Annotated in this window: 112 protein-coding genes and 8 pseudogenes (2 of these 120 only partly in view); 69 read left to right on the forward strand and 51 right to left on the reverse strand. The window is 42.8% G+C overall.

Annotated features, from left to right (window positions below; all coding sequences use genetic code 11):
* The 3 genes from J5O05_RS18515 to J5O05_RS18525 all read left to right on the forward strand — a co-directional run.
* On the forward strand, positions 1-626 hold the 3' portion of the coding sequence (locus J5O05_RS18515; RefSeq protein WP_208845099.1) for a DEAD/DEAH box helicase. It extends 826 nt beyond the left edge of the window; only the last 626 of its 1452 coding nucleotides appear in the window; its start codon lies off the left edge, out of view; its stop codon occupies positions 624-626.
* Between the two features lie 519 nt (positions 627-1145).
* Positions 1146-1583 (forward strand): type 2 periplasmic-binding domain-containing protein, encoded by a 438-nt coding sequence (locus J5O05_RS18520; protein ID WP_341874733.1) that lies wholly within the window; start codon positions 1146-1148, stop codon positions 1581-1583.
* Positions 1584-1592: 9 nt separating this feature from the next.
* Positions 1593-2738, forward strand: a complete 1146-nt coding sequence (locus J5O05_RS18525) for a porin (protein ID WP_208845100.1) — start codon at positions 1593-1595, stop codon at positions 2736-2738.
* 132 nt (positions 2739-2870) lie between these two features.
* On the opposite strand, the gene J5O05_RS22105 is transcribed toward J5O05_RS18525, so the two are convergent.
* The 7 genes from J5O05_RS22105 to J5O05_RS18555 form a co-directional block, all read right to left on the reverse strand.
* On the reverse strand, positions 2871-3254 hold the full coding sequence (locus tag J5O05_RS22105) for a sensor histidine kinase (protein WP_244370164.1): 384 nt from the start codon (positions 3252-3254) through the stop codon (positions 2871-2873).
* A 10-nt stretch (positions 3255-3264) separates the two neighbouring features.
* On the reverse strand, positions 3265-4164 hold the full coding sequence (locus tag J5O05_RS18530) for a PAS domain-containing protein (RefSeq protein ID WP_208845101.1): 900 nt from the start codon (positions 4162-4164) through the stop codon (positions 3265-3267).
* A gap of 11 nt (positions 4165-4175) precedes the next feature.
* Positions 4176-5549, reverse strand: a complete 1374-nt coding sequence (locus J5O05_RS18535; protein ID WP_208845102.1) for a sigma-54-dependent transcriptional regulator — start codon at positions 5547-5549, stop codon at positions 4176-4178.
* A gap of 99 nt (positions 5550-5648) precedes the next feature.
* Positions 5649-8063: an ABC transporter permease gene (locus tag J5O05_RS18540; protein WP_208845103.1), complete on the reverse strand. Its 2415-nt coding sequence runs from the start codon at positions 8061-8063 to the stop codon at positions 5649-5651.
* A 9-nt stretch (positions 8064-8072) separates the two neighbouring features.
* Positions 8073-8783: an ABC transporter ATP-binding protein gene (locus J5O05_RS18545; protein WP_208845104.1), complete on the reverse strand. Its 711-nt coding sequence runs from the start codon at positions 8781-8783 to the stop codon at positions 8073-8075.
* 18 nt (positions 8784-8801) lie between these two features.
* Positions 8802-9638, reverse strand: coding sequence for an efflux RND transporter periplasmic adaptor subunit (locus J5O05_RS18550; protein WP_208845105.1), 837 nt, complete (start codon positions 9636-9638; stop codon positions 8802-8804).
* Positions 9601-10059 carry an efflux RND transporter periplasmic adaptor subunit gene (locus tag J5O05_RS18555; RefSeq protein ID WP_208845106.1) on the reverse strand — a complete coding sequence of 153 codons (459 nt, stop codon included), beginning with the start codon at positions 10057-10059 and terminating at the stop codon, positions 9601-9603. Before J5O05_RS18555 ends, J5O05_RS18550 begins: the two co-directional genes overlap by 38 nt.
* Before the next feature lie 348 nt (positions 10060-10407).
* Between J5O05_RS18555 and J5O05_RS18560 the strand changes: the two genes are divergently transcribed.
* From J5O05_RS18560 to J5O05_RS18570, 3 genes are all read left to right on the forward strand, one after another.
* The gene (locus J5O05_RS18560; protein ID WP_208845107.1) at positions 10408-11838 is read left to right on the forward strand and encodes a hypothetical protein; all 1431 of its coding nucleotides are present in this window, start codon (positions 10408-10410) and stop codon (positions 11836-11838) included.
* On the forward strand, positions 11838-14012 hold the full coding sequence (locus J5O05_RS18565; RefSeq protein ID WP_208845108.1) for a LodA/GoxA family CTQ-dependent oxidase: 2175 nt from the start codon (positions 11838-11840) through the stop codon (positions 14010-14012). The genes J5O05_RS18560 and J5O05_RS18565 overlap by 1 nt, the downstream gene beginning before the upstream one ends.
* A 92-nt stretch (positions 14013-14104) precedes the next feature.
* Positions 14105-15238 carry an NAD(P)/FAD-dependent oxidoreductase gene (locus J5O05_RS18570; protein WP_208845109.1) on the forward strand — a complete coding sequence of 378 codons (1134 nt, stop codon included), beginning with the start codon at positions 14105-14107 and terminating at the stop codon, positions 15236-15238.
* Between the two features lie 95 nt (positions 15239-15333).
* Here the strand turns inward: J5O05_RS18570 and J5O05_RS18575 are convergent, their stop codons facing one another.
* On the reverse strand, positions 15334-16695 hold the full coding sequence (locus J5O05_RS18575) for a 5-methyltetrahydrofolate--homocysteine methyltransferase (RefSeq protein WP_244370165.1): 1362 nt from the start codon (positions 16693-16695) through the stop codon (positions 15334-15336).
* Between the two features lie 430 nt (positions 16696-17125).
* On the opposite strand from J5O05_RS18575, the gene J5O05_RS18580 reads away from it, so the two are divergent.
* The 5 genes from J5O05_RS18580 to J5O05_RS18600 all read left to right on the forward strand — a co-directional run bounded on the left by J5O05_RS18580 (position 17126) and on the right by J5O05_RS18600 (position 21840).
* On the forward strand, positions 17126-18115 hold the full coding sequence (locus J5O05_RS18580; RefSeq protein ID WP_208845110.1) for a Plug domain-containing protein: 990 nt from the start codon (positions 17126-17128) through the stop codon (positions 18113-18115).
* Between the two features lie 15 nt (positions 18116-18130).
* Positions 18131-19111, forward strand: coding sequence for a TonB-dependent receptor (locus J5O05_RS18585; RefSeq protein WP_208845111.1), 981 nt, complete (start codon positions 18131-18133; stop codon positions 19109-19111).
* 84 nt (positions 19112-19195) lie between these two features.
* A complete protein-coding gene (locus tag J5O05_RS18590; protein ID WP_208845112.1) occupies positions 19196-19906 on the forward strand; it encodes an alpha/beta hydrolase in 711 nt (236 codons plus the stop codon).
* A complete protein-coding gene (locus tag J5O05_RS18595) occupies positions 19907-20410 on the forward strand; it encodes a tetratricopeptide repeat protein (RefSeq protein ID WP_208845113.1) in 504 nt (167 codons plus the stop codon).
* A gap of 227 nt (positions 20411-20637) precedes the next feature.
* Positions 20638-21840: an anhydro-N-acetylmuramic acid kinase gene (locus tag J5O05_RS18600; RefSeq protein WP_208845114.1), complete on the forward strand. Its 1203-nt coding sequence runs from the start codon at positions 20638-20640 to the stop codon at positions 21838-21840.
* Between the two features lie 62 nt (positions 21841-21902).
* Here the strand turns inward: J5O05_RS18600 and J5O05_RS22620 are convergent, their stop codons facing one another.
* The 5 genes from J5O05_RS22620 to J5O05_RS18625 all read right to left on the reverse strand — a co-directional run bounded on the left by J5O05_RS22620 (position 21903) and on the right by J5O05_RS18625 (position 26252).
* Positions 21903-22838, reverse strand: a complete 936-nt coding sequence (locus J5O05_RS22620; RefSeq protein WP_280117714.1) for an EAL domain-containing protein — start codon at positions 22836-22838, stop codon at positions 21903-21905.
* Positions 22831-23271: an EAL domain-containing protein gene (locus J5O05_RS22625; protein WP_208845116.1), complete on the reverse strand. Its 441-nt coding sequence runs from the start codon at positions 23269-23271 to the stop codon at positions 22831-22833. The genes J5O05_RS22620 and J5O05_RS22625 overlap by 8 nt, the downstream gene beginning before the upstream one ends.
* Positions 23272-23290: 19 nt before the next feature.
* Complete coding sequence (locus J5O05_RS22630) at positions 23291-25099, reverse strand: sensor domain-containing diguanylate cyclase (protein WP_208845117.1); 1809 nt, start codon at positions 25097-25099, stop codon at positions 23291-23293.
* A gap of 139 nt (positions 25100-25238) precedes the next feature.
* A complete protein-coding gene (locus J5O05_RS18620; protein WP_208845118.1) occupies positions 25239-25706 on the reverse strand; it encodes a hypothetical protein in 468 nt (155 codons plus the stop codon).
* A 204-nt stretch (positions 25707-25910) separates the two neighbouring features.
* A complete protein-coding gene (locus J5O05_RS18625) occupies positions 25911-26252 on the reverse strand; it encodes a winged helix-turn-helix transcriptional regulator (RefSeq protein ID WP_208845119.1) in 342 nt (113 codons plus the stop codon).
* Positions 26253-26338: 86 nt separating this feature from the next.
* Between J5O05_RS18625 and J5O05_RS18630 the strand changes: the two genes are divergently transcribed.
* On the forward strand, positions 26339-26626 hold the full coding sequence (locus J5O05_RS18630; protein ID WP_208845120.1) for a YciI family protein: 288 nt from the start codon (positions 26339-26341) through the stop codon (positions 26624-26626).
* Positions 26627-26725: 99 nt separating this feature from the next.
* On the opposite strand, the gene J5O05_RS18635 is transcribed toward J5O05_RS18630, so the two are convergent.
* The 4 genes from J5O05_RS18635 to J5O05_RS18650 all read right to left on the reverse strand — a co-directional run bounded on the left by J5O05_RS18635 (position 26726) and on the right by J5O05_RS18650 (position 32213).
* Complete coding sequence (locus J5O05_RS18635; protein WP_208845121.1) at positions 26726-28678, reverse strand: methyl-accepting chemotaxis protein; 1953 nt, start codon at positions 28676-28678, stop codon at positions 26726-26728.
* A 281-nt stretch (positions 28679-28959) separates the two neighbouring features.
* Positions 28960-30270 carry a sigma-54-dependent transcriptional regulator gene (locus tag J5O05_RS18640; protein ID WP_208845122.1) on the reverse strand — a complete coding sequence of 437 codons (1311 nt, stop codon included), beginning with the start codon at positions 30268-30270 and terminating at the stop codon, positions 28960-28962.
* A gap of 9 nt (positions 30271-30279) precedes the next feature.
* Entirely contained in the window at positions 30280-30774 is a 495-nt protein-coding gene (locus J5O05_RS18645; RefSeq protein WP_208845123.1) for a hypothetical protein, read from the reverse strand.
* The gene (locus tag J5O05_RS18650; protein ID WP_208845124.1) at positions 30771-32213 is read right to left on the reverse strand and encodes a sensor histidine kinase; all 1443 of its coding nucleotides are present in this window, start codon (positions 32211-32213) and stop codon (positions 30771-30773) included. The genes J5O05_RS18645 and J5O05_RS18650 overlap by 4 nt, the downstream gene beginning before the upstream one ends.
* A 289-nt stretch (positions 32214-32502) precedes the next feature.
* Here J5O05_RS18650 and J5O05_RS18655 point away from each other — a divergent pair, with 289 nt between their 5' ends.
* Genes J5O05_RS18655 through J5O05_RS18685 form a run of 7 tightly spaced genes read left to right on the forward strand, consistent with a single transcriptional unit; the run spans position 32503 to position 34167 of the window.
* Positions 32503-32733 carry an EF-hand domain-containing protein gene (locus J5O05_RS18655; RefSeq protein WP_208845125.1) on the forward strand — a complete coding sequence of 77 codons (231 nt, stop codon included), beginning with the start codon at positions 32503-32505 and terminating at the stop codon, positions 32731-32733.
* 58 nt (positions 32734-32791) lie between these two features.
* The gene (locus J5O05_RS18660; RefSeq protein WP_208845126.1) at positions 32792-33013 is read left to right on the forward strand and encodes an EF-hand domain-containing protein; all 222 of its coding nucleotides are present in this window, start codon (positions 32792-32794) and stop codon (positions 33011-33013) included.
* Positions 33014-33023: 10 nt separating this feature from the next.
* Positions 33024-33245, forward strand: a complete 222-nt coding sequence (locus tag J5O05_RS18665; protein ID WP_208845127.1) for an EF-hand domain-containing protein — start codon at positions 33024-33026, stop codon at positions 33243-33245.
* A gap of 10 nt (positions 33246-33255) precedes the next feature.
* Entirely contained in the window at positions 33256-33477 is a 222-nt protein-coding gene (locus J5O05_RS18670; protein ID WP_208845128.1) for an EF-hand domain-containing protein, read from the forward strand.
* 10 nt (positions 33478-33487) lie between these two features.
* Positions 33488-33709, forward strand: coding sequence for an EF-hand domain-containing protein (locus tag J5O05_RS18675; protein WP_208845129.1), 222 nt, complete (start codon positions 33488-33490; stop codon positions 33707-33709).
* A gap of 10 nt (positions 33710-33719) precedes the next feature.
* Complete coding sequence (locus tag J5O05_RS18680; protein ID WP_208845130.1) at positions 33720-33941, forward strand: EF-hand domain-containing protein; 222 nt, start codon at positions 33720-33722, stop codon at positions 33939-33941.
* A 10-nt stretch (positions 33942-33951) separates the two neighbouring features.
* Positions 33952-34167, forward strand: a complete 216-nt coding sequence (locus tag J5O05_RS18685) for an EF-hand domain-containing protein (protein ID WP_208845131.1) — start codon at positions 33952-33954, stop codon at positions 34165-34167.
* A gap of 70 nt (positions 34168-34237) precedes the next feature.
* Here J5O05_RS18685 and J5O05_RS18690 read toward each other — a convergent pair whose 3' ends face one another.
* The 12 genes from J5O05_RS18690 to cydP all read right to left on the reverse strand — a co-directional run bounded on the left by J5O05_RS18690 (position 34238) and on the right by cydP (position 46432).
* Positions 34238-34987: a hypothetical protein gene (locus J5O05_RS18690; protein ID WP_208845132.1), complete on the reverse strand. Its 750-nt coding sequence runs from the start codon at positions 34985-34987 to the stop codon at positions 34238-34240.
* Between the two features lie 235 nt (positions 34988-35222).
* Entirely contained in the window at positions 35223-36911 is a 1689-nt protein-coding gene (locus tag J5O05_RS18695; RefSeq protein WP_208845133.1) for a hypothetical protein, read from the reverse strand.
* Positions 36908-38728, reverse strand: a complete 1821-nt coding sequence (locus J5O05_RS18700; RefSeq protein WP_208845134.1) for a hypothetical protein — start codon at positions 38726-38728, stop codon at positions 36908-36910. The genes J5O05_RS18695 and J5O05_RS18700 overlap by 4 nt, the downstream gene beginning before the upstream one ends.
* Before the next feature lie 81 nt (positions 38729-38809).
* Positions 38810-39151, reverse strand: a complete 342-nt coding sequence (locus J5O05_RS18705) for a gamma-glutamylcyclotransferase family protein (protein WP_208845135.1) — start codon at positions 39149-39151, stop codon at positions 38810-38812.
* A gap of 84 nt (positions 39152-39235) precedes the next feature.
* Positions 39236-41386, reverse strand: coding sequence for a DUF6351 family protein (locus J5O05_RS18710; protein WP_208845136.1), 2151 nt, complete (start codon positions 41384-41386; stop codon positions 39236-39238).
* Between the two features lie 266 nt (positions 41387-41652).
* Positions 41653-42141, reverse strand: a complete 489-nt coding sequence (locus tag J5O05_RS18715; RefSeq protein ID WP_208845137.1) for a SixA phosphatase family protein — start codon at positions 42139-42141, stop codon at positions 41653-41655.
* 16 nt (positions 42142-42157) lie between these two features.
* Positions 42158-42898 carry a phytanoyl-CoA dioxygenase family protein gene (locus J5O05_RS18720; protein ID WP_208845138.1) on the reverse strand — a complete coding sequence of 247 codons (741 nt, stop codon included), beginning with the start codon at positions 42896-42898 and terminating at the stop codon, positions 42158-42160.
* Positions 42899-43091: 193 nt separating this feature from the next.
* Positions 43092-43406: a cyd operon YbgE family protein gene (locus J5O05_RS18725; RefSeq protein ID WP_208845139.1), complete on the reverse strand. Its 315-nt coding sequence runs from the start codon at positions 43404-43406 to the stop codon at positions 43092-43094.
* 11 nt (positions 43407-43417) lie between these two features.
* Positions 43418-43537: a cytochrome bd-I oxidase subunit CydX gene (cydX, locus tag J5O05_RS18730; protein ID WP_208845140.1), complete on the reverse strand. Its 120-nt coding sequence runs from the start codon at positions 43535-43537 to the stop codon at positions 43418-43420.
* A gap of 10 nt (positions 43538-43547) precedes the next feature.
* On the reverse strand, positions 43548-44687 hold the full coding sequence (cydB, locus tag J5O05_RS18735; RefSeq protein WP_208845141.1) for a cytochrome d ubiquinol oxidase subunit II: 1140 nt from the start codon (positions 44685-44687) through the stop codon (positions 43548-43550).
* A 1-nt stretch (position 44688) separates the two neighbouring features.
* Complete coding sequence (locus J5O05_RS18740) at positions 44689-46260, reverse strand: cytochrome ubiquinol oxidase subunit I (RefSeq protein ID WP_208845142.1); 1572 nt, start codon at positions 46258-46260, stop codon at positions 44689-44691.
* A 10-nt stretch (positions 46261-46270) separates the two neighbouring features.
* On the reverse strand, positions 46271-46432 hold the full coding sequence (gene cydP / locus J5O05_RS18745) for a cytochrome oxidase putative small subunit CydP (RefSeq protein ID WP_208845143.1): 162 nt from the start codon (positions 46430-46432) through the stop codon (positions 46271-46273).
* A 165-nt stretch (positions 46433-46597) separates the two neighbouring features.
* Here cydP and J5O05_RS22765 point away from each other — a divergent pair, with 165 nt between their 5' ends.
* From J5O05_RS22765 to J5O05_RS18790, 10 genes and pseudogenes are all read left to right on the forward strand, one after another.
* Positions 46598-46735 (forward strand): hypothetical protein, encoded by a 138-nt coding sequence (locus J5O05_RS22765; RefSeq protein WP_341874734.1) that lies wholly within the window; start codon positions 46598-46600, stop codon positions 46733-46735.
* A 64-nt stretch (positions 46736-46799) separates the two neighbouring features.
* On the forward strand, positions 46800-47912 hold the full coding sequence (locus J5O05_RS18750; protein WP_341874735.1) for a sigma-54 interaction domain-containing protein: 1113 nt from the start codon (positions 46800-46802) through the stop codon (positions 47910-47912).
* Between the two features lie 266 nt (positions 47913-48178).
* Positions 48179-49437 (forward strand): annotated as a pseudogene (locus J5O05_RS18755) (efflux RND transporter periplasmic adaptor subunit).
* A gap of 115 nt (positions 49438-49552) precedes the next feature.
* The gene (locus J5O05_RS18760; RefSeq protein ID WP_208845144.1) at positions 49553-50269 is read left to right on the forward strand and encodes an ABC transporter ATP-binding protein; all 717 of its coding nucleotides are present in this window, start codon (positions 49553-49555) and stop codon (positions 50267-50269) included.
* Between the two features lies 1 nt (position 50270).
* Positions 50271-51584 (forward strand): ABC transporter permease, encoded by a 1314-nt coding sequence (locus tag J5O05_RS18765; protein ID WP_208845145.1) that lies wholly within the window; start codon positions 50271-50273, stop codon positions 51582-51584.
* Positions 51585-51594: 10 nt separating this feature from the next.
* Positions 51595-52806, forward strand: coding sequence for an ABC transporter permease (locus tag J5O05_RS18770; protein ID WP_208845146.1), 1212 nt, complete (start codon positions 51595-51597; stop codon positions 52804-52806).
* A 110-nt stretch (positions 52807-52916) separates the two neighbouring features.
* The gene (locus tag J5O05_RS18775) at positions 52917-54263 is read left to right on the forward strand and encodes a sigma-54-dependent transcriptional regulator (RefSeq protein ID WP_208845147.1); all 1347 of its coding nucleotides are present in this window, start codon (positions 52917-52919) and stop codon (positions 54261-54263) included.
* Positions 54263-55560 (forward strand): annotated as a pseudogene (locus J5O05_RS18780) (sensor histidine kinase). The gene J5O05_RS18775 and the pseudogene J5O05_RS18780 overlap by 1 nt, the downstream one beginning before the upstream one ends.
* Before the next feature lie 54 nt (positions 55561-55614).
* Entirely contained in the window at positions 55615-56478 is an 864-nt protein-coding gene (locus J5O05_RS18785; protein ID WP_208845148.1) for an AraC family transcriptional regulator, read from the forward strand.
* 145 nt (positions 56479-56623) lie between these two features.
* Positions 56624-57181, forward strand: coding sequence for a YbhB/YbcL family Raf kinase inhibitor-like protein (locus tag J5O05_RS18790; protein WP_208845149.1), 558 nt, complete (start codon positions 56624-56626; stop codon positions 57179-57181).
* Positions 57182-57286: 105 nt separating this feature from the next.
* Here J5O05_RS18790 and J5O05_RS22115 read toward each other — a convergent pair whose 3' ends face one another.
* The 4 genes from J5O05_RS22115 to J5O05_RS18805 form a co-directional block, all read right to left on the reverse strand.
* The gene (locus J5O05_RS22115; protein WP_244370166.1) at positions 57287-57481 is read right to left on the reverse strand and encodes a hypothetical protein; all 195 of its coding nucleotides are present in this window, start codon (positions 57479-57481) and stop codon (positions 57287-57289) included.
* Positions 57451-57942 carry a hypothetical protein gene (locus J5O05_RS18795; RefSeq protein WP_244370167.1) on the reverse strand — a complete coding sequence of 164 codons (492 nt, stop codon included), beginning with the start codon at positions 57940-57942 and terminating at the stop codon, positions 57451-57453. The genes J5O05_RS22115 and J5O05_RS18795 overlap by 31 nt, the downstream gene beginning before the upstream one ends.
* A gap of 186 nt (positions 57943-58128) precedes the next feature.
* A complete protein-coding gene (locus J5O05_RS18800; RefSeq protein ID WP_208845150.1) occupies positions 58129-58920 on the reverse strand; it encodes a dioxygenase family protein in 792 nt (263 codons plus the stop codon).
* A gap of 18 nt (positions 58921-58938) precedes the next feature.
* Entirely contained in the window at positions 58939-59358 is a 420-nt protein-coding gene (locus J5O05_RS18805) for a DoxX family protein (protein WP_208845151.1), read from the reverse strand.
* Between the two features lie 219 nt (positions 59359-59577).
* Here J5O05_RS18805 and J5O05_RS18810 point away from each other — a divergent pair, with 219 nt between their 5' ends.
* Complete coding sequence (locus J5O05_RS18810) at positions 59578-60471, forward strand: LysR family transcriptional regulator (protein WP_208845152.1); 894 nt, start codon at positions 59578-59580, stop codon at positions 60469-60471.
* Here the strand turns inward: J5O05_RS18810 and J5O05_RS18815 are convergent.
* The 3 genes and pseudogenes from J5O05_RS18815 to J5O05_RS18825 form a co-directional block, all read right to left on the reverse strand.
* A complete protein-coding gene (locus J5O05_RS18815) occupies positions 60446-61177 on the reverse strand; it encodes a substrate-binding periplasmic protein (protein WP_208845153.1) in 732 nt (243 codons plus the stop codon). The genes J5O05_RS18810 and J5O05_RS18815 overlap by 26 nt on opposite strands.
* A gap of 178 nt (positions 61178-61355) precedes the next feature.
* Positions 61356-62393, reverse strand: coding sequence for a methionine synthase (locus J5O05_RS18820; protein WP_208845154.1), 1038 nt, complete (start codon positions 62391-62393; stop codon positions 61356-61358).
* 20 nt (positions 62394-62413) lie between these two features.
* Positions 62414-63389: pseudogene (locus tag J5O05_RS18825) on the reverse strand (DUF1852 domain-containing protein).
* 501 nt (positions 63390-63890) lie between these two features.
* Between J5O05_RS18825 and J5O05_RS18830 the strand changes: the two are divergent.
* The 3 genes from J5O05_RS18830 to J5O05_RS18840 all read left to right on the forward strand — a co-directional run bounded on the left by J5O05_RS18830 (position 63891) and on the right by J5O05_RS18840 (position 66911).
* Positions 63891-64700: a sulfite exporter TauE/SafE family protein gene (locus tag J5O05_RS18830; protein ID WP_208845155.1), complete on the forward strand. Its 810-nt coding sequence runs from the start codon at positions 63891-63893 to the stop codon at positions 64698-64700.
* Between the two features lie 273 nt (positions 64701-64973).
* On the forward strand, positions 64974-66143 hold the full coding sequence (locus tag J5O05_RS18835; protein WP_208845156.1) for a MerR family transcriptional regulator: 1170 nt from the start codon (positions 64974-64976) through the stop codon (positions 66141-66143).
* A gap of 324 nt (positions 66144-66467) precedes the next feature.
* Entirely contained in the window at positions 66468-66911 is a 444-nt protein-coding gene (locus tag J5O05_RS18840) for an energy transducer TonB (protein WP_208845157.1), read from the forward strand.
* Positions 66912-66916: 5 nt separating this feature from the next.
* Here the strand turns inward: J5O05_RS18840 and J5O05_RS18845 are convergent, their stop codons facing one another.
* The 3 genes from J5O05_RS18845 to J5O05_RS18855 all read right to left on the reverse strand — a co-directional run bounded on the left by J5O05_RS18845 (position 66917) and on the right by J5O05_RS18855 (position 68524).
* Entirely contained in the window at positions 66917-67564 is a 648-nt protein-coding gene (locus tag J5O05_RS18845) for a 2OG-Fe(II) oxygenase (RefSeq protein WP_208845158.1), read from the reverse strand.
* Positions 67565-67668: 104 nt separating this feature from the next.
* Complete coding sequence (locus J5O05_RS18850) at positions 67669-68136, reverse strand: low molecular weight protein-tyrosine-phosphatase (RefSeq protein ID WP_208845371.1); 468 nt, start codon at positions 68134-68136, stop codon at positions 67669-67671.
* Positions 68137-68176: 40 nt separating this feature from the next.
* Complete coding sequence (locus tag J5O05_RS18855; RefSeq protein ID WP_208845159.1) at positions 68177-68524, reverse strand: hypothetical protein; 348 nt, start codon at positions 68522-68524, stop codon at positions 68177-68179.
* Positions 68525-68791: 267 nt separating this feature from the next.
* Here J5O05_RS18855 and J5O05_RS18860 point away from each other — a divergent pair, with 267 nt between their 5' ends.
* The 7 genes and pseudogenes from J5O05_RS18860 (at position 68792) to J5O05_RS18890 (ending at position 74438) form a co-directional block, all read left to right on the forward strand.
* Positions 68792-69190, forward strand: a complete 399-nt coding sequence (locus J5O05_RS18860; RefSeq protein ID WP_208845160.1) for a hypothetical protein — start codon at positions 68792-68794, stop codon at positions 69188-69190.
* Between the two features lie 116 nt (positions 69191-69306).
* On the forward strand, positions 69307-69930 hold the full coding sequence (locus tag J5O05_RS18865) for a LysE family translocator (RefSeq protein WP_208845161.1): 624 nt from the start codon (positions 69307-69309) through the stop codon (positions 69928-69930).
* An 80-nt stretch (positions 69931-70010) separates the two neighbouring features.
* Positions 70011-70963, forward strand: a pseudogene (locus J5O05_RS18870) (bile acid:sodium symporter family protein).
* A 36-nt stretch (positions 70964-70999) separates the two neighbouring features.
* On the forward strand, positions 71000-71758 hold the full coding sequence (locus tag J5O05_RS18875) for a GH25 family lysozyme (protein WP_208845162.1): 759 nt from the start codon (positions 71000-71002) through the stop codon (positions 71756-71758).
* Between the two features lie 89 nt (positions 71759-71847).
* Positions 71848-72804 (forward strand): hypothetical protein, encoded by a 957-nt coding sequence (locus J5O05_RS18880; RefSeq protein WP_208845163.1) that lies wholly within the window; start codon positions 71848-71850, stop codon positions 72802-72804.
* Positions 72805-72979: 175 nt separating this feature from the next.
* Entirely contained in the window at positions 72980-73840 is an 861-nt protein-coding gene (yghU, locus tag J5O05_RS18885; RefSeq protein ID WP_208845164.1) for a glutathione-dependent disulfide-bond oxidoreductase, read from the forward strand.
* A 94-nt stretch (positions 73841-73934) separates the two neighbouring features.
* Positions 73935-74438 carry a 2-thiouracil desulfurase family protein gene (locus tag J5O05_RS18890; protein ID WP_208845165.1) on the forward strand — a complete coding sequence of 168 codons (504 nt, stop codon included), beginning with the start codon at positions 73935-73937 and terminating at the stop codon, positions 74436-74438.
* 68 nt (positions 74439-74506) lie between these two features.
* Here J5O05_RS18890 and hmpA read toward each other — a convergent pair whose 3' ends face one another.
* Genes hmpA through J5O05_RS18905 form a run of 3 tightly spaced genes read right to left on the reverse strand, consistent with a single transcriptional unit; the run spans position 74507 to position 77136 of the window.
* The gene (gene hmpA / locus J5O05_RS18895; RefSeq protein ID WP_208845166.1) at positions 74507-75673 is read right to left on the reverse strand and encodes an NO-inducible flavohemoprotein; all 1167 of its coding nucleotides are present in this window, start codon (positions 75671-75673) and stop codon (positions 74507-74509) included.
* A 21-nt stretch (positions 75674-75694) separates the two neighbouring features.
* Entirely contained in the window at positions 75695-76912 is a 1218-nt protein-coding gene (locus J5O05_RS18900) for an NnrS family protein (RefSeq protein WP_208845167.1), read from the reverse strand.
* On the reverse strand, positions 76912-77136 hold the full coding sequence (locus J5O05_RS18905) for a hypothetical protein (RefSeq protein ID WP_208845168.1): 225 nt from the start codon (positions 77134-77136) through the stop codon (positions 76912-76914). Before J5O05_RS18905 ends, J5O05_RS18900 begins: the two co-directional genes overlap by 1 nt.
* Positions 77137-77297: 161 nt before the next feature.
* Between J5O05_RS18905 and norR the strand changes: the two genes are divergently transcribed.
* The 10 genes from norR (at position 77298) to J5O05_RS18950 (ending at position 86425) form a co-directional block, all read left to right on the forward strand.
* Positions 77298-78869 carry a nitric oxide reductase transcriptional regulator NorR gene (norR, locus tag J5O05_RS18910; RefSeq protein WP_208845169.1) on the forward strand — a complete coding sequence of 524 codons (1572 nt, stop codon included), beginning with the start codon at positions 77298-77300 and terminating at the stop codon, positions 78867-78869.
* Between the two features lie 175 nt (positions 78870-79044).
* Positions 79045-79515, forward strand: coding sequence for a bacterioferritin (gene bfr / locus J5O05_RS18915; RefSeq protein WP_208845170.1), 471 nt, complete (start codon positions 79045-79047; stop codon positions 79513-79515).
* Between the two features lie 3 nt (positions 79516-79518).
* Positions 79519-80001: a bacterioferritin gene (bfr, locus tag J5O05_RS18920; RefSeq protein ID WP_208845171.1), complete on the forward strand. Its 483-nt coding sequence runs from the start codon at positions 79519-79521 to the stop codon at positions 79999-80001.
* Positions 80002-80198: 197 nt separating this feature from the next.
* The gene (locus J5O05_RS18925; protein ID WP_244370168.1) at positions 80199-81263 is read left to right on the forward strand and encodes a methyl-accepting chemotaxis protein; all 1065 of its coding nucleotides are present in this window, start codon (positions 80199-80201) and stop codon (positions 81261-81263) included.
* A 19-nt stretch (positions 81264-81282) separates the two neighbouring features.
* Entirely contained in the window at positions 81283-81825 is a 543-nt protein-coding gene (locus J5O05_RS22120) for a methyl-accepting chemotaxis protein (RefSeq protein ID WP_244370169.1), read from the forward strand.
* Positions 81826-81912: 87 nt separating this feature from the next.
* Positions 81913-82221 carry a hypothetical protein gene (locus J5O05_RS18930; protein ID WP_208845172.1) on the forward strand — a complete coding sequence of 103 codons (309 nt, stop codon included), beginning with the start codon at positions 81913-81915 and terminating at the stop codon, positions 82219-82221.
* Between the two features lie 606 nt (positions 82222-82827).
* Positions 82828-83814: an alpha/beta hydrolase gene (locus tag J5O05_RS18935; RefSeq protein WP_482817162.1), complete on the forward strand. Its 987-nt coding sequence runs from the start codon at positions 82828-82830 to the stop codon at positions 83812-83814.
* Between the two features lie 49 nt (positions 83815-83863).
* Positions 83864-84799, forward strand: coding sequence for an alpha/beta hydrolase (locus tag J5O05_RS18940; RefSeq protein WP_208845174.1), 936 nt, complete (start codon positions 83864-83866; stop codon positions 84797-84799).
* 80 nt (positions 84800-84879) lie between these two features.
* The gene (locus J5O05_RS18945) at positions 84880-85527 is read left to right on the forward strand and encodes a flavodoxin family protein (protein WP_208845175.1); all 648 of its coding nucleotides are present in this window, start codon (positions 84880-84882) and stop codon (positions 85525-85527) included.
* The gene (locus tag J5O05_RS18950) at positions 85517-86425 is read left to right on the forward strand and encodes an AraC family transcriptional regulator (RefSeq protein ID WP_208845176.1); all 909 of its coding nucleotides are present in this window, start codon (positions 85517-85519) and stop codon (positions 86423-86425) included. Before J5O05_RS18945 ends, J5O05_RS18950 begins: the two co-directional genes overlap by 11 nt.
* Before the next feature lie 100 nt (positions 86426-86525).
* Here the strand turns inward: J5O05_RS18950 and J5O05_RS18955 are convergent, their stop codons facing one another.
* Together J5O05_RS18955 and J5O05_RS18960 are read right to left on the reverse strand one after the other, a co-directional pair.
* Positions 86526-87140: a M23 family metallopeptidase gene (locus J5O05_RS18955; protein WP_208845177.1), complete on the reverse strand. Its 615-nt coding sequence runs from the start codon at positions 87138-87140 to the stop codon at positions 86526-86528.
* Positions 87141-87375: 235 nt separating this feature from the next.
* Entirely contained in the window at positions 87376-87513 is a 138-nt protein-coding gene (locus J5O05_RS18960; protein WP_208845178.1) for a hypothetical protein, read from the reverse strand.
* Between the two features lie 358 nt (positions 87514-87871).
* On the opposite strand from J5O05_RS18960, the gene J5O05_RS18965 reads away from it, so the two are divergent.
* The 4 genes from J5O05_RS18965 (at position 87872) to J5O05_RS18980 (ending at position 92088) form a co-directional block, all read left to right on the forward strand.
* Positions 87872-88468, forward strand: coding sequence for a hypothetical protein (locus J5O05_RS18965; protein ID WP_208845179.1), 597 nt, complete (start codon positions 87872-87874; stop codon positions 88466-88468).
* A gap of 146 nt (positions 88469-88614) precedes the next feature.
* Positions 88615-89826 (forward strand): hypothetical protein, encoded by a 1212-nt coding sequence (locus J5O05_RS18970; protein ID WP_208845180.1) that lies wholly within the window; start codon positions 88615-88617, stop codon positions 89824-89826.
* Entirely contained in the window at positions 89819-91609 is a 1791-nt protein-coding gene (locus J5O05_RS18975; RefSeq protein WP_208845181.1) for an ATP-binding protein, read from the forward strand. The genes J5O05_RS18970 and J5O05_RS18975 overlap by 8 nt, the downstream gene beginning before the upstream one ends.
* A 104-nt stretch (positions 91610-91713) precedes the next feature.
* Entirely contained in the window at positions 91714-92088 is a 375-nt protein-coding gene (locus tag J5O05_RS18980) for a DUF6896 domain-containing protein (RefSeq protein ID WP_208845182.1), read from the forward strand.
* Positions 92089-92127: 39 nt separating this feature from the next.
* On the opposite strand, the pseudogene J5O05_RS18985 reads toward J5O05_RS18980, so the two are convergent.
* Positions 92128-93079: pseudogene (locus J5O05_RS18985) on the reverse strand (IS110 family RNA-guided transposase).
* A 328-nt stretch (positions 93080-93407) separates the two neighbouring features.
* Between J5O05_RS18985 and J5O05_RS18990 the strand changes: the two are divergent.
* The gene (locus J5O05_RS18990) at positions 93408-93935 is read left to right on the forward strand and encodes a hypothetical protein (protein WP_208845183.1); all 528 of its coding nucleotides are present in this window, start codon (positions 93408-93410) and stop codon (positions 93933-93935) included.
* 6 nt (positions 93936-93941) lie between these two features.
* Here the strand turns inward: J5O05_RS18990 and J5O05_RS18995 are convergent.
* A pseudogene (locus J5O05_RS18995) lies at positions 93942-94893 on the reverse strand (IS110 family RNA-guided transposase).
* Positions 94894-95240: 347 nt separating this feature from the next.
* Here J5O05_RS18995 and J5O05_RS19000 point away from each other — a divergent pair.
* Positions 95241-95501: a hypothetical protein gene (locus J5O05_RS19000; RefSeq protein WP_208845184.1), complete on the forward strand. Its 261-nt coding sequence runs from the start codon at positions 95241-95243 to the stop codon at positions 95499-95501.
* Between the two features lie 90 nt (positions 95502-95591).
* Positions 95592-95804, forward strand: coding sequence for a hypothetical protein (locus tag J5O05_RS19005; RefSeq protein ID WP_208845185.1), 213 nt, complete (start codon positions 95592-95594; stop codon positions 95802-95804).
* A 339-nt stretch (positions 95805-96143) separates the two neighbouring features.
* Here the strand turns inward: J5O05_RS19005 and J5O05_RS19010 are convergent, their stop codons facing one another.
* Positions 96144-96647, reverse strand: coding sequence for a DUF1579 domain-containing protein (locus tag J5O05_RS19010; protein WP_208845186.1), 504 nt, complete (start codon positions 96645-96647; stop codon positions 96144-96146).
* A 373-nt stretch (positions 96648-97020) separates the two neighbouring features.
* Between J5O05_RS19010 and J5O05_RS19015 the strand changes: the two genes are divergently transcribed.
* Both J5O05_RS19015 and J5O05_RS22770 read left to right on the forward strand, forming a co-directional pair.
* Positions 97021-98025 carry an MFS transporter gene (locus J5O05_RS19015; protein ID WP_341874736.1) on the forward strand — a complete coding sequence of 335 codons (1005 nt, stop codon included), beginning with the start codon at positions 97021-97023 and terminating at the stop codon, positions 98023-98025.
* Positions 98026-98034: 9 nt separating this feature from the next.
* The gene (locus J5O05_RS22770; RefSeq protein ID WP_341874737.1) at positions 98035-98202 is read left to right on the forward strand and encodes a hypothetical protein; all 168 of its coding nucleotides are present in this window, start codon (positions 98035-98037) and stop codon (positions 98200-98202) included.
* A 213-nt stretch (positions 98203-98415) separates the two neighbouring features.
* On the opposite strand, the gene J5O05_RS19020 is transcribed toward J5O05_RS22770, so the two are convergent.
* The 4 genes from J5O05_RS19020 to J5O05_RS19030 all read right to left on the reverse strand — a co-directional run bounded on the left by J5O05_RS19020 (position 98416) and on the right by J5O05_RS19030 (position 102814).
* A complete protein-coding gene (locus J5O05_RS19020; RefSeq protein WP_425281525.1) occupies positions 98416-99966 on the reverse strand; it encodes a thiamine pyrophosphate-dependent enzyme in 1551 nt (516 codons plus the stop codon).
* Positions 99920-100072: a hypothetical protein gene (locus J5O05_RS22935; RefSeq protein ID WP_425281526.1), complete on the reverse strand. Its 153-nt coding sequence runs from the start codon at positions 100070-100072 to the stop codon at positions 99920-99922. Before J5O05_RS22935 ends, J5O05_RS19020 begins: the two co-directional genes overlap by 47 nt.
* A gap of 40 nt (positions 100073-100112) precedes the next feature.
* A complete protein-coding gene (locus tag J5O05_RS19025; RefSeq protein WP_208845187.1) occupies positions 100113-100943 on the reverse strand; it encodes an MBL fold metallo-hydrolase in 831 nt (276 codons plus the stop codon).
* 434 nt (positions 100944-101377) lie between these two features.
* On the reverse strand, positions 101378-102814 hold the full coding sequence (locus J5O05_RS19030) for a glycoside hydrolase family 15 protein (protein WP_208845188.1): 1437 nt from the start codon (positions 102812-102814) through the stop codon (positions 101378-101380).
* Between the two features lie 455 nt (positions 102815-103269).
* Here J5O05_RS19030 and J5O05_RS19035 point away from each other — a divergent pair, with 455 nt between their 5' ends.
* From J5O05_RS19035 to J5O05_RS19080, 10 genes and pseudogenes are all read left to right on the forward strand, one after another.
* Positions 103270-105195, forward strand: a complete 1926-nt coding sequence (locus J5O05_RS19035; protein ID WP_208845189.1) for a GMC family oxidoreductase — start codon at positions 103270-103272, stop codon at positions 105193-105195.
* Between the two features lie 34 nt (positions 105196-105229).
* Complete coding sequence (locus tag J5O05_RS19040; protein WP_244370189.1) at positions 105230-106315, forward strand: ferritin-like domain-containing protein; 1086 nt, start codon at positions 105230-105232, stop codon at positions 106313-106315.
* A complete protein-coding gene (locus J5O05_RS19045; protein WP_208845191.1) occupies positions 106315-106827 on the forward strand; it encodes a hypothetical protein in 513 nt (170 codons plus the stop codon). The genes J5O05_RS19040 and J5O05_RS19045 overlap by 1 nt, the downstream gene beginning before the upstream one ends.
* A 60-nt stretch (positions 106828-106887) precedes the next feature.
* Complete coding sequence (gene iolE, locus J5O05_RS19050; RefSeq protein ID WP_208845192.1) at positions 106888-107805, forward strand: myo-inosose-2 dehydratase; 918 nt, start codon at positions 106888-106890, stop codon at positions 107803-107805.
* A 25-nt stretch (positions 107806-107830) separates the two neighbouring features.
* Positions 107831-108856 (forward strand): sugar phosphate isomerase/epimerase family protein, encoded by a 1026-nt coding sequence (locus tag J5O05_RS19055; RefSeq protein ID WP_208845193.1) that lies wholly within the window; start codon positions 107831-107833, stop codon positions 108854-108856.
* A 965-nt stretch (positions 108857-109821) separates the two neighbouring features.
* Positions 109822-111987 carry an exonuclease domain-containing protein gene (locus J5O05_RS19060; protein ID WP_208845194.1) on the forward strand — a complete coding sequence of 722 codons (2166 nt, stop codon included), beginning with the start codon at positions 109822-109824 and terminating at the stop codon, positions 111985-111987.
* A gap of 359 nt (positions 111988-112346) precedes the next feature.
* The gene (locus tag J5O05_RS19065) at positions 112347-112823 is read left to right on the forward strand and encodes a MarR family transcriptional regulator (protein ID WP_208845195.1); all 477 of its coding nucleotides are present in this window, start codon (positions 112347-112349) and stop codon (positions 112821-112823) included.
* Positions 112823-113882, forward strand: a pseudogene (locus J5O05_RS19070) (HlyD family secretion protein). The gene J5O05_RS19065 and the pseudogene J5O05_RS19070 overlap by 1 nt, the downstream one beginning before the upstream one ends.
* A gap of 9 nt (positions 113883-113891) precedes the next feature.
* Positions 113892-114927: pseudogene (locus tag J5O05_RS19075) on the forward strand (DUF2955 domain-containing protein).
* A 31-nt stretch (positions 114928-114958) separates the two neighbouring features.
* A protein-coding gene (locus tag J5O05_RS19080; RefSeq protein WP_208845196.1) for an isochorismatase family protein crosses the window boundary here: on the forward strand, positions 114959-115343 show its 5' portion. The gene runs 143 nt beyond the window's last position; 385 of the gene's 528 nt are visible here — the first part of the coding sequence; its start codon is at positions 114959-114961; the stop codon falls past the right edge of the window.

Below are 115343 nucleotides of genomic sequence, written 5' to 3' on the forward strand. Positions count from 1 at the left end.
ATAAAAGCCAAAATGCGCGAATGAAGGCATTGTCCGGCTTTAAGAGTCAAGAAGTCCGAGTATTAGTCGCGACAGATATTGTCGCACGAGGCCTTGATATTCAAGAGCTACCACATGTTGTGAACTACGACTTGCCAAATGTCTATGAAGACTATGTTCACCGTATCGGGCGTACTGGTCGAGCAGGAGCATCGGGGCAAGCTGTTTCGTTTGTAACCAAAGACGATGCTGCGGATCTATTTGGTATTGAACGGTTAATTCAAGAAGTGATTGCACGTAAAGTTGAAGCAGGTTTTGAGCCTAAAGAAGCGATACCGGAGTCCAAATTAGATACTCGCCCACTTAAAGCGAAAAAGGCGAAAAAACCAAAGAAGCCAAACGAAGAGAATGGCAACAAAAATTCAGCTGCTCAGCCTGTGACTCAGCCAAAGCCGAAAGCGGACGGTCAGAAGCCTGCACCTAGACCTGCAAGGCGTAAACCTCAGTCGAACAATCGCAAACCGCAAGGGCAGGGCGAAGGTAATTCGGTGAAAAAGCAGGAAAACTCGAACAGCCCTTGGGCGAAGAGTCCTCGTTCAAACACTCGTAAGCCTGCGCGTGGAAATTATAGAAATGCGAAAGGCTAAGTGCTGATTGGTACTTAATACATCCAATGAGTTATGAGACCCGATACATCGTATCGGGTCTTTTTTTGGTTCACGTTGGCTTGGAAGCCACAAAGACGACATGCCGTGCAAATTCTGTATATGAAAGTCTAAATTGTCAAAACTACAACAATTCACATTTCTTTTCTTTGACCGCAACTATCACAAAATCAATATGGTGCTGAAATAGCTTGGAGTACGCTACTCAAACAAATTGTTTATTTTGGCTTGGGTTTTAGTGGAAAAAGTGCTGTAAGGGACTAAGTTTAACAAGTGAGTTACGTATAAAACTTAGAATAAGGTTAAAAATTGCGATGAAAGCGAGATTTTGAGATTCGTTTTCCTGTGTTTTACTATTTTAGGGACGTAAAACGGCGATATTTAGGCAATAACTGAATGTCGCTGGATCAAGGCTGATCACGTTAAACTGATTGCTCGCAATTGAATAACCAAACACTAAGTTTCACACGAACTCCGATAACTTTCAGTCGAGGAGTCCCCATGCAAAGTTCTATAAAAAATCGATTGCTTTGCAGTATTGGTGCTATTGGAATGTTGTTATCCATGTCACCAGCAGTGTCTGCAGAAGTTGCTGTAATAGTCCATCCTAGTAATAACGTTGCACTTGATAAAGCGGAAATAGAGCGGATTTTTTTAGGAAAATCAAAAGCATTTAGTTCAGGTGAAACTGCCATACCAACCAATCTTGCTGCTGGTGCAGCAACGCGTTCAGAATTCGAAGACAAAGTATTAGGTCGAACAAGTGCTCAAGTTAATGCTTACTGGGCAAAACTGGTATTTACGGGCAAAGGTACGAAGCCGAAAGAACTGGATTCGGATGGTCAGGTTACTGAGTTTGTCGCGGGTAACGTAGGGGCGATTGCGTACGTTGCTGCATCGTCAGTTACGGGTAATGTTAAAGTGGTCGCCACTTTTTAAGGAAAGGGTATGTTTAAAGCAAAATATTTAGGTTACGCAGTTTCAATGGCAGCGGCCCTATTTACTTCAGTCAGCTATGCGGACATTAAGTTTTCGGGGTATGGCAGTCTTGTGGCAGGTAAAACACTTGGGACAGTGGATGACCCGTTAAATCCTGGTCAAACACGGGATGAAACCTTTACGGCCGACTTTTATGATGTAGGGCAATACACTAACGACCTCACATTCAATGCAGAATCCATGATAGCACTGCAAGCGACTACCAGTTTGGGCGAACAGCTTGATTTCACTGCACAACTTGTCGCGAAAGGAACGGATGATTTTAGTCCTGAGTTTGACTGGTACTACCTAACGTATAAACCTTCAGAACAATGGACGATTTTGGCAGGACGTCGCAACATACCAATGTATTACTTTTCAGAATTTTCTGAAGTTGGGTTTGCGTATCCGTGGATGCGTCCGCCTTCAAACTTATATTGGTGGCAAGTCACCCAATTTAATGGGGTGTCTGCAATTTATGATTTCACGCTTGGGGATTATGCCAGCAATGTAATGGTGTTCTACGGAAATGAGTATTCGTACGACAACAAAGAGATGAAATACTACGATCGCTTGTATGGAGGTAATGCACGGTCAGTAGATGAATTCTGGAAAGACATTCTTGGGTTTAACTGGAATGTGTCAGGTGACAACTTTGACGTCAGACTGGTGTATTTCACTAATGATCGCGACAGAACAACCGTTAACGCAGATGGAACGTCTACGGATTCTCCACACTTTACGCAAGAGTTTTTAGGCTTTGGTGGTTCGGTTAACTTTAACCCCATTACGGTGTTATTTGATTGGAACTTAGTTAAGTATGATGATGCGTACGGCACAGAATTCCCAACGTATTTGGTGTCTGTCGTCTACAACATCGATAAATTCCAACCATATATTTCCTACTCTAAAGCGGATCATAAGCGTAAGAAAGTGCCAACAGACGATTTAGAAGAACATTATCTACTGAGTTATGGTTTGAGATATAACTTCTATCCGAGTGCGGCCTTGAAAATTCAGTACGACAACTTTGTAGATCAAGGCGACAAAGCCACTGGTTGGGCGTATCACGGTGATTCACGAGCTGTTTCCATTGGTGTTGATTTTATCTTCTAAACCACTAACACGAAGTGCACGGTTTGAGGGCAAACGGTGCACTTCGTGTTATGCATTTCGATTGGTTTAAGTTCTGAGCATTGATGACTGGTACACTCAGATTTTTCTTGTTCTTGTGCTTTCAACGGCCAATTAATTGGGCAGGCTAACCGTTACCTTACACCCTGTTGGTTGCGTGTTTTCAAGCGTAAGTCGGCCTCCATGAGCTTGTACGATTTGCTTGCTAAGCACGAGGCCTAGACCCGTTCCACCTTGTTTAGTTGTAAACAATGGAACGAATAAATTCGCCTGATTTTGAATGCCAGGACCTTGGTCTTGGATAGTGATGTGATGATAGCCGGCTTCGGTGTATACGTTGATTTGTATCGGTCTGTTTGGCGCTGCTTCGTGAGCATTCTTTAATAAATTAATGAAACATTGTTCAAGTTGGCTTGGGTCGGCTTGCAATGACGTATCGGTTAAACGATTCTGTATATCAATTTGATATGGAAGCAACGCAGCTAGTGCATCGAGCAATTGAGCAAGTTTAATGGTTTCCAGCTTGGGTTCGGGTAACTGCGTTACGGAACGATAGGCATTGATAAACCCATGTAGTCGATTTGCCCGTTCTCCAATAAGCGTCAGTCCATCGTTTAAATCTTCTTTGAGGCTCTGTGTCGAGGTCCGCATTGGATGATATTTTCTTTAGTGTCGCACTGATGGAGACTATTGGCGACAACGAGTTGTTGACTTCATGACTTAAAACGCGCACGAGATTTTTCCAGGCAGATTGCTCTTCTCTACTCAATAAAACTTCCACGTCAGACAAAATAAACAGGGTTTGTTGCTCACCTTTATCGCGGAATTGATCTTTAAATAAGTGCCAGCGGCCACCTTGTGCAGAACTTAAACTCACCAATGCATTTGATTGGCTGCTGAGTAAGTGCGCAAGACCCAGTTCGTGCAGGTTGTAGGAAGTTAGCTTGTTTTCGCTTAGTGAAAACAGCTTCGTCGTGGCTGGATTGGCCAGCGTAATTCGACCTGAACCATCACAGGCTAAAATCGCCACATCAATTTCTTTTAATAGTTTTGCAAGCAAAAGTTGGCTTTCTTTGAATTCAAACCTTTCAGATGACAAAGTATCAGCAAGACGATTAATTTCACGGAGCAACTGCGAATGGGCGGAATCAGTGGCCAGACTTTTAGCGCGCAATGTAAAGTCACCTTGATTGAGTGCTTCGATAATATTGCCCAGTTGCACGAATTGATCTTGCAGCTTTTTATGCAGCAATTGGTAAGCCACACACGCCGAGAGAAAGACAAGGCTGATTATCAGCAAAGTTAAATAGAGGTTTAGCTTCGCGACATACAGCACGCTACAAAGCGTGATAAAACAGGGTATAAACAACCAAGCTATCAGGCGCGTAATTTGCTTTTCAAATGGCATATAGTCCCTATCTAGATTTCAAACTTTTCGAGACGTCGATAAAACGCACTACGACTAAGCCCGAGCGATTTAGCAGCCGTCACGGCATTGCCTTTGTGAGCATTCAATCGGGCGGTAATAATTTCCTTTTCAATGTCGTCCATCGTTCGCTCGCCAAAGTCACTACGTGTACTTTGATTGGGCGTAGGTGCCGAGGAAGACAACATAAGGTGTTCTACACCGATTTCGGTTGTGGCTAACAAGGCTGCGCGTTCCATGGTATGCGATAACTCACGTACGTTACCAGGCCACTCATATTGTTCAAGAGCCTGAAGAGCTGACTCAGACAGGCGAGGAACGGGTTTCCGTTGGCGAGTTGCAGCTAATCTAAGTTGTTGTTCAGCAAGGGGGATAATGTCTTCCTTCCGTGTTCTGAGCGGCGGAAGCGTCACGACGAAGGTATTAAGTCGATAGTATAAATCTTGTCGGAAGGTTTTATTGTTGACCATTATGTCGAGGTCTGCATTGGTTGCGCTGACAATCCGCACGTCGGCAATTTGAGTTTTGCTCGAACCGACCTTTTCAAACTGTTTTGATTCCAGCACTCGGAGTAATTTACCTTGCTGGCTCAGGGGAATATTTCCGACTTCATCCATAAACAATGTGCCGCCGTTCGCAAGTTCAAAACGACCTACACGTTGTTCTTTTGCGTCCGTGTATGCGCCTTTCGTGTGACCGAACATCTCACTCTCAAACAAAGTGTCCGTTATTGCCCCCATATTAATTGAGACAAAACGCGCGTGATTGCGAGGACTGAGATGGTGAATGTATTCTGCGAGTAAGCTTTTACCTGTGCCGTTTTCACCGGTAATGAGAATGTTGAGGTCCGAATTGGCCAGCGGTGCAAGTTGCTGAAGTAGGGTTTGCATCGCCATTGAGTGGGCTATCAACTCCACTTTGCCTAACGGTTCTAATGATTGTTTTAACGCATGGTTCTCCGCGGCTAACAGTGAGTTTTCTTTATTTTTGGCGCGAAGTGCGAGCTGCGTGTTTAAAATAGAGAGAAGTCGTTCGTTTTCCCACGGTTTTTGGATGAAATCACCCGCACCAGCTTGCATGACGGACACGGCGATGTCGATGCTTGCCCAGCCTGTCATGGTAACAACCGCGAGATCTGAGTCGATTGCTTTTAACGCTTTAATGAGGGCAATACCTTCATCACCAGACGTGGTATCTCGGTGATAGTTGAGATCGATTAACGCTAAATCGATTTCTTTACTCTTAACAAAAAATTCAGCTTCGGCTGGTGAAGACGCGGTTACAACGGTGAAGCCTTCGCTTTTTAGGAGTAAACGTAGCGCACTGACGATACTCGGATCATCATCGCAAACAAGAACTTGCTTCATAGTATTCCCTATATATTCTGACTCTAGTCTACTGTTTTCAAACGAAAGTGAAAAGTGAGCATTTACCCCAGAGGGTAAATGCTCACGAAGTGGCAAGACTTATTCGTCGCGAAGTGCTACTGCGGGTTCAAATGCGAGAGAATGTCTTACAGGGAAGTAAACCGCACACACCACCACAAGTAAGATAAGCGTTGGTACGGCAATGAAAATAGCGACAGAACCAGATGCGATGCCTGCTTGTGCCATGAGTGTGACTAGGCCAAACCCCGCGGGTAAGCCAACAAGTAAACCTATCGATAATTGTTTCATTCCTTTGATTGTAAAATGTCTCAGAACATCAGAATCTGACGCGCCGAGTGCCCGACGCACGCCCACTTCTTGACGTTTTTGTGCAATCGAGTTGGCCATTACGCCGTAAATGCCACTGAACGCTAAAACCATAGAAGCGATAGCAAAGCTTAAGAAAATACGGCTAACAAAGTTCATACCTCCGATACGTTCAGCAATCGCAACTTCAACCGCTTTGACTGAATACGCTGGCGTGTCTTTGTCCAGTTGTAAAGCTGCGCGGTTTAGCGAGCTGCGCAGTAAATCAGGATCGCCGTTCGAGGTAATGGCCAGCAGCATGTTGCGGCGTGGACTTTGTTTGTACGGCACGAATACTGAGCTGCGAATTTTATTGCCTTCAACAGGCTGACCGAAAATCACGTTTTCTGACACGCCTATGATAGTTATCCAAGGAGCATCGTCTTCATCTACCCACACAAAACGCTTACCAATAGGTGATTCGTTAGGGTAATACTTGTCCACAAAGTTTTGTGAAACAACGGCAACCATTGGAGATGTTTCATTGTCTTGTGGTGTGAACCAGCGACCTTCAACCAAGGTGAGATCCAGTGTTTCATTGAACTCAGTATCGACCAAGTTTAGGTTCGCCGATGGATAATTTGGCTCTTTACCGTAATCAAACTGCTCCAGTGCAAAGTTAGTCAAATAACCCCACGTGTGTGGTAAAGAGGAAGCATAGGCTACGCCTGTCACATTTGGGTCTTGTTTCAGTAAATCTTTCAGATTCTCATAATATTGGATACGGCTCTCAGTCGTTGCGTAACGGTTTGGATCTAACCCGACGCGCGCAGTCAGGTAGCCTTTTGAAGCAACACCATAATCTGCCTTTTCGAGTTCACCGACTGCGTTCACCATTGATACGGAGACTAAAATTAATGCGCATGACAGGGCTACTTCTGAGATGACGATGATTTTACTCAAACGGCCTGTGCCCTTGCTTTGTGCGCCGCGTGTACCATCACGAAGGACGGCATTGATGTCAGTTTTACTTGCACGCCAAGCTGGTAAAAAGCCAGTAACAAAAATAGTGGCAATACAAATTGCGACTGCGGCGAACAATGTGTCCGACGTCATGTTTTCATGCCAGTAGTAAGGTGCTTCGATTGGCATACCAGTCGAGAAATATTGCACGCTTAGGTTCACTGTAAATCCAGCAATCAAGATAGAAAAAAGCCCTGAAACACAGCAGATGATCACGCTTTCCCACATCATTTGTTTGATGAGCGTCGCACGAGGCGCACCTAACGCACTGCGAATGGCAATTTCTTTATTCTGTTCGATAGCGCGGGACAACAGCAAATTACTGACGTTGATACAGGCGAGTAGCAAAATGAGGGCGACGGAAATCATCATGGTAGTTAGAATGCCTTCACCGCCGTTACCCACCATTTCATCTTGATAGGTCCAAATGTAGCCTTGAATGTTTGAGTTTAGTTCTGGGTATTGCTCTTTTAACTCTGTGAAAAACTGCTGAATAAATGTCATTGCTTGTGCGTCACTTACGCTATCGCGTAGCAAGCCGTGTACTGCAACGTAAGGTGAATTTTCCCGTTTCACGCCGTGCGTTGTATCTGTAAAAGGTAAATACAGTTTGGCAGAGCCTGGAAAGCGGTAACCTTGGCTTGTAACACCGATGACCGTATAGTTTTCGCCGTTAATACGCAGTTTTTCACCAATGATTTGCTCGTTGCCCGCATATAACTCCTGCCACAGCACGTAGCTTAGTACCGCAACATTATCGTGGCCTTCTTCCAAATCCATTGGCTCAAATAGACGACCAAGGGTTGCATGACCATCAGACATTGAGAAGAAAGTAGGGGTAACGTAATGCGTTTCATAGCGCATGACTTTATCGCTGGTGCTTAAATTCACACCTAAAATTTTGTAGGCATCAATCTGTGAGAAAATTTGTTGTTTCTCACGGAGTTCTTCAAACTCATGCAAGCGAAGCGTTGCACCATCATAAATGACCCCATCGACAACCGTGGTCACTTTGCGCACTTTTTCACCGTGTTCAAATGGAAGGGGAGCAAGTAATGTAGACTGCAAAAATCCGACCATAAAAATACAAAGGCTTAAGCCTGTCGTCATAACGAATATTGTTAGAGCACTGAATTTAGGCGTTTTTAGCAAACGTCTCATGGCATAGCGGATATCATCAAACATAACAACCTCCTACGCCACTTCAGTGGTTTGAGTACGAGCGCCAGAGTCCGCAATGATACGACCATCAAAGACTTCAATTACCCGTCGCGCACGCTGAGCACCTCGAGGGTCATGCGTGACCATACAAATAGTTGCACCTTCTTCGTGTAATGTGTCTAACAAGTCCATCACTAGTTTTGCATTTTTCGAATCCAAGTTACCTGTCGGTTCATCTGCAAGAATGAGCGATGGTGCGCCGACAATTGCTCGAGCGACTGCAACACGTTGTTGCTGACCACCGGATAGTTGCGAAGGATAATGTGTAGAGCGATGACTCATATCGACCTTCTTAAGGGCGGCTTCAGCCAACGCACGACGCGTTTTTTTGTCGATGTCTTTGCGGTAGGTTAATGGTAATTCGATGTTTTCAACCACCGTTAACTCACTAATTAAGTTAAAGGACTGAAAAATAAATCCAATTTCTTTGTTTCGCACAAGTGCTCGAGACTTATTGTCTAAGTCACCGACAACGTGGCCGGCTAATTTGTGCAGGCCTGACGTGGCCGTGTCGAGTAATCCAAGGATGGACAGTAATGTCGATTTACCACAACCCGAAGGGCCAGAAATTGACACGTATTCGCCTTTATTGATCACTAAGTGAATGTCAGTAAGTGCGTGTGTTTCAACGTCATCGCTAACGAAGACTTTTTTAATATTGTTTAGTTCTATCAAATGATTCATGACGTAGTCCCTCTAAAATTAGTTTAACGTGATTGATTCGTGACGCGCTAGTTGTGTTTGTTCAGAAATAATGACCGTGTCGCCTTTTGTTAGCCCTGCAACGACTTCAATTTCTGTACTGGAGGCTAAACCAAAGGTCACCGCGGTTTTCTCGGCGATAGAACCAGTTGGATTTAACTTGAAAATCGGCATGGTTCGGTTTTCTTGTGAGGCGGAAGGGCGCTTAATGTAAAGTGCGTTTGCTTTAGCATTAATCACAATTTCGCCGTCAACGGATAAATCAGGTCTCGCTTCAGGTGGCAGTGCCTGATTGAATGTCACATCCACTTGAACAGTGCCTTGCGTTACAGCAGGGTCGATACGAGAAACTGTCCCCTCGATTTCGCTAAAACGCGTGTCGATGATCACTTTCTGCCCTACGACAACGTTTGACGCTTTAAGCTCGGGTACTTTTAATTCAGCAATAAGGTCTCCTGCTTTGGCGAACTTCGCCACATTGCTACCCAGTGAAACTCGTTGCCCAAGTTCTAATGGCATGGCTTGCAATACACCGTCTAGAGGCGCTTTTACTTGCAGCGAAGCGAGTTCAAATTCAGCGCGTTCAATGGTTTTATCCAGCTTAGATAGCCGCGCTTGGTGGGCTGCAAGTTGAGCGGCTAGATTTTTACGCAATTGCTCGGTTCGTTGATTGTCGATGTCGAGCGTTTCTTTCAGTTGAGCTACGGTTAATTTTGAGCTTTCAAAATCCAGTTTCGAGACCGTAGCATTGCCCTGATTAATCAGGATTTCTTCCGCATTTAAGCGCATACGTGCTTGCTCATATTGCATTTTGGTTTTGGCAACCGCTGCTTTCATGTCGAGCAATCGCGTTTGCTGATCCGTACTTAATGCATTGAGACTCAGCGCTCAGCGCTTGGCGCTCCCAGTTGAGCTCTTCTACCTTTTGTTGAAGTTCAGGGTTTGTTAGTTCAACAATCAAATCACCTTGCGAAACGACGGCTCCTGGCTTTTTCAAAATCCGTTCGACTTTCCCTTCTACGTTGCTAGCTACCCAACGTATGTCTTCGGGTACCAGTACTCCGGGCGCCGCGACTTTGATGGTGAATTCTCCTTGTTGGACGCGAGCGGTAAGTACACTGTTTTTGCTTACCGACGCTTGAGTGATTTGTGACTTCAGAGTCCAAACCCCTGCAATTAACGCTACAAACAGGCTTCCAACTACCACGATACGTTTGGTGGGAAATTTTTTTGTCGTTGTTGTATTTAAATAATCCATTGCTTACGTCCACTGAGTCTACATGTTGGAATGATTAAATCAGGAACTGTGCCAAAACATTAAAGTATTACAAAACAAAGTATTACGTTGTTTTGTCTGTGGCTTTCACGCAAGGTGATCCCAAAAATGGGATGGGTCAAATCCCATTTTTGGGACTGGCATGGATAATTTGGCGATGTCCTATTGCGCCAAAAATAGGTGGGAAACCGAACATTACTGTAATCGCGTGTAATACTTCATTTTGTGTATTTGTTGTTAACTTTGTGTATCAAAAGGAGTTCGACGAGACGATGGACCCATCTCAATCGAACACTTTGCAGCAACCGTCTAGTAAGCCTAGGAGGCGACATGAAACAGACAAGTAAGCGAGTACTCAACCGCATTACACAAGTGATGTTATTGGTTGGGGGAATGTATTCAGGCGTAAGTGTGGCCGCGACTGATCAAACGGATTCAACAGAACAATGTATCTTTGAACCCAGTTGGTTGCAGAATGGTCGAGTGGTTCGCCCAAATGACGCGACTTTCCCAAATGATCCTGATCATCAAAACGATCCGTCAAACTGCAATTTTCATCAATGGTCATGGCAAATGTTTTTGTGGCTAATGGATGGAGATGATGGCAAGCCACGATTCTTAGACTTTGCGACGCCTCAATCATTGCTTGGACTCGAGCAGCGAGGCCTGATGCCAAGAACGAGCAAAAAGCAGCACGGTTCTTCTCTTGACGAGTATTTGCAAGCAGGTACGGACGGCATTTTGGTAGACCAAGATAATCGTGCGGTTTACTACTCGCAATATGTGAACCAAACCTTCGCCGATTTCATTCAGGGCAAGCTGGGTGGGAGCGACCTAACAAAGCCGGACAATGTGTTGGCGATGAACCCAACCACTGAGTTTCCTATTCAAAACGGTAAAGGGGCATTAGAGCTTAAAGCATCTTGGAAAGTGGTGGCTCCGGGTGAAAAAACGGACGGTCTATTTACAATGAAAAAGGACATCGCCAAGTTTGTAAATACACCTAGCGGGATCAAAATAGACCCGACAAAAGTTGAAACGCAAACGCTGGCTTTGGTGGGCTTTCATATTGGTGGCATTGTCGCCAATCACCCCGAAATGATCTGGGCCACGTTTGAATTTAATAACAACGCACCGGATGTCCCTGATGGTATGACACTTGGCCAAGTGGTGTCAGATAAAGACTACATGTTTTACAAAAAAGGCACCCAGCTTGGAAACTGCAACAAAAACGCCAGCGTGAGTGGACTTAAGGTCGAGGACGACACACAAAAGTTTACGCCAGTTACTCAAGTGTGCCGTCGTTATGCTTATGGAAATCAAGCGGACCAAAAGCAGGGAAACACCAATAACATTAAAATGCTAAATGACAGCGTTTGGAAAAACTTACCGAGTCAACTCAGTTACTTGAAAAACTATTTTGAAGTCGGCGCCATTTGGATAAATAACGGGGCAGCAACAAAGGACCCATTAGAGTCACCTTTGAAGCCTGGACTTAATTTTGCCACGGATGACTATTTAACCGGATCGTCGCGCCTCTCAAACAGCACGATTGAAACCTATACGCAGTCGGCTACGGCCATGAATAACTGTTTCCGTTGTCACAACACCGAACAAGCGTTTGCACCAAAGTCAGGTCTAAAACCATTGCCTGCAACGAACCTTAATATTAGCCATGCATTTCAAAACATATTCTTCTGGTCGCAAGAAAAAGATAAAGCGGCTGCTATGGCATATGTAAAATCACAAGGAGAGAAATAATGGGTTATTTCAGAGTCCACCCAAGCATCAATTTTGCGCGTGTTGGTAACAGTGAAGAATACTATTTAGCACCTGAAACGGCTGCGGGCGAAATTGTTGATAAAGCAACGGGTTTATTTGGTGGCTTACCGATTAAAGCCGGTTCAGAGAATACGCCTATTGATGAAAACGATTTTCGCGATGCAAGTGAAAACGTAAAGCGCCAAGCTGCTCGTTTTCGTTTATTTGCTTATGACGATGAACAGACGACTTATCCGTCAAATGATGCTGGACGAGAAGTCAAAATCGGTGATTCTATCGGTGGCAAAGTCATCAAAGACATTGTTTGGCAAGTACATGTTGCGAACAAGAAGAATAATAACTACAAAATTACATCCGACAATGGCACACCAGATGGAGCAGAAGAGGGGATTGTAGCGTATGAAGGGGGTAAAACGCCGCCTATTCGCAACCCAGAATTTGGCCCTGAGTTGCAGGATGAAAACCGTTTAAAAACACTGGTGGTGGACCCAGGACCCCGTGCGCTTTCTGTTAAGACCCAAGCAACAACTATCTTGCACTTTGACCAAGCGACTCCTGCGAGTTTTGTTAACAGTGACAATCTAATTCAGCAAGAAAGTAGTGCGTGGAAATACCCAAAAAGCTTTCCTTATCAGCACTTTAACCAAGAAAGCTGCAAAATGTACAACCCGCTTGGTGACATAACCTCCCTTGGCGAGATGTGCATAGAACCGAACACGGGCAGGCTAATCGTTGCGGGTGGTTTTGGTAAAGCAAGTGGCATTGTGCTAAATGGTCAATACCCTGAATTGAACGATGCAATTGATAACGACTATTGGTTTGATGATACCTCTGATGGGCCAGTGACGGCGACGGTTTACTTTGAAGATGGGTCTGTTGAACATGCGGTACACGGTTGGGTTGTATGTACTGACCCGAGTTACGCTCCACAAACGCGCAATGTCGTTTCGACGTGGGACGATGTTTATGACACGTGGGTACAACATTTAAATCTTGAACCAAATATGTTCAACAATGGATTCAAACAAGATTATGAAGCATCGTTTGATGGTGATGTAATGCCCGTGTTTCATGCTGCATTTTTGCAACAGTGGAATGCCGCGTTACCAGAAAAAGGCATTCAAGGACATAAACGGATGAAGGAAATCCAACCTTCAGATACGCCGAGCGAAAAGATCCCTTCATTCACCAGTTTGTTGCGTAAACCTTCGCCTCCCGGCACTTCAAATGCACCTGGTAACGAAGATGGAACCCGTCTTAAAATGCCGCTGGCACTAGGCGATGCCATGAAGAGTTTTCTGGCTGTTACTGAAACACAATATTTTCTATTAATGCAGTGGTATGGCAATAAATTCCACGCTGAAGCACGCCCAATGGGCGATGGAGAGCGCCTTGATAAAGTGGTGCTTGAAAACTGCTTAGGTGGGCGCTATTCCCCTGGTATTGATTTAACCTTTATCGTACGAGATACCAATCTTTATGTGACGAAGTGGCAAGGTGAGATAGGGCCATTTAGGATCAACCTGGAATCCTTGAATTACGCGAACGCGAACAGTTCAAAGCCATTCTTAGGTGTAGGTTACGTGCCGCTTAGAACAAGTGCTGTCGAACCCGGTGATTTGAGTAAGTTTATGGCACAGCCTTGGCACACTGACTATAACAGCTGCGCAACTCACGTGCCCGATCCAAACCCAACGATGCCAAATCCTGACAATGAGGAAGGAAAAGATCCGTTAACGCCGATTCAGGACAACACATTGTATTGGTCTTGGCCTGCACAGCGACCAGTATCCGTGTATCCAAAGTGTTTGTTTACTTATGACGCAGCGTCTGGGCAAGGTAAAGGTTTCTCTCGTTACAGTGTTCGAGGTGATGAAGGGCATGGCACGCAGACATTCTATCCACAGGAACAAGGGCGCTATCAATGCTACTTAGATTTCGTCAAAAACTGGCACAAAGTGGGCTTTGTGATCCAAGGTTTGCAGATTGAAGATGGTAAGTCGGGTTCTAATTTCGGCCCTGACTATTTCCTTGAAGTGCAGAGTAAGTTCACGAGCAAAGGTGATGGTGTAGAAGTATGGCCTCAGGCGTCCGAGCCAGGTTACGAGCGCCTTGAGTGTTGTGAACCTACAGATTTAGATAAAAAAGTATAATAAGAGGCGACCCATGACACTAACCGTGACTCATTTGAAATTAACGAATCACGGTTAGTGTTGTGGGTATAGAGTGCGTCAAGGAGTAGTCTATGACGAAAACACACCTGAGAATCGGTATTGTGGGAGGCGGTCCTGCAGGATGTGCAACGGCACTTGCGTTGCAAAAGCTATTTGCATCAAGCAGTAAAAAGGCTGAAATTACCCTAATAACAGCACCAGAGGGCGTTACACCTAAGATTGGTGAAACGGTGCCGCCCGCTGCAAGTGCTTATTTACGAGAGTTAGATCTTGAGTCACTGTTATCGGACGAGTTTCATTTGCGTTGTCCTGGCAGTCTATCGCAGTGGGGTGACGAATCGGTTGGGTATAACGACTTTTTTATTACGCCGATTGGACAAGGATTTCATTTAGACAGAGCACTTTTTGATAAAAGCTTACTGTCGGCCTGTTTCAAGCGTGGTGTGACGATTGTGGAAAATACCAAAGTCACTGCAATTAAACAAAGTGATCGGACTATTTCGCTGCACTGCGAGCCGGAGCTTGATAAGCATGAATTTGATTTTATTGTAGATGCTTCTGGTCAACATCGTGTTGTGACACGCAGTCTGTCGGTTGCAAACAACCTGTTTGACCGCGTAGTGTCTGTGTGTGCATTTTTTGAATTAGAAAGTAAATCATTGGCTCCAGCCCACACGATTGTATCGAGTGATGAACACGGCTGGTGGTATGCGGCTAGGCTTCCAAACAATCGGGCAATTTTGAGTTTTAATACTGATGCGGACGAGCTAAAACAGCGTGAGCTTAATGCCCATGCAAACTGGTATCGTGCATTTTGTAACAATCAATGGTTTTATACTCAATGCTGTGAGCAATTTAACCAAGCCATTTCTTCACCTCGGGTACTTCATGTGCGAGCGGCCCCTTCTTCGATTCTTTCAGCGGTTATTGGTGAAAATTGGTTAGCTGTCGGAGACGCGGCATCAAGTTACGATTCGATTTCATCTGCGGGCATAACTAAGTCCTTGAAACAGGGAATTCGAGCCGCAAATGCTATTTTGAATTGGGCGGAGAACCCACATAAAGGGTCCTTGAGTGCATATCAAACGCTGGTCTTTAAGGATTTTAATGAGTTTATTAAACTTCACCAACTTCATTACGATAGTGGTGCTCAACGATTTCCAAATTCGGCGTTTTGGCAACGTCGACTGCTAAGTGACGTATAGCATATACTTATTCTTTTGATAAAAGGCATCTAACAGAGATGCCTTTGGGTAGAGCTACAACTTGAAAATGACTCTAAGTGTAAGGAAACTAGAGCTTAGTGTTGGTCGCCTTCAGGGATCCCAAGCCAAGTCATGCTACTTGGCGTAAACGTAAGTGCTATTGTGTCTTCAATTTCACCTGTGGTGATATTGACCACGAGAATGGTGGACGCAGCTGAGTCGGTAACGTAAGCCGTGTTTTCTCGTTTAGAGACGACCAATCCAAAACGTTGGCCTTCAGAAAGTGTTGAAATATCCGCTTTGCTAACATCGATTCGTTGTTTAAACGTCCAGTGAGCATGACCGTCGTGTTGGTGTGCGTCAACGACAGTAAGGTAACCTTGATTATCTAAAATCAAAAACTGTGTGCCATCGACATTAAAGGAATACGAAATGGGCTGTGCATTTGACACTGGTTGCCAATCTAACAGTGCCATTTCACTTTCCTCGGGCGCAATCGTCAGGATATTTACTTCACCGGTTACGCGATCACTGGCAGTCCCTAAGAATGTGTTACTTCCATGGTGCCCAAATAAGGTGCCAATACGCAAGTTGGCAATTGCTTCAATGTTTGTAATTTTATCACTTTCAAAATGTCCGTTATGAGAATGCGTGATAACGACTCCATCTCGACACGCAAACGCAACGGCTTCATGGTTTTGAGCTGCACCATGTAAGTCAGGGCAGGTTATGTCTAATACAGAGTCAAAGTGGAAGTGATCTTCATGCAGTTCATAAACGCCAATTTGATCTGGGAGAACTTTTGCGTTGGATGTACTTTCGTCGTCTCCGCGACGAACCGTCGCAAACAAGGTATTTTGCTGAAGTTTTGCAACGCCATGCATGTTGATTTCAAAATTTAGAGTGGCTTTAATACGGCGATTAGCGATAGATGTATCATCAATAATTTGAATGGAAGCGTTTGCGCCCGTTGCGGCATTGCCATCATTAAATACAATGGTATTTTCATCCGAATACGTTATGTGAGTTGGTGCGAAGCCGTGTAATTCAAAATCGCTAAAGGCAGGTGCCTGCTCATAACTGTGCTGGTGGTTGTCATGATTTTCTTGCCAAAGGCCACCGTCAATAAATGAAACAACATCGTTTTGTCTGTCACTGAGTAGCGCATAACGCCCGCCAGCAGAAGTTTGTAACGCAACGCTTGAAGTACTTAGCGTAAAGCTTTCCAAAATCTTCCGTTGATCTAAATCGAAAACGTGGGCTTCGCTTTTATCTTTATTGAGCAGGACTAGACGGCCTTTGGATTCAACTGTGTGATCATGGTCTTGCCCATGGTCGATGGTCGGGTTTTCAATTTCATGTTTTATAACTCCTTTTGAACCACCATCAAAACAGCCGGTAATTAGCACACCGCTTAGGGCGATAGTGGAAAGTTTTAATCTGGAAAACAAAGTCATGTTTACTAAATCCTTCGTTGTTATTGAGCGCTTTGCCACAAATGTTGAGCCAACTATCGTTACTCAAATATCATGACATTAGGAAATGTTATAATGTATCATTTAGTAAATGTTATAGTATAACAATTAAAATTAAAAGAGTGAGTGTTTCTAAAATGCGACAAATCGCCTGATAATGACGACCAAGGAGAAACTCCTATGGTGTATGCATGAAAGACTTTAGAATAATTAATTTATATCAATCAGTTAGGTGATGTTTACTTATTTCAATACGAACGCTTTCTGGATCTGCATGAACAGGGTAGACTTACATTGTTTCTATATTGGGTTCTTGTTCAGACCGAGATGAACGACGTGAGTGAATAATGTGCTTCAATGGACTGGACTGAACAAAAGCAGAAGTTAGTTTTTGACCGTATCAAGGAATAGTATGTCGTCGCCTACAAGGTTTCTTAGTGTTCCCACTCTTATTACCATACTTTTGATTGCAGCTCCTACGTATGCTCAGGTGGAAGCGCAAAGTGAACATATCTCCAAAGCCAAATTGGAGAAAATGCAGGGTCAATCTGCTCTCGATATCATTAAGCAAGTATCTGGCTTTTTGTTTATCAATTCGAATGACAAGCGAGGTCTGAGCGGAGCAACTGGTAACGTGTTGATTAATGGATTACCCGCGCTTAGCAAATCACAATCGTTAGAATCAATCCTCGCGGATTTTCCGGTTGAACAGTTGTTAGAGTTATATGTTTATCGTGCAGGACATCCATTTTCATCGGCAAGTCACCACACTCAAGTTATTAACCTAACCCGAGACACGTCAAATCGCCAATTCAACTGGCGAGTGGAGGCTTTGTCGCAATCGAACTATCAAGGACTCAAGTCGACCTCTTTGCAAGGAGTAATAGCATCTGGCAGTTGGGAGCATCAATTGCGATTATCGAGAAGCAAGTCGCATTGGCAATCAAAACTCGATTTAGCCAATTTTTATGCAAGTGGCTTAACAGATGTGTATGGCGAAGAACGCTATCAAGAAGAAACGAAAAAGTCGCAAATTGGATTGGTGTCGACCAAACGATTTGACCAAAGCGTTTTGTCTTTAAACTTGCAGTGGTTAAAGTCAGAGGAGAAGGAAGGTTTTCGCCGTAAAAGCCAACGTCTCGATTTATCTTCCCTGCTCGAAACAAATCGAGACTCGCTAGATACTCAAGAATCCTCTTTTGGCTTTGACTGGCAACAAACGCAACAACAAGCACTGTGGCAATGGCAGGTAACAGGCTTGATACGACAAATTGATTCAACCCAATTAATCGTAGACACCAGCGCTCAGAACGAACAGGTAGAAAAAGATGCCTTTTTACAAGACAAGTTGTTAAAAGAACGAGTACTCAGGATTTCGCGTCTAAACAGTGCGTTATGGTGACAACCCGAGCTGGGATTGGAAATAAGCCAAAATACGCTTAATGCTGATACGTTTGACACAATTAAGCTGAATACCACCGTAAAAGAATTGCGTGTGGAACCGTTTGTTTCAGCTCGATTTGACATTGCGACGAACTGGCAGTTATTCAGTAAATTGGTTGTTGAACAGGCGAAGCTAGAAAGTGAATCGAATTCATTTTACGAAACCACAGAGCGTTACTGGAAGCCGCTTTTAAAGCTAACCCATAAAGCTGAAAATGGCGTTCAATCAACGTATGGTCTTCAACGTAAAGTTGAGCAGCTTAACTTTGATGATTTTGTTGCAAGCCAAGACAGTGCGTTTGGACGAGAACAATCAGGAAATGCAGAGCTTAAACCTCGACAAGCTTGGGAAGTCAGTTACGAGGCCAATTTCGAAACGGCATTTGGTATCACAGTGAACACGAAGCTGTTTTGGGAGTGGCAACGTGATGTGCATGAATACGTACAATTCGACGATGAAAACTTGGGTATCGCTAATGCTGGAAACGCGGATTATTACGGCGGCAATTTGGAGCTAAATGTGCCAATGGATTGGCTAATTGATGAGAGCCAGATTAACGTGTTATACGAGTATCGCGATGCAAATTTTGCCGATCCGCTCACAGGTAAACGTGTTACATCGGATCTCATGCCTCACTTTACTGAAATAGAATACCGCAAAGAAGGGCAATGGTATGCACTTGGGGCCGCAACCGTGTTGTCTAATCACGTTGATATTTTTTATCCCGATGAGCAATATAAAGAACAGCACAAAACGACGTTGAAACTATATGGTGAGTTTCAACTGCCTAAAGATATGCAACTGAACATAGAAGTTGCGGATTCAACTCGAGGGCACACGCAATTTAGACGTAACGTCTATTCACCCTATCGCGGTGAGGCATTGGAATATCGTTTTGTAAGTAATGAGTATTTTGAGCCAAGTATCTCAGCATCTCTGAGTGGGCAATTTTAAAGCGAGCGAAAAATTTGATGACAGCACCGTGTTTAAACACCACTATATTGGAATTTGAATTTTGAAGATAAGAGTAAAATGCCGATGGATTTGCAATTAATAGCTATAAAAATATTTCGAGTTTTGTTTATTTTCGTCTCGTTATTACCAATTTCCATTTATGCAAAAGGGATCGAAATTGGCGATAAACAAGTTTTAGAATCGAAAATATTAGGTGAAGAACGAGAGTATTTTATCTCTTTACCAACCTCATACAACCAGAATAATTATTCTTCTTATCCAGTGCTTTACTTACTTGATGGTGACATGAATAGTTTCTTTCAAGTGTTTTCCGGCATGGTTAATCAAATGAGTGTCGATGCAAGCCCCACCATTCCTGAGATGATAGTGGTTGGTATTGTTAGTCAAAACAGGGTCAGAGACAGTTCACCGACTCATCCTCTAATTCAATATGGGGGGACAAAGAATGAGGCGCTCCATATTACGGGTGGCGCTGATAAGTTTATTCAATTTATAAAAGAAGAGCTTATTCCTAAGATAAACCAAAATTATAGAACATCAGCTTACAAGGTTTTGGTTGGGTATTCGTTTGCGGGCTTACCCGTCATTCAAAGTTTATATACCACTCCCGAGACCTTTAACGCCTACCTTGCAATCGATCCAAGTATGTGGTGGGATGACCAGCACATGTTGAAACAATTAAGTCATTTTTATCAATCACCTAAATTGAACAAGCGGCGATTATTTGTAGCAACAACCACAAGGGTAACAGAGGTATATCCTAAAGAAAATTAAGTGGCTGAATTTATCGAAAGGCTTAAAAAACAGCCCAAAGAGGGCTTTTTTTTCGACTCCATTACCTTTGGTAGAGATGAAAATCATCATACGATGCCAATAATCAGTTTTTATAAAGGATTACGGTCACTATTTGATGGCTATATGATAGACGATCACGCCCGGTTTCGTCCCGCCAATGCATTACGAAGTCATTTTGCTCAATTTTCACAGAAACTCGGCGAGGAGTTTCGACCAAAAGAAGATCTCGTCAATTTCTTCGCTTATGACCGTTTATATAACACACAATTTTCTGTAGACATCGAAAGTGCAATAGACTTTTTTAAGCTTAATGCTGAATATTACCCTTTGTCCCCAAATGTATGGGACAGCTTAGGTGAAGCTTATATGGTTAATGGCGATTATCAACAGGCTCTAACGTGTTACGAAAAATCTATCGCTCTGAATTCAAGCAATGCCAATGCACTATCGAGAATCGAACAAATAAAGAGCAAGTTGAATTAGTGCTTAACTAAGAATTGATTCTGAAAACTTAAGTTGGTTTGTGTGCCATCGCCAAGAAGTATCGATGACAAAATATTCTCGCTTAGCTTAATATATTATCCAATTTCAGAAATGGATAATGTATTTTTGGATAGACAGTGATTACGCTAGATATGTGTTACTTAACCATCTTGTTGGAATGTGGTACTTTGTAGTGGCATTACAAATGCTTCTTAAAGGATATTCCCATGTCTGAGCAATCTCTTACGCTGTTTCAAAAGCTTGCTAATCTAAGCATCGCGTCATCACGTAAAATCATCGGACTTATGAGTGGCACATCGCTCGACGGTTTGGATATAGCGTTATGCGAAGTACGTGGTCGAGGTGTTCACACCGAATGTACTGTGATCGCCTTTGAAACAGTCGAATACCCGTTAGATGTAAAGCAAAAGATCAGAGCAGTTTTTGCGCAAAAATCGATAGATCTTGAGTATCTAACACTTTTAAATGCTTGGCTTGGTGAATATCACGGTAACTTGGTTTTAACGTGTCTTAAAAAATGGCAGATTGAGCCATGTAGCATCGATTTAATTGCGAGCCATGGCCAAACGATTTTTCATTGCCCAAAACACCAGCATACTTACGCTGATTTTAAAAATGGAACGCTGCAAATTGGCGATGCAGATCACATCGCAGTAACGACAAAAATTCCAACGTTTTCTGATTTTAGACAAAAGCATGTCGCGACTGGCGGGGAAGGTGCTCCTCTGGCTATCTATGGTGATTACTGTTTGTTTGGAGACAAGAAACGCACTCGCGTCCTTTTGAATTTAGGCGGAATCGCCAATATTACGGTGTTGCCTGCCGGAGCCGAATTGTCAGATGTGATTTGTTCAGACATAGGTCCTGCGAATACTATTGTCGATGCGTATGTTAGCCTGCATTTTAATCAGCCATTTGACCGCGGTGGTGAAATTGCTCAACAGGGCAAGGTCAATGCACTTTTATTGGCAGCATTACTTATGCATCCGTTTTTAGCGAAACCATTGCCGAAATCAACTGGCCCTGAAGTGTTTCACCTTAACTGGCTTGAACAGGCCATGTTGGAGTCATCAACCGTATCTCTAGCTAAAGAAGACGTCGTTGCGACACTGACCGAGTTCAGTGCTTGCGCTGTTGCAAATCACATTAATATGGTAACGCAACAGTATGAAGAGGTAGAAGTTTTTGCAAGCGGTGGTGGTGTTCAGAATCCCGTTTTAGCAAGCGCAATTCAGTTAAAACTAAACTCGCATGTAAAATGGAATACCACAGCTTCTTTAGGCATTGATCCTGATGCGAAAGAGGCGGTGTTGTTTGCGGTATTAGCCAACGAAGCGATAACTCAAACGGCACAGTCGTCGGTCACGCTTACCAATCTCAGTATGGGCAAACTAAGCTTACCCTATTAGTGGTACGACATAGGTTATCCAAACGCGGGTTAAGCGCTCAATAACAGGTTGCAGGTGGTTTATTAGTCAAACTCAAACATTTTACAATTGCTTGGTAGCTCAAAGTCGACATCTCTAAAGATCACTTTTAGCATGTTCGCCACAATTTGATTGCTTTGGTGTGCCAGATCATCGCATGACTGACCGTGATTTAGGGCAAGCCTAAGTGACTCAATTTCAGATGGTATTTGTTGGTTTATTTGATGCAATCTGGGGTCTGTTGCAGAAGCAAGCGAACAAAACCAATTGATAAAGTCCATTTTTTCAAAAGGAGTCGTTCTAAGCGTGTGGTGGTTGTGCTCAATGCGAAGAGCTCGGCACTGGCCAATGTGTTCTACTACTAATAATAACGAATCTACTTCGCTTGGACTAAGTCGCCTTACTTGCGTCCAAAGTGTTGGACATTGCCATTCCTGCGTCCAGCGTAACACCTCATTTGCGGGCATTGGTTTGGCGATACCATAGCCTTGTGCTTGTTCACAGCCAAGTGCACTTAAAAACAAACCATGGAGCTCAGTTTCGACTCCTTCTGCAAGTACAGTTCGACCGAACCGCTTGCTTAAATTGATGACGCTATCCACGATGATCATTTGTTCGCTATCAAACAGCATTTGACGAACAAAACTTTGGTCAATTTTTATGGTTGTAGCAGGCAGATTCTTTAGGAATGTCATCGATGAATAACCAGTTCCAAAGTCATCTAAAGCGAATTGAATATCGTTGCTTTGAAGGTCCTCAATGAGCTGAGAAACGTTTTGAATTTCCTCAAGTGCGTTGGTTTCTAATATCTCCAGTTCGAGTTGAGCGGGGTCGACATTGGTGAAATCGCCAAGGTGCGAAAGTACCCGTTGACTGAATTCAGGATCATTGAGCTGCATACTATCAATATTGATACTCACCTTAGTGTTAAAGCCCTGCGTGTTCCATATTGTAAGTTGCTTAAGCGCTTCCTCAAGCACCCAATTGCCGAGGCTCAATTGCAAGAGGATGCATACTGATAATTGGAACAAAACTCGCCGGACTTAGCAGTCCTTTTGTTGGGTGTTGCCAGCGAATGAGCGCTTCGAATCCGATGATGTTGCCGGAACGAATCGCGACTTTCGGTTGGTAATACAGAACAAACTCGTCTTTGACTAAACCTGAGCGGATTTCGTTGATGGTATCAAATCGCAAACGCGCATCTTGGTCGTCTTCTGGATTAAAAACATAAAAACGGTTTTTGCCTGCAATTTTTGCGTGATACATGGCTTGATCAGCTTGTCGAATTAACTTTTCGGCAGACAGATCACTGTGCTGCTCAGCAAAGGTCACGCCAATGCTTGCGGTCAGTGTGATAGGGTGACCTTCAATCGAAAATAAGTCCGCAGCCGCGTAAAGAAGTCGCTCAAGCACCGCCACGCACAAATGCGGATCAGTGAGCCTCCGTTAAAACGACAATAAATTCATCGCCGCCGATGCGCGAAAGAATGTCATGGTCACGTAAAATCGTTTTAAATCGTGCGGCCGCTTCAATTAACACCAAATCACCGATGTGGTTGCCTTTTGTATCGTTGATTTCTCTAAACGAATCTAAATCAATTACAACCACTGCGCATGCCTTGTGTGAGTGCTTCATCTTTAGCAACTCTTGGCGTAATTGGGTGAGCAACAGCGCACGGTTCGGCAATCCGGTTAACACATCATATTGGGCAACAAACTCCAGTTGCTTTTCCTGCTCTTTCAAGGTCGAAATATCTGAAAAAACGCCAATATAGTGAGAGACATTTCCTTTACTATCTTTTACTGCACTGATGTTAAGAAATTCAGCGTATACTTCACCACTTGAGCGGCGATTCCAAATCTCGCCAGACCAACGGCCTTGTTGCACTAGGTTGCGCCACATCGTTTCATAAAAATGTTCGGATTGTTTTCCTGAGCCGAGGAGGCGTGCATTTTGACCTATTGCATCTTCGCGAAGGTAACCTGTGATACGACTAAATGATTCATTTATTTCGACGATGGTACCTTCAGCATCTGTGATCATAATGCCTTCCATTGCAGTGCGAAACACCGATGCTGCGAGTTTTAGTTTGTTTTCGCTTTGGTGACGGTCTGTGATGTCATGTGCAATTCCGAGCACACCAATGACTTGGCCCTTATCTGTTTTTAGCGGGACTTTGGTTGTTTCGACCAGTTCCTGATGCCCATCTGATTTAAAGGTCAGCCACTCTTCATTTCTTACAGGTTTATCAGCTTTGAGTGCGAGCTGGTCGTAATGTCGAAATAGCTCTGAGAGTTCCTCATCGACAAAATCAATATCGCGGTTACCGATGATGAGATTTTCCTCACTACCATAGAGTGATTCAAAGCGTTTGTTGCAACCGATATAGACACCTTCTGGGTCTTTTAGCCAGATCAAGTCAGGGATATTTGCGAGAACAGATTTTAGAAATGTGCTTTCGGTTTCGAGTTGTTTTTCAAGCGTCTTGTGCTTATTGATGTCGGTATTAAGACCAATCAGACGCTTTGCTTTATTATCGGGTAGCCACTCGATAACTTTGCCAAGAGCTTGTGTCCATTTCCAATTACCATTGCTTGCTCGTTGTCGATACTCAACTCGAAATTCATTTTTTTCTCCTTGAATATAGCGACGAAACGCCGAGAAGATCGGTTTCCTATCGGCGGGATGGATAAGTTGGTGCCACGAACGTAAGGATTTAGAAAATGACTTTGGATTGTATCCAAGCATTAAGGCATGTTCATCACTTACTTGTATCGTCCCAGAGGGAAGATCTAAATCGAACCAAGCTTGCTTTGCTACGGAAAAGGCGAGTCTTAATCGAGCTTCTTGCTCTTCTAGTGCTTTAGCGGCCAGATATCTATCGGTGATGTCTTGAAAGGTGGCGACAACCAATCCTGATTGGCTTGGGTCAGAAGCAGTAAAATGAATATCAGCAATAAATACACTGCCATCTTTACGCCTCACTTTAATGGCGCTTACACGGTCTAAACTGCCATCAACCATCTGTTGAAAAGTTTCAATAACGCGTGGAAGTTCATCGAGCGGATGTAAATCCATAGGGGTCATCGCTTGAATTTCCTCAAGACGATAATTGACCATCGTGAGAAAGTTGGCGTTGGCATAAACGAGTTTTTTGGTCTCGATTTCTGCCGCGACAACACCAACCGGTAATCCTTCGAAAATGTGATTTAGTAAATGCTGAGACAGAACTTCTGGCACTAAACAACCTGTTCTTGAACGATTAATAAACTAAAGATGGAATTTTTACGTTCAAGTGTCAATTCATTTGCACAATAAATAGACTAAAGTTGCGTGAGGCACAAACTCATTGCAATCAGGTTCACAAAACAATAGGTATTTAAAAAGCCGAGAGTAAAGCAATGAAGCTTTGTTTTGCTCCTTGCTTTACTCTCTCAATCCAATTGGATCCAAGGGGAGAGGTTAAAACCGAGGATGACTCCACATGTGCGTTCGTAATTGCAACCGAAAAGCTGTTGCTGTTTTTGATAGCAGTGTGTTTGCCATATAAATTAAGTTGTAAAACGTAATCACCATCACGACCTTTGCCAGATAGCGAATCATTAAATTTTCTCAATGTCAGATGATGCTCTGTCAACGTTAACTGAGTTGTAAAATTACTGTTACGAGCGTCTATAGCGGTTGCGGACAGTAAAATAATGTCGCCTACACACGCATCTTCCGGCAAATCACAACTAATTGCGATTTTTCCATCTTCCACCGTTAGCTGAGGCGGATAAATTGGTGTGTAATCAAAGTTAATAGCAGCACACGCACTTTGACGTTTTTGAGCTGGAATGTCTGCCATTATGCCATCAAACAACATTATCTAAGACCGAATAGAGTAACTAGGGTGCGTATAATGCATTGAGTATATGACAAAAATATGACAAGTTGAGGTTGAATTTCATTCAACTAGAATAAAAATTCTAACACCGGATTTAAGTCGGTATGTTATCGGTGCAATAGATTTATTCCTAAACAACTCTCGATGTTTTAATTGACGACATTGTCACTCACTGGAATTCACACTTAACTCGGTCTCCCATTCTTGCGACCAGTTGCGAAGTGGGTCTAACGTGTTCATTAGCGATTGTCCGAGTTGGGTCAACTCATATCCATTTGACGAGGAAACAACGAGTTTTGCTTCCATCAATTGTTTCATGCGGTTGTTTAATACAGACGGAGACATTCCATCGCATGTTTGCTGAATGGCTCTAAAGCTCAAATTTTGTCTGCGTAATTCCCACATGATACGCATATTCCATTTTCTGCCAAGAAGGTCGAACACGGCCATTATTGCGACGCCAGAATTTGAACCTCGAACAGATTTTTTAGGTACAGGAGTTGTCATAAATATTGCGCTACTGAAAAAGAAGCGGTAAATTGCTACTAAATAAGTAGCAATTTATACCAATCTTTTTAAAAAGCGAGATCTTTATGTTTTTTGTTGATATGACTTTTACTGACGTTGAACAAATCACACCGGAACTGACAGAGCGCCACCGTGCATACTTGGGTAAGCAGTACGAATCCGGGAAATTGATGTTTGGAGGCCGCAAAGTCCCCCGTTCTGGCGGTATTTTAATTTCTCAGCATGAGAGCAAAGAGGATCTAACTGAAATATTAAACGCAGACCCTTTTATTCAAAGTGGTTTAGTCACTTACACAATTACTGAGTTTGTGCCGGTGATGGCGTCTCAAGCCTATGAGCACTTAGTTGCTTAAAGCAATTTGGAAGTATGGAAAGTAACATCAAACAGAGTGTCTCGAACAGTAGATTGTTAAAGTACTATAGAACAAAAAGGGCCAAGTAGGCCCCCTTAGTTAATCGACTTTAAATCGTCCAACGAGCGTATCAAGCGAATCTGCTAATTTAACAAGTTGGTCTGCGCCTTTAGATAGAGCATCTGTTGCGCCACTCACTTGTTGAACGGAATCGCTGACACCTTGGATCTGCTGATGCGTTAAGCTCGCGACGTTTCCTTGTTGTTCTGCTTCGGCACTGATGTTGCTGATAATACGTTTCACTGAAGAAACCGAGCGTGCAATTTCGTCAAACGCTTGGTGAGCTTGCTCTGACTCACTAATTGCCTGCTTTGATTCCCCAACGCTTTCAGTCATTTGTTTTGACACACTGCGTGTTTGTTCAATGAGCTTCGTAAGCACTTGCTCAATTTCTTGAGTTGCATCATGAGAACGTTGCGCCAAAGTTCGTACTTCATCTGCTACGACCGCAAAACCTCTGCCTTGTTCGCCAGCGCGCGCAGCTTCAATTGCGGCGTTTAATGCCAGCAAATTAGTTTGTTCAGCAATTGCACGAATAACGCCAAGAATGTTCGTAATGTTATTACTTTGGCTTTCTAGTTGACTCATTGACTGTGCGGAAGCACTTAACGACTCATTTAATTTTGCTACTTGTGAGACGGTGCTGGTAATGAGTTTGTTACCTGTCGTTGCCTGTAAGTCTGTATTTTCAATTTCAGTCAGCGCATCTTGGCAGTTATGGCTCACATTTTGTGCCATATCTTCTACAGATTGAGTGGTGTTTGCAGCTTGTCGTGCAATTACCGATTGATGCTTCCCTTGATCTCGAATATCAGTGATCCGCGAAAGTGAACCTTGAGCTTCTTTGTTGAGTGTTGAAGCATTGTTTTTAATATCTTTTACAAGGCTGTTTATGGAATCTAAAAATTGGTTAAACCACGCGGCAAGTTCACTAATTTCATCCCGACCAATAACTTGTAGACGCTTTGATAAATTGCCTTCACCTTGAGCGATTTCACGTAAACCTTCCGAGACCATTTCAATAGGATGAACAATTTTATTTGCCATTAGAACCGCGATAAAGCTAAACAAAACCAGCATTACCACAGCGATTCCACCGATGCTTGCTGACATACTGTAAGCGGATTCTAAAACTTCATCGGTTTCAATTACCGCGATAAATTGCCAATCCAGAGCATCTGAATGATAGACTTCGGCATCGAGGTCTTTTTTACCTTCTGTCACGACAAAACTTGCTTTACCCTTATTCGCTTTAAATGCTGCGTAAAGTGGCGAGTTTAACTCGTTTATGTGCTTGAAATTATTTGCTTTATTTCTAGGATCTGCGAGTACTGTGCCATCGCCAGAAAGTAAAATTAAATAACCCGTTTGACCAAATCGAATGTTTGAAACGATGTCAGTAAGTGTACCTAAGGTAACGTCCAATGATTGGACACCAATGAACTGTCCACCGTTATTAATCGCAGTAGCAACCGAGACCATCGCTTGTCCAGTGACCCCCTGATAAGGAGATGTGACGACGACTTCATTTGGTTTGTTTTTAACAGCTTGATACCAAGGTCGTTTTCGAGGGTCATAATTACCCAGTGGTTCTGCGGGAAACTGGAGAAAGCCACCTTGTTCTGTGCCTAAATACACAAACAGCAGTTCTTTATGTGTTTCACCAAAGGATTGATAAAGTTTAAATATTTCAGCTTCCTGTGGACTGTCGTTTAACGGTGCCATTTCTTTTTCTGGGCCGAAATATTGTTGTGTGCTAGGAGGTGCCGCCAGTACTGCTTTGCTTCTTGCGAGAAAACGCGCGTTATTTTTCATCTGTTCGAAGAATAAGATGAAAGTATTTTCTACTTGGCGAATTTCACTTTGTGAAGTTTCGTAGAAACGTTCTAAAGACTCTCGTTTTGTTTGAGAAATACTCACAATAGAAATGGCCAAAATCGGCACGATAACAGTCATTACAAAGCCTAAAATCAGCTTTTGTCTCATTCTCATTGGGTCACTCCTCATCCAATCGTGCTAAAAAGTATAACTCAAAATTTACAAATGTTTATTTAAATTACAGCGATTTACTCGTTATTGTTGAGTTTTTTCTATGCACCATTTTGGATAGATTTAAGGCGTATTTCTCATGTTTGAGATGTCTTGTCGCGGGTTGAGGAGTTTAAGTAGAATGGAATCGAGTGGACCTAGGAACGAGTTTATCTGTGATGAAGCGCAACAGCGCATCGAAAATGGTCAAATACGTTTTCGATACGCTGTTCGGCAATCGAGACTCAACTAGGCGCAATATTGTGTTTTTTTAGTAACTTATAGAAGTCTGAACGATTGCGTTTAGCGACTACCGCAGCTTGTGCAACATTACCTTGGCAAAGCGCCAGCACTTTTTGCAAATAGTCGTATTCAAATTGCGCTTTTGCTTCATTCAGTCCTTGCATCATCGCGGTAGTGTTGACTGGTAATGCGGACTCAACGGTCGAATCGGTGATCAATTTACTGGGCGTAAGGACAGCGCAATGTTCAACCACATTGTGGAGTTGACGTATGTTTCCGGGCCAATCGTAATTTAGTAAGCGAGTCATCGCTTCTGGACTAAAAGATTTATCTCCAAAAGAAGTTAAAAAGTGATTCGCCAATAATGGAATATCTTCAGGGCGTTCTTTTAAACTCGGCAGGGTTACGGAAATCACGTTAAGTCGATAGTATAAATCTTCTCTGAACAGGCCATTTTGAACCGCATCCCATAGATTTTTGTGACTGGCGGATAGGACTCGGACATTTACATCGTATTCTTGCTGTCCGCCGATTGGACGTACTTTACGTTCTTGTAAAACACGAAGCAGCTTAACTTGAAGCTCTAAAGGCATGTCCGCAATTTCATCTAAAAAAAGTGTGCCGTTGTCCGCCGCTTGTACAAGCCCTATTTTATCTTTAGTTGCGCCGGTGAAAGCGCCTTTGAAATGCCCGAATAACTCGGATTCTAAAAGATTCGCCGGTACTGCTCCACAGTTTATGGCAACAAATGGTCCACTTGCTACTTCACTTGCTGAGTGGATTGCCTTTGCGGTGACTTCTTTACCCGTGCCACTTTCTCCTTGGATCATGATATTGGCTTTACTGCGTGCGATTGCTTCAAGTTTATGCACAAGTGTATGCATTGCATCACTTTCATAATAAAGGCCAAAAAATTGCCCTGGTTGAGATGCGCTTTCTGAACTAGGCCGTGCTTTTAGCACTGTGTTTAGAAGATCCTGCAAAGCCGAAATATCGACGGGCTTGGTTAAAAAGCCAGCAATGCCTTGCTCTGTAGCTGCGATTGCATCAGGGATTGAACCATGCGCTGTCATCATAATGACCGGGAGTGCACTGAATCGTTTCTTAATTTCTTGAAACAACGCCATTCCATCCATGTGCTCCATTCTCAAGTCGGTCAGTACGACGTCGATACGCTGCTTTTGTAAAATGGACAGGGCTAAGGTTGCGCGGTGCGCGACGAATACTTGATACCCTAAGCTTTCAAGACGAATGGACATCAGCTCACTGAAATGTAAGTCGTCATCAACTAAAAGTAAATTTGAAACAGTCATTGTCGGCTCCTAATGAGATGATTGGAGATTTGTTTCTAGGCGTTTTCTTTCTAAATCCGCTAACTGTTGTTTAAGCTGCGTTAGTCGTTCCGCTTGCAATGCGAGTTCTTCAGAAAGTGCTTTTCGCTCATTTTTTTCTTTTGTAAGTGCAGTTTGTGCACTCACAATTTTACTTTCTTGACCTTTAAGTAACTGGAAATATTGTGTGTATGCATGGGGCCAAGCCTGTGCTTTGCTTATTTTGTTCAGTTGCTCAATTCGGACGTGCACATTTTTTTGATTGCAATACGCTTCGAAGAAAAGCTGTAATTGTTTTTGCGCGCGGTAATGTTGGTCAAAAGAAACAGCATCATGGTGACACGAAGCGATATGCCAACTGACGAGTGATTCCATAGGTGCAAAGGATTTTCGCGTTTGCAGTTCTGGTTGAGGTGTTACGTGTTCTTGCAACAGCGCGCAGCCGTTAAGCCAAACAACGACTAGAATTAGCATGAAAGGTTTCATTGTTGTGGCTCCTGTAGCGGGAAAGCAATTTGAATGTGTCCACCTGATTTGGGGTAAATTTTTAGGGTTCCAGCGAGTGTTTTCGAGCATTCATTGGCAATCGTAAGTCCGAGACCGTGATGGAATTCGTTATTTTCAACCTGTTTTTCGAGATTCTTCGGACCACTGTAAAATGGCTCTAGAGCGCGTGTTGCGCTGACAGGTGTGAAGCCAACGCCATCATCAATAACATCAATAATACAAATTTGATGTTCCACCTTTACTTTCACCCAGACGGTTTGGTTTGCGTAGCGAATAGCGTTACTAATCATTTGGATTAGCGCGAGTTTGCAGGGCAAGTAAGGTAGTTGGATACCACGTTCGAGTGTTTGCCAATCGATATCGATTGAATAAGATTGCTGTCTATCATGGAAATAAGCACTCAATTCAGTTTGTAAGCTTTTCCAATCGGTTGTTTGGTTGGTTTGTCCAAGTTTCGTTGCGCCGCTGTAGCGCAACAGATCCTCTATTAAAGACTGTAGTTGCTGCGAGCTTCTTACCATAATTTCTAGCACGCGTAATTGCTGGACTGAAATTGGACCTAATACTTGCTCTTGAAGCAGGGACGTGCCTTCAACAATTGAAGCCAGCGGAGTTTTTAGTTCATGACTAACATGACGTAGGAAGGTGTCCTTTTCTTCGTGTTGATTCTTTAATGCTATACGCAACCAATCTAACTTCTCACCTAATTGCTGCAACTCTGCGCTGCCTGAGAGAGAAATGGGAAGGTCCCATTTTCCAAGACCCAGCTGATTTGTCGCGTTTTCGAGTGCGTAGATTTTGTTTCGTATACGAATAATGAGAAACAAACTGGTCGCGATAAGTAACGGCACTAATAAGGCAAGTCCAACGAAAAAAATGGACTGTCGTAGCTGAAATTGCTCATTTGCGCTATCCAGCTGATGTTCAATCCAATGCTTTAAGGACTCAGAGAGACTGTGATAATTTGCCCACAATTCATTGAACGAAGCATCTTTCGGTTGGACAAAATTCAATTTCGTTATGAACTGTTGCAAATCGGCGACAAACGCGGATTCGTCACTAAAATTTTTTAATCCATTGGCAATATTTTTTACATCGGTCCACCTAAAATTGATGGCATCCTCAAGTTTTTTGTCTTGTAACAGCTGATTATTCTGATGTGCTTCTTGTAGCGTTTTTAAGGTGTCCGAAAGCAGCGTTAACTCTTTATCAACCTGCTGATTTAATTTGTAAAATTTATTAATTTCGGATGACGATTGCTGCAGCGAAAACGAGAACCACAAAGTAAGAACAAGCAGAGGTATGGTCGTAGTTAGAATTGCAAAAACAGCCTGATGCACAAAAGAGCGCGAAAAAAGCGCCTTCTTTTGCTCTGACTTCGGTGAGGCCTGTTTAGCGATTAACCGAAATTTGTTCATGATTTCCATCCAGTTCACCTATGTGTTGCAAAATGGCGACAATCCATCCTGTTGAAAAGTAAAGAAAAAGTATTTTAACGTACTTAAGCTTGTTGCTATTTGGCAACACTGAGACTTAATCAAATCTGAATAGAAAATATCTTTTTCACTTAATCTGTTGATATATAAATGTTTTTAAATTCTGGCACCGAAATTGACTTAGTTACTGTGAATCGAACGAAGCCACACTCGATGAGATGAGTTGAAATTATCACACAGTGTTGGCTGACAATCTAAAAGGAAAGTGACTATGAACAATCGTGTTAAATCAATTTTACTAGTATCTGGTATGACAATTCTTGGTGCGAGCAACGTAGCACTTGCAGAATCAACTTTTTCTCAATACGACGCAGATGGCAACGGTGCAATCAGCCTAGGTGAATCAAAAGTAAATCCGGCATTGATGGCGCAATTTAAAGATCTTGATGCGGATAACAGTGGCGATTTAAGCGAAAGCGAATTCGCTAATTTCAAAGGCTAAGGCTTCTTGTCTGGAACGACTACGTTGAACATGGATGTTCTTTTTAATGGAGAAAGAGATGAAAATTTCAAATATCGCCGCTTTAACATCGGCACTATTAGTGAGCGCAGTTGCATTAGCTTCAGAAGTAGACTTTCAGTCACTAGATAAAGATGCAAATGGCATGTTGTCAACGACAGAAGCCGGTGAAAACCCTACTTTGGCAGCACAGTTTAAAATTTTAGATGTGGACCAAGATGGTCAACTATCTGAAAGCGAATTTGCGAACTTTGGTAAATAAGGAGATGAAAATGAAAATTTCAAATTTAGCCGTGTTGGCAACCGCATTAATGGTAAGCACAGTAGCTACAGCGTCAGAAGCAGACTTTCAGTCTGTGGATAAAGATGGCGACGGCATGATTTCGATGGCTGAGGCGAGTCATTTACCAACACTTGCAGCGGAATTCAAAAATCTAGATGCAGACCAAGATGGTCAATTAACCGAAAGTGAATTTGCCAACTTCGGCAAGTAAGGAGAGCACCATGAAGATTTCAAATATGGCCGTATTTGCAGCCGCGCTGATGGCAAGTGCCGCAGCAACCGCATCGGAAGCAAACTTTAGTTCATTGGACAAGGATGGCAATGGTCTGATCTCAACATCAGAAGCAAGCCAACTCCCAATGCTGGCGGAAGAATTTAAAAATCTAGACACAGACCAAGATGGTCAACTAAGCGAAAGTGAATTTGCCAACTTCGGCAAGTAAGGAGAGCACCATGAAGATTTCAAATATGGCCGTATTGGCAGCCGCGCTGATGGCAAGTGCCGCAGCAACCGCATCGGAAGCAAACTTTAGTTCACTGGACAAGGATGGCAATGGTCTGATCTCAACATCAGAAGCAAGCCAACTTCCAATGCTGGCGGAAGAATTTAAAAATCTAGACACAGACCAAGATGGTCAACTAAGCGAAAGTGAATTTGCCAACTTTGGTAAATAAGGAGGCCACCATGAAGATTTCAAATATGGCCGTATTGGCAGCCGCGCTGATGGCAAGTGCCGCAGCAAGCGCAGCATCCGTGGACTTTCAATCAGTAGATACGGACGGCAATGGCGTAATTTCAGCATCTGAAGCTGGTCAAATCCCAATGACAGCAGAGGAATTTAAAACTCTAGACCGAGATCAAGATGGTCAACTAACTGAAAGTGAATTTGCCAATTTTGGTAAATAAGGAGAAAGTGATGAATACTCTAGCAAAAACAGCAGTGATTTTATCAACGTTAGTTAGTGCACAAGCATTCGCGGTTAGCTTTTCAGATTACGATTTAGATCAAGATGGCTATATCACGCAAAGTGAAGCGAAAGTGTCAGATACGCTAACACAAATCTTTGACCGTCTTGATGTGGACCGTGATGGTAAACTGTCGATGGAAGAGTTCAAAGACATTGAATCATAAGCCCCAATTTATAGTCTCCCGCAACGCTCCGATAAACTCATCGGAGCGTTTTTATTTGTATTGAGAGGACTTAAAAATAAACTTTAATGTTCTCTACTGTTCGGACTTGCTCCGCAGAAACTCGACTGCCTGACTTATATTTGCTGTCAATGATCCCTTCATTACGGCGGCGCAGTGAGAGGGTCACTTCACATGGTTTGCCTCGATTAATTTGCTCATCTTTTAGTCCTTCAAATTGGTCAAATGAAAATTGGTAGTTTCCATTGTCTACGATGGCGCTAACCGATGCACTGGTCGAGTATGAACCACCATCTTTCGCCGAACATGATGCAGAGTAACTGAAGTCAATGCTTTTACCCGAACTTAATCCTTGCCAGCTAATAAACAATGAGTCTTTGAGATTGAATGATTGGCTTTTTTGCGGTGCAAAAATCGTAAATGATTCTGGTAGTTGAACTGTAGATATTAATTTCTGAGCGCTTTTTTGACGTTCAAACACGATACTGTACGAGGCATTGCTCTTGGTTTCGTCAAAGTATGCTTGATAATCGACATCGAAAAAATCAATATCTTCTACCAGTTCTTTCGTAACGCCACTGGCGGTAGCATAGAGTTTATCGCCATCGGTAAGTTTTAGATTGTTGCCATTGCTGCCATCAACATTGAGTTCAGCGACTAAACGAGCGCGATTACCGTCCGATGTTACTTTGAATTCACCCCAAATTGCTTCGGTTGCAACGTTTTTGGAATCTGTCGTTTCTGTAGAACAGCCTGACAGCAATGATAGCGCCGGGGCTGCAACGAGTACCCATTTGTTCATTTTTCAAATCCTTATAAATATTGCCCGTGTAGAGAAGGTTGGCTGGCTACCTGACCTCAGTTTTTCAAGTGTTGCAATCAAAAAAGGTTTTATGAACAACACCTTATCGATATTTCATTATGCTACTTGAATGCCTAGGCGTGCAAACCAACTGAAAATTAGGTCAAATCTATCATGAACTCAATATAAGAACTGTTAAAATGTGTATCAATTATCGATACGCAGCAAACGCCACTCAAAGTTTCGAGCGTTCTAAAGTGTTTACGATCAGTTGCATTGTACGTCGATCACTCTGTTTTGTTATTTGCTGTTTTAAGGAATCTCTAGCCGTTTCGGAAAGCGCAGATTGTTTAGCCAATGCAGCAATCGCGGCCTGCTTGGTGATTTCTGAATCGCTTTCGACGTATTGGACAACTTTATTTTGCGTTTCGTTACTAAGCTGATAGTCGCCAACTGCTTTAAGCAAACTCGTGACAGTTTGTTTTGGCACTTCATGGTTCAACATATCAACAAGAACAATTTTGGCCTCTGGTTTGTTTAAGCGCCCAAGTGCTTTTATCGCGACATTTTGGGTCGGCGAACGCATTTCCTGTGCGTATTTTTTAAGTATGCCCAAATGCTGCACGTCATTGGTATTGCCGAGCGCGCCAATCGCGGCCTTTTTCCGGTCAAGACTGTTTGATTCTGTTGCAACGATTGCAAGTGCGTCGTGCAACTGTTGAATCCGCTTTGTTTTTCCTCTGTGCCTTACTATGCTGCCGACAGTGAGATAAAAGTTATTTTGCAGCTCCACTTCAGATGTTTCAAGACCGTTTTGCAGCGCATTGGTCAGCGAGTCAACGGTTTGATCAGAAAGAGCGGCATCACCATAGGCTAAGGCTCTTAGAGAACGAAATTGGATTTCAGGTCGGCTTGAATAGCTCATCAGAACATTAACAAGCAAATACTGACTGTTTGCACTGTCTAAATTGCCGAGTGCATGCAAAAGTCTCGATTGTGCTGCATCGGACAAATACTCCTTACCAAAAATTGGCAAGAGATCCTGCAATACTGGATCCAGCGGGCGTAAACGCATTGCCAGCGAGTGTGCATCAATATTGCTTAAGTCACTTCGTATTAATTCAAACAGGGTTTGTTTGAGCTTTTTCAAATCTTGGGCGGTTAACGCCGTCTCTACAACCTGCCATTCGTCTAATTTGTTGCTCATCGAAAACAGCGGGCTTGTTTGTAATGACGACTTGGTTAACTGATAAGATTGATGCGTATTTAGGCTAATAGCCCCACTACTGGTGAAAGTTTCAAGTGTATCTCGCCCTGATTTTTCTTCAAACCAACAATGGTCAGGTTGAAATTGATGCTTGGAATCCAAAACATTGACTTGTTGAGTTGAAGGGCTAAGCAACTTTATGTATTTCTGTTTTTGGTACGAAATACGGGAGTCGTCTGTACGGTATGTGACTTGGTAAGTACCAGTTGTATCTGATTCAAATTCAGGGAAAGGAGCGTCTTTCAATTTTGGAACCTGAAAATAGTACGCCAGCCCTTTAAGCATCATTTGCTGTTGAGAAGGTAGCGTGTTCGGGAACCAAAATTGCTCAATTTGTCCACTTGCTGATTGTTTAAACGCAAATGGGATTTGATAGATGGGAAGCGGAGTTTCCGTTGTGGCCTGCACGCTTCTTACGTTACTTGCGAGTAGCCCCCACCAATTATTTTCCCCGTCGACTTGCACTTGTTTAAGCGCGATACTCGCTTCCATTTTCAAACTGCTTGGAGAACTGGCTGATTTGCCGGCCATTGAAAACGAAGAAATAGTGGTGACAGTCAAGTCATACTGACGTTCGCAGTAAGCGTTAGCATCCATTGTCGATGCAATGAATGACAGCGCTAAAAGGTTGGTTAAATAAGCAGAGTTCCTCATCATAGATTTACACTGCCTTCTTTACTGTATAGTGTCCAAGATTTTTGGAACACACTGTCAGTCTGGTACAGCCAAAGATCATAACGAGTCGTCTTTGAACCGCAGGGATATGGAATACCCCATTTTTTGCACCACTTAATCCCTTTCGTTTCTGCGTAGAGTCCAAATTTGCCTGAAATTACATCCATGTCGTCTGTGAGTTCTAAGGCATAATAAATATGTGGAGTTGCATTGTCGGTAGAGACAAGCGAGAAACCGGCAGATGAGTCGAGGCTGAAAACGTTGTCTATCAAATTGAATTCAGCTTCAACGCCCGCGGACGCCACGGCGAGATCAACTCCACCGCGGCCAAACGCACCAAAATCAACCGAGAACAAGTCGCCATTTGCGTATAACTCTGCGTTGTATCCAACGGTCAATTCAAATCCCAAACTGCCATCGACGCCCGCTTCAACTGACATAGGGATAGGGCCGATGGTGAAATTGGCTTTCGCTAGCACCTTTTCCTCTTCCCATGACTTGGTCCATGACTTTTCAAATTTAGACGTATAGCTTTCATCTTCAAACACGACGTTATTGAAAATGGTCATCTCTGAAGAATAGCCAGTATTAAGTCCAGAAACATACGCGCTTCCATCATAGGAAATGCCAAACAACGTATTTTGAGCATTGAAAAAATAGGCTTCGACATTTCCTTCCGCCGTAATTCGTGCTCCAGGGTCGCCTGCGGGTACTATCAATAGTTGGCCTGATAAGTCGACACCGATACTAAATTTAGATTGGTCGCCGTAAGATTTGTCGTAAGACTGAGCTAGTTTGATATTCGCTAATCGATTTTGAGTACCAACATTTGCGGTGTGGCCTTCAAAGAAGTAAAGCGGGATCGACTGCTCGATAACATTATTGTCACTGTTTAAATCACCATCGCCATTGCTATCTGTGAGTGTGAATCGAAAGGCGAGTTCCGCCCCATTTTGACCACTGAACGTTTGGTAAAGGGCCTGACTAAGTTCGTCATTAAAGGCAATGTCAAAACCGATGTGTTGATCTGAAAGAACCGTTTTAAAACTGTATGAAAGCTGCTCTAGGTATTGAGTTTCTTCCGCTGACCAAAAGTGAAGTGGGCGCCACGCGCCATTTACGTCAACTTCTGCTTTTACAGTGACTTTGTCGAGAGCAGAACCAGAATAGTCAGCAACGAGATAGCCAATTAAATCGGCATGGTGGAATTGGTTTCCATTATCAACATGAGGAGCATCTAGTATCAGTGCGGACTGACCAAACTTCAGTGTTTTTAATTCATAATCGTGGGTACTTTGAATTTCGACCTCAATATCCGCGTGAGGATACTGTCCGTTTGCATAGGAGGCGTTTGTTGTTGATGGTGCATTGTCATTCTCGATGTCTTCGATGACCATATTGTCAGGATCAACATGCGCAATAATTTGATATTGGCCGCCTTTTAGATTGTCTGGAAGCGTTGCTTGTACAGACAGCGCGTGTCGGCCTTCTTTTAACTGAGATAAAGAAACAATGGCTAATTGATGCACGTCTTCAATTGTTTGTTCCTGGCTATTTTGTGTATCCACCAATTCATTATTGTGAATAAGATAAAAGTGTACATCGACGTCAATGTCACTAAGTCCTGCAACATCTAAATCGTAAAAAAGCTCAAAGGTCTCATTTTGTTCTAGATTGGCGACAGGCCCTGTGTTGATATTGGCAATAGATAAGTTACGCGGAGGATCATTTTCAGAAAATTGACATGCGCTTAACAACATCAAAAGAAGAGATAGGCTAATTGCTCGAATTTGATTCATGATTTTACATCCGTGTGAAAAACACTTATACCAACTTTAATAGCGTAGTGTAAAAATGTGGAGAGATCATGGATAGACCACTCATTTTAATAGCCTTTCTACGTAAGCCCAGCAAGTTAAACCAGATTTTAATGGTACTTCGATGCGTTCATAATCATCTACTTCGTAGCTATCAGCCTGACGTAGTTCATCGTCTGAGATGTCAAAAACGGTGCCAGCTACTTCTTCGCAGACGCTTTCTGAACGTCTTAATATTGGATGATGTGTCTGCCCACTACTTGCCAATACCGCGGGATCTGTGATTTCGACAAGCTCTAACTTGAACCCGATAATGGCGTCGCTTATCCCTTCTAAATGTCTTCCAAAGGTATCCAGTTGTACTTGAGGAAGTTGCAACGTGCCATAGCTAAACAGTTTGGGCATTAACCGCTCCAAGGAGATTTTTATTGTAATTATTACAAGACAGTAACAAATGTTTCGTACCTAAATCAATGAAAATTTAAGTCGCTATATATCATTCGGCCTACCTAAATCTTTTGCATCGTAATTACAAACACCGGTTGGGAAAATCGACTTTAATGTATCGAGGGAGGGGGTGATATCAATATCACCATACACGCCCCTCTCGACGGCTACGTCAATTGACATCCTAGTACACTTGAATAGCGCGCCATTCCAAGGTGCACCTGATTCGATGCGACTAGTACTAAACATGGGGAAATGTTTTACACATTCACCAGGCATTCGATTGTTCCATTTTCCATCAAAGACATCATGACCGGACGCCATAATGTCGCCATTTTTGTCAAAGCAGGTATCCGTCAGCTCGTGAGGTTTTGCTTTTAAAATTCCTTCTGGTGTGTGTTCTTCAATGGCCAAAAGCCATTTATCCATCATCTCGAAGGCGCGCGTTGTTGGATTAAAGTCCTTATCCGCCACCCAAATAACTTGGTTTTCATGCTGACCTGTAGCCTGTTCTATCCGAAGTCGAGAGTAAAAAGACGCAGACATATGATGCATATCTAGCTCATTCTCAAGATAGTGGCGTGCATCTATAATCGGCAACTGCACGCGTCCGATGAAAACCTGTCCAGACCGATATGCTTGATTCATGGCGTGAATACTACCGATATGACGAGGTGCGACTTCGGGTGAAAGTGGTGACATGTCAGAGATGTTTTGATTTCCCCAAAGGGTTAACCAAATGGGGAGCTTTGCACCAAACGGCATCACGATTTCCTCTTGTGCCATTGCAGTCTGTGATTTCCATCCACCAATTTTTCTGTTTAAATCAATAAATTGTGAAACTGATATTTCATGATGAACAAGGGCATTTAGACCATATTGAACGCCTTCGTTATCCCAAGTGGAATTGGCGAAACCATCTTCATCGTGTCCAAATACCGCAACCAAATCCTGCCAGTAACTCCATTGCGTTTTCTCTAGGACATCGTCACTAAACAATGGCCGTAAAAACCCCTGTTTGGGGTTATTAATGAAGCTGGATAAGCCAAAATAACCATTGATGCATTCGCTACTGCCTGTTGGCAAAGAAGGAAAAAAGCCTGCTTTTAACTGATTGATGGGTTGCATAAAGCCCGCTTTTTGAGGGAAATCGTTAATGGCGTTCATACCCTCAATGCGTTGACGATTTTCCCAATCTCGCCAATAGGACTTGTCTTTCGCGCGAAAGGTAAAATAGTTGTTGAGCAGATCACAATCGAGGGCGTAGGTTGTTTGGGTGATCATGTCGGGATACGAATACAAAGGAATGAGACCATCAAGAATGCCAGAACCATTTTGTGCAATTAGGTATTGCGCTAAACCGCCACCAGAACCACCGATACCAACGGTATAAAGTGGCACACCATAGAGACTTACAAATTGCTTTTTAACACGAGCGGCGGTGTCTTCTGCGAGCAGCATATTGTAGGTATAGCTGGTTTTATTGCCGGATGAGCTCACGACGGCATATCCTAATTTAAGTTGTTCAATTTGGTTTTTGATTAAGCTCACCGCACTAAGCCTACCTTGACGAAATCCGATCCCTGAACCGCCATTAAATTGATAAATGAGCTTTTTGTTCCAGTTGGATGAGATGTTTCGATAGGGGAGGTCGTCAAAACCAACAGGCATTACAATGGCGTAAATGAAACGATTTATCGTGCCTTGTTCGACGCGTACTAACAGACCATGACGGTCATTTTTGACAGACTCTGCGGTTACATTGTGGATGCCAGTATCTGTGATTTCATAGTAGGTGTACTGACTTGGCAAACCACAATCTTTACTAAACCCCACTATTTGCTTGTCGTCATTGAACACAGGGACACCATTGCCATATTGATTATCGACAACGGGTTGGCCTAGGTCGGAATCTACGGTCATACAAAAGAAGGGGTATTGGTTTGGCCCTGAATATAGACTGCGGTTAGGGCCAGTATCACCCAGTGGAATAGGGAAGTGATACCATTCGTTGGGCCGTGAGACTTTGCTAATGTGCGGGTAAAAGTCCAACAAAAAGTTGTCTTCAGATGGCGCGGTCTGCTTAACCTGACGCGCCAAATAGGGATCTTCGGGTTGATTCAAAATCCATATGCCATATCCACCCATAAGTGTTGCTAAAAGCAAAAATCCAACAGTGAACCATTTTTTCATATGACACCTCCACTACATTTTAAGTGTAGGAGTAAGAACAGAGATTCATTGTTATTTGTTTGTGAGGTTCGTTAACAGAGCTTTGAACTCGATGATTTGTATAAGATTAAAAGCGTATCATTTTTAAGGTGGCGTGTTTTCGCGCATATCGTATCTCGCAATTGCGCAACTCGTCTAACTTGAATTACAAACTGATCGTCTGGATTACAATCGAAATACTGTTCTAAGCGCAGGCTTATCTGCGCTTAGAAATAAAAGCGAGAGACTTACTTTTCAGTCAAAGAAGTGGCATTTGACGAGTAGTGATTGAACTCAAAACCATGCTCTGTTTGTTTGAGAATAAAGAGATCATCAAACGTACTTTCATCAATTGGCCAAGTCGTACCTGAGAGTATTTTTACCAGTTCAGGGGTCGTATTAGAATGTCCGGCTACAACCACCACACCTTCCATTTCTCGAAGTGATTCAGCAAATGCCGCGAGTTGTCTTGGGTCATAACTTAAAACCTGCAACTGTGCTTTCTTTGCTAAAGGGGCAATAGTCTGCTGTGTTCGATTGTAGTCTGTTGAATAAAGTGCCGTCGGTGAAAGCGGCTCAATGAGATTGGCTATACGCTTGGCTCGCGCTTCGCCTGCGGTCGTTAGCGAGGGATCCGCATCGTCTAGTTTTTCAGCATGACGAAACAGTACAACGTCTGCGGCAGTTGATGCGAAGCTTGCGCACAGCACAGTGCTAAGCAAAATTGATTTGAACATGTCGATTATTCTTGTTTTATGGAAATACAGCTAAGCACTCTAACGTTGCTTTTATTTCCGCGCAAGGTTGATGTACGTCGTTCAGGAACGAATGCATTTCGGGTTCACAAAATAAAATATCTAATGCAAACCGTTCTTGGCCGTATAAACCACGATGCAGCATATTTGCAGAAAAGGCCAACACATCGCCACGATTGAGCTGAACAATCTGCCCTTCGGGGAGCGGATCGCTTTTTTTATGGCCATTTTTCTCGAGCCTTACATCGAGTGCAAGTGGGCTATCCCATGTCTTATGGCTTTTTGGGACGAGTTCCATGCCCGGTTCATTGGCAAGCGGTATTCTCACATGAATAATGTCAGGACCTTGCAGTGCGTCTTTTTGTTCTTCCAGACTTAGGTGGTACTGTCCATCACGGTGCCAGTAATTTTTTTGATGAGGGTTAATCGGATTGAAAAAGAGCTGTGAGTTCATATAAATGGGGCGTTTAAGCAAAGTAGTCGCAAGTTTGCTCATTTCTTCACTGCCTATTAGCGCAAACAATTTTTGACGTTCTTCTTTCTCTAAATAGGTTTCAGCGGTTAATCCAGACGAATTGATGGCACTGGCCTTATAAAAGAGATGGTTATCTTCTACCCATCTATCGTGAAACGTACGCACGACAGGCTCTACCATGTCTAACATAGTTTGAGGCAAAAAATTTCTTAGGCAGACAAAACCGTACTCTTCATAATGTGACGCAGCATGTTCTAGATCCATGTTTCGCTCTCATCATTTGCAACTTAGTTGAGTATAGACAGAAGCGATTTACATTTCATCTATAGAACGTATTTTAGTCGTAGTATCCTCTGGTTAGTTTCTACTTAAGCATGAGTTTTTGCAAAAAGGTGAACAATGAAACGGGTACATTGATTCCGCCTAAACACAAAAACCTATTGGACTAACGGTGTTATTAAGCCAGCCCAAGCAAAAACCAGATCAAAGGTGGCCATGCGAAAAATGGAGTAAACAAACATCGCCACAATAGCGTGTGCGGTTTAAACCCGATGCCATGAATAAATGCAGCACTGTTTGCCAACATAACCAGAGTAAATGTGCCGTGATCAACTTGTCCTTGAGTATTTATTGCAACAGGCGGCCAAAACAGAACAAGTACGGTCGTGATAGTTGCTAAAAGAAAGGACACGTATTGGAGCATCACGTTTTGCTGCAATTCAGCAAAACGTGATGCGTAAATTGAACAACGAGAGTTTAGTGAATACGTCAATTCGGAGTACCTCAATCGTCTTCAAGTTCACTGAGGCGGTCTAAATTCTCTGTGTTTTCGAGCCACATTACATTGATGATTGAAAACGCACAGGCCAATAACACGCCTAAAATCCAAGTGAAATACCACATAATTTGCTCCTTAATACAAAGATTTACTGTTGTTATGGATTGCCTCTTGGCTAATGCGACCGAACATTTTGAAGTAAGACCAAAGGGTATAGCCAAGCACAATGGGTACGAATATCAATGCAACAATGAGCATGATCTTTAATGTCAGTTCGCTGGATGTCGCATCCAAAGCTGTCAAGCTGTGGCTTGGATCTAGACTCGATGGCATGACAAATGGGAACATGGCAAATCCAGCTGTTAAAATGATAGCGGCCACCCCCAATGAGCTTGTTAAAAACGCCATCGCATTCGCCTGTTTTTTGCTAAATAGCGCCGTTGCAAAAGGCAATACCAGACCCAAAACAGGTGCGGCTATCATCCATGGGTATCGCTCGTAATTATGAAACCATGCACCAGGTTGAGCGATTGCGGTTTTTAACAAAGGATTTGCGGCTTGAGTGCTTGGAGAAAACGCAGTGACCTCGTACCCAAAATGACCGAAATAGAGCCACACGCCTGCAAAACCAAATGTAATTGCCGTAGTAATTGCAGAAATGACACTGACGTTTTCAGAGCGTGCTTTTAATTCATCCGTGGTTTTCATTTGTAACCACGTTGCGCCTTGCGTGACCAGCATAAGTACACTGACGAGTCCACATAAGATGGCAAATGGATTCAACAGTGCAAAGAAGCTTCCTTGGTAAGTCGCACGCAGGTATTCATCGAGTAAGAAGGGAACACCCTGCAATAAATTTCCAAAGGCAACGCCAAACACAAGTGCAGGAACAAACGAGCCAATGAATAAGCTGTTATCCCACATTTTGCGCCATGTTGGATTGTCGAGTTTGCTGCGATAATCAAAACCCACAGGGCGGAAGAATAGTGCTGCGAGCACCAAAATCATTGCTAAATAAAATCCCGAAAAGGCAACGGCGTACACTTGTGGCCAAGCGGCGAACAAAGCTCCACCTGCAGTAACCAACCAAACTTGATTACCTTCCCAATGGGGACCGACGGTATTGATCATCACGCGTTTAGTTGTGTCATCCTTCCCTAAGAACGGTAGTAACATGCCGACACCTAAATCGAAGCCATCGGTTACGGCAAAGCCAATCAGCAACACGCCAATGAGTAGCCACCAAATGAGTTTTAGCGTTTCATAGTCCAACATGTTAAAGCCCCCCTTGTGGTGCATTATTCATTTGCTCAAAGTGATACTTATTCAATCCAAGAGAAGACGGTCCACGTTTTGCAAAGTGGATCATCAAGTACATTTCCGCGATGAACAGTAAGAGATAGAAGCTACAAATGGCGAGGAGTGAAAGAGTAACATCACCGGCGCTTACTGAAGAGGCGCTAAGTCCCGTTGGTAAAATTTCCGCAATTGACCAAGGCTGACGACCATACTCTGCGACAAACCAACCACATTCTGCAGCTATCCAAGGCAAAGGAAGTGACCACAAACACATTCTTAACAGCCATTTTTTCTTTTCTTGGCGGTGTTGTGTACTTTGCCAAAATGCCATGGCAAAAACGAAAAGCATCACAAAACCACTGAACACCATTGCGCGGAAAGACCAAAACAGAGGGGCTACTTTTGGAATTGTGTCCTTGGCCGCAGCTTGTATTTGTTCATCGGTAGCATCGGTTACGTTATCCGTGTATTTTTTCAGAAGTAAGCCATAGCCCAAGTCCACTTTTACTTCGTTAAAAGCCGCGATGGTTTCAGCACTTTTATCACCGTGACGCAATTGTTGAAGCAGTCCAAAGGCGACCATCCCACGACGAATACGTTGCTCGTGTTCCGAGATGAGATCTTTAATACCGGTCACTGGCTCGTCAACAGAGCGCGTTGCAATTAAACCCAACACATAGGGGATCTTAATTGCGTAATCGGTAGTCATGGTTTCTTCATTTGGTAAGCCAATCAAGGTAAAGGCAGCCGGTGGTTCGTGCGTATCCCATTCTGCTTCGATTGCTGCCAGTTTGGTTTTTTGTACGTCGCCAATCTCATAGCCACTTTCATCACCAAGTACGATAACCGAGAGAATTGATGCAAGACCAAAGCTTGCAGCTATGGCGAAAGATCGACGAGCAAAGGCTATGTCTCTCTTCTTCAAAAGGTAATAAGCTGAAATGGCCAACACAAACATTGCCCCTGTGACATAGCCAGAAGCGACGGTATGAACAAATTTGACTTGCGCAACAGGGTTAAAAATAAGTTCAGCAAAGCTGACCATTTCCATGCGCATAGTTTCAAAATTGAACTCTGAACCCACAGGGTTTTGCATCCAACCATTGGCGATGAGGATCCAGAGCGCACTAAAGTTAGAGCCTAACGCGACCAGCCAAGTCGTTAATAAATGCTGGCGCTTGGTGAGCCTATCCCAACCAAAAAAGAATAAACCGATAAACGTGGATTCAAGAAAAAACGCCACCAAACCTTCAATGGCTAAAGGCGCACCAAAAATATCGCCAACATAGTGAGAATAGTATGCCCAGTTTGTACCGAACTGGAATTCCATGGTTAGGCCCGTGGTTACGCCCAGCGCGAAATTAATCCCGAACAATTTCCCCCAAAACTTCACCATATCTTTATAGATAGGATTATTGGTCATCACGTAAACGGATTCCATGATGGCCAAAATAAATGACAGCCCAAGAGTGAGCGGTACAAAAATAAAATGAAACATCGCGGTGAGTGCAAATTGCAGCCGCGATAGCTCGACGACGGTAAGTTCCATGTAAGTCCCCTTAAGATGATTTAGAGATCAGGTGTTCGCTAATTTGCTGTGATTTTGGGCTGTGGCTGTCTAAACTCGGCTCTGCAAAAAAAAGCGATTTAATGAGCAATACCGCACACACCTTGACCACAACAATGACTGCTAAATGTTTCACCAGCTTGTTATTAAACATTTGACCTCCCTAAAACTAACCTACTTATTACAAGTCCCATGCCAAAAATTTAGTTTAGAAGTTATTGAAAATACTGCAAAAAAATATTGAACCATTTATTTGTTTGTCACTAATGGTGTTTTTATGTCATAAATGACTGACAAAATCGGTTTGAGTTGAGCGAAGATGAATATTGCAACAGTGCAAGCGATGATTAACGCGGTTGAAAAACCAGCCATTTTTATCGATACCAACTATCGGATACTTGCAGTAAATTTACCCTATCGAGAGGCTCTACGAGACGAGCATTCAAATTGGCTATAGTCGCTGCTATGAAATCAGTCATCATGCGAGTGAACCGTGTGATAAGCAGGGTGAACAATGTCCTTTGTCTGAATGTAAACAAACGGGAAAAGCCAGTAGTGCATTACACATCCATCCAACAGCAGATGGAGACGCATACTGCGACATTCATATGCGGCCAATCGTGGATGATGATGGGATCACCATTGGCTTTTTAGAAGTGTTAGACAAAATAGAGTACGCCTCTAGGCACATTGGGCAAGCTCAGATGATTGGCGAGTCTGATGCGTTTAAAGCCATGCTGAAATTGATTAATCGCAGTGGCCAAACCGACATCAATGTGTTGTTGTGTGGTGAAACAGGGACTGGCAAGGAGCTCGCTGCAAAAGCTTTGCATCAAGCGAGTCGTCGCAGTAGCAAACCGTTTGTGGTAGTCGAATGTACGGGACTCAATGAAAATCTCTTTGAAAGTGAATTGTTCGGTCATGAAAAGGGGGCATTTACTGGCGCAACGCAGAAAAAAGCGGGGCTAGTGGAACTGGCGCACGGAGGGACATTGTTTCTAGATGAAATCGCTGACGTACCAATGAGCATGCAAGTTAAGCTTTTGCGCTTATTAGAAACCGGGAATTTTCGGTCGGTAGGAAGCACTGTTTATCGCAATGCTGATTTTCGTTTAGTGTGTGCAACCCACAAAGATTTGTTATCACTGGTAAAAGAAGGGAAATTTCGCGAAGATCTCTATTATCGAATAGCTGCATTTCCAATTTACCTACCAGCGCTACGCGAGCGCACGCAAGACATAGCCTTACTTGCAAAACACCTACTAGAAAAGTCAGAGTTTGCCAGTAAACGCCTTTCAAATAAGGCATTAAGCCAGCTTCAAACAGGGCTTTTTAATGGCAACATTCGAGAACTCAAACACGTCATTCTGCGTGCTGCAATAATGAGTGATGACGATGAAATACACCACGTTGATTTTGGTCCAGACATCACAACGGCAAAACCAGCACTCGCAGTGCACAACGATCCTAATGAATTCAAATCGTTGCTTTCGCTCGATGAAGCAGAAAAACAGTATTTACAGTATGTTGTTGGAAGTCATACAGGATCGATCGAGGCGTTGTCTGACGTCTTAGGTATTTCAACCCGTAGTTTATATCGCCGTCTTAAAAAGTTCGGAATCTCCACCACTTAAACCTTCAAATTGGAGCTGATTAAAGTGTCCGCTGCGGACACTTTTTGTGTCCGCGGACAGTCTCTTCGTGAAACTAAATATACTAAACTCTTTATAATCAACAAGATAAAAGTTGGCATAAAGTTGGTATTACTTTTCGTACTATCAACTAAATACAAGCAGAAACCGATGTTGTTGAGTTGTTTTTTTATTTCACCTCTTATGGTCATTGCAATTGCTTTGGCAATTCGTGTCAGTGAATTATCTGCTTGGTGTAAGGACTAACCATGATTAAAGATACCAGTGGACAAGACGTCGTCGTTACAAAGAGTAAAAAAACGCCGCGTAATATTGTGATTGCCATCGCGGCCACGTTTGCCATCGCGCTTTCTGCAAATGCCATTATGAACGGCGAAACGGCCGAACAATCCATTGAAAAGGCGCAATTGCAGTTTGCGAAAGTCGAGCGAGGTGACTTAACCCGTGATGTTGTTGCGACAGGCAAAGTCGTCGCGGCTAACGCCCCTCGTGTTTACAGTCCAGAGCAAGGTTTTGTGGATCTGCAAGTGAGTGCGGGTGACAGTGTCGTTGTTGGCCAAGTGGTTGCGATAGTAGACAGCCCTGAACTAAATAATGAATTGCAGCAGCAGAAATCTGAATTTGCTCGACTGCAAGGCGAATTAGCACGTAAGGAACTCGATGCGCGCAGAGAAACATTGAACCTCAATAAAGTACTCGATATGGCTCAAGTTGAAGCTCAATGCTGCGGACAGAGAGAACCGTAGGGCGCAATTGTCGATTAAAGAACATTTGATAAGCCAAATTGACTTAGAGAAAGCCGTTGATGAACTCGCTAAAGCGAAGTTAAGTTTCAAACATGCGAAAGAAGAAGTCGCGCTGGCGAAAGATACGCTCGCTTTTGACTTGCAAGCGGCAAAAAGCACGCTCGAGCGACAACAGTTTGTAGTGGAAGAGTTGGAGCGAAAAGTTAAGAACTTAAACATTACGGCTTCGGTTTCTGGCATTGTCGGTAACTTAAACGTACAGCCAAAAGAATTGGTGAATAAAAACCAAGCCCTGATGACATTAGTTGACTTAAGCGCGTATGAAGCAGAAGTGCAAGTGTCTGAAAGTTTCGCTAATGAGACTCGGACTCGGTATGGACGTTGAGCTCAAAATTGGCAATCAAATGGTCACTGGTAAGCTCTCAGCTATTTCACCAGAAGTCAGCAATCGTGAAGTGACAACGCGTGTTCGATTCGGCCAAACCGAGTTGACAGGCATCCGCCAGAATCAACAGCTTTCAGCGCGTATCTTGCTAGAAAACAAGCAAAATGTACTCAAAGTGAGACGTGGTGGGTTCACTCAGTCAGGTGGCTTTGTCGCGTACAAACTGAATGGCAACATCGCCACCAAAATTGATATCGAGTTAGGTGCTTACAGTCTTCGAGAAGTTGAAGTGCTGTCAGGTTTAGAGGTAGGTGATGAAATCATCATTTCTAACTACGAAACGTTTAATCAATCACCTTCAATTCTTTTGAATTAACAAAGCGCTGCAGAGTGAAGCGCAGACAAAGCGCACCGCTTAAAGCACAATAATTTTAATAAAACTTGGCCAGATAAGACGTGAATAAAGCCAAGGAAAATACAGGAATGACAAAATGTTAGAAATGAAAAATGTAGGCAAGATTTACCAAACTGACATGGTGCAAACGCACGCGCTTCGCGATTTTAACTTAAGTGTAAAAGAAGGTGAATTCATCGCGGTTACTGGGCCATCAGGTTCAGGTAAAACAACATTTTTAAACATTGCGGGCATGCTAGAGCCATTTTCAACGGGTCAATATTTACTCGATGGTATTGATGTCGGCAGCCTGTCGGACAACCAACGTGCAGATTTACGAAACCAAAAAATTGGGTTTATTTTCCAGGGTTTTAACTTAATCCCCGATTTAAATTTATATGAGAACGTTGAAGTCCCACTGCGTTATCGTGGTATCAAGGCTGCGGAGCGTAAACGTCGCATTGAGCAATGTTTAGAGCAAGTGGGCCTTGCCAGCCGAGCGAAGCATTTGCCACAACAACTCTCTGGGGGCCAGCAGCAGCGCGTTGCAATTGCACGTGCGCTTGCTGGTGAACCTCGCTTTTTACTCGCTGATGAACCAACAGGAAACTTGGATAGTTTAATGGCAAGACAAGTTATGGAGTTACTCGAACAAATTAATCGTGATGGAGCGACCATCATTATGGTGACCCATGACCCAGAATTGGCGCGCCGCGCACCACGTAATATTCAAGTGGTCGATGGGCAGCTGGCTGATTTCACGCTTTATCAAGGTCATCCTTCCCAACCTGCGCCAGTGCTAGAGGGTGTATAACATGTTTACGCATTACCTAGATTTAAGCTGGCGCAGCTTTAAGCGCACTCCGGTGGTGTCATTTTTAATGGTACTTGCGATAGCAATCGGCGTAGGCGTCACGATGACCAGCTTGTCGGTCTATCACATGATGTCAATGGATCCTATACCAGAAAAGAGCAACCAGCTTTTTCACCCGCAACTTCAAACCGTTGATGAAGGTGTTAAGCTTTGGACCAAAGATGGCATGCCAAGGCAAATGACCTATCAGGATGCTGTAAACCTAATGAATGCACCGATTCCAGAGCGCAAAACAGCCAGCGTGAAAACGGGGTTTTCGGTTCATTTAGATGCGTCGACAGTAAAGCCCTTTTCAAGTGCGGCACGTCTTGTGAATCGTCAGTTTTTCGAGATTTTTAACCTAGAGTTTATCAATGGTGCGACTTGGTCTGAAAATGATGATCTCAATGCGTCCCCTGTGATTGTTATCGATGATTATTTGAATAATAAGTTGTTCGGTGGCGGAAACAATGTGGGTAAATCAATTAACTTGGATGATGGACAGTATCAAATCGTTGGGATAATCAAAACGTGGGATATTCATATCAAGTTCTACGATTTGAATAATGGCGCATTTCAAAAGCCAGAGCATATCTACATGCCATTTTCCTTGGTTGCGGCGCGGGAATTAGACAACTGGGGTAACACCAATGGTTGGAAATTTGAGCCATCAAATACGTTTCAGGATAAATTAAACTCAGAGCGTTTTTGGGTGCAGTTTTGGGCAGAGTTGCCAGACGAACAAGCCAAACAACGTTATGGTGAATACCTCATGGCGTATATGCAAGAGCAACAGAAATTGGGTCGCTTCAACCGTGATGAACTGGTTTATAAGCTCAATAACGTGGAAGATTGGATGGAATTCTTCAGCGTAGTCAGTAAGGATAACAAAGTACTTGTGGCACTGAGCTTCATGTTCCTAGCGGTATGTCTTGCGAACATTCTGGGACTGCTACTGGCTAAATTTTTACGTCGTGCACCAGAAGTGGGCGTTCGAAGAGCGCTGGGGGCAAGTAAGCGACAAGTGTTTTATCAACATGTAGTGGAAGTGTCTCTCCTTGGCTTTCTTGGCGGCACGTTAGGTATCGTGATTTCACAATTAGGACTTTGGGGCGTGCGCGCGACCCACAGTGTGTACACAAATTTGGCGACGATGGATGCCACAATGTTGTTTGCATCCCCAGTTATTGCGATTGTGTCGTGCATTATTGCGGGATTGTACCCCGCGTGGATAGTGTGCCGCACCACACCCGCTATTTATCTGAAAAGCCAATAAGGAGTGAAACATGTTAGAAATTAAACCAATTATTAACGCTATGCTTCGCTCAAAAGTGGGTGCCATTTTATTGCTTATTCAAATTGCGATTACCACCGCAATCGTCAGTAACGCCGCATTCATTATTAGCGATAGATTGACCTACTTAAAGCAGGACACGGGATATCATGAGCAAGCGCTGTTCACGTTTAACGTGATGACTTTTGGACGTGATGTCAATATCGACCAGCAGATTGAGCTTGATGAGGCGATGCTTCGTCAAATCCCAGGCGTGATTGATGCCAGTTTGATGCAAACCATTCCGTTGTCAGGTTCAGGCAGCGCCTCTGGATTTGGTGAGAAACCTGAACCAGAAGAAGGAAAACGAGTGCGCGCGAGTTACATGTTTGGTGACGAACATGCGTTAAACACATTGGGTGTTAAGCTCAGTGAGGGACGTAATTTCAGCGATGATGAGATTGTCGTGCATGGCAGCGACGGGAAACAAACAGCGCCATCAGTTGTCATTGCGTCAAAAGCATTTACCGACGAAATGTTTCCTGAAGGCAATGGCCTTGGAAAGACCATTTATATGGAGGATAAACCAGTCCAGATTATTGGTATTGTTGAGCGTATGGCAGGTGCGTGGTTACGTGATTCTAAACCTTTCAACGTCTTAATTATTCCGCTCGTTAAGACGGACACCATTCAAGACTTTGTAGTACGCACTGCTCCGGGTCAGCGTGCTCAAGTGATGGCTCAAATTGAAGACAAAATGCAGGCGTTATATGACAAACGTGTGGTACGCGAAATAGAAGGATTTGATTTACTCAAATCAAAGTACAACGCTAAAGATACGTTAATGCTTCGAATGTTGGTTGTCTTGATTGTCGTACTTGTGCTTGTCACGGCACTGGGAGTCTTTGGTTTAACGCTGTTTAATATCAGCAAACGAACAAAACAAATTGGCACACGTCGCGCATTAGGCGCTCGTAAATCAGCCATTATTCGTTACTTTTTGGTAGAAAATGCCCTGATCAGCGTGAGTGGTTTGGTCATAGGCAGTGTCGCGGCCTATTTGTTGGGACAGCAACTTATGAAGGTGTTCTCGCTCCCCGCACTGCCTCTTAGCTTTATCGTATTTACCGCGTTATCAGTGTTAGCCATGAGCTTGTTGTCGGTACTTGCGCCCGCAAAGCGCGCAGCTGACATTTCACCGAGTATTGCAACACGCAGTATTTAATGACGGTACAACGAAAGGATATTTTTTGAAAACAACGTGCTACACTGGAAAACAGCGTAGCACAAGCTCCTTATCCATCGTGAGAGGGCGATAATAATAAAATGCTGAACATGGAAAAAATCTTAATAGTTGATGATAACCCTGCGATTTTAGACGCGCTGTCGTTGTTACTCGAAATACATGGTTTTCAGGTTGTCACGGCCAATAATCCCTTTGATGCCTCGCAAATCGTTAATTACCAATCGATTTCGTTAGTCATTCAGGACATGAATTTCACAGGAGACACAACGTCTGGCGAAGAGGGTAAATCGCTCTTTTATCAACTTAGAGGGCTTAATCCACATTTGCCCATCATTTTGATCACCGCTTGGACCGAGCTTGAGACAGCGATTGAGTTAGTTAAAGCAGGGGCATCAGACTACATTGCGAAACCTTGGGATGACCAAAAACTCGTCACCACAATTCATAATCTCATTGAATTAAGTAAAGCAAAGCAAGATTCCGATAAAATCGCACGGCAGCAATCGGTCATGCAGCCAAGTAAAGATAACGCGAACGCGGTCGGATTGGTTTATGAAAGTGCGCAAATGCAGCGTGTTGTTGATATGGCGCTGCAAGTTGCGGCATCAGATATATCGGTGCTTATCACCGGACCTAATGGTTCAGGAAAAGAAAAAATAGCTGAGCTTATTCAAGCAAATTCTAAGTTAGCTGATGCACCGTTTATTAAGGTGAATGTCGGTGCACTCCCAAGCGATTTGATCGAAGCCGAGTTATTTGGTGCAGAAGCAGGTGCCTTTACAGGGGCAACCAAAACGCGGATTGGTCGCTTTGAAGCCGCAAACGGTGGAACGTTGTTTCTAGATGAAATGGGCAATTTGCCGTTGTCTGGGCAAGCGAAGCTATTAAGGGTTTTGCAAACAGGTGAATACGAACGATTAGGGTCTGTGGTGACTCATCACACGCAGGTGAGGGTTATTTCAGCAACCAATGCAAACTTGCTTAACGACATTCGTGAAGGACACTTCCGAGAAGATTTATATTATCGTTTAAATGTGATTGAGTTAAACCTGCCGCCGCTATCAGAGCGACCTGACGATATTTTGCCGTTAGTAAAACACTTTTTACCGAATCGTGATTTCTCTTTAGAAGCCGAACAGCACCTTAAAAATCACACTTGGCCTGGAAACGTCAGAGAACTCGAAAATGCCTGTAAACGCGTAGCCGTACTCAAACCTCATGGGATGATTGAAGCGACTGATTTCGGCTTACAGTTGAATGTTGCAGCAATGGCGTCGACACAAAGTACCAAGACGGAGCAAAAAGAGCCTAACAAAGCGGAGCTTGAAGCTGCAATGCGTAAATACCAAGGTGTTATTGCGAAAGTTGCGCGTCATTTTGGTCTAACTCGTCAAGCGCTTTACCGCCGTTTGCAAAAATTCGAGATAGACTATTGATGCGCGTAACCTTGATGCAAAAGTTGCATATGATCACAGGCAGTGTTGTATTACTCACTTCGTTGCCGGTGTTGTGGTTCAGTGAACTCGATGCCTTGACTAAAGGAGTATTTCTCCTGTGCATGATTGTATTGAGACTCGATTTTGACGCGCCAACTCTCAGCCGGACTTCGCGAGGGTTTGGATGCGATGGAGCCTCGGCTTGCTGAACCTCAAAGATGGTGAGTTTGCAACGACGTTGGCCTATTCTCAAAACGATGAATTCGGTAAATTGTGCCAACTTTACAATCAAACGGCGTTGCAGTTAAGAGCGGAAAAGCAATGGCTGTATCAACGCGAGTTAATGCTCGATAAAGTTCTGCAAAGTTCCCCCCAAGCCCTGTTGCTGGTGAATTCAAATCACCAAGTAGTCTTCAGTAATTACGCCGCTCGCGATCTGTTTAGTCACACCGAAAAACTCGAAGGCCTATCTTTTGAAACGCTCAAGCAAAGCGCATCGATGGGGCTTAAGTTGGCTCTAGGTGAAGAGCGAGAAGGGTTGTTCAGTGTCACTCTCGACAATCAAGAAACGCAAACTTGGCATTTGGCGATAGGTGAATTCCTTCTTAATAATCAACCTCATCGATTATATATTTTGAAGCAAATGACTCGCGAACTAAGCCGCCAAGAAGTCATGGTATGGAAAAAGGTGATACGTATTATAAGCCATGAAGTGAACAATTCACTTGGCCCAATATCGTCGATGTTGCACAGTGGAAAATTATTAACGCGGCACGTTGATGAACCTAGACTAACCCGTGTATTTGCGACAATTGATGAGCGCATCGCGCATTTAACGGAATTTGTTCAAGGTTATGGCAAGTTTGCAAAGTTGCCGATCCCAAATTTAGCTGCCATTGAATGGGGGCACTTTATGGGGGCGATAAGTGAACAGTGGCGATGCACTTTTGAAGGTAATACATCCTTAAAAATACAAGCCGATCAAATTCAACTAGAACAGTTGATGATCAACTTGCTTAAAAATGCGCATGAATCAGGTTCAGCTGAACAGGATGTCTGTGCTCGAGCTTATCGCCAGCATGAAAACATTATAATTGAGGTGCTTGACCGTGGGAAAGGAATGAGTGAACAGGTGATGGCTAATGCTCTTGTGCCATTCTATTCTACAAAAGCGTCAGGCAGTGGCTTGGGGCTTGCGCTTTGTAGAGAAATCGTAGAAGCACATCATGGTCAGATTGCCTTGTTTAATCGTGAGGGGGGAGGATTGGGTGTTCGAGTGTCGCTTCCAATCAACTAGCTTAATCCAAATAGCGATGGAGACAGTAAGTTAAACTACTGAGTGGGAAAAATCATGGCGGTCAACCAGCATTACGCGTTAAAGGATTTATTAGTTCGCCTTCAAAAGGTAACGGCGTCATCAAAGCCTTTGCCTTTTGCGTTATACACGGCAAATACAGAGCAAAAATTACGAAATCTGCGTCTTATCAACCCTGTGTTGATGTTTGTATTAAGTGGTCGAAAAGAGATTGAATTACAAAATGGCGTGGAAGTGGTTTTACGTGAAGGCGAATGTATTTTGCTTGCTAATCGCCAATCCATTGTGGTTCGTAACATGCCAGATGAACGTCCATATTTTGCATTAATCATTGAGTTTTACCCGTCGGATAAACCAACCTCCTATTTCACCAATGGACAAACGGATTTTATAGTCAAACCATTTGATGAAACGTTTACGCTACTTCTAGGTCAGTTTGTGGAATGGGCTAATATCTCGCCGCCTGAACTTTGGGAAAACCGTCGTCAAGAACTGGCGAAATTTATCCAAGTGCAAGGATGGACTGAAGTACAATCACTTTGGCGTGAGCAAGGATTGAGTGATCAAGTGCAGCGCTTTTTGCAAGTGACAATAGAAGAACCCATTTCTGCTCACGAAATTGCTCAACACTTTGGTATGAGTGAGTCAACCTTGCGCAGACGACTCAAAGACGAACAGACCAGTTTGCAACAATTGAAAGACGATGTTCGCTTGGGACTGGGCCTACATCTTCTGCAAAGTACCAGTAAGCCAATTTTACATATTGCATTGGAATGTGGCTATCAATCCCAATCGAGATTCAGTGAACGCTTTAAAGAACAGTTTGGCATGTCGCCGTCAGAGGTTCGCAAAAACGAGTTGACGGGAAAAGGCGAAAGTTTGATGGTAAATGGCAAATAACGAACCTTTGATTGGTTTATTGTGTTGCCATCAGAGATTAATCGGTTTAACTCATTATCGTCATGTACAACATTGAAGTGACGCTTGGGTGAACCAGTATCTTGAATTTGTAGATTTTAATTTGGTTTAGGAAAAGGTCGTTAATATGAAAAATGTGATTTATACACTGGGTTTCGGTGTTTGCTTACTGAGCGCAGGCTCTGCGTTTGCGGATCAATTTAGTCTCACAAGCCCAGACATTCAAGATGGCAAAATGATGAGTAAGACTCATGAATTTCAGGGGTTTGGCTGTACGGGGGACAATCAATCACCAGCACTTGAGTGGCACAATGCGCCAGAAGGCACAAAATCATTCGCCGTGTTAGTGCATGACCGCGATGCGCCAACAGGTAGTGGCTGGTGGCATTGGCAAGTGATTAACATTCCTGCAACGACCCTGTCGCTACCAAGAGATGCAGGAAATATTAATGGTGCGAAGTTACCAAAAGGTGCCATGCAAATTGAAAGTGACTACGGTACAGCAGCATTCGGTGGAGCTTGTCCACCTCCGGGGCATGGTGTACACCACTATACCTTTACGGTGCATGCTCTGTCTGGAAACTTAGAATTGCCTGCAACCGCATCAGGCGCGCTAGTTGGTTATATGGTTAACGCGAATACCATTGAAAAAGCGTCAATCGAAGCACTTTACGAGCGTAAATAATACGTGTAGTCGTTGATTGAATTGTACGGCCCTTAAACCAAGCGCCTAAAAAGAAAGTAAAGCACCAAACCGTCATGAAGCATAACGTGGTTTGGTGCTTGAGAATTAGTATTCGAGTACGAGACTTTTTAGACCGTCATTATTTACGACCAATAAATAGCTGCGCCCAAACGACGCATTACAGATGTCGACAGCAACCTCTTGAATACGGATATCCCCTACACATTCATCAACTTGATACCAATTTGAGACTTCCCCTGTTTTTAAGGTTACTGCTTGACCATTAACGGAAACGGACATTGGCGCGCGGCTAATAACCGTACTGTAAACACGTTGTCGTGGTCACTACGTTCTTTCTTCAGCACCTTTAAATTGAGTGAGTTATTGTTCCCTTGCATCGCGATAAAGTGATAGTCCGTGTCGTTTTTCACTTTGATTTTCTCTTGCACGAGCATCCCAAGTTTGTTGACGGACTCCACAAAGAAACTGATCTGACGATTTGCATTGTGTTCATGCGTAATTTGAGTTGAAGCGTCACCGGCGTTCAGCACTTTAACGCGGTATTTATCCTCGCGTACGTTTCTTTCGTCGCCATCAAGTTCCGTGTTCGCCATATGAAAAGCAATTTCAACGTCAGTCGCGTTAACGAGATTGTATTGATTTTTGAAAAAACTCGAGCCGAAATTAGCTGTTTCAATGTCTTCTTCCGAGCAAGCCGTTAATAGTAGGACACAGGTAGCAATGGTGAGTGGCAATTTCATAAAAACTCCATTTTGCAAATTGTCGAAATTGTGGTGGTTAAAAAACATCCTTTACAGCGGGTAATTTAGTTGATGTAGTGAGAAAAAATTGTGAGGGAGTGTCCAAGTTTTGTAAGAAAGTGTAGGCAAAGAGCGAGCAACATTACTTATCGTGTTCAACATCCTTGTTGAGCAAAGAACATGTCGTTATTCAGCGAATTTCCAAGTAATGGAGTCCATCGCTAACGCATGTAATTCTATTGGCGCTTCGAAAATCTCAACAAGGTCTTCCGGTCGGGCTGCAAAATAGGCAACGTAAAAAGGCGCGAAATGTTCGAAACTAGGATGAGCACGTTTCACGTCTGGGTTATTGCGCACGTATTGCTTAAACCCCTCTGTGTCTTTGTTCTTTACATAATCAAACAAGGTTTCCCGCAAACGGATAACGTAAGCCGCAGGCTCTGTCGATGTTTTGAGATCGGCGAAATTATGGCTAATTCCGCCCGACATCAACACAGCGTAACCCTCCAACCGTAAGCACGCCAGACATTGTCCAAGTATTTCCAATTGTTCAAGCGTCCAATTTGCTGGATAGGAAATTTGAATAATAGGAACGTCAGACGTTGGTAAAAGGTAACGCATTGGAATCCAAATGCCATGATCCATGTCAGCTTGACTTGTGGTGGTGACCGGCAAGCTTGATGCGGATATCTTTCGTGCTATCTCTTCGGCAAAAGTTGGGTGACCTGCCGCTTCATAAGTCAACTCATACAACGGTTTTGCAAAGCCATAGAAATCATGAACAATGCGATGCTGCTGTGTTGTGTTGACCGTTAAACTTGATGTTGCAAAGTGGGGAGACATGGCAATGATCGCTTTTACGTTGCGAAGCGCTTTGCCTTGCTCTTTTAAGTTACTTGCTGCGATCGATGTGTTGTCTAGCGCAAAGGTCGGTGCACCGTGACTGACATAGATAAGTGGCGCAATAGACGCTTTCATTGCATGTTACTCCTACGCTTAAGCCGTTACTTGGACAGATTTAAATCGAGATTCGATTGCATAGGCGCCATTGCCAAGCAATGCTTGAACGACACTGGCCATAATTAAAAATAACGGATATTCATAACCACCACCAGCATTGCCGAACCCCCAGCCATTCGCTCCATGCACAAAAACAATTGAGCCGATTAAGATAGGAATAAGTAATACCGATACGAGCCTGACTTGAAATCCAATGACCAACAATAGACCACCCGCCAATTCGAGCGACATCGTTAACGGGCCTAGAAACTCGGGCAATCCCAGAGACCCAAAAAATCCTGCTGTGCCTGCTGGTGTAAAAACGAGTAGTTTTAGAAAACCATGAGCGAGAAACATTACGCCAAGTGACAATCGCAAAATGGTGGTTGCTAGAGCTGGTTGGTTAAATTTATTCATCTTATACCTCAAAATGTAGCCTGTGCTTTTTATCGAACTACAGGCGTTTGCTGAAACACGAAGATTTAGTTAGCGAATCGTGTCTGCAAGAAGACGTTTTGATGCCATTCAACTTGCAGTGGGTCGTCACTAAATCGGTCTGAAATAAAGATACGATTTGCAATTGAATTGAACAATGGGCAAATTATCTGAAATGGTGTTCAAAAATAATGAACAATTATGGATAAGTTGAATTTAATGAGCTGCTTTATTGCATTGGTTGAAGAGGGCTCTTTTACTAAGGCGGCCAGTCGCTTGGGGCGCTCGAAAGCATTGGTTAGTACGCACGTCAAAACACTGGAAGAACAGCTTCAAGTGCGTTTGTTAAACCGCTCTACGCGTCATATCCGCTTTACTGAGGATGGCCGTGTATATTACGAAGAAGCGAAGCGTTTACTAGAAGGCATTATACAGCTGGAACACAATTTACTTGTCGACTCCAAAGGGATGGCCGGGCGGCTCCGTATTAGCGTGCCGACAACCTATGGTGAGCAATGCCTTGTGCCATTTCTTTCCCAAATGAAAATCACCTATCCACAATTACACATTGATTGTGTATTCCAAGACAGGGTTGTCGATCTGGTGTTGGAAGGATTTGATCTCTGCGTCCGAGTTGGCCGACTTTCTGACTCAACGTTAATCGCAAAACACGTCGGCGAAATTAAACTTCAAGTCAGCGCATCGCCAGCTTTCCTTGAACAATATGGACCAATCCACTCAATTGATGTTCTCAGTCAATTGCCGTGCATCGGTGACAGCAATGGAAAGTTAGATGGTAAATGGCAGCTAAATGGCGTTAAGTTTAACATTAACGAGACGCTTCGCGTGAACAGTGCAAGTGCCGCGACGCAATTTGCAGCGTTAGGCTTGGGAGTTTGTTTTTGTCCTGACTTTGCCCTCAGACCGTACATTGAAAACGGGCAGTTGGTTACATTACCCTTCGAAGAAATTCACATGCCTGTGCATGTTGTGTATCCACATCGAAGTCACTCGCATGGCAAAATCACAACGTTTACCGCAGATTTAAAACGGTATTTAAGTGAGAAATCTAACGTGTCTCCATGTAGCGATTAACGATTTGATCATAAGTTCCATTTTGTTGGATAAGTCTCAGTCCTTGATTGAAGGACTCAATAATTTGGCTCGCTCTGGGATTGCTTTTCAGCACCGCAATATGAACGGGCCAATCGGCGATGATAGGTTCGCGAAAGGAAAACGAACTAAATGCGGGATCTTGTTTGAATTCATACAGTGCAGCATGTTTATCCGCGATGACACCTTCGACACGTTCTTTGTGCAATTGCAGTAAACAAGTACGTAGCTCAAGCAACGTCATCTGTTTTAGGTCTTTGATTGGGTCGAGCAAACTTTGATAACCAAAGCCCAAGATAGTACAAATGTGATGTCCAGATAGGCTTTCTAAGCCTTGATAATCAATCGGTACGGAAGCGGAAGAGACAAAAAATAATTGGTTAGAAATATAGGGTTCACTAAATTCATAGACTGCTTCACGTGCGGGGGTTTTCCAAAGAGCTGTAATTAAATCCAAATCGCCTTTGGCAAGCTCTCTCATGGCACGCGAAAAAGGAGATGGATGAAATTCAAAGCCTTTGTTGGACGCATTAAACGCCGCTTTGACAATTTCAACACTCAGGCCGGATTGCGTTGAGATAAAATAAGGAGGCCAAATACTGTGGCCGCCAACATAAACGTCTTCGCCCTCAGCAGAAGACAAAAAGGGTAAAAGTAACATACAGCAGGCGATTGCTGTCCACTTCATCAGCGCATTCCTAATGCAAAAAACACTATCTTACGGAGTTGAAAAACGAAGTACCCGGCGAACAAGCGTTTGCCATAGGCCATAAGAAAAGCGTAGCTCAAACTTGGTTTTATACAATTTTGGTACAGATGATTCGCCAAAAAAGAGGTTTATAAAACCTCCTTTTTATTCGTTCAATTTAACAATCATTTTTTGCTAACTCTTTGCGCACAATTTCCGTACCAGCTTGAAGCGCATGAAGTTTCCCTCTGGCTACGTCACGAGGTAGCGGTGCCATGCCACAGTTAGTGCATGGATAGAGTTTGTCTGCATCGACATATTGCAGTGCGTGTCTAAGTGTTTGCGCCACTTCTTCGGGTGTTTCAATGTGGTTGTTTGCAACGTCAATCGCTCCAACCATGACTTTTTTACCCCGGATCAGCTCAAGCAGTTCAACAGGTACATGTGAGTTGTGGCACTCTAAAGAAATAATGTCGATGTTCGATTTTTGCAATTTGGGAAAAACGGCTTCGTACTGTCTCCATTCAGTACCAAGCGTTTTTTTCCAGTCAGTGTTCGCTTTGATACCATAGCCATAACAAATGTGTACAGCAGTCTCACATTGTAGTCCTTCGATAGCCCGTTCTAAACAGGCGATTCCCCAATCGTTCACGTCATCAAAAAATACATTAAAGGCGGGTTCGTCAAATTGAATGATATCGACCCCTGCGGCTTCCAACTCTTTTGCTTCTTGATTAAGTATTTTGGCAAATTCCCAAGCCAATTTTTCGCGGCTTTGATAGTGGGCATCATACAACGTATCAATCATCGTCATTGGGCCAGGCAATGCCCATTTTATGGGTTTATTTGTTTGCTGGCGCAAAAACTTTGCGTCTTCTACAAACACCGGCTTTTGCCTAGAAACAGGGCCTACGACAGTGGGTACGCTGGCTTCGTAACGATTACGGATCGTCACAGTTTTGCGATTTTCAAAATCCACACCACTTAAGTGCTCTATGAATGTGGTGACGAAATGCTGCCGAGTTTGTTCACCATCACTAACAATATCAACACCCGCTTGTTGCTGCTCTTGAAGTGAAATGCGCAGTGCATCTTGTTTACCTGAAACGAGTTCGTTACCTTCTAGTTTCCATGGCGACCAAAGTGTTTCTGGCTCTGCCAACCAAGCGGGTTTCGGTAGGCTACCTGCGGTTGAGGTGGGTAAAAGTGGTTTCATGAATTTTCTTCCCCATAAAATTATGCGTAATTGGCTGACCAGTTTTCAAGAATCGCACGATACGGCTTGATGAAATGTTCTTCTGCAAACTTACCTTGTGCAATGGCTAACTTGCTGCGCTCTTCTCGGTCATAGACAATTTGTGTTAATGAGTGGTCTGCATTTTTCAAGTTAGGTTGATAGCGCTTACCAGCCGTTGCGTTGGCGTTATAAATTTCCGGTCGATAGATTTTTTGAAAGGTCTCCATCGTGCTAATTGTGCTGATGAGTCTCAAGATTGGTGTAGTCATTAAGTAAGTCGCCAAAGAAATAGAAAGCAAACGGAGCGACGCTATTTGGTGGCATAAAGTACCTAACTTGAAGGCCCATCTTTTTGAAATATTGTTCGGTTAATGATGATTCATTCGGTAAATATTCATAGCCAAGTACAGGATGTTGATTTTCGGTACGGTGATACGTCTTGTTGTCGGACACGCTCAAACAGATCACGGGTGGCTTTTTAAAGTGTTGTTTGTATGCATTTGAATTCACGAAATACTTGAACAGCTTGCCATGAAGGTCACCAAAATTTGCAGGAACACTAAATGTTGGCTGCTGCTTGTTGTGATCTAACAAAAGGACACTGAAGTCATAATCCCGAACATATGAGGAGAAATTGTTACCGACAATTCCCTCAATTCGTTCGTTCGTCAAATGGTCGACAATGTTTGTCTTCAGGATTTCGATAGAGGGAAAACTGGTCCCACTGCCCACAATATCAAGATCCACTGAAACAATTTCCAACTCAACAGAATAACGTGTGCCATTAGGGTTATCCCAATGAGCAAGGGCATTAAAACGATTATCGATCATTTTTAAGGCGTTGCGCAGATTCTGTTGACGACTAGCACCTCTCGCTAGATTGGCGAAATTGGTTGTGATGCGTGTATTGTCTGAAGGATGATAATTTTCGTCGAGACGAATATTTTTGATGTTGAAGTTAAACTCAGTACTCATGGTCATTCCCGTATTCAGTATTCCAAAAAGAATCTCTAATCCCTATTAGGGGTCAATGGCTTAGTCTTAGGAATTTGGACATTGCTGCTTAATTCGCGTAGGTGTCTAGCCGTCCAAAAGCTTGATGGAGTGATTTATACGTGTTTCGGTACATGAAGAAAAACGGTATTAATTCACCTCGAACTTGAGTGAGATTCATGTTCTGGATGGGGGACGAAACCGCGCTTTGGAATTCTATAAGGTACAATGCGGGAGAATGTATTTTGCGGTTTAGAAATCTAGATATCTTTTAATCTTCACATCAATTGATTCAACTAAATCATGAGGATTATTCAAGCATTATCCTCTTAAAGCCCATCTTTTTGGGGAGTTTTTGTTGGTACAATTTAAACCGCTTTAACTCCTTTCACCCAATATCCGTTAGCTGGATGTATCTGGTTGCGCTGAGTTTAATGGAGCGTTTTTTACAACTCTAATGATTAAATAGATGTGGTACATGGAATGAGTGAATTGATGCTATTAATTTTTTACTGTGCATTGCTTGGTAGTGGGGTGGGGTTTCTCGCGGGTTTGTTAGGGATTGGAGGTGGGCTTGTGATTGTGCCTATCCTTAGTAGTATTCTTCTGCATTTCAATGTACTGCCAATCGAACACATTGTTATTACAGCGATTGCGACATCACTTGCATCGATTCTGTTCACCTCAACCTCCTCTGCGCTTGCTCATCACAAAAATGGTAATGTCCCTTGGGATATTGCCCTATGGATCATGGTTGGCGTGGCTTTAGGGGCGCTGTTAAGTGGTTTTATGGCCGCATGGTTGCCCGAGAAAGCGGTTCGCATGGTGTTTGCGGTCAGTGTGACACTGATAGCATTGAAAATGATGTTCGCCGGCAAAAACCAAGATCAGAAACCGCGTAATTTACCAGACAAAAGCATACTCACATTGCTCACGTCACTTACTGGTGGACTATCCGCAATGATAGGTATCGGTGGAGGAGCTGTACTCGTGCCATTACTCACCTTCTTTTCACTTGATATGAAAAAAGCAATTGGATGTGCTTCTGCCTGCGGTATCGTGATCGCCCTATTTGGTTCTATAGGTTACATCACCTCAGGCAGTGATCTCTTAGCGTTGCAAGATGGCTTTGCGGGTTTTGTTTACCTTCCTGCACTCATTGGGATTGTGTGCACATCTTGGTTTACAGCACCGCTCGGTGCGAAAGCCACACATTATTTGCCTGTTTCCACGATTAAAAAAATCTTCGCGGTATTGCTGCTTGTGGTGGCTATAAAAATGTTACTGGTATAGAGCGAGTTTTACGAGCGCTGACGGGGCATTTTGAAATCGTGAACAATTGAAGTAAGTGGTATGGGTTGATAGTTAACTTATTATGTATATATGTCTTTTGTGTAAACCGCATCAATACACAGAACACAGATTGTTCGTGTACACGTAAAAATCTAACTTTTGTCTGCCACTTATTCTGCACAGATAAATGAAAACCTTGCAAAGAGGTGATTGACCTGTCTATTACTTTATAGTTTAGAGTAGCTATCGCATTAACAATGTACGAGGTTTGATGTGTATCGTATTTCCGAACTCGCTGAGTTAGTCGGGCTGTCGAGAACAGCGTTGTTGTATTACGAGAAATTAGAACTGATAGTCGCAAAGCGTCGCGCAAATGGCTATCGAGTTTACAATGATGAAGATGTTCAGACAGTTAGACTAATACAACAGTTGCAAAATGGCGGGTTGACCTTGGCTGAATGTAAAGCATGTTTAAAGAGTAAGCTCGATAAAGAGGTGCTAAACACGCGGTATACAGCCCTAAAAAATGACATAGAGCAAAAGCAACGGTCGCTTGATTTACTGGCGGGATTACTGGGTAAATCTGATAGCAAATCGTGGCATACAACGCTTGCCCAAATTGCACCCGATGCGCATCTAAACTGGTTAAAAGTCCAAGGGTATGATGAAAAACAAGCCCTGAGAATTAGATGGTTATCAAAAGACATGAATGAACATGAAAAATATATGCACGACTTTTTCAGCCTATTTGAAACAGTAGAAAATTGGGGACCTGGTAGTGAAGATGACACGAGAAAGGCTTTCAATAGCCTAGGTTTAAAACCTCAACGAATCTTGGAGATCGGTTGTGGAAACGGCAACTCTACCTTGAGATTAGCTAAATTCTCTGACGCCCATATCGTAGCTATCGATAATGAACAGTCAGCGTTAGACCGATTGTCAGCGAAAATAGCGTTGCTCAGTCTTGACGCGAGGATATCGACACATTGCATGAGTATGACTGACCTAGAGTTTGCCGATGGGCGTTTCGACCTTATTTGGGCTGAAGCATCTATTTACGTTATGGGAGTTCAAAATGCGTTGCAACAATGGAAACGTGTCTTGAACGAAAACGGATGTATAGTGTTTAGTGACCTAGTCTGGTTATCTGAGCAAAGGAGCGATGCCGCCCAAATGTTTTGGAACGGTGAATATCCGGATATGCAAAATGTTGCAACTCGAATTTCATTAATAGAGAAAGCGGGCTATCAAATAATAGAATCTTTTACGTTGTCTGAAAATGCTTGGAAACAATATTATGTTCCGCTAGAGGCCAAGCTCCATGCGCTCAAAAGTGAATTAAATGATTCTCAAGCAGCGCGGGATATTCAAAAAGAAATTGATCTCTACAAGAACTACTTAGGGGAATTTGGATATCAGTTCTTCATTATTCAGAAACAATGATACGCCGTTTATTGGTATTAATGTGTAAGGGGAAGGGCATCGAACCTCGTTTGCTGAGTTCTCGAATACAATTGAGAACATACGATCCACTGTTATATAGAGTGTTTACTCGTCGTTCAACTGGTTTATATATGTCAGTGTGATGTGGTCTTACATTCGAGGAATGTAGCAGTAGTAAAACGTTACCCTTTCACTATCTAATATCAGGGTATTAAAATAAGTTGAAATGGTTACAGGAAATCTGTTATTCATATGCCGCAATAAAAACAGCCCTTTTACGGAAAGAGGGCTTGGCCATAAAGCGATTAGCTTAAGGAAAAAGCAATGAAAACAACACTGTTAATAGCGCCAATCTTATTGACAATGACGGCATGTAACACGATAAATTCCAAAAAAGTGGCGCTTGATTACATCGATTTGTCAAAACAAGAACAGCAAAACCAACTTGAGCAGTATTGGACGCTTAAGAAAAACATACCGCCAGTGTATCCTGTATCGGCTGCAGCAAATGGTAAATCGGGTTGTGTCGATGTAGTATTTGGCATCAACCCAGAAGGAAAAATGGAAGGTTACTCAATTCGTTCTTCGTATCCGAAAGGCGTCTTTGATGACGCCGCGGTCATCGCTGTGAGTAAGTGGCGCTGGGATCCAACTCAAGATAACGTCGCTAAAAAGCCCGTATTAACCTCCGTTCGTTTAGACTTCATGCTTTTGAAGGACGCAAACGATGCTCAGTTTTTGGCAAACTGCCCAATGGCACATTCTTAACAACGTTATCGAGGCGGGTCAATGTCACCGTTAAGACTGGCATTTACTCTAAACCACCCTGCAATGGAAAATCGAGTGTGCTGCGCGGGTAAAACCTCGTGTGGAAATTCATCGCTTAAAAACGTGACAAACGTGCCGAAGGCAGGTGTTACACGTAACAATTCTTCATCGTGGTTATCTGGCGAATAGACTACAAGCTCGCCGCCAAATTCAGGTTGCCAATTGTTGTTCAAATATAAAACCGTGGTGAGAACACGATTTGTTTTACCTTTGAACGCATCAAGGTGTTTCTTATAAAAGTCACCCTGCTGGTACGTGGCGAAGTGGCTTTCGTAACTAAATAAGCCCATAAAGAGTCGACGATTAACAAATTGCTGGAGTTGGCCCATGTGTTCGAGATAGCTCAGCTCAAGCTCATTGTTGTTGTCCAGCCAATGAATTTTGTCGCGGCGGATCGTGGCGTTGGTTGCATGGTCCGTTTGGCGTCCAATACCAGCAACATCAAAGCTGTCATGGTCAAGCTCATTCAATCTTGCTTCCAATGCACGCAATACTTTGAGGGGAATAGCGTTGGTTGAGATGCTAATACCTTTGGTATACAAATCTTCTGCAATTTGTTCAAACGGTTCAATAGATAGCTCAGATGCTTGCATTAACGCCTCCAATTCAATTAGAGGCGCGTTTTACCTTAAATCGAAGCAAGTTTACCAACAAGTATTTTTCATCGTAAAGATTTGTTAATTTGATGCGTTGGCGTCTAGGTCCTTTCTTTTAATTTTAGTTGATTGATTAAACCCTCTGCTGCATTTTCAACCAAGTCGAGCACCAACTCGAACCCTTTCTCACCGCCGTAATAGGGATCGGGTACTTCGCTGTATCCCATATCACCGAACTGCAAAAAAAGGCCTACTTTGTGCCATTCGATTTCAGGGCAACGACTTTTCAAGTCAGCCAAATTACTTTTGTCAGCACATAAAATTAGGTCAAAATGAGAGAAATCTGACAGCGTTACTTGTCGCGCTTGCATGCCACTAAACGAATACCCACGTAATTCGCCATGCGATTTACTGCGGCTATCAGGAGGGTTACCTTGATGATAAGAGATAGTGCCTGCTGAGTCGACATGAAGCTCTAAGCCAGCGCGCTCTGCTTTGTACTTTAACACGGCTTCCATAGTGGGCGAGCGACATATGTTGCCCATGCATACGACTAAAATCTTCTGTATTTGCGTTTTTTTCATATTTACTTTCTACAAAATGAATTGTTTAGTGCTGAGTTCTATTTTCCAGCGCACATAGAGCCAAATTGATTTGTGCGGCAACGTTCGCATCATTCAGTGTGTCCGTGAGTGAACGCAGGTGCGATTCGACGTCATTGATGCGGTCTGAGCGAAATAAAGTATCAAGCCATTGATGATAGCTAAGTTTCAACGCATTTATGAGCAGTTCATCACGTTGATTATCAAGTTCACTCACTTCCATTTTTTGTACGAAGCGCATGAGTCGGCATCGTTGATAGGCACGGGTAATTTGATAAAGTCCACTCGGATTCAGCTCTTTGAAGTCAGCAATGGATTTGGCGCACAGAGGCTTTTCTGACTTTGTAAAACGCATCGTTACCTTGCTGCGAGTCCATTGAAGATCCTTTTATCGTGAAGCATTGATCGTAGGTTAGCGGTAAATATAAGAAAATCAATACACTATTTTAAAAACGCAAATCGTGTTGAAAACAGCGGATAAAAGTATCGATGGTAAAAATAAACGAGTTTGGCGAGCAAATCTTGTGGATTCAGTGAAACTTCAGGTAAAACCGACTATACCGCAAGCTCAATAAGAGATTTGGCCTTTTGATTGCCTTACATAATGAATTGGAGATTAAAGATGCGGATAGGGTATTTATTGTGTTTACTGTGTTTTTCAACAATGTTGAAAGCAAGCGAAGAAGCGTTGTCTGTAGACCAAGTGGTCCCTAAAAATGTCGAACTTGCGTTTCCTAATCCGAATAATATTCAAGCGGACATCAGTGACTTTGATGTCTTAAGTCTCGTGCTTATGAGCAATGAAGAAGGTGAACGTTGGGCCGTTGTAACGGTGGAAAATACGTCAACGGGTCGGCGAACACTGACGCAAAAACACCTTCTAGGTTTGTTTGCAAATGGGGAGCGACGAGCACCGCTTGATTTTAAGCAAATTCTAAATGGTCGTGAAATAATGTCCTTAACGATAGGATTTGGTGAAAGTAAATTTCCGTTGTTGGGTGTTTATTCACGCTTAGACTAACACTCTCTACAAGTTAACTATTCTGAGTTGATTTTTTCTTGAATAAAGAGTCGAAAACGAGTGTGATGGTAAGGTGTAGTTACAATGTCGTCTAGCGCACTGAATGGAATCCCAACATGGACTACTTACTGGCAATAACACTCTTTGCTTTCGCCTCTTCAGTCACTCCGAACTTCAACAACATTCTAGTTATGTCTTCAGGTGTCAATTTTGGTATGTGGCGAAGTGTGCCTCTGCTCTGTGGTATCTGCGTTGGTTTTGCTTTCATGGTGGTCTTAGTTGGCCTTGGGTTTTCCCAAGTGTTTGAGCGTTTTCCAGAGTTTCATGTATGGCTCAAAGTAGCAGGCGTCCTGTATCTGTTGTACTTAGCGTGGTTAATTGGAACGTCAAATAGCACGTTAGAGATTAAAGCGCAGGGCAAACCACTCACCTTTACCAATGGGGCATTGTTCCAATGGGTCAACGCTAAAGCATGGGTTGTTGCAACAGGGGCGATCGCTACCTTTACGGATTCTGGGAACGAAGCAGGGTTAGGCTACCTAATTATTGGGCTTGTGTATTTGTTCGTGGCTTTTCCAAGTGTGGGAATATGGCTTTGGTTTGGTTCTTTTTTAAGTCGTTTTTTACATACAACGCGTAATCAACGACGATTCAACTATGTCATGGCAAGCTTGTTGGCCTTGTCCATTTTACCCGTGCTTAACGAGCTATTTTTGGTGTTATTGAATACATCAAACTAAGCCTTGCTTGTGACAAAAGAATTGCTTTGATAGCTCAAGCACTTATACCATATGGGCATCCACAAAAATAAGAGTCATGTATGAACCGAGTATTGCAATTGTTCCCTATCTGGGCGCTCGCTTTTTCTGCGATTGCCTTTTTTAAGCCGGAACTTTTCACTGGCTTAAAAACACTTATCGTGCCGCTTCTAACGGTGATTATGCTTACTATGGGTCTCACACTTACCCCTAGCGATTTTTTGCGCATAAAAGACAGCAAAAAGGCAGTATTAGCCGGTGTTGTGCTCCAATTTACGATCATGCCAGCGGTTGCGTTTTTCGTCTCCAACGTGTTTCAACTCGACGATGCTTTACTCATAGGCATGGTACTCGTGGGGGCTGTTGCAGGTGGTACGGCAAGTAATGTGCTGTGTTATTTGGCTAAGGGTGACGTTGCATTGTCGATTACAATGACGGCAATTAGTACATTGCTTGGTGTTGCCTTAACGCCGCTGCTGATTGAATTGTTGGTTGGTCAAATCGTTGATATTCCAACGTCGAGCATGATCCTCAGTTTGTTTAAAATTGTGTTGCTTCCCGTCGCATTTGGAATAGTGCTCAACCACTTTTTTAAAGCCACAATGGCGAAGATTGCAGATGTGCTTCCGATTTTCTCTATGGCGTCCATTGTGTTTATCATCGCGATTATTGTGGCGCTTAATGCAAACAAACTGCACAGTGTCGGCATAATCATGCTGGCGGCTGTTATCGTTCACAACGGAAGTGGTCTACTATTGGGGTATCTTGCAGGAAAGGCACTCGGGTTTGAGCCAAAAATTTGTAAGACAATTGCACTGGAAGTGGGGATGCAAAACTCTGGAACTCGCAGTTGCGTTGGCGATGAAGTTTTTCACGCCCACGGCCGCGATTGCGGGGACGATTTTCTCGATTTGGCACAATGTCAGTGGTTCAATATTAGCGAGCTATTGGCAAAGACAAAGTAACACTGAAAAACAACAATAATAACGCGGAATTGCACCGAATATCTGAATAGGTTTAAGGGTAATTCTTGGATGGGAAGGAAATCCTCATGAGAATAGGTTCTACACGTCGATTTATTATCTACTTGGCTTTGCTGACTTGCGCGTTAGTGGGGCTGTGGTTCAGCATAGGGCACTTTCATCAGCCGACAACAAACCTCAGTGACGCACAGGCGCCAATATATTACGGAATAGACGTATCCCACTACCAAGGCGACTTAATCGTTGACTTACCTAAACACACTGGACTTCACTTTATTATTGCGAAAGCAACCAATGGCGCAAAAGGCGTGGACGCCAAATTTGCTGAAAATTGGTCGGCAATCAAGGCGCACGGACGAATTCGCGGCGCTTACCATTTCTACATCGCGGGAGAATCGCCACAAGCACAAGCAATGCATTTTATTAATACGGTAGGCCAATGGACTGACTCAGACATCACGCCTATTGTAGATGTAGAACAATACAGCGTTTCTCACGATAAGTCGGTTTCTCAGCTTCATGAGGATTTATTGAGTTTTCTGGATTACGTCGAAAGTAATACCGGTCGATTGCCGATGATTTACAGTAACACTAAATTCGCTCAAATGTGGCTGAATAATTCCGAATTTGGTCGCTATCCTTTGTGGTTAGCGGATTATACTAAGGCTAAAAAGCCAGTAGTGCCTGAAGTATGGCAACATCAAGGGTTGTTTATTTGGCAACGCTCAGACACCTACAAATTGGAATCCACAGAAGTGGATTATGACGTGTTTCGTGGCGAGCTATCGCAATTAAGTGGTTTTAATCATAAATTGCGCCAGCAGTAGGCATTAAGGCTACTCAGCGCAAAATAACATAAGAGTCATAGAAATAATGTAGCGTTATCCATGCTATAAATTGTCTTTGAGGGAGTTACATGAAAAAGCTATTCGTTTCTTTGTATTGTCTGGGGTTGTCGCTTAATGCAGTTGCAAAGTCAGAACCGATAAATTTCTTAGTCTTTGGTGACATGCCATATTCATCAAAAGAAGCTGAATGGTTACAAAAAGATGGAAAGTTAGCTAAAGCCGCTGAAGCTGCACAGCACGATTTTTACGTCCATGTTGGTGATATGAAAGCGAGCATTCAATCGTGTACGGATATGCTACTAAAAGAAAATTATGCGCTTATTAGCCATGTAAGTGATAAGCCATTTGTTTATACGCCGGGTGACAATGATTGGACTGACTGTGATCGTTCATCACTGTTAGACCCTAAAGATGAATTAGAACGCCTTGCTTTTATTCGCGCTGAGTTTACAAAAAGCACACCGGCGTTGCCAAAATTTAAACGCCAAGAAAGCATAAAAGAAAATCAAAGCTGGAATATTGATGGCGTGCAGTTTTTAACGATCCACGCGGTTGCAACGAATAACGGTAGACGCCAAATTAAAATGTCGGATGAGGCCAAAGCCTATCAAGAAGTCGACGCGCGAGACCAACATAATTTTGAGTGGCTAGAGCAAAACCTACCGAAAAAAGGGCATAAAGCCGCCGTAGTCTTTACTCAAGCTGATCTCTTTGTCGAAGCAAAACATAAAGGCCAATGTACAACCGATAACCCTAAAAAATGCGATGGCCTTGAGGTGTATCGTGACAAATTGGATGGGCTTGCAAAGCAACTTGATTACCCGCTATTACTTGTTCATGGCGACACGCCAGACTTTTGTTTTTCCGAGCGTAAATCCGGGCTTTGGCACCTCAATGCTCCTGGTGATGTAAAGGTTATCGATATAGCGCAAGTGGAGATAAACCCAGATGCTGAAAAGCCTTTTTCTGTGAAGGCGCTGCTTGGCTCTTCGTTCAAAGCATGCCCCAAAGTATCTAAAGATTAACGTAGTGCTCAGGTGGATAGGGTTCAGATAAACCTTGCACGATTTTTTGAGGTAAATGTCAAGGCTGGCATGAATACCTTTCGAGGATTGCGCGGTCTTATTGTCTACTCATTTGTTTAAGACTAAAGGTGAGCTCGCAAGCGAGTTATCACTTAGCTAATGTGAAGGAGATTTCATGTCAACGACGTACAATCCACCCAAAGTCTGGACTTGGGACGATGAAAATGGGGGTCAGTGGGCCAGTATCAATCGTCCAACTTCTGGCGCACGTTTTGAACGCGACTTGTCAAAAGGCGAGCATGCGCTTCAACTGTATTCTCTTGCAACGCCTAATGGGCAGAAAGTCACGATCCTTTTGGAAGAGTTGCTGTTGGCGGGTGTAAAGGAAGCTGATTACGATGCCTATGCGATTAGCATTAGTGACAGTGATCAGTTTTCATCAGGTTTTGTTGCAGTAAACCCGAATTCTAAAATCCCAGCGCTTATGGATTACAGTGAGGATGAACCTGTTCGAGTGTTCGAATCAGGCCATATTCTTTTGTACCTTGCCGAGAAGTTTGGGCATTTCTTGCCTTCGAACCACGCAGAAAAAACAGAAGTACTGAACTGGTTGTTTTGGTTACAGGGGTCTGCGCCCTATTTAGGTGGCGGTTTTGGTCACTTTTATGCGTACGCTCCTGAAAAGTTCGAATACCCTATTAATCGTTTCACCATGGAAACTAAGCGCCAGCTGGATCTGCTTGATAAGCAGCTGGAAGGAAAAACCTATATTGTAGGAGACGAGTATACTATCGCCGACATCGCTATTTGGCCTTGGTACGGTAATGTTGTGCTTGGACTTGCGTATAACGCAGCAGAATTTTTGGATGTAGAAAGTTATCCAAATGTGATGCGCTGGGCAAAACTCATCGCAAAACGTCCTGGTGTCGAACGTGGCCGGATTGTTAATCGTACTTGGGGGGAGGAATGGGAGATGTTAGCTGACCGTCACAGTGCAAGTGACATCGATTCTGTCCTTGCAAAAGTACCGAAATAGTATCGTCCTTAGGTGGGAGTCGACATTGATGCCCACCTCCGCTTAAATTCTAAGTTCCATTTGGCTTATTAAAACGAACAGGCGATTGGACTCAATGAATCACTCTAGAACCAATGTAGAACCCATTCTCGTAAGCGCTTGTCTTATGGGGCAACCCGTGCGTTACAACGCCAGTTGCGTGCGAAATGATATCGATGCCATGACATGGCTACATACACATTTTGAATTGAAAACCTTTTGTCCTGAAGTCGCAGCAGGAATGAGTATACCGAGAGCGCCCGCAGAAATTGACCACGGTACTGGTGCTGAAGTGTTAGATGGTTTGAAACAAGTGAAAGAAAATACGGGGCAGTGCGTGACAGACCAATTTGTTGCGGCAGCGCATTTGACTTTGGCCTTCTGTCAGCAACACAACATACGTATTGCTATCTTAACGGCATTTAGCCCATCGTGCGCTAACAGTCGCATTTACGATGGTAGCTTTTCAGGTAAATCAACGGACGGAAGGGGCGTTACGGCGGAGCTACTAAGTCGAAACGGCATTAAAGTTTATAATCAGAATGAGCTGGATGATTTGCGGCATTTTGTGAATGCCTAAACCGATGACGATTTTAAAAATGTAAAAAGTATTGAGGAGCACAAGATGTGCACCTCAATCTATTTGAGTTAAGCGGCTAAGTCGCTGTGAGGCCCAAATAACTCATAATGGATCTGGCTTTGCGACACGCCAAGCGCAGTGAGCTGCTTATAAATCGCTTTCATAAAGCCTATCGGACCACACAAGTAGAATTCACCATCCTTGATGGGCAAATTAGTCACGTCATGCAAGTTCATAAACCCTGTAAACGTTGCATAATCAGACTGCTCTTCATACCAGTGAATCACATCGACTAAGGCTGTTTTTTGAGAAACCCCATTTAACCACTCTTTAAAACTGTGCATCGCTTCGTTTTGGCAAGCGTGTAAAAAGTGACATGGTGTTGAGCTCTTCATTTCGACGAGATGACCTAACATCGCAACCATTGGCGTAATACCGACTCCGGCACTGATAAACACCTTCGGGTTGCTGGACGTTTTTAATGTGAAATCTCCTGAAGGAGGCGTTAAATCAATCAGCGCACCAATACTCGCCTTGTGCAAGAAGCCGGACACCACACCATCCTGTTTAACTGAAATGCGATATTGTCCATCGAAAATTCCGGTGATCGAATAGTGGCGCATTTGACGGTAAGCTTGATCGTCTGGCTGCACTTGCACGGTTAGGTACTGACCAGGCGTAAAGCCAACGATAGGACCGCCATTGGTCGGCGCCAAATAGAAACTTTTCACCTGTTCAGATTCTTGCTCAATGCGCGTAATTTGAAATTGACGAGTGCCATCCCAGCCACCCACTGCGGCAGCATTTTGAGCGTATAGACCGGTTTCTTCCGTGATCAGTAAATCCGCAATGGCCAAATACGCCGCGGTCCAAGCGGCTTCAATGTCTTTTGTAAAATCCTCAGGAAAGAGTTCTTGTAAGGTAGCAATCAGATGTGTGCCGACGATTGGGTAGTGTTCAGGTTTAATCGTCAATGCAACGTGCTTTTGGGCAATCTGCTTTTTCAATGTGTCGAGCTTTTCAGGTTCACCAAGAAATTTCGCAAAGCGCGCAATCGCAGAAAACAGCGCAAACGGTTGTTTACCACTTTGTTGGTTACTCAAGTTGAAATAATGTTTCACTTCAGGGTTGTGTTCGAACAAGCGCGCGTAAAAATGCTCGGTAACGCCTACACCTACATTTGCAACCAAGGGTAAAGACTGTTCAATTAGCGCAAACTGCTGTTCTGATAACATATAAACTCCAGAAAAATATAATTAACCACGACGCCCATCAATGCGAGGACGAGTCAGAATTGGGAAATAAACCCAGACAAAACAAATAAATGAACTGACCCACAGCGTGCCACTGATGAGCCAAGCAACATGAGGGGAAATAAAAAGCGGTCCAAATGCGCGGATCACTGCGGCAACTAAGCAAACTGCAAACGCGAAATTGATAAGCCAATGAGGCTTCAATGGTCTTGATGTATGACCTAAAGAGACTCTTGCCATCATGGCAAGGATCATCAGCCCAATACCGCCAACTGTGATAAGATGCAGCGCATCTTTGCCATGCGGCAATATAAAAATAAACGTTAAGGCAAACCAAAGTAGGCCAAAGCTTGTGGCAAGATAAGCTGCGTGCAAAGACCAAAGCAGAGGAACGTTAAACACACCAACGTTAAACCATTTTATTGCCCGAAAAAGGTGTAGCAGCGCTGCAACTAAAATCAAATAACCCGGATTCAATGGGCCTGAAAACACATTGGCTGTCACAAAACCAACCAAACCAATCGTAGAAGCGACCAATAACAACTTATCTACTTTTGGTGTTCTGACTTGGTCTTGCAAAGACAAGCCTCGAGCCGTAAAAAAAGGTATGACACGACCACCGATAAGCCCGATTAGCAGGGTAAACATCAATACCGCGATTTGAGTAAACGTGGCGGCAAGTGAATATGCACTAAATGCAATTAACAGTAAAAAACTGATATCTGCGATACAAATTCCACTGAGTACATAAATGAAAATGTAGTTATTTTTCGAGTTAGTAGAAAGCAATACTAAACTAAAGTGACAAATGGCAAACAACCAAAAGGCACTTTGACCCGCGAGCGCCATCAGAATAGGATCAGGACTGACGAGCAGTAAAATACGGGTGACAACCCAAATACACGTGAGCAAACAAAGCGGCAGACCGTTTAATGTCGTTGCTCCAGTCCAGTTCTGAGAAGCGGTGAGCAGAAAACCGACCGCAACCACACCTGCAAACCCAAAAATCATTTCATGAGCGTGCCACAAAGTCGCAGGAAATGCGGCTTGCCATGCAAAGTGTCCAGATAAGATGAGCAGCCAAACCAACATACTACAGGCAGCCCACAGACCACCCGCAAGAAATAGACTTCGAAAACCCAAATTAAAAACAGGCCAACGATGAACATGAAACCAAGGTGCATTTGTGTCGATGGGTTCAACTAAATTAATCGGGCGCATTAACGTACCTCCAAACCGAGTTGATACTGGCAAACGCGACGCACGACGTAACTGATTTTAATGAGTGCAGCGACGATTATCGTAGCAATGTGTGCTGCGATCTGTGATTGCATGGAAAGGAAATTTGCCAGCGGATACGACAACATCACCGAGATACAAAACAGCAAAGTGAAAACAAAAAGGCACAGATTTGCAAAAGTTAATAGCGAATTGGGTAATTGCATAAGTCACCTAAACACAACGATTGATTGATTAGGTATTAGCGAAAGGTGTGCCAAGAAATAAATCATTAAATAACAATGTGTTAAATAATTCATATTTGATAAAAGTGTCAATGTGACCTATTATTTGATGGGTTAAAATTATATAAATGAGTCAAAATGACATGAATCAAGCGCAGCTATCTCGATTACTGACATTCAGTTTGGAAATACATCAACATGTTGCACGTTTATCTAATCGTGATCAGGTTGAACACACTCTCAATGAATTTGGGGAAGTGGTATTGAAATCATTATTCAGTGTGCTCGATGCCGATGCTTTGGCAATATTGTTGTTTGACCAAGGAAAACTCTCACCTATAGCTGTGCATGGTCTACTGCCTGAATGCTTGGGAAGACGTTTTCTAATTAGCGAACATCCACGACTAGAAACGATTTTAAACGCGGATCACGTGGTTCGATTTGACCATGAAAGTACGCTTCCAGATCCCTATGATGGTTTATTGTTGGCCAGTCACGGTGATATTCCTGTTCATGCTTGCATGGGGATAGCGCTTAAACAGCAAGACAAAGTGTTGGGTGTGGTGACCTTTGATAGTTTAGACCCTAGCGCGTTTGAGCATTACCCAGACAGCATGCTCGACATGATCAACGCTACGATTAGCAATGCGCTTAGCACCGTGCTCAATCATGTGCAATTAGCGACGAGTGCAAAACATCAAAGCGCGGTAGTGCATGCAATGACACAAGCCAGTCATGCGATTATTGGCGAACACCCTCTTATGCAAAAGTTAAAACAAGAAATCCGGCTGGTGGCAAGTTCAGATCTGAGCGTTTTAATTACTGGTGAAACAGGCACAGGTAAAGAGCTTGTCGCTCGGCACATTCACCAACAATCCAATCGTGCAGATAATCCCTATGTACAAGTTAACTGCGCATCGTTACCTGAAGGACTTGCAGAGAGTGAGTTTTTTGGTCATCGAAAAGGGGCGTTTACAGGCGCAGATAAGCACCGAGAAGGTAAGTTCCCCTTAGCGGATGGAGGAACCATCTTTTTAGATGAAATTGGCGAACTGCCCTTGTCGTTGCAAAGTAAGTTATTAAGGGTACTTCAAAGTGGTGAAATTCAACCTGTCGGGGCGGATGACACGCACGTTGTGAATGTGCGAATAGTCGCTGCAACGAATCGTGATCTACAACAAGAAGTCGCGGAAGGTCGCTTTCGTGCTGATTTATATCATCGTTTGAGTGTTTACCCTATTCAAGTGCCGCCACTTCGCACTCGCATGAGCGATGTTACGTTACTGTGTGGATTTTTCCTCGAACAATTGAGGAAAAAACTCAATGTTGAGCAATTAGTGATTACGTCGCCCTTAATGTCACGCTTAGAAAGTTATGATTGGCCGGGAAATGTGCGCGAACTCGAACATATTTTAAGCCGAACCGCACTCAAAGCTAAGCATGATGAATGGCAAAGCCGCATGGTCAAACTGTCACCTGCGCATTGTGAGCTTGGTACACACTCAGATTCGACAACGACATTGACGCCGACCCAAACAAATTTACCGCTTAAATCGGCAACGGATGATTTCCAGCGAGCGCTTATTACAAGCACATTGACACAAGCCGCGTTTAATTGGGCACAAGCGGCGCGGTTACTGGATGTAGATAGAGCAAACCTTGTACGCTTAGCTAAACGGTTAAATATCTCGGTGAAGAAATCACTTAAACACTGAGGTTACAATGGCTTATCGGCTTGACTAAAACGGGAATCTAAATCACTCTCAATTATGTTATAAGTCCTTTATTTTAAAAGAGTATATTTAAAATCTGTTAGGTTCATTTCGTTCTTGATTTGCCCATAAAATAGGCTAGGGTTAAGTGGCGCCTGTCTGTCAATTTGGGGGATTTATGCAAGGGAACAAGCAAGTGTTAGTCGAGCTAAACCGCATTCTCACGCTCGAACTTACGTCGATTAACCAATTCTTTTTACATGCTCGTATGTTTAAAAATTGGGGATTAGAAGAACTAAACGAAAAAGCGTATAAAAAGTCTATCAAGGACATGAAACAGGCTGATGATTTAATCGAACGGATCCTTTTTTTAGAAGGATTGCCTAATTTACAACACCTCGAAAAACTGCGGATCGGGGAGCATACTGAAGAAATGCTAAGTTGTGATTTAATGTTTGAAATGGACCAATTACCAGCGCTGAGAGCGGCCATCGCGTTGTGTGAAAAAGAACAAGACTATGTAAGTCGAGATCTGTTGACCGACATTCTGGAATACGAAGAAGAATATGTAGACTGGATAGAGACGCAGCAATCTCTCATTCTAAACATAGGTATCCAAAACTATCTGCAATCCATGCTAGAGGACTAACTTATGCAAGGTAATCAGACTATTATCGACTTATTGAACGCGCAGCTTACGCTTGAACTTACGTCTATGGATCAATACCTTGCCCACAGCAAAATGTATGAGGACTGGGGTATTGAGCAACTGCACCATAAACTCGCGCACGAGTACGAAGAAGAGTTAGACCACGCCAAAAGAATCATTGAGCGAATTTTATTTCTGGAAGGTGTACCGGATACTGCATCCAGAAAGGCAATTCATGTTGGCTGCAATGTAGAAGAAATGTTGGCAAATGATTTAAACGCCGAGCGTGAAGTTGCAGCACATTTGAAAAAAGTTATTTCGGAATGCGAAAAGGCACAAGATTACGTGAGCCGTGAAATCTTGCAAACACTGCTTGATGATACCGAAATGGATCACATCTATTGGTTAGAGCAGCATATTAATATGATAAAACTGATGGGGCTGCCAAATTATATTCAGAGCCAAATGGCACAAGGGCATGAATAACCCACTCGATGTTGTTCGTATCGATTCGGAAAACCACCTAAAAAAGGTGGTTTTTTATTTATAAGCGTTTAAATCTGGTTCTTTAGTCTTAGTTAAATTGCACCTATAGGCTTTTGGGTTGAATCTCACGCAAATTTTTGACAAATGAAAGGCTGATTATACGCTTAAATAAAACAATGCTTTGTCGTTATAAAGATATGCTTAATTCAATTTCTGTTCGTAATCGACTCATCATTCTAGCGGCTGTCCCGTTAATTGCACTTGTCTTTACTACCCTTTTTTCATTGAAAATTATGTCTGGTTTAGTCAACGGCATCGATAGTTTATATGAAGATAGGGTTATCCCATTAAAGCAAATAAAATCCGTGTCCGATGGCTATGCCGTACAAATCGTCGATAGCTTTCATAAATATCGTGCAGCGCAAATAACCGTTGAGGACTTAAAAGGGCAAATAGATGATGCACTGACAAATGCTGAAAAAGTGTGGGGCCAATATAAACAAACCAAATTAACGAGTGAAGAAGCTCGTCTGGTTGATATCAGCGATAGGTTAATGAAAAAGGCGAATACCGAAATTCAAGCGATGAAACTACAGCTCGGTAATGGACAGCTGAAGCAAATGAGTAACGATGAATTTGTGCCTAAACTGTATGGCTTTATGGACCCTTTTTCTGGAAGTTTAGAAGCTTTAATTAATTTGCAATTGGATGAATCAGGTCGCTTTCGCAATGAGGCGGATACCAAAGCAAAAGAAACGCGAATTCTTTTGATGGTAACAATGGCGGTGATGATAGGTGTGTTGATTGTCGGTGCAACATTGATTTATCGCTCGATATTTCGGCCATTGCGCTCCTTACAGCGCACCGTTTCACACATTGCCAGTGAAGCAGATTTACGAAAAGATTCCGAAGTAGTGGGCAGTGATGAAATCGCAGAAACAGCATCGAGTGTGAATGATATGCTCTGTGCATTTAGAACGATTCTCAAAGAGGTCAATGGTGCCTCAATGACGTTAGGGTCTGCAGCGGAAGAAATGCAGGTCATTTCAAATCAAGTCGCGAATACGGCCAGTGATCAGCAGCAACAAACTGAAATGATAGCAACAGCCGTCACACAAATGAGTGCAGCAATCCAAGAAGTAGCCAACAACGCTGAATTAACTGCAGGAAAAGCTACGGATTCGGACGCAGCTGGCAAAGGCTGGTATCGGAAAAATAGCTGCGAATATCGATTCCATTCAAACCCTCAACAAAGTAATTGATGAGAGCACCCAAGTTATTGTGAATTTAAGCGAACAAGCTAACGAAATTAATTCCGTTGTTCAAATGATCCAAGGGGTGGCTGAACAGACGAATTTACTCGCGTTGAATGCGGCCATTGAAGCTGCGCGGGCAGGGGACTCAGGTCGTGGTTTTGCTGTTGTTGCAGATGAAGTAAGGCAGCTGGCACACAATACACAGCAGGCAACGGAGCGCATAAGTGACATGATTCTACGCTTGCAACAGGCATCAAAAACCGCCGTTGGTAGCATGGAAAAGGCGCAGCAATGTGCGTCTACAAGCGTGAAACATTCGGAAGAATCTCAAAGTGCGATTGAAGAAATATCCTATTCCATTACGACGATTGCAGACATGAACATTCAAGTGTCCACCGCAACGGAGGAACAAACCACGGTGGCTGCTGATATTTCAAGGAACATCAACGAGTTTAATAGCAGCATTAAAACCGTATCAGAAAGTTCACGGCAAAATGCCATCGCAAGCCAAGAACTTGCGACTCTCGCGAGTACGCTACAAAGTAAAGTGGCCAAGTTCAAATTGTAGGGATGAGCTTTTTGGCGCTTGTTAAAGCGCCATTGCCTTTAACCGCTGGGATTTTTATAATTAGGTTTTTATGACTAACATCGACGCATGCTAAAAACCTACTTTAGAATTAGTGGCTTAACCAAGTTACAAGCTCTTACTTTCACAAAAGAAGTGCAAGATGCGCAATGCCAAATGCAGCAAGAGCACGCCTATAGTGGCACAGCCCTATTGACCGAGTATTCGATGGACGACATTAACATGTTTATTGTTAGGCAACATGTGCACGTCGAACAATGTGAAATTTTACTCAATGTGCTAAACAACCACACTAATAACGCGTGCAGCGCGCCAAATGTACTTAATCAAATGCTCAAACACATAGACTGTCGCATTACTGTTGAAGTGCAGCAGTAATGGTATTTTGCTTTTTTGCATTACGCTCAACTACCTGTTTTGTAAATGAACCTGTGACGACTAACTCAAGTAATCAAGTCTCTTAAAGCCTTTCATAAAAGCCTATGTTCAATCGCGACTAAACACGATTGTGAATGTTGTTATGGATTTCCCAGTAAATAGAGTTTAGCAAAGGGCATGATTTACTACATTTTTCCTTGAAATGAACCGTGAGTGGGAACCTTGGTACTTGGATTTAAGAACCGAACATGGTTTATCTCTTATAGCAAAACGTTAAATTGAACAATCAGTATGGGCACTTTTCGATAAGGATGCTGTCTTTTACCATATGACTTAGTGTATTGACGTGTCCGACGACAATGAAAATCTACAATTAGCGCTTGTTATTAGATAACCCATTGTTTAGATGAAAGTTTACGTTCCTCGTCGTGTTCCTAAAAATGTACAAGGTTAATCGAGTTTTGTTTTAGCACGCCAATCGGTTTTTCACTGTTTAGCGATTTCCGTTTTTCAATCCATGCATTCAAAATGACATATCAGGCAATCAGTTCGTCATTTTAGGCAAACATTTCTATCGCTCACTTTCTATACTTATCCCCATCGCCAATGCTGATTGCGCAACAAAACAGCTCAGCATTAACAGATCATTTAAGTTTAAGCTTAGGAGCGTTCAACATGAATAAAGTCAACTTCCCCAATACAAATGGCCTTGATATCACCATGGCTGGATTGGTCTTTTTTCCGCAAGATTTCGATGAGTCGAACACTTACCCTGCAATTGTTATTTCTCACCCAGGTGGTGGGGTGAAAGAGCAAACAGCGGGCACTTATGCTGAAAAATTGGCTGAAAACGGCTTTATTGCCCTTGCCTACGATGCGTCTTATCAAGGTGAGAGCACGGGCACCCCGCGTCAATTAGAAAACCCCCACATCCGTACCGAAGATGTTAGCGCAGCCATCGATTATTTAACGACGTTGCCTTATGTAGATAACAACCGCATTGGTGCCATGGGTATTTGTGCTGGTGCTGGCTACACCGCTAATGCAGCGATTAACGACAGACGTATCAAAGCCGTCGGTACAGTTAGCATGGTGAACATCGGACAGATGTTCAGAAATGGGTGGAATAACAACGTAAAAGACAGTGATGCCTTGCCTTATTTGCAAGCGGGTTCTGATTCAAGAACGTCCGACGCCAGCGGTAATGCGACTGCCACCATGCCAATGGCTCCGCTAAAAGAGGAAGATGCCCCTAACGAGGAGCTGCGTCAGGCATGGGAATATTACCACACTGACCGTGCGGCCTATTGCACTGCACCTGGCTTTGGCACTGCCCGAAGCTTAACTCAGCTGGTCAGTTACGATGCGTTCTTCAAAGCAGAAGCATTCCTTACACAACCATTATTACTCGTAGTAGGCAGTAATGCGGGCAGTAAATGGATGAGCGATGACCTAATGGCACGTGCCGCATCCACAGACAAAGCAATGCATATCATTGACGGTGCCAACCACATGGACTTGTACGATGGCGCAGGCGAAATCAAAAACGCTATCAGTGTGTTAGCCCCTTTCTTTGCACGTACTTTAGGTTAATTTCTAGCTCAGAAGAGGCACTGCTTGCCTCTTCTAATAGGTGAATAAGATGAACAGTCAACACGTTACTTTTCAAAATCACAACATGAACTGGCCAATGGCTGCGCAGGTTCTTTATCCGGACAATTTTGACAACAACTTAATCTATCCAACGGTCATCAGTGTACACCCGTTTGGTAGTTGTAAAGAGCAAACATCTGGTGCCATTTACGGTAAAGCGCTGGCCCAAGCAGGTTATGTGGTTATAGCCTTCGATGCCAGCTTTCAGGGCGAGTCTGGTGGCCTGCCCAGATATCTCGAAGATCCGTCACAACGGGTTGAAGATATCAGCCGAGCTATCGATTATGCGGTATCACAGCCCTTTGTCGATTCAAATCGCATTGCGGGTATTGGTGTGTGCGGCGGTGGTGCTTACATAATAAATGCCGCATTAACCGAAAAGCGTTTAAAAGCAGTGGTTGGCATTACGCCTGTGAATTTGGGGCGATTATTTCGCGAAGGTTTTAGCGAATATAACCCACTTGGCGTGTTAACGGCGATGGCAGATCAGCGCACTATCGAGGCAAAGGGTGAAGCTTTACAGGTTAATGAGCTTTTACCACCCTCTCCTACAATCGCAACCGAGTTAGGTCTGACCGAGCGAGACGTTTATGAAGCGACGGATTATTACAAAACACCGCGAGGCCAAAGTAAAGGCGGCGCCACGAAAATGCTATTTTCCAATGCACAACGGATCCTCAGTTGGGATGCGTTTGCGTTCACCGAAACGCTGCTGACTCAACCCGTCATGACCGTAATCGGTAAGAATATCGGGGCATTTGGCGCCTATCGAGATGGTCAGGAAGTTTACGGAAGAGCAACAGCCAGCAAAGACCGTCAACTCGTCGAATTGGATGGCATTTCCCATTACGATTTGTACGATAAAGATGAGCCAGTCACGCTGGCGATGGCGCACATTCTGCCATTTTTGGAAAAGCACCTGTAAAAATAACTAACCGACTAAACAATGAGAGTATGCCGCCCTTTAGTTTGGTCGGCATATCGATTAAAAAGGATCAACCCGTTATGAAGTGGGCGTTAATCATTTCACTGGGAATCGTGCTGGTGATACTTGTTAGTGCCATAGCCGTTGCCTTGTTTGTAACAACAACTGAAAAACGTCAATATTTGGACAACAGCACATTACGCAATGACAATTCTGTTGTTGGTAACAACAATGCCAAAACGGTGGTGATTGTATTTTCTCGTTCGGGCAACACCCACGTGTTGGCAAACCATATTGCGACTTTACATAACGCGGAGGTGAAAGTTATTACTGCGGAAGATTACGCATTAGGTATTCCCGGTTGGATACGGGCACTCTACGATGCCCGCAGTCATGTTACTACTATCACGCCTGAAGCGCTCGATTTGCAACACTATGACACAGTATATTTAGGGGCGCCAATATGGCTCTACAGCCCAGCACCACCGATTTGGCAGTTTGCAAAGAGCAATGTGTTTAAGGATAAGCATGTCGTTTTGTTCAACACGTTTAACAGTAAGTTTGAGCAACACTTTATTGATGAGTTTGAATCACTGGTGAAACAAAACGGTGCGGTGTCGTTTTCGCATCAGGCTATAAACAGGGGCAGAATGGGCAATCAACTCTCTACGCAAGTCATGCTCAAAGTCTACAATCAACATTATCAAGGGGTATCCAATGGTTCCTGACAAAAATGCGGCTACTAGTGGTGAACTGGTTCAACTGGTACAGGAATTTACCCGTAAAGAAGGTGACTTTGAGTCGGGTATTCAAGGTCTGACTATCCATGTTCGCAACGCCCCCACCGAACCCTTACATTGCATATACACACTGAGCCTTGCCGTCGTCTTGCAAGGTGGCAAAGAACTTTTACAAGAAAATGACGTGACTCACTGTCATGCTGGGCAAGCCATGCTCACAACGTTTGATTTACCGGTCGTTTCTCATGTGTCCAGCGCTTCTCGATATACGCCATTTATTGCGCTGATACTAAAATTAGATTACTCACTCATTCTGCAAACCTGTGCAGAGTTAAAACTCTCAAAACCACCGAGAGACATGAAGTTTCAGGCGTTATCGTCTTACGACGTCGACGATGGTCTTTTAGATGCATTAAAGCGATTGCTAATGCTGGAAAAGCAACCTTCGTTAATGGCTGGATTATTGCCGCTCATTGAGAAAGAGATTGTCGTGCGTTTACTCGATAGCCCTCATGGCATGCACCTTCGCCATATGGCTGCATTAGGCTCGCCCAATGGTAATGTACTAAAAGCAGTCACTTGGCTAAAACAGAATTTTGCTCAAACCATTAATATGAACGAGCTGGCTGAACAAGCACACATGAGTGCTTCAACATTCAGGCAACATTTTAAGGCTTTAACCGGCACCAGTCCGCTGCAATATTTAAAAACCTTAAGGTTACAAGAAGCAAGAGATCAAATGCTGGTAAAAGGTGTTGATGCGACACTTGCCAGCAATTTAGTCGGCTACGAGAGTGCTTCGCAGTTCAGTCGAGAGTACAGTCGTTTGTTTGGCCTCCCACCTCAAAAAGACATCCAGCGGTTAAGACAATTACATCAAGTATAACGACAAGATCATGAATACGGTGATGTACAAGGCGCTTTTTATTTTGTTCAACAAAAAGAGTGTATTTGGATCACCATTAGGATGCACTAATTTAAACTGATTACTCATTAAATTGAAGCGCGGTGTACTTTTTACCCGTTGTTAAGCCACAGCTATGCTCTGTGGTGTTCTTAAAGGTTAAAGGTACGGTTTGACCACAAGGCAAACGATTGTAATGTGGCGGCAAATTAGGCCCACAACGCTGGACGTCAAAGTGTAAATGTGGACCGCCACTCTGACCCGTATTACCACTTAACCCAATCACCTCGCCAGCCACGACTTGATCCCCTTGTTGAACCAAAACACCGTCATATCTCAGGTGAAAGTACCTAGCAACGGTGCCGTCGCTATGTTTAATAAATACATAATTTTCTTTTAAATCTTCGCTGTTACCATCTTTAAAACTGGCTTGGATGCTCACTACCTCACCGTTTCTAGACGCAAGTACTTTTGTGCCAATCGGCATCACAAAGTCGATTGCATAAGAACCAACCCCTTGGTTTGCGCCGCGGTAATGCTCCGTTGTGGCATAGATATCCCAGGCTGTACCCACTTCGTAAGGCAATATATAGAGCGAAGTAGCTTGAGGTGGAAATACCGCACAATCGATTTCAGGCGCTGCACTCGCGCTCAGTGAAGCGGCCAATAAAGCCGCTGGAACTAGACACTTTTTCATTGGATATCCTTACTTTAAACATAAGTCGTAGTCTCGATTAGATTGGTTTAAATGAAGGTGAGAAATTTTTAGTAGAAGCCAAAAAAGAAATCGGATCACTTCATCCATTCTGTGGAATGTGGGCTGCCTTGTTCGCTTCTTGCACGATTAAGACAGTAGGTAATGAGCGAGAAGCCGATCTCGGGTTTTATATAATGAAATATTCGTGGTTTGATACGCTTTGTTTTTAAACTTGCTAAAGCGTTGGTACAGGTCTTGAACTGTGTATGTCTGCACTTTTCAATAACTGACCACTAATATTTGCAGTATTTAGACTGTAACGGTGCGCTCGCAATTCTGTTCGAACAGTGTCCAATAATGGTGATTGATTCATAACGTCGCCTTTGTGTGCTGTATATATATACAGTTATAAGTAGTAAAGCTTAAAATATCAAAGAAATGGAACGCTATGTAATGGATAAACATGGCTCGGTTATGTGGTAAAAGAACATATCTCTATGAAGTTCATAGAAAAAATAAATTACATAGCGAGCCGGGTAAGGCTCGAATAAGTAAAGTCTCGTTTTTGCTGAACACTTTTTTAGTTGTCTGAACAAAAAACAGTTGATAACTTATTGCTATAAATAAAAAAACGATTTATTGGCGGAATAGTATTGGATTGTGGATAACTTCCTTAACCGAGAATCTCGCTAATGCGCTGTTAGCTACATAGGTGTAATTTAGGAGTCTGTATGAAACTTTTATGGTGGGAAAAAACTGTAGAATATTATTTTATTCAAAAGTATGTAGATCTCAGAACTTTTGTAGCTCCTTTAGATGGTAATCATGAAAAAGCAGGTGATGCAATTTTTGCAAATGCATCTAAATGGGTGCTAATTGAATTTAAACGTGACATCGATAGCGTCAAAGATGAAGAAGCAAAGTTTACTAACTTTAAAGCTGCTAAAGCAGAACTTGAGCCTTTTGGCTCTCATCATTTCCTAATATATGGTGAACCTAAGAGCGGCAACAAAGATATAGATTTAGTCACACAAGAATATTTTTCTGGTTTCAAAGTCGATATCGATTTAGCTTTAAGTTCAGGTATATCAAAAGACAGTTTTATTAAATATATCAACGCATTTGTATCACACAAGAAAAATAGTGAAAGCGGTGCCGGAAGCTTTGGTCTTGTGGCTGGGGTAAGTCAGGATGCAACCGTTACAAAGTGTATGTCCCTTCTTGAATTTGCTGAAGCAGTTAAGCTAGAGCAAAAATTACAACAAAAAATTAAACAAGAGCAAGAAAAAGCCAAGCAACAAGTTCAAGCAACTCGAATGAGAATGTAGCTAACAAACGCATCAACGCGAGGACTAATAAAGCTTGGCTTGGTTCGTGCCTCACCAGTTTTAGCCAAGCTTTACTAGCCCGTTATGCGGGCGTTAGGTGCCAAACTAGCACTGGCGAAACAACAAACAAAGGGATGTAATGCTTAATGTCAGATAGAATTGCAGATAGCACAATTAAAGGATTTTTATATCAATTTAATAAAACTATTCTTGAGATAGCTAATGCGGACGATGAGGATGTAATTACTGTCGAAGGTGTTGTAGAAGACGTAGATGTTCTGTCCGCCAGTGGCGAGCTGGAAGCCATTCAATGCAAATATCATGAGTCCAAAGAAAAATTCACACCAAGCCTAATATTTAAGCCTTTGCTCCAAATGGCCGAAGCGTACGACAAGAATCCAACAGCAAAGATTAAATACACAATTTTTATTTATGTCCCGAATGAAACTCATGGCGAGAGAAGTATTGAGCTTTCAACCCTAGACTCTGCGTTAGCGACCACTGATAAATCACTATTAAAGATCGCATCTAGGATCTCAGGAACATTCGATAAGGATGAATTCTTAAAGAATACAAGGATTGTTTTTGGCCCTTCTTTGGATGAAATCGAAGATAGCACGAAGGATGCTCTAGAGTTGCTCGGAATTCAAGGGAGTGATGTTGGTACTTTACTTTACCCAAATTCGATATCAATAATTGCGAAATTGTCGAGCACTAAAAATGAAGCCGATAGACAGATAACTAAGGCAAAATTATATAGCTACCTTTCAAACGCCACACATACAGCAATATCTAAATGGACGCTAGCACTAAAAAATCGGAGTGAAATACTTAAACGTATCAAACAACAGCTCTCCAGTTTTTTCTCTCAAAACAGCCGAGACAGATATTTTTATATTAACAAAAATGACATTGATGATTATGAAGAGAAGGTTGTTGTATTTTTCGGGAATTACATAAAGAAATACTATTCGAAACCGAGCCATCTCAAGGCACCTACATTCATTATTAATGATAATTTTTACGCAATCAGGGATCTTGAGTCTCGATTGTACAAGAAGGGAATAAAAGCAAATACAGGGCTTATTGGAAACGATTTTGAAGTCGATCATTTTTTCAGAGACCCTATGAGAATAATAATCAGAAATAATATTGAAGAGCGTGAATTCGATCTTAGGTTATTAGCAATGGACGCTGAAAAAGAAGCAATAAATCATAGAAAAGGTGATGACTTGTATTTGGTTAGCAGCGAGACTCCTAATAATATTGAGCTAACGGATGTGAACTTTTATCAAGTTGGAACAAGCAACTTTAACGAACTTGAATATGTAATAGGGATGAGAAATAGCCATGAGTAAAGTTGGACACGTATTATCAAGCTCGCCAGATAAGGTAACAATTGGAATTGGTAATCTTAAGACACTAGAAGAAAACAAGACTGATTTACAAGTTGGTAAATTCCTAAAGATTGAAGATGGTAATCAGAACTATGCAGTTGCCATTGTAAACAATTTGACGGCTCAAAAATCAGAAAAAGATGGTGCTGTCGAATGGAGCTTTGTGATAGAGGCTTCACCAATCGGAGCTCTAATAAATAATGACGATAAACTTGAATTTAAAAGAGGAACTCAAGTTTTGCCTGTCCCTACGGAGATTGTACATACCTTTGGTACAGAAGATCTTTCCCTAATATTTTCAGATGATAGCAGCTTTGGATTTGAGATTGGTCGCCTGTCAGGCAACCCTACCGTACCGTTTTGTATAGATGGTGATAGGTTTTTTGGCAAACATATCGGGGTGGTGGGGTCTACCGGATCTGGCAAGTCGTGCGCTGTGTCTAGTCTCATTCAAAATGCAGTTGGTATCGCCAATGCAAAAAATTCGAATAGAGAAAGTCAAAAAAACTCACACGTTATAATTTTTGATATTCACTCAGAGTATTCGTCAGCCTTCACCGTTGATGAAAGTGAAAAATTCAGCCTAAACAAACTAGATGTTGATAATCTGAAACTCCCATATTGGCTAATGAATGCTGAAGAATTAGAGTCTATTTTCATAGAAAGCAATGAGCAAAATTCACACAATCAGCTATCCCAGTTTAAGCAAGCCGTTATTTTAAATAAAGAGAAACATAATCCAGAGTTGGATAAAGTTACATATGACTCTCCTGTGTTTTTCAGTATTGATGAAGTTTATAACTATATTTACAACAAGAATAATTTAACTGTTTATGAAAAAAACTCACTAAAATACTTTGCAACACTTGATGAAGAAATTGAATATGACGAAGAGCGTCTATGGCATAAGATTAACTTTTTATCATCAACTGGAAATGCGAAGCATGAAACTCTTGGTGCAAAGGTTTCAAAGGAGGGAGGTTTTAATGGTGAGTTTGATCGGTTTATTTCACGACTAGAGACCAAGTTAAACGATAAGAGGCTGGCCTTTTTACTCAAGCCTGTTAAAGACGATGGTACAGCGTTTAAAACGAATGGCTTCAGTGAAGTAATTAAACAGTTTTTAGGGTATATCGATAAATCCAATGTTACTGTTGTTGACTTGAGTGGAATACCATTCGAAGTTTTGAGCATAACCGTAAGTCTTATATCTCGATTGATGTTTGACTTTGCATTCCATTATTCGAAGATAAGGCATTCTACAAATCAAACCAACGATATTCCTTTTTTGATTGTGTGCGAGGAAGCACATAACTACATTCCAAAGACTGGCGGCGCCGAATTTAAGGCTTCTAAGAAGTCTATTGAAAGAATTGCAAAAGAAGGGCGTAAATACGGTCTGAGCCTAATGGTTGTGAGCCAACGCCCGTCAGAAGTGTCAGAAACAATTTTCTCACAGTGCAATAATTTCATCGCGATGCGACTTACAAATAGAGTCGATCAGAACTACATCAAAGCTTTGTTGCCTGATAGCTCAAGTAGCCTTATAGATTTGCTGCCATCGCTCAACCAAGGCGAAGCCTTTGTTGTTGGTGATTCTGTAATTATTCCAAGTCTAGTTCAGTTGCCAAAGCCAAATCCTGAGCCTAAGTCTGCAAGCATCGATACTTACAAGGAATGGGCTGAAAGTTGGAAAGATATTACGTTTGATAAAATAGTAGAAAGGTGGAGAAAGGAGGGCTAGGTGTGAAGCACCTAACAAGCAGCTGCTGTCGGACTGTTAAAAGATCCGGCTTCGCCTCCTCTTTTAACAGCCGCAGAGCCGGGCGTTATATTGCTTAGGAGCATATGGATAATTTCGAAAAAATCAGGAAGATTATTCCTCTGTGGTTTGCCCAAAGAAAATGGGCTGAAGAACTACTAGTTCAATCTTTCCAATTAGAAAAAGCTGAAGATATTCTCCAATCTAAATATCGTGGAGCAAAACCAATTCCTGGAACTAATTGGATGTATCGTACACATGGTATCGGAGTAGATATCTATCGAACGGCTGATGTCGGCGGAATTGATTTTGATTTCGACAAGGTCGCCCCTGATGAATGGCGCTTACGAATTTTCTTCGAAAAACAATACAACGAGGGTAATCTGCCTCTAGCAGATTACCGCGAACTATGTGAGGATGAAGGCTTGTTGCAATGTGCAATAGAGCAAGCATTAAAGTAATCGCAATATAACAAGTGACTATGGCGTCAATAATTAAATTTAGACTTTTGGCGCTTCCCAAGTTACCCCGTCTCTTAGCATCGAATTTAAGATAACAATCATCTTCCTAACACAGGCAATGAGTGCTACTTTCTTAGGTTTTCCTGCAGCCACTAACTTTTGATATTGGCCTTTAAAAACCGGGTTAGATTGTATTGCCGACATCATGGCCATGTATAAAACGGTTCTCACTTGATGACGCCCACCTTGTATTTTTCGCATCCCTTTAAAGCGACCACTTTCTCGGTTTATTGGTGCAACCCCCACTAATGCGGATGCTTGTTTATTGGTCATATAACCGAGTCTCAGGTAGGTTACTAATGATGGATGCAGCAGCTATTTTACCGATCCCTTTCATACTTTGAAGTAGATGATTTTTTGCTTGATATTCAGGGCATGACTCGATTAATTTGACGATTTTACTTTCTATTTTAGCTATCTGATTTTTAAATGCAGTCAGGATAGGTTTAATCGTTGTAGCGAGTTCTTTTGGCAAGATTTGGAGTCGATTTTTCTCCATAGTTTGCATAACGAGCAATTGATTTCTACGCGCGACTAAATCACTCATAAGCTGCATATTCTCAGGCTTGAGCTGAGAGAGTGCAGGTTTAATAGCCTCGCCATAATGGGCTATCAGCTTAGCATCGAGTTTATCGGTTTTTGCACGTTGACCAATCGCCCCGGCAAAGCGTTTTACGTGGACAGGATTGGCAATTACAAAAGGTAAACCAGCTTTAGCGCATGCCATAATGAATGACATTTCAAGGCGACCTGTTGCTTCAATAATAATGCGCTCAGGCTGGTGCTTTTTAATCTTGCTAATAGCTTCTTTAATCCCTTTGTCATCGTTAGAAACGGTGAAGTAGATATCCAGCGGACGGATGTAAATATCAAGTTTAAATTTACCGGTATCAACGCCAATGTTAATGCTTTGATTTGGTTTCGTGTTCATATAAGCTAACTCTTGCTTGCATAATGCGAGCTCGAGGCCCAGTAGACTATTCGAGTGTGATGCTTGGAGTCTTTTACAGCGTTCTTTCTTGTTATCGGTCTCTCAATGGAGGAGCCATCACTCAATCGAACTACTGTAAAAGAAGGCTTTAGTTGCAGCTAAAGCTTGGGCCTCACCTTACCCTAAATCGGTATAAAAAGAGTAATTAAGATGGGTGTATTATCCATACAAGTTACTCAAAAGGACGCAAAACGCTTGGCTTGTGCTCCTTCGTCGCTAATTATAGCCAAGCATTTATGCGCCCATTAGTAAGGCGTTAGCTGTACTTATGAAATCTGATAAAACGTCTCAATTTCTGTGGTTTATTTTCCTAATATTAGGTGTTTGGTTTTCAATCGAAACCGTGAACAGCACCTTTTATGGTTTCGAACTAGCCTTAGGAACAGCTCTATTTGGTTTAATCGTAGGGCTTATCTTGCACAAAAAGCGTAATCGTTCTGAACTTTGGGATAGTTTTGTAGATAAAAGGAATTTTTTTAGAAGCCAGCGTAAGACAACGTATATGTTCTTTTTTCTCGCGGTTATAGGTTTCTCGAATTCTTACATGTTAGTTGGTGAGCCTAACTACTTGAATACAGAAATAACCGAAAAAAGAATTAGCAGAGGAAAATCGACTAGCTATATATTGGCTATTGCTCCGGCAGAATACGGTATGTTGGATCTAAAAGTCGGTGAAAAATTTTGGAATTCTCAATCAGTAGGTAACGAGCTTATGATTGAAGTTCAAGAAAATATTTTTGGCTTATATGTGGTTACGGATTACAGTACAGCTAACAAGAGACTATGGCGTCAATAGTTAAATTTAGACTTTTGGCGCTTCCCAAATTACCCCGTCTCTTAGCATCGAATTTAAGATAACAATCATCTTCCTAACACAGGCAATGAGTGCTACTTTCTTCGGTTTTCCGGCGGCCACTAGTTTTTGATATTGGCCTTTAAAAACCGGGTTAGATTGTATTGCCGACATCATGGCCATGTATAAAACGGTCCTCACTTGATGACGCCCACCTTGTATTTTTCGCATCCCTTTAAAGCGACCACTTTCTCGGTTTATTGGTGCAACCCCCACTAATGCGGATGCTTGTTTATTGGTCATATAACCGAGTCTCAGGTAGGTTACTAATGATGGATGCAGCAGCTATTTTACCGATCCCTTTCATACTTTGAAGTAGATGATTTTTTGCTTGATATTCAGGGCATGACTCGATTAATTTGACGATTTTACTTTCTATTTTAGCTATCTGATTTTTAAATGCAGTCAGGATAGGTTTAATCGTTGTAGCGAGTTCTTTTGGCAAGATTTGGAGTCGATTTTTCTCCATAGTTTGCATAACGAGCAATTGATTTCTACGCGCGACTAAATCACTCATAAGCTGCATATTCTCAGGCTTGAGCTGAGAGAGTGCAGGTTTAATAGCCTCGCCATAATGGGCTATCAGCTTAGCATCGAGTTTATCGGTTTTTGCACGTTGACCAATCGCCCCGGCAAAGCGTTTTACGTGGACAGGATTGGCAATTACAAAAGGTAAACCAGCTTTAGCGCATGCCATAATGAATGACATTTCAAGGCGACCTGTTGCTTCAATAATAATGCGCTCAGGCTGGTGCTTTTTAATCTTGCTAATAGCTTCTTTAATCCCTTTGTCATCGTTAGAAACGGTGAAGTAGATATCCAGCGGACGGATGTAAATATCAAGTTTAAATTTACCGGTATCAACGCCAATGTTAATGCTTTGATTTGGTTTCGTGTTCATATAAGCTAACTCTTGCTTGCATAATGCGGACTCGAGGCCCAGTAGACTATTCGAGTGTGATGCTTGGAGTCTTTTACAGCGTTCTTTCTTGTTATCGGTCTCTCAATGGAGGAGCCATCACTCAATCGAACTACTGTAAAAGAAGGCTTTAGTTGCAGCTAAAGCTTGGGCCTCACCTTACCCTAAATCGGTATAAAAAGAGTAATTAAGATGGGTGTATTATCCATACAAGGCATTCAAGCAAGAATTTTACAAGCTTGGCTCGCGCTTCGCGCAGTTTAGCCAAACTTTTTTGCCCCTAAGCATAGTGCTTTGCGTCATCAATTGAAAATATGGAATGTTAAAATATGGATAAATTTGAAATTCAAAAACTGTTAAAGCCGGGGCAGAAAGTCAATCCTGTGATACGGATTCTTGCGATACCTGTGGCTGTATTATTTTTAATTGCAGGCGCATATTCTCTTCATGCATTGATATTCGAGGCACGTACTGTCAGTTTTGTCTTTGCAAGTATCATTAATCTTTTGGTGGTGGGGTTTGTACTTTGGCCATTTTCTTATGTCGCTATAAAAGGCAAATCCCCCAAATATTGGCAACAAAATGGGTAGCAGCATGTATTGCAAATTGTGCATACCGACATTTTCTGTTGCTCTTTCTTGTACTAAGCTATATGTGTTCAAATGAAATAGGGAATTTTCATGAAAAATGTAAAATCTATTGGAGTTGTTTTTGGGGTGGGAGGCGCGCTACTCGGGTCATATTTTAGCTTTACTGCCGTGCAGTTAGAGTTAATTTCTGGCAACATTACAGGTCAGCAAGCAGGTGTTTCTTGTGCAATTTTAGCGATAGTTTTAGGTTTCTCATTAGCCGTGGCTGGTATTTTAAGTAATCATACAAACCGCAACAAATAACGTAGTGTTCAAATATTGACGCTGTACCGCTTATCCTTGGTTTTGCAAACATGGAAGCGCCCATTGATACACTCCTGTTTTGGAAGCGCATCTGATCGCCCAAAATGGTGGTGTAACCGATGACTGCTTCCGGCCCATAATACGCGGTTAGGTTAGACGACTTTTCATTTATTGCACCCGACAGTTGTAGAGAAACGCATTCAGCTTGACTGCGAGTTTGCTTGTTCTAGCAGCGATACCGCGAAGTATAAAATGCCATCTTTGACGACTTTATACGTTTCTATACAGGCTACTTTGTAGAAATCGATTCGATAAAAATAATGAAATTGGTGCAGATACTTAAATTTTGTTTTTTCCACTTTTCGCTCTGAACGTCATCTGCCAATTGACTTCCCATGTGTTTCCATTGTCATCAGAGAACGCCTGTTCCCACTTTGGGAGCTCTGGATTGGTTGAATCCCATATAAATCGTACTCTTATTGGTTTTCCATCATATTGGTCATCAGCAAAAAAATGACCAATACCATTTGAAAACTGACCAACGACAGGTGTATCTAGCGTGCTCGGGTTACGTCCATCCAACCACCAAATTGCCCATTCATTTGTAGTCGCATTGTAAGACCGAATCGCCTTCGCCCTCACTGATGAGTCTGGGAAGTGAAGGTGGTTATCCTCGACGTTACCAAAACCTCCTAGCGTTTTTACAGTCGAAGATTGGCCTTTAAACTCGTACCAATCTTGACAGTTACATAAAATTTTCTTCAATCGGCGATGCGTTACATCCCATTCTCCGATTATAAAATCGAAATCGTGAGGCATGTTTGGTTCTAAGTGTTGAAGCATGACTATTTCTGTCCTGTTTAGGTGTTATTTTTTGCAAATAGCATAACATTTAACTGTGTTTATATACAGTATCTGTGGTAATGATTCAGTTGAAAAGATTAAAAGGGTTGTGAATCGACCATCGGGTATAAACAGATCACTGCTCTCGGAGCATCAAGGCCATCGGTTGGAGGTTTATTTTTGAAAGCGTTGTTTTAATGGCGAACGTAATATAGACTTTTGCTCTTCGCGAAAAATTGTCAATGCGAGTTGGCAACACACATCCCTGTAGCGTTCTACATGGTCAGCGTTTACTCCAGCATCTTTTCATGGATGCGGTCAGGTTAACGCGCACCTATTTAAGTGTTAGCCTGATTTTTCAGGACTGTACACGATGACTAAATCGCTAATTGTAATTTATCTTGCTGTAATACTTGATGCCATGGGCATTGGTTTAATTTTTCCCGTTTTACCTGCTTTACTTGAGCAAACGACACATGCTGATAGTGCCGCCATGTATCTTGGCGTAATGTCCGCATTGTACGCGGCCATGCAATTTGTTTTTTCACCTGTCTTAGGCGCACTAAGCGACAAGTTTGGACGCAAACCCATTTTGGTTTTGTCGATAGCCGGTGCCTCTGTCAACTATGTCATGCTTTCAATCTCATCAAGTTTGACGGTATTGTTTGTTGGTCGCGCAGTTGCAGGAATGACTAGTGCAACAATGGCTGTTGCCTGTGCATATATTGCCGATCGCTCCACCTCAAGCCAGCGTTCTCAACGTTATGGAATGTTGAATGCGATGTTTGGAACAGGCTTCCTAATAGGCCCCATACTTGGAGGGGTATTAGGGGAGTATGATGTAAAAGTGCCCTTTATAGCTGCGGCATTTCTTACAATGTTAAACCTTCTTTTAGCCATGATTTTTTTGCCAGAATCAAATTTAGCTGGAAATAACGAAACGACTCTAGCCAAAACAAACTTATTTGGCCAACTGAGTATGTTTGCAACCGATAAAACGCTGCAACCTTTGATGTTGTTGTTCTTTTTGTTGAGTGCGACTGGCGAGGCCTATGGAGTGTGTTGGGCGCTGTGGGGAGCAGACACATTTCATTGGAGTGCATTATCAATCGGCGTGTCGCTTGCATTTTTCGGAGTGTGTCAGATTATTGTTCAGGCATACTTGGCTAATTTCGCTAAACAACGGTTGGGTGACGTCAATACGGTATTGTTAGGACTAAGTTGTGCATGCGTGTCGCTGTTTGGGCTTGCTGTGGTTTGGCAAGGATGGCAAGTTTACTGGTTCATTCCATTGTTTTCATTGGGCACTATTGGCACGCCTGTGTTGCAAGCTTTAGCAGCCAAACGAACATCTTCAGCATATCAAGGAGAGTTATAAGGAATGCTGATGTCCATCGTGAGCCTTGCTTCCATTATTGCTCCTCTGCTGTTTTCTTCGTTTTACTATATCGTTAAAGACAAATGGACAGGCGCTATTTGGTTGCTAACAATGGTATTTTTTGTTGCTGCTATCCCGCTTGTTCTGTGCTTAAACAGGCGTGCGCCTTACACGTAATAAACTAGCAAACAGCGCTTTGTGAGATATACGATAACCTTCTTCAAAGTGATGTGCTAATCTAGGAAAGGCTACGTTTACTTAAATTGCGGGAATTGGAAGGCAAAAGTGAATTAAGCATTGATGCCTATCGAGTTAAACATTAAACAATAGAGGCGACCTCAAAAAACAACATTGAGACCGCCTAATCGAGCTTTTAGCAAACACATTAGCTTATTTTTTCTTCCATTTTGCATTATTTGGCAAAGATTTTTGCGGCACTTTGACCTGAATGATTGACGGACTATCCACATTGTCGAGTGCTGCGGACATTGCATTCTCTAGCTCGTCGTAGGTGTTGGCCACCCAGCCTTTACAGCCAAATACCTCCGCGAGTTTGCTGTATTCCCAGCGGTGTAAGACACATGATTCGAAAAATGCCTGATCCGTTGAGAATATCTCCGCGTCATAAAGCCATTGTTCAACGCCATAAACGCCGTTATCCATGATAAAGATAATTGGGTTTAGCGAGAAACGCGTTTGCGTGGACAAACATTGCACCGTCATCTGAAAGCCGCCATCACCTGTGAATGCAACAACGCGCTGATGAGATTGTTTGGCTAAGCTCAACCCCGTTGCTGCAGGACCAATGTAACCAATCGACGAGTATGTAGGTTGTGCAACAAAACCGCGAGGTGCGCCCACTTTTAACAAAATGCCGCCAAAGAAGTTTAAGCTTGCGTCACTACCAACAATCACATTGTCGTTAATGAATTCTTTGCTTTGGACAAAGTCATAGAAACCTTGGTAAGAAATAGCACCACTGAAGTGTTCAACAGGGGTTACTTGGGCAGGTTCAATACATTGAGTTGTCGAGCATTGAATGGATTGCGACATCAGACTAGCGATAAAACTTGAAAGCGGAACTTGGGCCTCAAAATACGTGCCGAATTTAACGGTATCCCAAGACACTAGTGCTGTTTTATCGTAGTCAACCGTTGCACCTAAGGAGTTGATGTCAGAAAGCCAAACACCTAAGCCAAGCACAAAATCCGAATTCGCAATTAATGACTGAGTGAGCATAGAGGATGCTTGTCCGTCATAGACCCCAGCAAACAAGGGATCATTTTCAGACACGACGGCTTTGCTGATAAGTTCAGTAACGTAAGGAAGGTTTAATTTTTTTATAAGTGCTTTTGCTTCTTCATGTAGTCCCATTCTATCAATTTCGGCACCCAGCCAAACCACAGGTTTTTCGGCATTTTCCAAACGGGTTTTTAGCTTTGTTACCGCAGCGCTAACGCTCGAGTCATCAGCAATCACTGTGGTAGGCTTCAACTTTCCTTGAGGTGGTTGACAGGGTAATTGCACAATGTCTTCTAACAGCTCAATGTAGGCTGGTCTTTTTTGAGAAATACATTGAGTCAGTGCTAAGTCAATCAGCATTGGTGCTAAATCAGGGTTATCCAGTTTTACGGCCGCCGCGGTGATATTCTTGTAAACATTTAAATCGGTTTCGCCGTCAAGCATATGGTGATAAATGAATCCGGTCTGTTGGGCGGTTAGGCGTTTCTTAATACTTGGTGCCCCATTAATGACTACAACCGGTACACGCTCAGCGTACGCTGCAGCTACCGCATTAACCGCACTTAGTGTGCCTGCTGAATAAGTGAAGCACATCGCCCCGATACCTTTAATTCTTGCGTAACCGTCAGCCGCGTAGCCTGCATTCAGTTCGTTAACTTCCTCGACGAGTCTCAATACTACTTGGTTCAATATGTTCATTGATCCACTCAATCGTGTAATCCCCGGCAATCGAAAATAGATGACCTAAACCGAGCTGTTCAAGTCGTTCAGTAAGGTATTGCCCTACAGTATATTTTGTTTCCATGCTTAATCTCCTTTTAGTGAAAAAGCGTAATTACAACCGATTAAAAGTCACTAGCGCCGTCAAATAAGCGGGGCAGATAAATATTGAAAATTGCGGGGCATTGGCGCGTGGGAAAGCGTTGCAACATAAAGGCTTTAAATGCCTCATCTTTTAATCCATCGGCCATGGCTTGTTTTGCTGCAATGAGGTACTTAAGGTTTTCCGTTACCTCTTTTTTATCTGCTGGTTCGCCATGACCTGGCAGAAACAAGTCGTAGTCTGACGTAAGCATGTCTTCAAACTGCGCCATCCAGTGGTCTAAATATTTAGTAAGGTAGAGATGCGTGCCACTGTAGATTAAATCTTGAACGATATAGACGCCCAAATCGGGTAGCTTTAATGTGATCCCGTAGTCAATTTCAGTATCGACAATTTTCTCAATAATATACGTCACACCATCAACAACCTCGATACCAGGTTTGACCGCGTTTTTCGGTATAACGACTGTATCAGGTGCAAGATCGCCAAGCTTGGGAATATGATCTTCTCGAGACGCTTCTCCATTTTCTTTAAGAAAGTCAATGGTTTCTTGCAGTGTATAGATTTCAATATCGCTGAATGCATCCCCTAACCCAAACCAGTGATCTGGGTGGCGATGAGATAAGTACAGTCGAGCAATCGGCTTTTTAAGGCTATCCGCATATTCCCGAAAGAGTTTTGCATACGGTTTCAAAAATTGGCCATCAACTAAAACCAGCACATTTTTGCTTTCAATGATATGTGTCGCATTGGCAATGTTGTCGCCTTCGTAGGAAGAGATGAACGTGTGAATACGTACATCGTTCACGCGTTTTACCATTATCTTAATTGGGGCGGTAATAGGTATATTCATGTCTTGTTGCTCACGGGTTAGTTTACGTCAATAAGGGACTGATGATTGGACACAAAACAAGGTGACACTGACATTTGGCACCGAGTTCTTTTGGGTAGTTGTAATGAATTAAAAAACTTAGAAAGCTTAAAGGGGGCGTTGAGATTAGACAGAACTGGGTGAATTGGTCTTTCTAACATCGAACAACGTGTCACTAAATTCGTAAGTAGCGAGTTTCGTTGATATTTAATGAGACCAATTGCGTTTATTTCACGCGTGATTCGAGAGTTCATTCAACGTCCGTATTGTTAGAGATGGAAATGGCAGATGACGCCATTTCCAATCGGGTTAGCTGTGCGCTATCGATACGGGCACAGCACTCATCACATACAACGGGATTGTGAAGAATAAGGCGGTCCGAAAACCAAAACGTTTTGGCTTAGATTCCGGCATGTTTAAATTTTGAGTGCGTTGCGTAAGTCAATGCAGATAGCAACAGATACATAACTCCACGTAAGGTCATTTGCACTGGTCATGTATCCGTTATAGCGACTAAACTGCTCAGATAACGAGACATTTTCACCTGCATGGATTTGAATGCGTCGCAGGTAAGCATCACCTAACGCTTTTAAACCAAGTAAGATGGTTTTGAATACTTTTGTCTTGTTATTGAAATTGTCACCTGACTTGAGAATTACATTTTCGTCAATTAATTGTGCCGCGAGATTCAATTGGTCAGCATTGTATGGCGTGATTTCAATCGTTTTTTGCTCAGCAAAGAGTGCCGCAGCTTTGTAGCAAACACCTGCCAATGATGCAGTACACAAAAACCATGGATTACCTTCACCAAGTGGTGCGCTGCCCGCATATTTGTCTTCTGGGTAACGTCCAATTCCCGGAGCAACCGGCTCTCCAGATTCAATGTGTTCTATAGAATTTATCGGATATAAAGGATTGAATGCTTGATGGAGCGCATAAGCGGTTGCCAGAATTTTATCGTTGTCTGCACTTAAAAATGGGTGGGAGTCTGACAATGCCTGACACACGCCTAGTGTCGTTGCAACATCGAGATTTGATGTTTTATAGTCTAAGCCGCCAACGCGATTTAGTGTTGCGACGTAGTAGCGTTTTTCTTCATTCCAAAAGTCGTCAAACGCATTTTCAATTAAGGTAGCTTGTTGATTGTAGTAATCAGCCGCTCCTTTATCATTCAATAGCGTAGCGAGATCAGCGCCTTCGCGAAGTGCTGTTCGTTGTAGCATACGCGTATAAAAATGCGTGCCATCTACTTCTTCCCACAAATCGAAACACGGATCTTGCCAATGGTTTGCGACGAAATCCAGATCGGCTTTGATAAGGCTAAAAGAAGGTTCTTGTCCGTCATATAACGTCCCAGTGACATAATCTTTCTCATTGTTCGCAAGCAAAATATTTGCCCAACGTGTCAAGGTAAGGGCGCGCTGTGCAGGCCCATCATTTTGTGGGCGACCCCAAGGACCGTTAAACGCTTGACCTGTGACTTTAAATTTTGGTTCGCCAGGGCTATTGCTTATTGTTGGGGTAGTTTGATTGATCTTGGAGAATTCAACGTACTCAATCATTCTTTCATAGTTTTGGTCTTTAAAATTTTTCTTATCTAAACCATTTAGTTTTGCAATTTCGCTCATTGTTCGAGCCGCGTCACGGATCCAGTGATAGTAGTAGTTAGGGTTAGACCGAGATGGAGAAGCCAGTACTGCGCCACGCTCGCCATCGTCAGGAGAGATGTTAGCTATCATCTTTTCAAGTACGTGTTGACGTGCCGATACTGCCCATTTGTCCAATGGTTCTGCGGCGATAGACGTTGCACATTCGCTTTCCGCAGACAGTGCTGTATTTGTTTGATTAGTCATAACTTTTCCAAGATCAACTCAATGAATAGATTTCAAATTCTCGGAATGTTTGTGTGAGAAGCCAAACATACAACTAATTTAAATTACTCCAAGCCTCACATTCGCAATCCGTTGTATACGCATCTAAGCGCACTCAAAGTATAAACACGATTTTCGATTCTTCTCTTGAAAATTAATAACTATTTAACAAATGATTGATTTGCTATCGAAAATATTTTTTTGAGTTATTTGTCTCGATAAGTTTGCCTTTGAAATTCTTGGATTTTTACTTTTTGTGTGAATTTGGTCTTATTTTTAGGTATTTTGTTGTTAATTTTGATGTTTGTTGAGGTTTCGCTAATTGAACCGTGATGTTTGATTCCAACAATTAATTTGCTTTTTGAAATCTCTGCTACACTCACTCTAGCTAAAATGTTAACCAAGTTGTTAATGGGTGATAGCAAAGGAAAGGCTAAATGAACGACTCAATTTCGACACTGCAACAAATCACTTTAGAACAAGCGATTGAACGCTCAAATAAATCTGAGTATCACGCTTGCATCGTTGGTTCAGGGATAAGTGGGGCAATACTTGCAAAACAGCTCACTCAGAAAGGGTATAGAGTATTAATACTCGAAGCCGCGCCCGCCAAAGACATGACCTACACCGGATTTAAAGAGTACGTAAGTAACTACTACCGAAACCCCTCTAAAGACAACAACGCCCCATACCCTGAAAACCCAAATGCCCCAATGCCAAGATCAACTGATGTGAGCAAATTGACACCGGGAGTTGATGATACAAAGGGCTATATGGTGCAAAGAGGTCCTTTGGCATTAGATAGTACGTACACACGAGTAACTGGCGGCACTACGATGCACTGGGAAGCAAAAATTCTCAGAATGTTGCCGGAAGACTTTGCGATAAAGAGTACCTATGGCGTTGGACTAGATTGGCCTATCAGCTACGACGATTTAATGCCCTACTATCGTCTAGCTGAACGGGAAATTGGCGTGTCTGCTAATGTGGAAGAGCAAGGGTTCTACGGTATTAAGTATGAAGAAAATTACGTTTACCCTATGTATGGCTTACCACCATCCTACCTAGACAAAATCGTTGGCAAAGGCATTGATGGCGCCGAGTTTGAACTGTATGGCGAAACACATACAGTTACTGTCCGGCCTTTCCCACAAGGTCGAAATGGAATACCCAATGAACGTTATGACAATGGTAGTGGGTTCAAGCCTGTTGGTGCAATTAGCTCGCATCAAGTCGAACAAGGAGGCCGATGTCAAGGTAACAATAATTGCGTACCGATTTGCCCTGTCCAAGCAAAGTACGATGCAAGAAAAACACTATTAGATGCATTGCGGACTGGGTTAGTCGATTTCTTACCTCAGGCGGTAGCGAGCAAAGTTGTGGTTAATCGCGATGATCACAGTGTTAAGCACATCGAATTTAAACATTACTCGAGTACTGAACGCTCTGAGTTTACGCTCGCGAAAGTGAGCGCAGACAAATATATTCTTGCCACCAATGCAATCGAAAACGCCAGATTAATGCTGGCGTCAGGATTGCCGAGTTCAAGTGGTTTGATGGGTAAAAACTTAATGGACCATACCTATCTGTTGGCTTGGGGTCTATTGCCTGAAGCGGCTGGGACTATGCGTGGTACTAAGTGTACGTCTGGTGTTGCAGATTTTCGTTATGGCCGTAGCCGCGCAAAACAAGCTCCTTTTGGTATTGATATTCATAATGATGGTTGGGGATGGGCGACAGGTTCACCGTTTACGGATATTGAAACCTTAGTTGATGAACAAAATCGATTCGGTAAAGAGTTGCGCAAAAGTGTTGTAGATCGTATTTCAAATCAATTGTTGTTTGCTTATATGGTTGAGCAAGTTGCGGATGAGAGTAATCGAGTTACTGTGGACCCTGAGTACAAAGATGCGCTTGGGAACATGCGCCCCATTATCAACTACAATCTGTCCGATTATTCCAAAGCGGGTATTGCATACTCGCGCGAGACGTCCAAGGTGTTTTTCCAACGTCTTGGAGCGGAAGATTTCTCTAGCTATTCACCACTTGATTACGGCTACTTCAACTACCAAGGTGAAAACTACTATTTTAGAGGTGGAAATCATTTCTCTGGCACTCACGTGATGGGCACAAGTGCGGACAATTCAGTGGTTGATGAACATCAACGCTCGTGGGATCACCCAAATTTGTACTTGGTGGGGTCAGGCAGTATGCCAAGTATCGGTACGTCGAACACCACATTAACCTTAGCTGCACTGTGCTTTAAAACGAGTGAATACATTCTGGATGAAATTAGTAAGCAGTCCGTGAAAATTGTCTCAAATTCCGATTTTCGACTAGCAAAGGAAGCAGGCCATGAGTGACAGAGTGATAAATTGTATAGAAGATTTGTATCAAATGCTCGATGCCGCAGTACAGTTGGAGCACGCTACAATTCCGCCTTATTTAACTGCCTTATACAGCATAAAGACTGAAACAAACCCAGAAGCAAGCGCAATTATTCGGGCAGTATTGGTGGAAGAAATGCTCCATATTACGCTGGCTGCGAATGTATTAAATGCACTGGGGAAACATCCAGATTTTGAAGCACAGGATTTTGTGCCAAGTTACCCAACCTATCTGCCTGATGGAGAGTCTGAGTTTTTAGTTTCTATTGATAAGTTTTCTTCTACAACACTCGATACGTTCCTTCAAATTGAACGACCCTCAAAGCGGGGACCACAGTTAGACAGTGAGTTGAAAGGATGTGTCAAAAGAAGTAACCACCATGTTTTTGAATTGAAAGCAGTCAAACCTCTTAAATCGTCTACTTACAGTTTTTATAGTATTGGTGATTTTTACGAAGCCATTCGAGAAGGCATTGAGTATTTAGAAGATCAAGCAAATCGAAAAGGTGAAACCATATTTATAGGTGATCCGCGGTTTCAGGTATCCAATCGCTATTACTACTCAGGTGGTGGGGAAGTAGTAGAAGTTTTCGACAAAACAACAGCACTAAATGCGCTTGAATTGATTATTGAACAAGGTGAAGGGCATACCCATCAAATATTTAATGAACAAGGAGAGTTGTCTCACTATTACCGTTTTCAGCAATTGAAGCTAGGGCAATACTACCAAACTGGCGATTCACCAGGGCATCCGACGGGGCAAAAATTTGAGGTGGACTACAAAAACGTATATCCCGTGAAATGCAATCCGAAAGTTGCCGATTTCCCTGAAGACTCAGAACTAAAACAGGCCGCACTGCAATTTAATGAAAACTATCAGGCCTTTCTAACAACGATTAACCGTGCTTTTAGAGGAGGTCAGGAGGATTTAATCGGCGCTGTTTGTGGCATGTTTCGTTTAAAAGAATGTGCAAGTCAGCTTATCCGAAATCCTTTACCTAGCAATCCGTTAATGAATGGTGGACCAACCTTTGAGATGAGGTATGACTCGATAAGTGTAAAAGCAAAAAGTATAAAAACTTGGGAGACAGCATAATGGTCAAGGAAGAGTATCAAGTGCATCAGTTTGTTGAACTTTCCGGTGCACTGACCGATTTCAATGCCTTTGCGCTGAATGGGACAGGGCAGGTGAGTGATTATTTGCAAACACTTACTAATATTGTCGGCGAGGACATCGTTGAACAATTGCTTTCAACGTTTAGTGCTGTTTATGAGGCGTCTGCCGATGAAACAATGTTTATCAATGGTATTCGTCAGCAAATTTTAGGGGATATGAAATTAGGCCCCGTTGCGCGCAACCTCATTAAGCTTTGGTATACAGGCACATGGTATCAATTGCCAAACAGTTGGCGTGAAGACTTTGGCAAGAGTGAGCAGGATACGACGTTTTTTGTCAGCTCCGCATCCTATACAGAAGGCCTACTCTGGCAAGCAATTGATGCGAATCCGTCTGGTGCAAAGGGACCTGGTTATGGTTCATGGAGCCAGCCACCCAGAATCAATTTCGACAATGCTTGGCAGTTTAAGCCAAGTACTAAATTTAGGTAGGCTCGCGTTGCATGTCCAAACATGAACCTAATTCACACCATCAACGACAGGAAGTTTAAAATGAGTAATCACACTATGTTTCCAGCGGGTGCAGTCAAATTTGGGATCACTCCCACTGGTTGGGTAAACGATGATTTTCCAGACATCGACATTGGAATTCCTTTTGGCCAAATTGTTAGCGAAATGGCTTTAGCGGGGTTTGAGGGATGTAGCCGCGGTCACAAATATCCAACGGATCCTGTTATACTCAAACGTGAACTTGATATGCGCAATTTGAAAATGTCAGAGCCTTGGGTAAGTACTTATTTTACGATTAATGAGATGTACCAAAGTACGCTTGAGAATTTCGATAGAGAAATTGAATTTATCAAACAAATGCAAAGTGGTGATCTTGTGCTTGCTGAGTTGGGTGGTTCATCACATCAACAACCAATAGCGTTAGTGCCAAATGCGCCGAAATTTAACGATGATCAATGGAAGCGACTTGCTGATGGTTTAAACACCTTAGGCCACAAAGCAAATTGTTGTGGTGTGAAAATGTGCTATCACCATCACATGGGAACCGGTGTCATGACCATGGACGAGATTGGACGATTAGCGGAGCTTACCGATCCCGACTGTGTACATTTATGCTTGGACACAGGGCATTTGCATTTCGCAGGTGGCAATAACCTCGAATTTATTAACTTATACAGTGACCGCATAAAACATGTTCATCTTAAAAATATTCGCCAAGATGTGATGAACTATAGCTTAGACAACAACCTTTCCTTTAAAGAAGCTATATTGCGAGGTGTCTTCACAGTACCGGGCGATCCTGCAGGTTGCATTGATTTCAAAGAGATCTTACAAGCGCTGGCTGATAAGGATTTTGCAGGTTGGCTGGTCGTTGAAGCGGAACAAGACCCAGCAAAAGCGACGCCATTACTTTACGCGCAGATGGCTCGTAAATATTTGCGAGAAGTGATTGGTTTGTAACGCCAAGGAATAGGAGCAAACGCACATGCAGCAAAAAACAGACATGTACTTTAGCTTTTTTATGTTCGGGTCCAACTTCTCGATTGAAGATGGTGAATTTCTAGATCAGGCGATAGTGCACATGCGCCATCTAGTTTCGATGGGTTACTGTGGTTTTGAATTTCACCCTGGTCGAGAGCAGACAACATCTTACAAGTACCCTACCTATGAGGACGAGCTTAAAGCCTATCAAGCCTTTAGAAAGCGGATGGATGAAGAGGGGTTTAACCATATTAAAGTGGCAACAAACGTAGGTGCAACACCTGATTGTGACCCAAGTTCTTCCTGTAAGGCCATTCGCGAAGCTGGTATCGCCTATCTAAAGTCACGAGTCGATATCACCAAGGCCCTTGGTGGTGAAATTATGATGGGGCCGATGGTAATACCGTATGGCGGCTTTGTTGTGAAGGCACCAAATGGCGAAGAGGTATGGAGCGACGGTCTGCAAGACGAATTGGCCAAACGATATGACACGGCGAAGGAAAGTTTTGAAATTCTCGGCCGGTACGCTCAGTCACAAGGTGTAAAGCTAGCGATTGAACCAATTAGTCATTGGGAGACCCCTGGTCCAAATAAACTGGCACAATTGATGTCATTCCTAGACGGAATCGAGAATCCCACGGTTGGCGTCGTACTCGACAGCGCTCAAGAAATTCTCGACGGGGATGGGCCAACCGTTTATGCAGAACAAATCAAAGCAATTGCAGGCCAAGGACGTCTTCATTATGCGCAAGCTTCACCCCCAGATAGAGGTGACTTGGTGAACTGTTGGTTACCTTGGGAGGATATTTTTACGCCAATTTTGACGCATTTCGATGGACCTATTGCGGTGGAAATTTTTAATGCTGTTGGTGGTTTCGACCATGGGTTAAGGCTGTCTCGCCGAAAATATTGGATACCAGAAGTGGATAAGCCAAATGAGTACCCCAATGCCTACGAAGTGGCGCAACAGGCGCATAACTACACATTAGAAAGGCTGACACGTATTAAGTGTAAGTTAGATGCAATGTGACAATCTCATAACCCTTTAATGGACATGCTGTTTTTACGCGTGTCAGAAGCTAAAATGGTTTTCAATATCCAAAGGACGTAAGTTGTAAATGCGTCCTTTTACTCATCGCTTTAGGCTTTTTTACTGTAATAGTGTATTTAATTCATTTCACGTCATTATATTTTTTGTTATTTAATGAGAGTAATTGATGGTATAGCTATATTGTGTTTTGTTATGCATTAATGTTTTTTCTATATTTTATGGCTGGTTTGATGGGTTTTGTTTTATATTTTTATTTAATCGTTTGTTGTGTTTTTAAGGTTTCTGTTATTTTATAAATAACATTTTATGAAGAAGTTTAAATCTTAAATTTTCATGCAAAAGCAGTGTAGTGAAAATTTCTATTCAAGAGTCTCTAAACCTATTTCTATGACGAAATTCAACTCTATTTAGTTCGTGAAAATGTTTACTGATGGCCTTTGAACTAAGTCAAGGCCATCAAAAAGCTACGTGTTACTCTTTTTCACAGGCATAAATGAGCTTTGACACTTTACCAATGCTTGGTCCTGCTCCATTGTTGCCACCAAATACATTTGGTGTGTTGGGCGAAAGTAATTTAGATTTATCACTCGATAGAGATTTTAATTCTTTTTTTCTTAAATGAGATTTTCATAGTCTTTCCTTGTTGTGTATAGAAAATGGGTACTGTAGGTGAATTAAATAGAGTTGTAAATACTATTTTTAATTATTTATAAAGAGTGAGGTTTGTGTTTCTTTTGTGTTGAAAATTTGTACGTGATTATAAAGATAACAGCTGTGTTCTTTGTTAAAAATTACTTAAAAGTTTTAGGATTATTGAGTTGTTCATTTTTGAATTAAGAAATGTTATCAGCGGTAATGCCTTTCTAGCTTCAGCCAAGTCGATGGAAGCATAGCAATTTTAGGTAAGTTCGTTATACTGTTTAAAAAAACAGTAATGAGCCGTTATGCCTCAAGTTATCTTACCTGAAAAGTACTACTTAACTCATTTTAATGAACTGAGGCATTTTATTCGCAGTACCAGCCTGTCACTGCTAAATGAAGCACAGTTGGCGCGGTTTCATTCTCTCGAAGTGTTATCTGAAGATGCCTTGTGTTTGCTCATTCGTCTGTTTTCTCGTAAGCACCAAGTTTTTGAACAAACAACGCTTATTTATAAAGAAATAGATGATGTACCTACGCGAATTTTGGAGCTGTTTGAGAGTGGATGGGTTTGCTCCTTAAGTTCTGAATACCTTAATGAGTTTCTGCTGAGTTTAAACAAAACTCAGCTTCAAGCGTTATCGTGTGATTTGAATTTAACGGGGATAAGCAAATCAGCGAAGAAAGCTCAATGGCAGGCTTATCTGACTGACACACAATACAGCGAGTTAATTATTAATAGTGAGTTTGCCAAACAGTTTATTATTCTGGGGTCACAAACTGATTTTGACTACTGGCAGTTTCTATTCTTTGGTTCAGGGTCGGGTCAAATTAATCAATTTTCATTGCGTGACATGGGGATCTTGTCTACACGACAAAACAAATCAACATTTCAGCAAGCGCGCTTCGACGATATTGCCATTGCACAATTTGCTTTTAACTTGTCACAGTGGACAGCCATCAGTAAAACGATGGTCGAAGAAGCATTGGTTTCAACGGCTCGTAGTGCACTCGATGCTTTGAGCGAGTTAAAACACATTGATGAACCTGCGTTAATTGAACGTTATCACCATCTACTCCTTCGAATGTCTACGAAGTTAGAGAAAATTGACGAAGTACTCGCAGAACACTGTTTTATGCAAAGCGAGCACCCTAAAGCGATTGAAAAGAAAATACGGCGACATTTCCAAAATGGCGATATTGCAACGTGTAAATCGTTGCTTGAGGGAGTGCTGGCCGAGCCTGAAAACGAAGAACTGATTTTGTTTGCTGAAGATTTTTGGCAACGCAAATTTGAACACAAACGAACGAGTATTCTCACCGATGTACTTCGAAATAGTGTGTCGACGTTGGCGATCGATGAAGCGTTTAAGAATCAAGTAGAACAAGGCGTATGTGAATATTATCATCGGCTTGGATTTTCCGCTTTGCATGTTGAAAATACCCTGTGGCGAGTCCTATTTGGTTTAGTATTTTGGCGTGAGTTGTACGAGCATGAAAAATCAGGTGTGTTCAATGAATTTCAGCGTACGCCGAAAGTCCTAAAGCAAAACCAGTTTTATCGTGTTTTAGCAAATGAAGTGGATACACGTTTAGCGTCAATTCAAACCTCAAATGATCTAAAGAAGCTACTAATTGACCATTCAACACGCTATTTTGGTGAACCAAACTCGCTGTTTCACTGGCATTCAGAATTGCTAGAGCTCTTAATTTTATTGCTTGAAAATGCACCTATAGAGTCTATAAAAGCCCATCTTTTAGCTATGACTAAAGATTTCAAAGGATTAAAAGATGGTTATCCTGATCTCGTCATTGTCGATGGAGCCGGTCTTCGTTTTGAGGAGATAAAAGCACCGGGAGATGTCCTTCGACGAAACCAACTCGTTTCAATCCGTGCGTTAATTCAGGCTGGCTTTAAGGTTGGGGTGCAAACAGTTCAATGGCAGCTCGACCCCAAACAGCTATACGTTGTTGTTGACTTAGAGACGACCGGTGGAAAAGCGCAAAATGATCGAATTACTGAAATAGCCATTGTGAAATACAGAAATGGTGAAATAGTGGATTCTTGGTCGAGTTTGGTAAATCCCGAACGAAGAATTCCTCAATTTATTATTGGACTTACGGGAATTAGTAATGAAATGGTGCAAGGTGCGCCGACATTTGGCGAAATCATGGATGTCGTTGCAGAGAAGCTTCAAGAGGGGATTTTTGTTGCACATAACGTTAATTTTGATTACGGATTTCTGAAACAAAGTTTTTTAAGACACGGGCGAACATTTCAAAGACCGAAATTGTGTACGGTTCAGCTTGCACGAAAATTTTTACCAGGTCACACATCATATTCATTGGGTAAATTATGTACTGCACTCGACATTGAACTACGTGACCATCACCGAGCGCTTGCGGATGCTACGGCAACTGCCCATCTACTCGGGCTAGTTAACGAGCAGCGCTTAGCAAAGAACATGTGACGGGAAAATGCCCGTCGGCTCTTTGAGCTGTGCGCCGACACTTTGCCAAATGATGAGTCCCATTCAATTCAAATTACAGGCTTGATTAAATTCTCCTGTGCGGACCACATGCCGAGCCTCAATCACAGCGACTAAACCTATTCCCTCAAAATTCTGACTGTGTGCAACCCTGAACGTAATGCCAAGAGATGGTGAACTACATCGCTTTTTTCCCTCAATATTCAAGCCATTTCACTAAGTTGATTGCGATTTTCAAGCATGCCAAGAGCAGAGAGGTACAAGTCATTACGTATAAAATAATTTACTTAGCATGCTAACTAAGTTATATTGATTAGCATGCTAAGTAAATTAAGTTTCCAATGACTCAAGAACTATCAACCTTTATGCAGCTTTCACTTGCCGAGCAGTTAGGGCGCGTATCCCGTTTGTGGAAATCCGTTGCGGACAAAGCATTAGCACCACTCGGTTTAACTCATCCAAGGTGGACAGCGCTGTTAAAGTTGCAGCGTTTGGGCGATCACCTAAGTACGAAGCAATTGGCTGAAGCTTTGGAAATCGAATTGCCCTCGTTAATGCGAACACTCTCGCAACTGGAAGAGCAAGGATTGATAACGCGCCAGTGTTGTACGCAAGACAAGCGCGCACGCATTGTGAGTTTAACGGCTGACGGCAAAGTGCTTTTGGAAAAAATGGAATCTGAGATTCTACGCGTGCGGCAGCACATCTTGGCCGATTTGGGTGAGCAGGAGCAAGTTGCTTTTGCACATGTGCTCAGTGTTATCGCAAAAAATGCGCTAGACCAACTGGCTGCTTTTAATCATGAGGAGAAACAATAATGACGCCCGATCAACAATTTGCTCGTTGGATTCGTTTCGCCAGTATGTTTTTTGCATTGGTATTCGGGTACTTTTTGATTGCTGATCTGCTCATGCCAGTGACGCCAGAAGCGATGGCAACAAGAGTGGTCACCAAAGTAGCACCTCAAGTTAGTGGTCAAATAGCACAAATTTATGTCGCCAATAACCAACAGGTTCAAAAAGGCGATAAGCTATTTTCATTAGACAGTACTTCTTTCGAATTAGCCGTTAAACAGGCCAAACTCGATATTGAACGAGTTGAACTTAACAATGCACAGCTAGACGCCGCGATTGCAGCAGCATCAGCACAAGTAAATGCGGCTCAAATAGTTGCGGATCAAAAGCAGCGAGAAGCTGCTCGATTAGAAGCTTTGTTTCAACAACATGTGGTTTCTACGCAGATCCGTGATGATGGACAAAGTGCCGCGACAGCGGCACAAGCAAACCGGGTTGCGGCAGAAGCAAAGTTAAAAGAGCCTCGTTGTTTCTCGGGGAAAAACCGATGATTCAAACTTAAATGTTCAAATCGCACGTAATGCGTTGGCAAAGGCGGAATTGAATCTCTCTTATACTAATATTGTCGCTTCACATAGTGGCGTGGTGACGAATCTGCAACTTGAGTCAGGCACTTATGCAACCGCGGGTACTCCGCTCATTGCGCTTGTAGCGGATAACGTAGATGTCGTTGCAGATTTTCGTGAAAAAAATCTTCGTCAAATTCAACCTAAACAATCAGCTTTAATTGCATTTGATAGCCGTCCGGGACAAGTATTCACAGCTCAGATCCAAAGTCTTGATGCAGGTGTTAGTAACGGCCAAATTGAAGCGAATGGTCGTTTAGCGACGCCAACGGTGTCAAATCGTTGGGTTCGAGACGCCCAGAGAATGCGTTTACATTTCACCGTCAATGATGAAAACGCCAATGCACTTCCATCAGGTGCTCGCGCAACCGTTCAGCTGGTTCCATCAAATACGTTTTTAGCTTGGCTTGCTCGTGCGCAAATCCATTTGCTCAGCGTCCTCCATTATGTTTACTAAGGTAAAAGAATGAAGCTTTGGACTCATCCTATTAATCAAAACGATATTCGCCAATGTTTGCGTATCGCAGGTGGAGCGTCGATTGGATTCACGGTGAGTAAACTGTTTGGTTGGAACTTCGGCGTCTTCTTTACTGTGTTGCCAATGCTGTTATTGGGTTTAGTCCCAGTTATGTCTGCGCACGCAGCTCGGCAGCTCGTCGCGTCAGGCATTGTGTGTGCACTGGAAGTGGGCATTCTTGCAGGTGCACTTGCGTCTCACCCAGTGTTAATGACTATCACGGCTTTTTTGCTTTTCGCCTATAAATTCCATTGTATGGCTAAAGGTCCGCTTTTCCTGTTTGGTGCGACAGGCGTGATAAGTTTAAGCATTATGTTGCACTTTCAGAGTTACCCGTCCACAGATTTGAATGAACTGGTGTTTGGTAATTTACTCGCGGGCGTTCTTTCTGTTTTGATTGCCTATTTGATGGGGTATGCACTTCCTGACGTGGAAACGCGGGTAGCTCCGCCCACACCTGCGGCAAAACAACCCAACCAGATCCGGCATGAAATGCTATTAGGAGCAACAGTAGCAACCTTGTCGTTCATTGTATTCCAAGTACTGAACCTCAGCGATTCCATGTCTGCGCAAGCGACAACGGTGTTATTGCTGTTTCCGATGAATTGGAACGGCGCGCTTACTTACGCCAGAAAGCGAGCTATGGGTACGATACTTGGAGTGAGTTTTGGTCTAGCGGCGCAGCTATTGCTCTGGGGATGGTCGGACATATTACTGTTAGTCGTTCCTTTGTTGTGGATTGGAGCAATGTTTTTTAGCTATATGCATGTTAAAGAATCAATGGACTTCAGGCACTGGCTTTGGTGGACTCACCACAATAGGGATCTTGTTTGGTCAATATTTGGCCCCGAACAATGATTTGGTGTTTAGCGCAATGTATCGAATGTCGAGTGTGCTGGTGGCCATTGTCGCAACCCTGATGGTTGTGTATGTTATCCATCGCATTTTGAATCAATTCAGCGCAACTCGATTTAAAGTGAATTAGGACAAAATTACGCGCAAAAGGACATGTGATAATGATACTAAAACGAGAGAAAAGTGTTTTGCTGATTATTGATATGCAAGACAAATTAGAGAAAGCAATACCGGATTTTAGTACAGTTACACATACGCTTTTCAAGGCAACTCAAATAGCGGATAAACTCGATATTCCAAGGTTGGTCACTGAACATTATCCCGAGGGCTTGGGTAAAACCGTGGAAAAGCTACAAAATGAAAATACCTTGGTGAAATATTCTTTTGCAGCACCGGTACAGGACATGTTTACTAAGCTCAATGACGAATCGAAAGACACCTTTGTGCTGGGAGGGGTAGAGAGTCACGTTTGTGTCTTTCAAACCGCGTTAACCCTGCTTGAGCAAGGTAAGAAGGTTTGTTTGTTAAGCGACGGCGTGGCATCTC

It is taken from the genome of Pseudoalteromonas xiamenensis (assembly GCF_017638925.1).
GTDB lineage: Bacteria > Pseudomonadota > Gammaproteobacteria > Enterobacterales > Alteromonadaceae > Pseudoalteromonas > Pseudoalteromonas xiamenensis.

Bases quoted from the DNA above. Each gene is read 5' to 3' on its own strand.
- J5O05_RS18520 (WP_341874733.1), top strand. From the start codon at position 1,146: ATGCAAAGTTCTATAAAAAATCGATTGCTTTGCAGTATTGGTGCTATT.
- J5O05_RS18525 (WP_208845100.1), top strand. From the start codon at position 1,593: ATGTTTAAAGCAAAATATTTAGGTTACGCAGTTTCAATGGCAGCGGCC.
- J5O05_RS18530 (WP_208845101.1), bottom strand. From the start codon at position 4,164: ATGCCATTTGAAAAGCAAATTACGCGCCTGATAGCTTGGTTGTTTATA.
- J5O05_RS18535 (WP_208845102.1), bottom strand. From the start codon at position 5,549: ATGAAGCAAGTTCTTGTTTGCGATGATGATCCGAGTATCGTCAGTGCG.
- J5O05_RS18540 (WP_208845103.1), bottom strand. From the start codon at position 8,063: ATGTTTGATGATATCCGCTATGCCATGAGACGTTTGCTAAAAACGCCT.
- J5O05_RS18545 (WP_208845104.1), bottom strand. From the start codon at position 8,783: ATGAATCATTTGATAGAACTAAACAATATTAAAAAAGTCTTCGTTAGC.
- J5O05_RS18550 (WP_208845105.1), bottom strand. From the start codon at position 9,638: ATGAAAGCAGCGGTTGCCAAAACCAAAATGCAATATGAGCAAGCACGT.
- J5O05_RS18555 (WP_208845106.1), bottom strand. From the start codon at position 10,059: ATGGATTATTTAAATACAACAACGACAAAAAAATTTCCCACCAAACGT.
- J5O05_RS18560 (WP_208845107.1), top strand. From the start codon at position 10,408: ATGAAACAGACAAGTAAGCGAGTACTCAACCGCATTACACAAGTGATG.
- J5O05_RS18565 (WP_208845108.1), top strand. From the start codon at position 11,838: ATGGGTTATTTCAGAGTCCACCCAAGCATCAATTTTGCGCGTGTTGGT.
- J5O05_RS18570 (WP_208845109.1), top strand. From the start codon at position 14,105: ATGACGAAAACACACCTGAGAATCGGTATTGTGGGAGGCGGTCCTGCA.
- J5O05_RS18575 (WP_244370165.1), bottom strand. From the start codon at position 16,695: ATGACTTTGTTTTCCAGATTAAAACTTTCCACTATCGCCCTAAGCGGT.
- J5O05_RS18580 (WP_208845110.1), top strand. From the start codon at position 17,126: ATGTCGTCGCCTACAAGGTTTCTTAGTGTTCCCACTCTTATTACCATA.
- J5O05_RS18590 (WP_208845112.1), top strand. From the start codon at position 19,196: ATGGATTTGCAATTAATAGCTATAAAAATATTTCGAGTTTTGTTTATT.
- J5O05_RS18600 (WP_208845114.1), top strand. From the start codon at position 20,638: ATGTCTGAGCAATCTCTTACGCTGTTTCAAAAGCTTGCTAATCTAAGC.
- J5O05_RS18620 (WP_208845118.1), bottom strand. From the start codon at position 25,706: ATGGCAGACATTCCAGCTCAAAAACGTCAAAGTGCGTGTGCTGCTATT.
- J5O05_RS18625 (WP_208845119.1), bottom strand. From the start codon at position 26,252: ATGACAACTCCTGTACCTAAAAAATCTGTTCGAGGTTCAAATTCTGGC.
- J5O05_RS18630 (WP_208845120.1), top strand. From the start codon at position 26,339: ATGTTTTTTGTTGATATGACTTTTACTGACGTTGAACAAATCACACCG.
- J5O05_RS18635 (WP_208845121.1), bottom strand. From the start codon at position 28,678: ATGAGAATGAGACAAAAGCTGATTTTAGGCTTTGTAATGACTGTTATC.
- J5O05_RS18640 (WP_208845122.1), bottom strand. From the start codon at position 30,270: ATGACTGTTTCAAATTTACTTTTAGTTGATGACGACTTACATTTCAGT.
- J5O05_RS18645 (WP_208845123.1), bottom strand. From the start codon at position 30,774: ATGAAACCTTTCATGCTAATTCTAGTCGTTGTTTGGCTTAACGGCTGC.
- J5O05_RS18650 (WP_208845124.1), bottom strand. From the start codon at position 32,213: ATGAACAAATTTCGGTTAATCGCTAAACAGGCCTCACCGAAGTCAGAG.
- J5O05_RS18655 (WP_208845125.1), top strand. From the start codon at position 32,503: ATGAACAATCGTGTTAAATCAATTTTACTAGTATCTGGTATGACAATT.
- J5O05_RS18660 (WP_208845126.1), top strand. From the start codon at position 32,792: ATGAAAATTTCAAATATCGCCGCTTTAACATCGGCACTATTAGTGAGC.
- J5O05_RS18665 (WP_208845127.1), top strand. From the start codon at position 33,024: ATGAAAATTTCAAATTTAGCCGTGTTGGCAACCGCATTAATGGTAAGC.
- J5O05_RS18670 (WP_208845128.1), top strand. From the start codon at position 33,256: ATGAAGATTTCAAATATGGCCGTATTTGCAGCCGCGCTGATGGCAAGT.
- J5O05_RS18675 (WP_208845129.1), top strand. From the start codon at position 33,488: ATGAAGATTTCAAATATGGCCGTATTGGCAGCCGCGCTGATGGCAAGT.
- J5O05_RS18680 (WP_208845130.1), top strand. From the start codon at position 33,720: ATGAAGATTTCAAATATGGCCGTATTGGCAGCCGCGCTGATGGCAAGT.
- J5O05_RS18685 (WP_208845131.1), top strand. From the start codon at position 33,952: ATGAATACTCTAGCAAAAACAGCAGTGATTTTATCAACGTTAGTTAGT.
- J5O05_RS18690 (WP_208845132.1), bottom strand. From the start codon at position 34,987: ATGAACAAATGGGTACTCGTTGCAGCCCCGGCGCTATCATTGCTGTCA.
- J5O05_RS18695 (WP_208845133.1), bottom strand. From the start codon at position 36,911: ATGATGAGGAACTCTGCTTATTTAACCAACCTTTTAGCGCTGTCATTC.
- J5O05_RS18700 (WP_208845134.1), bottom strand. From the start codon at position 38,728: ATGAATCAAATTCGAGCAATTAGCCTATCTCTTCTTTTGATGTTGTTA.
- J5O05_RS18705 (WP_208845135.1), bottom strand. From the start codon at position 39,151: ATGCCCAAACTGTTTAGCTATGGCACGTTGCAACTTCCTCAAGTACAA.
- J5O05_RS18710 (WP_208845136.1), bottom strand. From the start codon at position 41,386: ATGAAAAAATGGTTCACTGTTGGATTTTTGCTTTTAGCAACACTTATG.
- J5O05_RS18715 (WP_208845137.1), bottom strand. From the start codon at position 42,141: ATGTTCAAATCAATTTTGCTTAGCACTGTGCTGTGCGCAAGCTTCGCA.
- J5O05_RS18720 (WP_208845138.1), bottom strand. From the start codon at position 42,898: ATGGATCTAGAACATGCTGCGTCACATTATGAAGAGTACGGTTTTGTC.
- cydX (WP_208845140.1), bottom strand. From the start codon at position 43,537: ATGTGGTATTTCACTTGGATTTTAGGCGTGTTATTGGCCTGTGCGTTT.
- cydB (WP_208845141.1), bottom strand. From the start codon at position 44,687: ATGTTGGACTATGAAACGCTAAAACTCATTTGGTGGCTACTCATTGGC.
- J5O05_RS18740 (WP_208845142.1), bottom strand. From the start codon at position 46,260: ATGGAACTTACCGTCGTCGAGCTATCGCGGCTGCAATTTGCACTCACC.
- cydP (WP_208845143.1), bottom strand. From the start codon at position 46,432: ATGTTTAATAACAAGCTGGTGAAACATTTAGCAGTCATTGTTGTGGTC.
- J5O05_RS22765 (WP_341874734.1), top strand. From the start codon at position 46,598: ATGAATATTGCAACAGTGCAAGCGATGATTAACGCGGTTGAAAAACCA.
- J5O05_RS18760 (WP_208845144.1), top strand. From the start codon at position 49,553: ATGTTAGAAATGAAAAATGTAGGCAAGATTTACCAAACTGACATGGTG.
- J5O05_RS18765 (WP_208845145.1), top strand. From the start codon at position 50,271: ATGTTTACGCATTACCTAGATTTAAGCTGGCGCAGCTTTAAGCGCACT.
- J5O05_RS18770 (WP_208845146.1), top strand. From the start codon at position 51,595: ATGTTAGAAATTAAACCAATTATTAACGCTATGCTTCGCTCAAAAGTG.
- J5O05_RS18775 (WP_208845147.1), top strand. From the start codon at position 52,917: ATGGAAAAAATCTTAATAGTTGATGATAACCCTGCGATTTTAGACGCG.
- J5O05_RS18785 (WP_208845148.1), top strand. From the start codon at position 55,615: ATGGCGGTCAACCAGCATTACGCGTTAAAGGATTTATTAGTTCGCCTT.
- J5O05_RS18790 (WP_208845149.1), top strand. From the start codon at position 56,624: ATGAAAAATGTGATTTATACACTGGGTTTCGGTGTTTGCTTACTGAGC.
- J5O05_RS22115 (WP_244370166.1), bottom strand. From the start codon at position 57,481: ATGTCCGTTTCCGTTAATGGTCAAGCAGTAACCTTAAAAACAGGGGAA.
- J5O05_RS18795 (WP_244370167.1), bottom strand. From the start codon at position 57,942: ATGAAATTGCCACTCACCATTGCTACCTGTGTCCTACTATTAACGGCT.
- J5O05_RS18800 (WP_208845150.1), bottom strand. From the start codon at position 58,920: ATGAAAGCGTCTATTGCGCCACTTATCTATGTCAGTCACGGTGCACCG.
- J5O05_RS18805 (WP_208845151.1), bottom strand. From the start codon at position 59,358: ATGAATAAATTTAACCAACCAGCTCTAGCAACCACCATTTTGCGATTG.
- J5O05_RS18810 (WP_208845152.1), top strand. From the start codon at position 59,578: ATGGATAAGTTGAATTTAATGAGCTGCTTTATTGCATTGGTTGAAGAG.
- J5O05_RS18815 (WP_208845153.1), bottom strand. From the start codon at position 61,177: ATGAAGTGGACAGCAATCGCCTGCTGTATGTTACTTTTACCCTTTTTG.
- J5O05_RS18820 (WP_208845154.1), bottom strand. From the start codon at position 62,393: ATGAAACCACTTTTACCCACCTCAACCGCAGGTAGCCTACCGAAACCC.
- J5O05_RS18830 (WP_208845155.1), top strand. From the start codon at position 63,891: ATGAGTGAATTGATGCTATTAATTTTTTACTGTGCATTGCTTGGTAGT.
- J5O05_RS18840 (WP_208845157.1), top strand. From the start codon at position 66,468: ATGAAAACAACACTGTTAATAGCGCCAATCTTATTGACAATGACGGCA.
- J5O05_RS18845 (WP_208845158.1), bottom strand. From the start codon at position 67,564: ATGCAAGCATCTGAGCTATCTATTGAACCGTTTGAACAAATTGCAGAA.
- J5O05_RS18855 (WP_208845159.1), bottom strand. From the start codon at position 68,524: ATGCGTTTTACAAAGTCAGAAAAGCCTCTGTGCGCCAAATCCATTGCT.
- J5O05_RS18860 (WP_208845160.1), top strand. From the start codon at position 68,792: ATGCGGATAGGGTATTTATTGTGTTTACTGTGTTTTTCAACAATGTTG.
- J5O05_RS18865 (WP_208845161.1), top strand. From the start codon at position 69,307: ATGGACTACTTACTGGCAATAACACTCTTTGCTTTCGCCTCTTCAGTC.
- J5O05_RS18875 (WP_208845162.1), top strand. From the start codon at position 71,000: ATGAGAATAGGTTCTACACGTCGATTTATTATCTACTTGGCTTTGCTG.
- J5O05_RS18880 (WP_208845163.1), top strand. From the start codon at position 71,848: ATGAAAAAGCTATTCGTTTCTTTGTATTGTCTGGGGTTGTCGCTTAAT.
- yghU (WP_208845164.1), top strand. From the start codon at position 72,980: ATGTCAACGACGTACAATCCACCCAAAGTCTGGACTTGGGACGATGAA.
- J5O05_RS18890 (WP_208845165.1), top strand. From the start codon at position 73,935: ATGAATCACTCTAGAACCAATGTAGAACCCATTCTCGTAAGCGCTTGT.
- hmpA (WP_208845166.1), bottom strand. From the start codon at position 75,673: ATGTTATCAGAACAGCAGTTTGCGCTAATTGAACAGTCTTTACCCTTG.
- J5O05_RS18900 (WP_208845167.1), bottom strand. From the start codon at position 76,912: ATGCGCCCGATTAATTTAGTTGAACCCATCGACACAAATGCACCTTGG.
- J5O05_RS18905 (WP_208845168.1), bottom strand. From the start codon at position 77,136: ATGCAATTACCCAATTCGCTATTAACTTTTGCAAATCTGTGCCTTTTT.
- norR (WP_208845169.1), top strand. From the start codon at position 77,298: ATGAATCAAGCGCAGCTATCTCGATTACTGACATTCAGTTTGGAAATA.
- bfr (WP_208845170.1), top strand. From the start codon at position 79,045: ATGCAAGGGAACAAGCAAGTGTTAGTCGAGCTAAACCGCATTCTCACG.
- bfr (WP_208845171.1), top strand. From the start codon at position 79,519: ATGCAAGGTAATCAGACTATTATCGACTTATTGAACGCGCAGCTTACG.
- J5O05_RS18925 (WP_244370168.1), top strand. From the start codon at position 80,199: ATGCTTAATTCAATTTCTGTTCGTAATCGACTCATCATTCTAGCGGCT.
- J5O05_RS18930 (WP_208845172.1), top strand. From the start codon at position 81,913: ATGCTAAAAACCTACTTTAGAATTAGTGGCTTAACCAAGTTACAAGCT.
- J5O05_RS18935 (WP_482817162.1), top strand. From the start codon at position 82,828: ATGCTGATTGCGCAACAAAACAGCTCAGCATTAACAGATCATTTAAGT.
- J5O05_RS18940 (WP_208845174.1), top strand. From the start codon at position 83,864: ATGAACAGTCAACACGTTACTTTTCAAAATCACAACATGAACTGGCCA.
- J5O05_RS18945 (WP_208845175.1), top strand. From the start codon at position 84,880: ATGAAGTGGGCGTTAATCATTTCACTGGGAATCGTGCTGGTGATACTT.
- J5O05_RS18950 (WP_208845176.1), top strand. From the start codon at position 85,517: ATGGTTCCTGACAAAAATGCGGCTACTAGTGGTGAACTGGTTCAACTG.
- J5O05_RS18955 (WP_208845177.1), bottom strand. From the start codon at position 87,140: ATGAAAAAGTGTCTAGTTCCAGCGGCTTTATTGGCCGCTTCACTGAGC.
- J5O05_RS18960 (WP_208845178.1), bottom strand. From the start codon at position 87,513: ATGAATCAATCACCATTATTGGACACTGTTCGAACAGAATTGCGAGCG.
- J5O05_RS18965 (WP_208845179.1), top strand. From the start codon at position 87,872: ATGAAACTTTTATGGTGGGAAAAAACTGTAGAATATTATTTTATTCAA.
- J5O05_RS18970 (WP_208845180.1), top strand. From the start codon at position 88,615: ATGTCAGATAGAATTGCAGATAGCACAATTAAAGGATTTTTATATCAA.
- J5O05_RS18975 (WP_208845181.1), top strand. From the start codon at position 89,819: ATGAGTAAAGTTGGACACGTATTATCAAGCTCGCCAGATAAGGTAACA.
- J5O05_RS18980 (WP_208845182.1), top strand. From the start codon at position 91,714: ATGGATAATTTCGAAAAAATCAGGAAGATTATTCCTCTGTGGTTTGCC.
- J5O05_RS18990 (WP_208845183.1), top strand. From the start codon at position 93,408: ATGAAATCTGATAAAACGTCTCAATTTCTGTGGTTTATTTTCCTAATA.
- J5O05_RS19000 (WP_208845184.1), top strand. From the start codon at position 95,241: ATGGATAAATTTGAAATTCAAAAACTGTTAAAGCCGGGGCAGAAAGTC.
- J5O05_RS19005 (WP_208845185.1), top strand. From the start codon at position 95,592: ATGAAAAATGTAAAATCTATTGGAGTTGTTTTTGGGGTGGGAGGCGCG.
- J5O05_RS19010 (WP_208845186.1), bottom strand. From the start codon at position 96,647: ATGCTTCAACACTTAGAACCAAACATGCCTCACGATTTCGATTTTATA.
- J5O05_RS19015 (WP_341874736.1), top strand. From the start codon at position 97,021: ATGACTAAATCGCTAATTGTAATTTATCTTGCTGTAATACTTGATGCC.
- J5O05_RS22770 (WP_341874737.1), top strand. From the start codon at position 98,035: ATGTCCATCGTGAGCCTTGCTTCCATTATTGCTCCTCTGCTGTTTTCT.
- J5O05_RS19020 (WP_425281525.1), bottom strand. From the start codon at position 99,966: ATGAACATATTGAACCAAGTAGTATTGAGACTCGTCGAGGAAGTTAAC.
- J5O05_RS22935 (WP_425281526.1), bottom strand. From the start codon at position 100,072: ATGGAAACAAAATATACTGTAGGGCAATACCTTACTGAACGACTTGAA.
- J5O05_RS19025 (WP_208845187.1), bottom strand. From the start codon at position 100,943: ATGAATATACCTATTACCGCCCCAATTAAGATAATGGTAAAACGCGTG.
- J5O05_RS19030 (WP_208845188.1), bottom strand. From the start codon at position 102,814: ATGACTAATCAAACAAATACAGCACTGTCTGCGGAAAGCGAATGTGCA.
- J5O05_RS19035 (WP_208845189.1), top strand. From the start codon at position 103,270: ATGAACGACTCAATTTCGACACTGCAACAAATCACTTTAGAACAAGCG.
- J5O05_RS19040 (WP_244370189.1), top strand. From the start codon at position 105,230: ATGCTCGATGCCGCAGTACAGTTGGAGCACGCTACAATTCCGCCTTAT.
- J5O05_RS19045 (WP_208845191.1), top strand. From the start codon at position 106,315: ATGGTCAAGGAAGAGTATCAAGTGCATCAGTTTGTTGAACTTTCCGGT.
- iolE (WP_208845192.1), top strand. From the start codon at position 106,888: ATGAGTAATCACACTATGTTTCCAGCGGGTGCAGTCAAATTTGGGATC.
- J5O05_RS19055 (WP_208845193.1), top strand. From the start codon at position 107,831: ATGCAGCAAAAAACAGACATGTACTTTAGCTTTTTTATGTTCGGGTCC.
- J5O05_RS19060 (WP_208845194.1), top strand. From the start codon at position 109,822: ATGCCTCAAGTTATCTTACCTGAAAAGTACTACTTAACTCATTTTAAT.
- J5O05_RS19065 (WP_208845195.1), top strand. From the start codon at position 112,347: ATGACTCAAGAACTATCAACCTTTATGCAGCTTTCACTTGCCGAGCAG.